108 protein-coding genes and 2 tRNA genes (1 of these 110 running past the window's edge) are annotated in these 115,343 nt (G+C 37.7%); 65 read left to right on the top strand and 45 right to left on the bottom strand.

What is annotated here, in order from left to right:
• Together GAB14E_RS00975 and GAB14E_RS00980 are read left to right on the top strand one after the other, a co-directional pair.
• Positions 1 to 1,128 (top strand): IS3 family transposase gene (locus tag GAB14E_RS00975; protein WP_156115705.1). Its coding sequence is split into 2 segments (ribosomal slippage): positions 1 to 233 and positions 233 to 1,128, totalling 1,182 coding nucleotides; it begins 53 nt to the left of the window's first position; the frame shifts between segments, so codons are not numbered across the junction.
• A gap of 135 nt (positions 1,129 to 1,263) precedes the next feature.
• A complete protein-coding gene (locus GAB14E_RS00980; RefSeq protein WP_033084498.1) occupies positions 1,264 to 1,614 on the top strand; it encodes a hypothetical protein in 351 nt (116 codons plus the stop codon).
• 178 nt (positions 1,615 to 1,792) lie between these two features.
• Here the strand turns inward: GAB14E_RS00980 and GAB14E_RS00985 are convergent, their stop codons facing one another.
• Positions 1,793 to 2,086, bottom strand: coding sequence for a type II toxin-antitoxin system RelE/ParE family toxin (locus tag GAB14E_RS00985; protein ID WP_033084497.1), 294 nt, complete (start codon positions 2,084 to 2,086; stop codon positions 1,793 to 1,795).
• Complete coding sequence (locus GAB14E_RS00990) at positions 2,086 to 2,325, bottom strand: type II toxin-antitoxin system ParD family antitoxin (RefSeq protein ID WP_033084496.1); 240 nt, start codon at positions 2,323 to 2,325, stop codon at positions 2,086 to 2,088. Before GAB14E_RS00990 ends, GAB14E_RS00985 begins: the two co-directional genes overlap by 1 nt.
• 179 nt (positions 2,326 to 2,504) lie before the next feature.
• Here GAB14E_RS00990 and GAB14E_RS00995 point away from each other — a divergent pair, with 179 nt between their 5' ends.
• The 21 genes from GAB14E_RS00995 to GAB14E_RS01085 all read left to right on the top strand — a co-directional run bounded on the left by GAB14E_RS00995 (position 2,505) and on the right by GAB14E_RS01085 (position 15,573).
• A complete protein-coding gene (locus GAB14E_RS00995; RefSeq protein WP_197061255.1) occupies positions 2,505 to 3,629 on the top strand; it encodes a serine hydrolase domain-containing protein in 1,125 nt (374 codons plus the stop codon).
• Positions 3,630 to 3,729: 100 nt separating this feature from the next.
• Positions 3,730 to 4,389: a LysE family transporter gene (locus GAB14E_RS01000; RefSeq protein WP_033084495.1), complete on the top strand. Its 660-nt coding sequence runs from the start codon at positions 3,730 to 3,732 to the stop codon at positions 4,387 to 4,389.
• 148 nt (positions 4,390 to 4,537) lie between these two features.
• Positions 4,538 to 4,804 (top strand): hypothetical protein, encoded by a 267-nt coding sequence (locus GAB14E_RS01005; protein WP_033084494.1) that lies wholly within the window; start codon positions 4,538 to 4,540, stop codon positions 4,802 to 4,804.
• 353 nt (positions 4,805 to 5,157) lie between these two features.
• The gene (locus GAB14E_RS01010; RefSeq protein WP_033084493.1) at positions 5,158 to 5,751 is read left to right on the top strand and encodes a LysE family translocator; all 594 of its coding nucleotides are present in this window, start codon (positions 5,158 to 5,160) and stop codon (positions 5,749 to 5,751) included.
• 78 nt (positions 5,752 to 5,829) lie between these two features.
• Entirely contained in the window at positions 5,830 to 6,444 is a 615-nt protein-coding gene (locus GAB14E_RS01015) for a LysE family translocator (protein WP_033084492.1), read from the top strand.
• A 90-nt stretch (positions 6,445 to 6,534) separates the two neighbouring features.
• A complete protein-coding gene (locus GAB14E_RS01020; RefSeq protein WP_052094126.1) occupies positions 6,535 to 6,858 on the top strand; it encodes a YciI family protein in 324 nt (107 codons plus the stop codon).
• A gap of 185 nt (positions 6,859 to 7,043) precedes the next feature.
• On the top strand, positions 7,044 to 7,259 hold the full coding sequence (locus GAB14E_RS01025; protein ID WP_033084491.1) for a hypothetical protein: 216 nt from the start codon (positions 7,044 to 7,046) through the stop codon (positions 7,257 to 7,259).
• Between the two features lie 37 nt (positions 7,260 to 7,296).
• Positions 7,297 to 7,839 carry a dienelactone hydrolase family protein gene (locus GAB14E_RS01030; RefSeq protein WP_033084490.1) on the top strand — a complete coding sequence of 181 codons (543 nt, stop codon included), beginning with the start codon at positions 7,297 to 7,299 and terminating at the stop codon, positions 7,837 to 7,839.
• A gap of 236 nt (positions 7,840 to 8,075) precedes the next feature.
• The gene (locus tag GAB14E_RS01035; protein ID WP_052094123.1) at positions 8,076 to 8,918 is read left to right on the top strand and encodes a hypothetical protein; all 843 of its coding nucleotides are present in this window, start codon (positions 8,076 to 8,078) and stop codon (positions 8,916 to 8,918) included.
• A 174-nt stretch (positions 8,919 to 9,092) separates the two neighbouring features.
• Entirely contained in the window at positions 9,093 to 9,962 is an 870-nt protein-coding gene (locus GAB14E_RS01040; protein ID WP_033084489.1) for an MYG1 family protein, read from the top strand.
• A 115-nt stretch (positions 9,963 to 10,077) separates the two neighbouring features.
• Positions 10,078 to 10,353 carry a hypothetical protein gene (locus GAB14E_RS01045; RefSeq protein WP_033084488.1) on the top strand — a complete coding sequence of 92 codons (276 nt, stop codon included), beginning with the start codon at positions 10,078 to 10,080 and terminating at the stop codon, positions 10,351 to 10,353.
• A 132-nt stretch (positions 10,354 to 10,485) separates the two neighbouring features.
• Positions 10,486 to 10,683 (top strand): CPXCG motif-containing cysteine-rich protein, encoded by a 198-nt coding sequence (locus tag GAB14E_RS0123555; protein WP_033084487.1) that lies wholly within the window; start codon positions 10,486 to 10,488, stop codon positions 10,681 to 10,683.
• A gap of 195 nt (positions 10,684 to 10,878) precedes the next feature.
• A complete protein-coding gene (locus GAB14E_RS0123550; protein WP_052094120.1) occupies positions 10,879 to 11,265 on the top strand; it encodes an MAPEG family protein in 387 nt (128 codons plus the stop codon).
• 25 nt (positions 11,266 to 11,290) lie between these two features.
• Positions 11,291 to 11,728, top strand: a complete 438-nt coding sequence (locus GAB14E_RS01050) for a GNAT family N-acetyltransferase (protein ID WP_033084486.1) — start codon at positions 11,291 to 11,293, stop codon at positions 11,726 to 11,728.
• 73 nt (positions 11,729 to 11,801) lie between these two features.
• Positions 11,802 to 12,383 carry an NAD(P)H-dependent oxidoreductase gene (locus GAB14E_RS01055; RefSeq protein ID WP_033084485.1) on the top strand — a complete coding sequence of 194 codons (582 nt, stop codon included), beginning with the start codon at positions 11,802 to 11,804 and terminating at the stop codon, positions 12,381 to 12,383.
• 30 nt (positions 12,384 to 12,413) lie between these two features.
• Positions 12,414 to 12,620, top strand: a complete 207-nt coding sequence (locus tag GAB14E_RS01060; RefSeq protein ID WP_033084484.1) for a hypothetical protein — start codon at positions 12,414 to 12,416, stop codon at positions 12,618 to 12,620.
• Between the two features lie 60 nt (positions 12,621 to 12,680).
• On the top strand, positions 12,681 to 13,148 hold the full coding sequence (locus tag GAB14E_RS01065; RefSeq protein WP_033084483.1) for an OsmC family protein: 468 nt from the start codon (positions 12,681 to 12,683) through the stop codon (positions 13,146 to 13,148).
• 178 nt (positions 13,149 to 13,326) lie between these two features.
• The gene (locus GAB14E_RS01070) at positions 13,327 to 13,872 is read left to right on the top strand and encodes a manganese efflux pump MntP (protein WP_033084482.1); all 546 of its coding nucleotides are present in this window, start codon (positions 13,327 to 13,329) and stop codon (positions 13,870 to 13,872) included.
• A gap of 119 nt (positions 13,873 to 13,991) precedes the next feature.
• Positions 13,992 to 14,708 (top strand): hypothetical protein, encoded by a 717-nt coding sequence (locus GAB14E_RS01075; protein WP_033084481.1) that lies wholly within the window; start codon positions 13,992 to 13,994, stop codon positions 14,706 to 14,708.
• 27 nt (positions 14,709 to 14,735) lie between these two features.
• The gene (locus GAB14E_RS01080; RefSeq protein WP_033084480.1) at positions 14,736 to 15,113 is read left to right on the top strand and encodes a hypothetical protein; all 378 of its coding nucleotides are present in this window, start codon (positions 14,736 to 14,738) and stop codon (positions 15,111 to 15,113) included.
• 91 nt (positions 15,114 to 15,204) lie between these two features.
• Positions 15,205 to 15,573: a VOC family protein gene (locus GAB14E_RS01085; RefSeq protein WP_033084479.1), complete on the top strand. Its 369-nt coding sequence runs from the start codon at positions 15,205 to 15,207 to the stop codon at positions 15,571 to 15,573.
• Positions 15,574 to 15,773: 200 nt separating this feature from the next.
• Here GAB14E_RS01085 and GAB14E_RS01090 read toward each other — a convergent pair whose 3' ends face one another.
• From GAB14E_RS01090 to prmB, 3 genes are all read right to left on the bottom strand, one after another.
• Positions 15,774 to 16,949 (bottom strand): MFS transporter, encoded by a 1,176-nt coding sequence (locus GAB14E_RS01090; RefSeq protein WP_052094119.1) that lies wholly within the window; start codon positions 16,947 to 16,949, stop codon positions 15,774 to 15,776.
• A gap of 131 nt (positions 16,950 to 17,080) precedes the next feature.
• Positions 17,081 to 18,205 carry a chorismate synthase gene (gene aroC / locus GAB14E_RS01095; RefSeq protein ID WP_033084478.1) on the bottom strand — a complete coding sequence of 375 codons (1,125 nt, stop codon included), beginning with the start codon at positions 18,203 to 18,205 and terminating at the stop codon, positions 17,081 to 17,083.
• Between the two features lie 100 nt (positions 18,206 to 18,305).
• Positions 18,306 to 19,247 (bottom strand): 50S ribosomal protein L3 N(5)-glutamine methyltransferase, encoded by a 942-nt coding sequence (prmB, locus tag GAB14E_RS01100; protein ID WP_197061254.1) that lies wholly within the window; start codon positions 19,245 to 19,247, stop codon positions 18,306 to 18,308.
• Positions 19,248 to 19,444: 197 nt separating this feature from the next.
• Here prmB and smrB point away from each other — a divergent pair, with 197 nt between their 5' ends.
• Positions 19,445 to 20,116 (top strand): endonuclease SmrB, encoded by a 672-nt coding sequence (gene smrB, locus GAB14E_RS01105; protein ID WP_033084477.1) that lies wholly within the window; start codon positions 19,445 to 19,447, stop codon positions 20,114 to 20,116.
• 116 nt (positions 20,117 to 20,232) lie between these two features.
• Here the strand turns inward: smrB and sixA are convergent, their stop codons facing one another.
• Positions 20,233 to 20,745 (bottom strand): phosphohistidine phosphatase SixA, encoded by a 513-nt coding sequence (gene sixA / locus GAB14E_RS01110; protein ID WP_033084476.1) that lies wholly within the window; start codon positions 20,743 to 20,745, stop codon positions 20,233 to 20,235.
• A 261-nt stretch (positions 20,746 to 21,006) separates the two neighbouring features.
• On the opposite strand from sixA, the gene GAB14E_RS01115 reads away from it, so the two are divergent.
• Entirely contained in the window at positions 21,007 to 23,817 is a 2,811-nt protein-coding gene (locus GAB14E_RS01115) for an insulinase family protein (RefSeq protein WP_052094117.1), read from the top strand.
• A 195-nt stretch (positions 23,818 to 24,012) separates the two neighbouring features.
• Here the strand turns inward: GAB14E_RS01115 and fadJ are convergent, their stop codons facing one another.
• Together fadJ and fadI are read right to left on the bottom strand one after the other, a co-directional pair.
• Positions 24,013 to 26,295, bottom strand: coding sequence for a fatty acid oxidation complex subunit alpha FadJ (gene fadJ, locus GAB14E_RS01120; RefSeq protein WP_081967922.1), 2,283 nt, complete (start codon positions 26,293 to 26,295; stop codon positions 24,013 to 24,015).
• A complete protein-coding gene (fadI, locus tag GAB14E_RS01125) occupies positions 26,295 to 27,602 on the bottom strand; it encodes an acetyl-CoA C-acyltransferase FadI (protein WP_033084475.1) in 1,308 nt (435 codons plus the stop codon). The genes fadJ and fadI overlap by 1 nt, the downstream gene beginning before the upstream one ends.
• A 351-nt stretch (positions 27,603 to 27,953) precedes the next feature.
• Here fadI and GAB14E_RS01130 point away from each other — a divergent pair, with 351 nt between their 5' ends.
• From GAB14E_RS01130 to GAB14E_RS01165, 8 genes are all read left to right on the top strand, one after another.
• Entirely contained in the window at positions 27,954 to 28,958 is a 1,005-nt protein-coding gene (locus tag GAB14E_RS01130; protein WP_033084474.1) for an AAA family ATPase, read from the top strand.
• Positions 28,959 to 29,045: 87 nt separating this feature from the next.
• A complete protein-coding gene (locus tag GAB14E_RS01135; protein ID WP_052094115.1) occupies positions 29,046 to 30,107 on the top strand; it encodes a DUF58 domain-containing protein in 1,062 nt (353 codons plus the stop codon).
• Positions 30,107 to 30,721, top strand: a complete 615-nt coding sequence (locus GAB14E_RS01140; RefSeq protein WP_033084473.1) for a DUF4381 domain-containing protein — start codon at positions 30,107 to 30,109, stop codon at positions 30,719 to 30,721. The genes GAB14E_RS01135 and GAB14E_RS01140 overlap by 1 nt, the downstream gene beginning before the upstream one ends.
• A complete protein-coding gene (locus GAB14E_RS01145; protein ID WP_033084472.1) occupies positions 30,718 to 31,761 on the top strand; it encodes a vWA domain-containing protein in 1,044 nt (347 codons plus the stop codon). The genes GAB14E_RS01140 and GAB14E_RS01145 overlap by 4 nt, the downstream gene beginning before the upstream one ends.
• A complete protein-coding gene (locus GAB14E_RS01150; RefSeq protein WP_231562130.1) occupies positions 31,724 to 33,880 on the top strand; it encodes a vWA domain-containing protein in 2,157 nt (718 codons plus the stop codon). Before GAB14E_RS01145 ends, GAB14E_RS01150 begins: the two co-directional genes overlap by 38 nt.
• Complete coding sequence (locus GAB14E_RS01155; RefSeq protein WP_231562129.1) at positions 33,874 to 35,673, top strand: BatD family protein; 1,800 nt, start codon at positions 33,874 to 33,876, stop codon at positions 35,671 to 35,673. Before GAB14E_RS01150 ends, GAB14E_RS01155 begins: the two co-directional genes overlap by 7 nt.
• Before the next feature lie 245 nt (positions 35,674 to 35,918).
• Positions 35,919 to 36,434 (top strand): sigma-70 family RNA polymerase sigma factor, encoded by a 516-nt coding sequence (locus GAB14E_RS01160; protein ID WP_033084470.1) that lies wholly within the window; start codon positions 35,919 to 35,921, stop codon positions 36,432 to 36,434.
• Positions 36,427 to 37,140 carry a DUF3379 family protein gene (locus tag GAB14E_RS01165; protein ID WP_033084469.1) on the top strand — a complete coding sequence of 238 codons (714 nt, stop codon included), beginning with the start codon at positions 36,427 to 36,429 and terminating at the stop codon, positions 37,138 to 37,140. The genes GAB14E_RS01160 and GAB14E_RS01165 overlap by 8 nt, the downstream gene beginning before the upstream one ends.
• A 172-nt stretch (positions 37,141 to 37,312) precedes the next feature.
• Here the strand turns inward: GAB14E_RS01165 and GAB14E_RS01170 are convergent, their stop codons facing one another.
• A complete protein-coding gene (locus GAB14E_RS01170) occupies positions 37,313 to 39,784 on the bottom strand; it encodes a S9 family peptidase (RefSeq protein ID WP_033084468.1) in 2,472 nt (823 codons plus the stop codon).
• A 250-nt stretch (positions 39,785 to 40,034) separates the two neighbouring features.
• Between GAB14E_RS01170 and GAB14E_RS01175 the strand changes: the two genes are divergently transcribed.
• Positions 40,035 to 40,514 (top strand): YchJ family protein, encoded by a 480-nt coding sequence (locus GAB14E_RS01175; protein WP_033084467.1) that lies wholly within the window; start codon positions 40,035 to 40,037, stop codon positions 40,512 to 40,514.
• Between the two features lie 329 nt (positions 40,515 to 40,843).
• On the opposite strand, the gene GAB14E_RS01180 is transcribed toward GAB14E_RS01175, so the two are convergent.
• The 3 genes from GAB14E_RS01180 to GAB14E_RS01190 form a co-directional block, all read right to left on the bottom strand.
• Entirely contained in the window at positions 40,844 to 41,473 is a 630-nt protein-coding gene (locus tag GAB14E_RS01180; RefSeq protein WP_033084466.1) for a VC2046/SO_2500 family protein, read from the bottom strand.
• Between the two features lie 143 nt (positions 41,474 to 41,616).
• Entirely contained in the window at positions 41,617 to 42,903 is a 1,287-nt protein-coding gene (locus GAB14E_RS01185) for an ATP-binding protein (protein ID WP_033084465.1), read from the bottom strand.
• Positions 42,904 to 43,030: 127 nt separating this feature from the next.
• On the bottom strand, positions 43,031 to 43,747 hold the full coding sequence (locus GAB14E_RS01190) for a winged helix-turn-helix domain-containing protein (RefSeq protein WP_033084464.1): 717 nt from the start codon (positions 43,745 to 43,747) through the stop codon (positions 43,031 to 43,033).
• A gap of 543 nt (positions 43,748 to 44,290) precedes the next feature.
• Between GAB14E_RS01190 and xthA the strand changes: the two genes are divergently transcribed.
• Both xthA and rlmA read left to right on the top strand, forming a co-directional pair.
• A complete protein-coding gene (xthA, locus tag GAB14E_RS01195; RefSeq protein WP_033084463.1) occupies positions 44,291 to 45,097 on the top strand; it encodes an exodeoxyribonuclease III in 807 nt (268 codons plus the stop codon).
• Positions 45,098 to 45,109: 12 nt separating this feature from the next.
• Positions 45,110 to 45,928: a 23S rRNA (guanine(745)-N(1))-methyltransferase gene (gene rlmA / locus GAB14E_RS01200; RefSeq protein ID WP_033084462.1), complete on the top strand. Its 819-nt coding sequence runs from the start codon at positions 45,110 to 45,112 to the stop codon at positions 45,926 to 45,928.
• A gap of 82 nt (positions 45,929 to 46,010) precedes the next feature.
• On the opposite strand, the gene GAB14E_RS01205 is transcribed toward rlmA, so the two are convergent.
• Entirely contained in the window at positions 46,011 to 46,523 is a 513-nt protein-coding gene (locus GAB14E_RS01205) for a DUF412 family protein (protein ID WP_033084461.1), read from the bottom strand.
• Positions 46,524 to 46,939: 416 nt separating this feature from the next.
• On the opposite strand from GAB14E_RS01205, the gene GAB14E_RS01210 reads away from it, so the two are divergent.
• The 3 genes from GAB14E_RS01210 to GAB14E_RS01220 all read left to right on the top strand — a co-directional run bounded on the left by GAB14E_RS01210 (position 46,940) and on the right by GAB14E_RS01220 (position 51,185).
• The gene (locus GAB14E_RS01210) at positions 46,940 to 48,178 is read left to right on the top strand and encodes an acetate/propionate family kinase (RefSeq protein WP_033084460.1); all 1,239 of its coding nucleotides are present in this window, start codon (positions 46,940 to 46,942) and stop codon (positions 48,176 to 48,178) included.
• 34 nt (positions 48,179 to 48,212) lie between these two features.
• Complete coding sequence (gene pta, locus GAB14E_RS01215) at positions 48,213 to 50,333, top strand: phosphate acetyltransferase (protein WP_033084459.1); 2,121 nt, start codon at positions 48,213 to 48,215, stop codon at positions 50,331 to 50,333.
• A gap of 471 nt (positions 50,334 to 50,804) precedes the next feature.
• A complete protein-coding gene (locus tag GAB14E_RS01220; protein WP_033084458.1) occupies positions 50,805 to 51,185 on the top strand; it encodes an ACT domain-containing protein in 381 nt (126 codons plus the stop codon).
• A gap of 105 nt (positions 51,186 to 51,290) precedes the next feature.
• On the opposite strand, the gene GAB14E_RS01225 is transcribed toward GAB14E_RS01220, so the two are convergent.
• A complete protein-coding gene (locus tag GAB14E_RS01225; RefSeq protein WP_033084457.1) occupies positions 51,291 to 52,544 on the bottom strand; it encodes a sensor domain-containing protein in 1,254 nt (417 codons plus the stop codon).
• 261 nt (positions 52,545 to 52,805) lie between these two features.
• On the opposite strand from GAB14E_RS01225, the gene GAB14E_RS01230 reads away from it, so the two are divergent.
• Genes GAB14E_RS01230 through GAB14E_RS01245 form a run of 4 tightly spaced genes read left to right on the top strand, consistent with a single transcriptional unit; the run spans position 52,806 to position 55,365 of the window.
• Positions 52,806 to 53,156, top strand: coding sequence for a Spx/MgsR family RNA polymerase-binding regulatory protein (locus GAB14E_RS01230; RefSeq protein WP_033084505.1), 351 nt, complete (start codon positions 52,806 to 52,808; stop codon positions 53,154 to 53,156).
• A 40-nt stretch (positions 53,157 to 53,196) separates the two neighbouring features.
• The gene (gene dapE, locus GAB14E_RS01235; protein ID WP_033084456.1) at positions 53,197 to 54,393 is read left to right on the top strand and encodes a succinyl-diaminopimelate desuccinylase; all 1,197 of its coding nucleotides are present in this window, start codon (positions 53,197 to 53,199) and stop codon (positions 54,391 to 54,393) included.
• Positions 54,394 to 54,416: 23 nt separating this feature from the next.
• Positions 54,417 to 55,127 (top strand): M15 family metallopeptidase, encoded by a 711-nt coding sequence (locus tag GAB14E_RS01240; protein WP_033084455.1) that lies wholly within the window; start codon positions 54,417 to 54,419, stop codon positions 55,125 to 55,127.
• Positions 55,128 to 55,176: 49 nt separating this feature from the next.
• Positions 55,177 to 55,365 carry a hypothetical protein gene (locus GAB14E_RS01245; protein ID WP_033084454.1) on the top strand — a complete coding sequence of 63 codons (189 nt, stop codon included), beginning with the start codon at positions 55,177 to 55,179 and terminating at the stop codon, positions 55,363 to 55,365.
• A gap of 121 nt (positions 55,366 to 55,486) precedes the next feature.
• Here GAB14E_RS01245 and bamC read toward each other — a convergent pair whose 3' ends face one another.
• Positions 55,487 to 56,656, bottom strand: a complete 1,170-nt coding sequence (bamC, locus tag GAB14E_RS01250; protein ID WP_033084453.1) for an outer membrane protein assembly factor BamC — start codon at positions 56,654 to 56,656, stop codon at positions 55,487 to 55,489.
• A 208-nt stretch (positions 56,657 to 56,864) separates the two neighbouring features.
• Between bamC and GAB14E_RS01255 the strand changes: the two genes are divergently transcribed.
• Positions 56,865 to 57,392 (top strand): glycine cleavage system transcriptional repressor, encoded by a 528-nt coding sequence (locus tag GAB14E_RS01255; RefSeq protein WP_033084452.1) that lies wholly within the window; start codon positions 56,865 to 56,867, stop codon positions 57,390 to 57,392.
• Positions 57,393 to 57,450: 58 nt separating this feature from the next.
• Entirely contained in the window at positions 57,451 to 57,927 is a 477-nt protein-coding gene (bcp, locus tag GAB14E_RS01260; protein WP_033084451.1) for a thioredoxin-dependent thiol peroxidase, read from the top strand.
• A 131-nt stretch (positions 57,928 to 58,058) separates the two neighbouring features.
• On the opposite strand, the gene GAB14E_RS01265 is transcribed toward bcp, so the two are convergent.
• The 3 genes from GAB14E_RS01265 to GAB14E_RS01275 form a co-directional block, all read right to left on the bottom strand.
• A complete protein-coding gene (locus tag GAB14E_RS01265; RefSeq protein WP_033084450.1) occupies positions 58,059 to 58,523 on the bottom strand; it encodes a methylglyoxal synthase in 465 nt (154 codons plus the stop codon).
• A 96-nt stretch (positions 58,524 to 58,619) separates the two neighbouring features.
• Positions 58,620 to 59,702 (bottom strand): AI-2E family transporter, encoded by a 1,083-nt coding sequence (locus tag GAB14E_RS01270; protein ID WP_033084449.1) that lies wholly within the window; start codon positions 59,700 to 59,702, stop codon positions 58,620 to 58,622.
• Between the two features lie 31 nt (positions 59,703 to 59,733).
• Positions 59,734 to 59,955 (bottom strand): sulfurtransferase TusA family protein, encoded by a 222-nt coding sequence (locus GAB14E_RS01275; protein WP_033084448.1) that lies wholly within the window; start codon positions 59,953 to 59,955, stop codon positions 59,734 to 59,736.
• A 136-nt stretch (positions 59,956 to 60,091) separates the two neighbouring features.
• Between GAB14E_RS01275 and GAB14E_RS01280 the strand changes: the two genes are divergently transcribed.
• The 5 genes from GAB14E_RS01280 to GAB14E_RS01300 all read left to right on the top strand — a co-directional run bounded on the left by GAB14E_RS01280 (position 60,092) and on the right by GAB14E_RS01300 (position 65,050).
• Positions 60,092 to 60,700, top strand: a complete 609-nt coding sequence (locus GAB14E_RS01280) for a hypothetical protein (RefSeq protein WP_033084447.1) — start codon at positions 60,092 to 60,094, stop codon at positions 60,698 to 60,700.
• Positions 60,701 to 60,760: 60 nt separating this feature from the next.
• Positions 60,761 to 62,227 carry a beta-barrel assembly-enhancing protease gene (gene bepA / locus GAB14E_RS01285; protein WP_231562128.1) on the top strand — a complete coding sequence of 489 codons (1,467 nt, stop codon included), beginning with the start codon at positions 60,761 to 60,763 and terminating at the stop codon, positions 62,225 to 62,227.
• 61 nt (positions 62,228 to 62,288) lie between these two features.
• Positions 62,289 to 62,639 carry an arsenate reductase (glutaredoxin) gene (arsC, locus tag GAB14E_RS01290; RefSeq protein WP_033084445.1) on the top strand — a complete coding sequence of 117 codons (351 nt, stop codon included), beginning with the start codon at positions 62,289 to 62,291 and terminating at the stop codon, positions 62,637 to 62,639.
• A gap of 39 nt (positions 62,640 to 62,678) precedes the next feature.
• Positions 62,679 to 63,074 carry a DUF2069 domain-containing protein gene (locus tag GAB14E_RS01295; RefSeq protein ID WP_033084444.1) on the top strand — a complete coding sequence of 132 codons (396 nt, stop codon included), beginning with the start codon at positions 62,679 to 62,681 and terminating at the stop codon, positions 63,072 to 63,074.
• 41 nt (positions 63,075 to 63,115) lie between these two features.
• Positions 63,116 to 65,050: a hypothetical protein gene (locus tag GAB14E_RS01300; protein WP_033084443.1), complete on the top strand. Its 1,935-nt coding sequence runs from the start codon at positions 63,116 to 63,118 to the stop codon at positions 65,048 to 65,050.
• An 88-nt stretch (positions 65,051 to 65,138) separates the two neighbouring features.
• Here GAB14E_RS01300 and hda read toward each other — a convergent pair whose 3' ends face one another.
• Both hda and GAB14E_RS01310 read right to left on the bottom strand, forming a co-directional pair.
• Positions 65,139 to 65,849: a DnaA regulatory inactivator Hda gene (gene hda, locus GAB14E_RS01305; RefSeq protein ID WP_033084442.1), complete on the bottom strand. Its 711-nt coding sequence runs from the start codon at positions 65,847 to 65,849 to the stop codon at positions 65,139 to 65,141.
• Complete coding sequence (locus tag GAB14E_RS01310; protein WP_231562127.1) at positions 65,846 to 67,321, bottom strand: DUF2066 domain-containing protein; 1,476 nt, start codon at positions 67,319 to 67,321, stop codon at positions 65,846 to 65,848. The genes hda and GAB14E_RS01310 overlap by 4 nt, the downstream gene beginning before the upstream one ends.
• A 183-nt stretch (positions 67,322 to 67,504) precedes the next feature.
• Here GAB14E_RS01310 and purM point away from each other — a divergent pair, with 183 nt between their 5' ends.
• From purM to GAB14E_RS01330, 4 genes are all read left to right on the top strand, one after another.
• The gene (gene purM, locus GAB14E_RS01315) at positions 67,505 to 68,545 is read left to right on the top strand and encodes a phosphoribosylformylglycinamidine cyclo-ligase (protein ID WP_033084441.1); all 1,041 of its coding nucleotides are present in this window, start codon (positions 67,505 to 67,507) and stop codon (positions 68,543 to 68,545) included.
• Between the two features lie 123 nt (positions 68,546 to 68,668).
• Positions 68,669 to 69,310, top strand: coding sequence for a phosphoribosylglycinamide formyltransferase (gene purN, locus GAB14E_RS01320; RefSeq protein ID WP_033084440.1), 642 nt, complete (start codon positions 68,669 to 68,671; stop codon positions 69,308 to 69,310).
• A gap of 151 nt (positions 69,311 to 69,461) precedes the next feature.
• Positions 69,462 to 70,226 carry a DUF3108 domain-containing protein gene (locus tag GAB14E_RS01325; RefSeq protein ID WP_033084439.1) on the top strand — a complete coding sequence of 255 codons (765 nt, stop codon included), beginning with the start codon at positions 69,462 to 69,464 and terminating at the stop codon, positions 70,224 to 70,226.
• A gap of 479 nt (positions 70,227 to 70,705) precedes the next feature.
• A complete protein-coding gene (locus tag GAB14E_RS01330; RefSeq protein WP_033084438.1) occupies positions 70,706 to 71,209 on the top strand; it encodes a hypothetical protein in 504 nt (167 codons plus the stop codon).
• Between the two features lie 150 nt (positions 71,210 to 71,359).
• Here GAB14E_RS01330 and GAB14E_RS01335 read toward each other — a convergent pair whose 3' ends face one another.
• A complete protein-coding gene (locus GAB14E_RS01335; RefSeq protein ID WP_033084437.1) occupies positions 71,360 to 73,273 on the bottom strand; it encodes a DUF885 domain-containing protein in 1,914 nt (637 codons plus the stop codon).
• Positions 73,274 to 73,560: 287 nt separating this feature from the next.
• Between GAB14E_RS01335 and GAB14E_RS01340 the strand changes: the two genes are divergently transcribed.
• Entirely contained in the window at positions 73,561 to 75,864 is a 2,304-nt protein-coding gene (locus GAB14E_RS01340; protein WP_033084436.1) for a YgiQ family radical SAM protein, read from the top strand.
• A gap of 26 nt (positions 75,865 to 75,890) precedes the next feature.
• On the opposite strand, the gene GAB14E_RS0123545 is transcribed toward GAB14E_RS01340, so the two are convergent.
• The 4 genes from GAB14E_RS0123545 to GAB14E_RS24975 form a co-directional block, all read right to left on the bottom strand.
• Positions 75,891 to 77,960: a response regulator gene (locus tag GAB14E_RS0123545; RefSeq protein WP_052094113.1), complete on the bottom strand. Its 2,070-nt coding sequence runs from the start codon at positions 77,958 to 77,960 to the stop codon at positions 75,891 to 75,893.
• Positions 77,961 to 77,967: 7 nt separating this feature from the next.
• Positions 77,968 to 78,591 (bottom strand): chemotaxis protein CheX, encoded by a 624-nt coding sequence (locus GAB14E_RS01345; protein WP_033084435.1) that lies wholly within the window; start codon positions 78,589 to 78,591, stop codon positions 77,968 to 77,970.
• A 30-nt stretch (positions 78,592 to 78,621) separates the two neighbouring features.
• Entirely contained in the window at positions 78,622 to 78,978 is a 357-nt protein-coding gene (locus GAB14E_RS01350) for a response regulator (protein WP_033084434.1), read from the bottom strand.
• Between the two features lie 196 nt (positions 78,979 to 79,174).
• Entirely contained in the window at positions 79,175 to 79,354 is a 180-nt protein-coding gene (locus tag GAB14E_RS24975; protein ID WP_156115807.1) for a hypothetical protein, read from the bottom strand.
• 438 nt (positions 79,355 to 79,792) lie between these two features.
• On the opposite strand from GAB14E_RS24975, the gene GAB14E_RS01360 reads away from it, so the two are divergent.
• Together GAB14E_RS01360 and GAB14E_RS01365 are read left to right on the top strand one after the other, a co-directional pair.
• Entirely contained in the window at positions 79,793 to 81,385 is a 1,593-nt protein-coding gene (locus GAB14E_RS01360; RefSeq protein WP_033084432.1) for an ABC-F family ATPase, read from the top strand.
• Positions 81,386 to 81,481: 96 nt separating this feature from the next.
• Entirely contained in the window at positions 81,482 to 82,333 is an 852-nt protein-coding gene (locus GAB14E_RS01365) for a 23S rRNA (adenine(2030)-N(6))-methyltransferase RlmJ (protein WP_033084431.1), read from the top strand.
• Between the two features lie 76 nt (positions 82,334 to 82,409).
• Here GAB14E_RS01365 and GAB14E_RS01370 read toward each other — a convergent pair whose 3' ends face one another.
• The 10 genes from GAB14E_RS01370 to GAB14E_RS01415 form a co-directional block, all read right to left on the bottom strand.
• Positions 82,410 to 84,077 (bottom strand): FMN-binding glutamate synthase family protein, encoded by a 1,668-nt coding sequence (locus GAB14E_RS01370; RefSeq protein WP_033084430.1) that lies wholly within the window; start codon positions 84,075 to 84,077, stop codon positions 82,410 to 82,412.
• A 228-nt stretch (positions 84,078 to 84,305) separates the two neighbouring features.
• Entirely contained in the window at positions 84,306 to 85,655 is a 1,350-nt protein-coding gene (locus GAB14E_RS01375) for a DEAD/DEAH box helicase (protein WP_033084429.1), read from the bottom strand.
• Positions 85,656 to 85,936: 281 nt separating this feature from the next.
• Complete coding sequence (locus GAB14E_RS01380; RefSeq protein WP_156115806.1) at positions 85,937 to 86,422, bottom strand: Cif family virulence factor; 486 nt, start codon at positions 86,420 to 86,422, stop codon at positions 85,937 to 85,939.
• 120 nt (positions 86,423 to 86,542) lie between these two features.
• Positions 86,543 to 87,955, bottom strand: a complete 1,413-nt coding sequence (gene gltX, locus GAB14E_RS01385) for a glutamate--tRNA ligase (protein WP_033084427.1) — start codon at positions 87,953 to 87,955, stop codon at positions 86,543 to 86,545.
• Between the two features lie 255 nt (positions 87,956 to 88,210).
• Positions 88,211 to 88,286, bottom strand: a tRNA-Val gene (locus tag GAB14E_RS01390).
• Between the two features lie 60 nt (positions 88,287 to 88,346).
• Positions 88,347 to 88,422: transfer RNA gene (locus GAB14E_RS01395), tRNA-Val, on the bottom strand.
• A gap of 201 nt (positions 88,423 to 88,623) precedes the next feature.
• Positions 88,624 to 89,958, bottom strand: coding sequence for a BamA/TamA family outer membrane protein (locus GAB14E_RS01400; protein ID WP_052094111.1), 1,335 nt, complete (start codon positions 89,956 to 89,958; stop codon positions 88,624 to 88,626).
• A 20-nt stretch (positions 89,959 to 89,978) separates the two neighbouring features.
• Entirely contained in the window at positions 89,979 to 90,671 is a 693-nt protein-coding gene (locus tag GAB14E_RS01405; RefSeq protein WP_033084426.1) for a DUF3313 family protein, read from the bottom strand.
• Positions 90,672 to 90,745: 74 nt separating this feature from the next.
• Complete coding sequence (locus GAB14E_RS01410; protein ID WP_033084425.1) at positions 90,746 to 92,956, bottom strand: carbohydrate-binding protein; 2,211 nt, start codon at positions 92,954 to 92,956, stop codon at positions 90,746 to 90,748.
• 84 nt (positions 92,957 to 93,040) lie between these two features.
• Positions 93,041 to 93,697 carry a hypothetical protein gene (locus GAB14E_RS01415; RefSeq protein ID WP_052094109.1) on the bottom strand — a complete coding sequence of 219 codons (657 nt, stop codon included), beginning with the start codon at positions 93,695 to 93,697 and terminating at the stop codon, positions 93,041 to 93,043.
• A gap of 272 nt (positions 93,698 to 93,969) precedes the next feature.
• On the opposite strand from GAB14E_RS01415, the gene GAB14E_RS01420 reads away from it, so the two are divergent.
• Positions 93,970 to 95,184 carry a BamA/TamA family outer membrane protein gene (locus GAB14E_RS01420; protein WP_033084424.1) on the top strand — a complete coding sequence of 405 codons (1,215 nt, stop codon included), beginning with the start codon at positions 93,970 to 93,972 and terminating at the stop codon, positions 95,182 to 95,184.
• A 160-nt stretch (positions 95,185 to 95,344) separates the two neighbouring features.
• On the opposite strand, the gene GAB14E_RS01425 is transcribed toward GAB14E_RS01420, so the two are convergent.
• Positions 95,345 to 96,106, bottom strand: coding sequence for a Crp/Fnr family transcriptional regulator (locus GAB14E_RS01425; protein ID WP_033084423.1), 762 nt, complete (start codon positions 96,104 to 96,106; stop codon positions 95,345 to 95,347).
• A 285-nt stretch (positions 96,107 to 96,391) separates the two neighbouring features.
• On the opposite strand from GAB14E_RS01425, the gene dnaK reads away from it, so the two are divergent.
• Positions 96,392 to 98,308, top strand: a complete 1,917-nt coding sequence (gene dnaK / locus GAB14E_RS01430) for a molecular chaperone DnaK (RefSeq protein WP_033084422.1) — start codon at positions 96,392 to 96,394, stop codon at positions 98,306 to 98,308.
• A gap of 188 nt (positions 98,309 to 98,496) precedes the next feature.
• Here the strand turns inward: dnaK and GAB14E_RS01435 are convergent, their stop codons facing one another.
• From GAB14E_RS01435 to GAB14E_RS01455, 5 genes are all read right to left on the bottom strand, one after another.
• Complete coding sequence (locus tag GAB14E_RS01435) at positions 98,497 to 99,330, bottom strand: peptidyl-prolyl cis-trans isomerase (protein WP_033084421.1); 834 nt, start codon at positions 99,328 to 99,330, stop codon at positions 98,497 to 98,499.
• 53 nt (positions 99,331 to 99,383) lie between these two features.
• Positions 99,384 to 101,420: a DUF3604 domain-containing protein gene (locus tag GAB14E_RS01440; protein ID WP_033084420.1), complete on the bottom strand. Its 2,037-nt coding sequence runs from the start codon at positions 101,418 to 101,420 to the stop codon at positions 99,384 to 99,386.
• Positions 101,421 to 101,507: 87 nt separating this feature from the next.
• Positions 101,508 to 102,497 carry a HupE/UreJ family protein gene (locus GAB14E_RS01445; RefSeq protein WP_231562126.1) on the bottom strand — a complete coding sequence of 330 codons (990 nt, stop codon included), beginning with the start codon at positions 102,495 to 102,497 and terminating at the stop codon, positions 101,508 to 101,510.
• A gap of 120 nt (positions 102,498 to 102,617) precedes the next feature.
• On the bottom strand, positions 102,618 to 104,555 hold the full coding sequence (locus GAB14E_RS01450; protein WP_033084419.1) for a DUF3604 domain-containing protein: 1,938 nt from the start codon (positions 104,553 to 104,555) through the stop codon (positions 102,618 to 102,620).
• 70 nt (positions 104,556 to 104,625) lie between these two features.
• Positions 104,626 to 105,558: a SphA family protein gene (locus tag GAB14E_RS01455; RefSeq protein WP_033084418.1), complete on the bottom strand. Its 933-nt coding sequence runs from the start codon at positions 105,556 to 105,558 to the stop codon at positions 104,626 to 104,628.
• A gap of 297 nt (positions 105,559 to 105,855) precedes the next feature.
• Here GAB14E_RS01455 and GAB14E_RS01460 point away from each other — a divergent pair, with 297 nt between their 5' ends.
• Together GAB14E_RS01460 and GAB14E_RS01465 are read left to right on the top strand one after the other, a co-directional pair.
• Positions 105,856 to 106,272, top strand: coding sequence for a hypothetical protein (locus GAB14E_RS01460; RefSeq protein ID WP_033084417.1), 417 nt, complete (start codon positions 105,856 to 105,858; stop codon positions 106,270 to 106,272).
• A gap of 63 nt (positions 106,273 to 106,335) precedes the next feature.
• Positions 106,336 to 106,749 (top strand): RNA-binding S4 domain-containing protein, encoded by a 414-nt coding sequence (locus tag GAB14E_RS01465; RefSeq protein ID WP_033084416.1) that lies wholly within the window; start codon positions 106,336 to 106,338, stop codon positions 106,747 to 106,749.
• A 96-nt stretch (positions 106,750 to 106,845) separates the two neighbouring features.
• Here GAB14E_RS01465 and GAB14E_RS01470 read toward each other — a convergent pair whose 3' ends face one another.
• Positions 106,846 to 107,328, bottom strand: a complete 483-nt coding sequence (locus GAB14E_RS01470; protein WP_033084499.1) for a GNAT family N-acetyltransferase — start codon at positions 107,326 to 107,328, stop codon at positions 106,846 to 106,848.
• A 54-nt stretch (positions 107,329 to 107,382) separates the two neighbouring features.
• On the opposite strand from GAB14E_RS01470, the gene GAB14E_RS01475 reads away from it, so the two are divergent.
• Positions 107,383 to 108,381 carry a pentapeptide repeat-containing protein gene (locus tag GAB14E_RS01475; protein ID WP_033084415.1) on the top strand — a complete coding sequence of 333 codons (999 nt, stop codon included), beginning with the start codon at positions 107,383 to 107,385 and terminating at the stop codon, positions 108,379 to 108,381.
• Positions 108,382 to 108,514: 133 nt separating this feature from the next.
• Positions 108,515 to 110,212 carry a proline--tRNA ligase gene (locus tag GAB14E_RS01480; RefSeq protein WP_033084414.1) on the top strand — a complete coding sequence of 566 codons (1,698 nt, stop codon included), beginning with the start codon at positions 108,515 to 108,517 and terminating at the stop codon, positions 110,210 to 110,212.
• Between the two features lie 106 nt (positions 110,213 to 110,318).
• Here GAB14E_RS01480 and GAB14E_RS01485 read toward each other — a convergent pair whose 3' ends face one another.
• A complete protein-coding gene (locus GAB14E_RS01485) occupies positions 110,319 to 110,726 on the bottom strand; it encodes a GFA family protein (RefSeq protein ID WP_033084413.1) in 408 nt (135 codons plus the stop codon).
• 258 nt (positions 110,727 to 110,984) lie between these two features.
• Here GAB14E_RS01485 and GAB14E_RS01490 point away from each other — a divergent pair, with 258 nt between their 5' ends.
• Together GAB14E_RS01490 and yfbR are read left to right on the top strand one after the other, a co-directional pair.
• Positions 110,985 to 112,208 carry a pyridoxal phosphate-dependent aminotransferase gene (locus GAB14E_RS01490; RefSeq protein WP_033084412.1) on the top strand — a complete coding sequence of 408 codons (1,224 nt, stop codon included), beginning with the start codon at positions 110,985 to 110,987 and terminating at the stop codon, positions 112,206 to 112,208.
• A 52-nt stretch (positions 112,209 to 112,260) separates the two neighbouring features.
• Entirely contained in the window at positions 112,261 to 112,854 is a 594-nt protein-coding gene (gene yfbR / locus GAB14E_RS01495; protein ID WP_033084411.1) for a 5'-deoxynucleotidase, read from the top strand.
• A gap of 69 nt (positions 112,855 to 112,923) precedes the next feature.
• On the opposite strand, the gene GAB14E_RS01500 is transcribed toward yfbR, so the two are convergent.
• Positions 112,924 to 114,480: an HD domain-containing phosphohydrolase gene (locus GAB14E_RS01500; RefSeq protein ID WP_033084410.1), complete on the bottom strand. Its 1,557-nt coding sequence runs from the start codon at positions 114,478 to 114,480 to the stop codon at positions 112,924 to 112,926.
• A 188-nt stretch (positions 114,481 to 114,668) separates the two neighbouring features.
• The gene (locus tag GAB14E_RS01505) at positions 114,669 to 115,247 is read right to left on the bottom strand and encodes a DUF4136 domain-containing protein (protein WP_033084409.1); all 579 of its coding nucleotides are present in this window, start codon (positions 115,245 to 115,247) and stop codon (positions 114,669 to 114,671) included.
• Positions 115,248 to 115,343 lie beyond the last annotated feature (96 nt).

Here is a 115,343-nt window from a genome sequence, read left to right as displayed (position 1 = left end):
AGTCAACGCTATTCAATTAAGTTATGTTGTTGGCGTCACAATAAAATCAGTCGCTGAAAAACTCGACATACACCCGTTTATGCTGTCACGATGGCGAAAAGAATATCGTGAAGGGATCATTGTGGCTGATAAACGAAAAAAAGTGGCTGGCCAATCAAAAGCCAAAAAAGTACTTACCAAAGAACAACAACTAGAACGTGAAAATAAACAGCTCAAGGAGGAGCTGTATATCCTAAAAAAGTGGCAACGGTTTCTTGCCGAGGAACATCAAGCCGATATCGATTCATCGAAAAACTCAGAGCCGACATAAAGGTAACGAGATTACTGAAGTTTTTTGATGTTTCTAAAAGTGGCTATTACGATTGGTGTGAACGTCAACCAAGTGCTAGAGCGATAGAGGATGTTGAACTTAAAAAGAAAATTCAGCAAATATTCACTGAGAATAAAGGACGCTATGGTAGTCCCCGCATATTTAAAGCCTTGCAAAAGCAAGGATACAGCATAGGTAAAAAACGTGTTGAACGCTTGTATCGTGCACTTGGCTTGGTCGCTCGAGTGATGCGCGTGACGACACGCTCTGCGTTTTATAAGCGCTTCCTTACGACAGGTAAAAACTTACGACCTGATGGTGAAGTGCCATTGGTTAAAAATAAAGTATGGGTAGCAGATGTCACGTATTTGAAAGTGAAAGGTATATGGCGTTATTTATCGGTAATAATGGATTTATATTCACGGCGTATTATTAGCTGGAGTTTAGATAAAAAGAGAACGATGGAAGTCACCAAACGAACACTAAAAAATGCAATAAAGAACCGAAGACCTCAAGGTGGTTTAATGCTGCATACAGACCGAGGTGTGGAATATCGAGGTAATGTTTTTCAAACGGCTTTAAAACGAGCAGGTATTACACATAGCTTAAGCCGAGCGGGTAAATGTACTGATAATGCGCATATGGAGTCATTTTTCCATTCAATGAAGACCGAAGTTATTCGCGGTAATGTATTTAATAGTGATAAAGAACTGCGCGGAACACTTGGAAGTTACATTAACAAATACTACAATGTTTCGAGGCTGCATTCAGGGATAAATTATTGTTCGCCAATAGAATATGAAGCCCTGGCAGCGTGAAAAAAAATGTGTCCGTTTTATCGGGGGAAGATCAACTGCTAACAGTTTGCTCAGTTTCGCTTCGCTACACATTTTAGCCAACAATTACTCGCCTCTTAGCAAGGCGTTAGCTATCAAATTCAAATTTGGAGCATCATGAAAAAACTTCTATTACCAATAATCTTACTTTTAGCCTCTTGTGCAAGTACTTCTGAAACTCCTAAGGAAATTGAGTTAACTGGCAGGTTATTAGGATCCTTTGTTAGTACTTCGGCAGGTTTACTCTCCGGTGATATTCTTCATATCGATAATTCAGAATCGAAAAATAAAGTGTCAAAAATTGCTAATGGTAACCCTAAAAAAGTATTCGTAACTTCAAAAGACTCTAAAGCCCTAGATGGGTTTGTCGGTAAAAGCGTAAGAATAGTTGGTGATATAATATCGGATCATAAAGATGCATTTCACACGGACTTTACAATTCAAGTTAAAAATATCACTAAGATTTAAGCTTTATAATGTGTGTATACACATAACAAGCACTTCAAACGGAACAAAAACAGTTGGCTAGGTTCCGCTTCGCTTCACATTTTAGCCAACCATTACTTAGCCTGTTATTTGGGCGTTACTCGTGCCTCGCACATTATAGCCAACCACAATTTGCCGCTTAACTTAGCGTTATATTTTTCTAGAGTGCGGAGTTAACATCCATACTTTTATGCAATATACGCACTATTAGAATTTGATTGGCTTTATGCTCTTTGTAATAAATAACATGACTGCCTTGAGGCCGTTTCCGGTATCCTTCCCTGATATAATTACAGCTAACTCCAAGTAATGGTTCATTAGCTAATTGGTGGAAGGCAGAGTCCATCAATTTTAAATAATCATTTCTTTGTGCTGTACCCCATGTTAACTGGGTGTATTTGGCTATTTTTATTAAATCTGTCTTAGCTTTACCTGATACTTTAAATGTCGTCATTAGTGATTGTCTTTATCCAACTCAGTAATTAACGAATCATATGAATAATCTGAAACAACACTATTTTCACCCTCAATGAGCATATTGCGTAAATTAAGTATTTTTGTTTCTTGATCTTCTAGCACTCTTAACCCCGCTCTAACAACTTCACTTGCTGAGCCATATCGACCAGTGTTAAGTTGTTGATTTATAAATTGATCAAAATGCTCGCCTAATGTTACGCTTGTATTTTTAGCCATAGTGTAAAACCTCATAAGTACCAATATATATTGGATTATGGTATAAAAAATATAACAAGGCAATTAAACAGACAAAAAACAGTTGGCTTTTTCTCGTGCCTCTCTAATTTTAGCCAACCATTTTAAGCCGCTTATTGCGGCGTTATATGCCAATCGCGTTTTCGTACTTAGGAGTTTTTGTGAATCGATTAATGATCAAGCCCATATCATTTCTACTTTTGATTTCATTAATGATAGTTTTGGTTTCTTGTAATAATCTTGATGCAATTAATTTTGAGTCAAATACAAAGGCTGACATTGACGAATTTATAGATGAAAAAACCGGTCAGGTGGTTTCTATTTCTATAGTTGATGAAGATAATATTTACCAATACCATTTTGGAAAACTAAATAATGGAAGTACTCCAAACAACCAAACAGTTTACGAACTTGCCTCCATTACAAAAACTTATACAGGGTTAGTTGTTGCTAAAGCGATTTTAGACAGAAAAATTGAGCTAAATACAGATATACGTCATTACCTTAAAAATAATGAATATGAAAATTTAGAGCTATCAAATAAGTATATTACTTTCCGACATCTTATTACTCACACCAGTGGGCTCCCAAAAGATTTCGCTTACAGTGAAGAAGATGCTGCTAAAGGAATTATTGTTGAAAAGCTATCAAAGTATTCCAGAGATAAATATTTTGAAGATCTAGAAAAAGTGAAGCTTAACTCTGTCCCAGGGGCGCAATACCAATATTCAAATGCTGGTACTAAATTAGTTGCATATATATTAGAGTCTGTTTATAAAAAACCTTTTGAATTACTTGTATCAGAAATTATCACTACTAATTCAGGAGAGAAGAGTACGGAGTTTAGAAGTATTAATTACGAACAAGATGAAATTACTATCGGTATAAATAAATATGGTGAACGTATGCCTTTGCTCAGCCCATACTCATGGGCTGAAGGGGGCTTAACTTCAACAGTCGAATCTGTAACGAGCTATATCCAGCATCAACTATCATCAAGCTCAGAAGTTACTCTTTCTCATAAACTCCTTGATGGCAATAAAAGTGGTCACGGTCGAGCATTTTTTTGGAATACATATAACTACAATTCAAGTGAACAAATGTTGTACCATAGCGGTGGCTCATTAGGTACTTCTAGTTGGCTTGCTTTATATCCGAAGAAAAAAATGGGTATCTTCATCATTACAAATATTTCTACTAAAAGCGCTCAGGAAGAACTAAATATTTTGTCAAATAAGATTGTTGACAATTTAATGGCATATAACAAGCAAATCAATCAGGACTAAAAACAGTTGGCTTTTGCTCCTGCGTCGCTTATTTTAGCCCATTATTTGGGCGTTGGTATTTTATTTTAAGTTTCACATTTTATTCAAAGGAATGATTTATATGGAAGTAAGTTTAATTGGAATTTTTGCAACTGTTGCTTTTGCACATTTTTTAGCATTAATTAGTCCTGGTCCTGACTTTGTAATTCTTGTGAAAAGTGCGGTAAAAAATGAAAGCAAAAAAGCCATTGGCGTAGCATTAGGCATATCAATCGCTAATGCATTATATATCGCATTATGCTTAATTGGTGTTGGCTCATTATTAGCAAGCTCTGTGTACATGATGATTGGATTAAAAGTTGCTGGAGGGCTGTTTTTAATTTACTTAGCAGTGCAAGCATTACGAGCGAAGAAAAGTGACTATGCAAGTTTATCTGCTCAAGTGAATGTTAAAGAAAAGCAAGAAACTACATTCTTCAAAGAGTTTGTTGTTGGTTTTATGTCTGGAATATTAAACCCTAAAAACATTCTATTTTATCTAAGTTTATTTACTGTTGTACTTACCAAAGATGTAAGCCTTACTTTTAAAATAATACTCGGCGTTTGGATGACTTCACTCGTTTTTATTTGGGATGCCGCCATTGTTTTTATTTTGTCTGGCGAGAATGTAAGGAGAAAGTTTGCAAAATTATCTTATTACATAGACAAAGTCACTGGGGCAATTTTGGGTTTAGTAGGCTTTACAATTGTAAAAACTGCACTTGTTAAATCAAGCGTATGATAAATATGTTATGTTTGTACATCTTAGCCTCCAGTTTATATTGTTTAACACATATATTATGGCTCTGGTTTTACTAACCCACGAATCTGGAGGCTTGCACCTCGTGGGAGTCATTATGTCTATGTTTATCGAGATTCAGGAGGTATAAATGAGCAGTGAAGATCCAACTAAAGCTGGGGAAGTAATGCTTGAGGTCGTAGATAATCAAATTAATGCTAATGATCCTCCTCTGGTAAAAGAAACCTTTAATCGATTACGGAAGCTTGGAATTAGCCGAAAAGAATCAAAAAAATATATTGCTTGTGCTTTATCTGTTGAAATTTTCGATGTTGTTAAAAATAGTAACGAAATTGATTACGATAGGTATTTTGGAAATCTTAAAAAACTGCCAGAAATGCCATGGGATGATGAGTAAATAAACATAACAAGCAATCAATCAATCAATCAATCAGGACTAAAAACAGCGAGCTGTTCGCTTCGCTACCATTTTAGTCCGCTATTTTTCCGCTTAGCTTGACGTTGAGGCTGTAAAATAACTAATTCAGTCAAAACGACTAAATTTTTGTGCTCCTGTATCAAACTGTAGACGATTAACTAGATATAGGTAATGCATTTGCCACCCCGGTTTTAGGGGGAATTGATAACAAACTAATGATTAATAAAAACATTGCTCTGCTGCTTTATAACCAAGTAGCTCTCTTGGTATTGTATTTAATTTAACAGCGATGATATTACATCAGTGTTTGGTGTATCTCACTAAGGAAGAATATGTCTCTATTAATCGCAATGATTTCGTTCTCATTGGCAATGTCAATTTCACCAGGGCCAGTAAATATGGTGATTGTTTCTTCTGGAGCAAGTTACGGTGTTCGTAAAACTTTTTCTTTCGTTTCTGGTGCTACCATCGGTTTTACCTTATTACTGTTATTCATAGGTTTAGGTTTTTATAAAGTTATTGATTTGTATCCGTCTATTCTCAAATATCTTGCGGTTGCAGGCTCTCTATTCATTATTTATATGGGCTATTTACTTGCTTCATCAAAACCCGAGCTAGATATCAAGAAAGAAAAACTGCCAACTTTTATTCAAGGTTTTCTATTACAGTGGTTAAACCCTAAAGCTTGGATTGCATGCGTTGCCGGTGTTTCATTGTTTTCAGTACCTAATGATAACGGTGTATTTTTAACTTTTTCATTTATCTATTTTGTAGTTTGTTACCTCGCATTGTTTTCTTGGTCTGTATTAGGAAATAAGGTAACAATATTTTTAAATAGTGAATTTAGATTAAAGGTATTCAATTTATTAATGGGCGGATTATTAATTGTTACCGCTTGCTTTTTGCTTTATTCACAATTTATTTAAACTTGTTTTAAAGACTAAAGTATGGATGTACTATCCATACAAAACGATTCATCAGAGCAACAAGGGGTATGAAAGGTTATGGAGTTATATTTAGCTATTATTATTTTTGCCGCATCAACAACGGTCACACCAGGTCCAAATAACATCATGATTATGACTTCAGGTCTCAACTATGGTGTTAAGAAGAGTATTCCACATTTATTAGGGATTTGTTTTGGCTTTCCTGCCATGGTAATTATGGTCGGCCTAGGCTTTAGTATTGTATTTGAAATGTACCCTTTATTCCACGAAGTAATAAAGGTAGCAGGTGTCGCTTACCTATTATATTTAGCTTGGCTTATCGCTTCGTCTTCACCGACTTCACTAGATGTGGAAAAATCTAAGCCCTTGAGCTTTACTCAAGCAGCATTGTTTCAATGGGTAAACCCCAAGGCATGGGTTATGGCCACAGGTGCTGTTTCTGCTTACACTTCCATTTCATCAGATATATTCTCGCAAGTGATCTTTATTGCGTTAGCTTTCTTTATTGTTGCTTTTCCTTGTGTAGGGATTTGGTTATTTTTTGGTGTTGGCCTTAAAAAGTATCTTAATTCACCAAAACACCAAAAAATATTTAATTTATCTATGGCTCTATTATTAATTGGTTCAGTTTTACCGGTATTAAAAGAGTTGGTTGTTCAATATGTTGTGTAGGCAATTAAGTCAGGGCAATGATTTTAGCCCACTATTACTTAGCCACTCATTGTAACGTTATATGCCTATAGTCGGGCAAAAAGGAGATTTATGCAGTTCATAGTTACCGCCTACGATTTTGATGATGAAGATGCTATCAAACGAAGGTTATCAAATCGTCAAGCTCACTTATCGAGTATCGAAAAAATGGTAATAGCTGGCACCTTTTTAAGTGGTGGAGCAATATTAAATGAACATGGCAAAATGATTGGTTCTTCTGTACATGTAGAGTTCCCTTCTAGAGCTGAAGTAGATGCATGGATTAAGCAAGACCCATATACAATTGGCAGGGTCTGGAATAACGTTAACATTAGTGAAGGGGTCTTATTTCCGGTCAGCAAGGTAATAAAGCAGACTGTTGACAGTTTAGGTTAATAAAATCACCTCTCAGTTCAATTTATGCATCTAAACCTTACTCAAGCGAAAACCGCATTATCATTCCATAGAAGCGGCGATACTTTTGATGTATTTAAAATTATAAAAATTTAATAATGCGAGTGTTTTTCAAACTTTTAAGCTAATATCGGCTTAAATTATTTAGCTATCATTGAAGGAATATTATGAATAACGATCTTAAAGGGATGTGTCTTTTCTTAGGTTTAATTGGCGTAGGTTATGTAATGCTGCTCATACTAGTCGCCTTATTCACAGGAGCTAAAATTATCAAAAGCATTATATTCATCTCAGTATTTTCATCAGGTCTAATAAGTTTAGGTTTAACGTCACAAGTTAAAAACCGACTATCTAGTTACGCTAAATCTTTTATAGCTAAATAGTCAGCAAAAGGGCTTGTTCGTAAGGAAATTAAGATTTATGAGTGTCATTCTTGTTTCAGATGTTTTTGGTATGACTCCGGCTTTATTAAAACTAAAAGATAGTCTGGCAGCAAAGACTATTGTTGATCCATATCACGGTGAATGTATGGGCTTTAAAAATGAAGCTGAAGCATATTCATATTTCATTACTACAGTTGGATTTGATAGTTATCTTGAAAAAATATTAAAAGTGATAGCGCAACTTGATAGTAAAACAACGCTCATTGGCTTTAGCGTAGGAGCTTCAGCAGTTTGGCGCTTATCTCTAAATAATAAGATGATTAAACAGGCCTTTTGCTTTTATGGTTCACAAATCAGAAATTTTAGCGAAATAGAGCCATGCTTTAAAGTAACTTTAATCTTCCCTAACAGTGAACCTCATTTTGATGTTACAGCGTTAAAAGATGAACTGTCAAAAAGACCTAATGTGACTACGACACAAGTGGAATACTTACATGGTTTTATGAATTATTGCTCAAGTAATTTCAACAAAGTAGGTTACAAAAAGCACATTACTTTATTGCAATCAATTATCAGCTAATCCGGTAGGTAAATAGCGTATATTTCATCGAAGATGTTATAGCGAAAGCTGGTCGACCATTATTTATGGTTACTTTATCTGTTTTAGATTTTTAGTAAACTCAAGTAAGTCACTTCATATAAATAATAAACAAGCGCTAAGATCAGGGCGTGTATATATGACAGTTGACCAAGCTTCACTTTGTTTTTACAACACTTTAATAATTTGTGCTTTACTCTTTTAAATCGGTTTTATAAATGAAAACTATAGACAAATACCTAGTTACTTCATTAATCATTTGGCTTGTAGCTTTAATAGAGTCTATCGGTGGACTTTGCGGCTTTTGGTCGATAACAGGTAAAGAGCGAATAACTATCTTGTTTATTGAAAGCGCCATACTTATTGCTCTTTTGGGCAATTGTTATGCTATTAAAAACTGGCTGTATCGTCATTCTACCGAGGTTTCACACCGATTAATTGCGTGGCTTGTTTTAGCTGCATTGATTTTGTGTATATGTGGCGATATCGTAAATTTTAATTTGCCACTTACCTATCATCGCTATGGTGGAGTGGTAAAACATGATTATCTCGCAGATTCGGTGTTTTTCTTTGCTCCAGGTTATGCTTTGTTTCTAGTGGCAGCCTGCTGGATTTCTCTGGTAAATGGGCTTAAACCGAAAGTGTTAGTTGTTATCATGATAATTGCTTGCTTGGTCGGTGCGGCGTCATTTTTTTCTATGCACCTTCCGGGTACTGGTCTTTACGTATCAATGATTACCGGTAGTTATGCAGTGCTCATCACACTTGTTGGCGCCAGTGCTTTACTTTTATTAATGGTGTTGGGGAAATCGAGCGCTAAGTTAACTGTTTGGCTGATTGCTAGTGGGCTGATATTAGCCATGGTTGCAGATGCTGTAATTGGCCAGTTTTGGATTTACGGCAATAATGGTCAAGGTTATTTCCCTGTTGCTAAATATGTAAATTGGGTACTTTATATTGGTTCGCAGTGTTTACTAATACACCTTGCAAGATTGGCTGTTTTTCTTAAAAGTGACCGAAATATAGTTGTAGATAAAGCTGTATTAAAATCCGTTGACTAACCCGCCTGCGAACTAGCTTAAACAGATGGAGCTATTTTTGTTCGCTGTCTTGGTATAGAATCGCCTTATACCAATTCGGTAGTGTAAAACTGGAATGCTTAACACTGGAAAGCCAAAACAGTATAGTTTAATTAACAAGCACTTCTTATCCCTCTCTAACATGACATAAACATAATGACTGATAAAATAATAGTAACTCACAACGGTAATTTTCATGCGGATGATGTTTTCAGTATCGCTGCGCTTAAATGCATTTTTCCTAACTTCAAACTTATACGCACCCGTGACTTAGATATTATTTCTAAGGCTGATCTTGTTATTGATGTTGGTGGTGAATATGATGCCGATTCAGGTCGCTTTGATCATCATCAACGTGGTGGTGCCGGAACGAGAGACAATGGCATCCCCTACTCTTCTTTTGGTTTGATTTGGCAGACCTATGGCTTAGAAATATGCCAAGGTAACCAAGAAGTTGCCAATTCTCTTGATACTGATTTAGTCTCAACAATTGATGCCATTGATTGTGGTCACGTTGAGGGCGTTGCTAAAGGTATTAGCCTTAGCCATACTATTTCAATGTTTAACCCAACATGGCAAGAAGATAGTCATTTTGATAGCTGTTTTGATGAAGCCGTTGATTTTGCTTCGCGTGTTTTAACACGATTTATTGCCAGTGCTAGCGGCGGTATTAATGCCAAAGCCATTGTCGCTAAAGCTATTGAAAATGCAGCAGATCCAAGAGTGATAGTCTTGGAAAAGTATACCCCTTGGAAAAGAACCGTTCATGCCTTATCAACAGAAGCTTTGTATATGGTTTACCCGTCGTCCTCAGGTCAATGGAGAATTCAAACAGTACCCGTTGAACCAGGCTCGTTTGAAGACAGAAAACCCTTACCAGCGCCATGGGCCGGTTTATCGGATGATGCCCTAAAAGAAGCAACTGGCATTGAAGATGCCATGTTTTGTCACAATGGTTTATTTATTGCCGGTGCTGAATCATTTGCAAGCACGATGAAAATGGCGACTATGGCACTGCAAGATTAATAATATTATCTTAAGATAAAACATAATAACTCAAATTACTGTGGACATTTTGTCAGATCACTTTCTGCAAATGTCTCGGTTTTCTTCGGCCATTGTATGTATCAGGAAATTAGTTATGCAATCCATTGTAGCCTTCTTAATGCTGTTCTATTTTGTTGCTTTTGTTTATGACAAAATCATTGATAATGAGATTAAAGGCAACCAAGCGTTAGCTGCTAAGTTAACCGAATTTAAATATTTTCATTCATTTCAATCCCGACCTAAAGCACTTTCTGCTGTCTTGAGCTTCCAGTTCATTGGTGTTTCAACAATGTTAACTATTGTTGGTAGTTTGTTTTCTTTAATGATGTACTTCGGTTTGATTTTTGGGTTATATTTACTCGCTCAATAACACTCGATTCATAATAAATTTCTATGGTGCTCGGAGGGTAAATAGATTATCTAACTATTAATAAAGCAACGATTAAAGCTGGTATGAAAAATACTTCGACACATATAGTCACGACGGTAGGCTTCATAGAAATTGAATCAATTAACTGAGCAGACAATAACCTGCCCTTATTGCGGCGAAACAATTAGCATACTCATTGATTCAACCGACATAACGCAGCAGTATATTGAAGATTGCCAAGTATGTTGTAAACCGATCAATTTCTTTATTGCCCAGACTGTTGACGGTGAAACTACCGTACGAGTTTATAGTGAAGATGAAACATTTTAAAAAACACATGACTTGTGAAAAATAACCAATAAAACAGCTTTTAAGTTGGTGACTAAGCGCTATTTCACTTGAATATGTTATAACCACAACCTCGCTAATTCTTGTTGTGCAGATCATTGACGCACAGGTTGCTGACGTACAGGTTACTGACGCGCTAATTATTAAGCGAGTTCCTTTATTACATGAGAGAGATATATGGATAATATTTTTTGGTTTGCTGTACTCGTTTCAATTAATTCATTATTGCTACTGGCGTTAGCAATGAACGTTTCGAGACTCAGGGTAAGGTATAAAGTTTCCTTAGGTGATGGCGGTAATAAAATTTTAATGGCTGCTATTAGAGCACACGCCAACGCCGTTGAGCAATTACCCACTTATGCGATCGTGGTACTGGCGCTCACTCTATTAGAAACATCAGCAATCACACTAGCGATATTAGTTGTCGGCTTTACTTTTTCTCGATTTATTCATGCCTATGGAATGCTCTACAGAACATTTTTAGCAAGACGGATTGGTGCAGGTTTCACTTATATTTTTCAAATAGTTGCTGCAATCGTTATTGGTGTTAGTTTACTAACATAACGTACTAAAAAAGAGGCATTACACTGTGGATATTCGTCAAATTGAATGGCAACAGACCATTCCAGTACGCCATCGGGTTTTATGGCCAGAAAAACCGCCTGAGTTTTGTTATGTTGACGGTGATGAAATCGGCATTCATTTTGGTGCATTTGTGAATGATGTCTTAGTCTGTGTCGCATCGATATACATAGAAGATAAAAATGCTCGTTTGAGGAAATACGCGACTGAATTAAATTTTCAAGGTCAAGGCATTGGCTCTGCAGTATTGAATAAGGTAATAACTTACTTAACAACCCATGAAATTAATGTTTTTTGGTGTGATGCTAGAGAATCAGCATTAAGTTTCTATCAACGTTTTGGCATGGTTAGGCAAGGTGAGCGTTTTTATAAAAGCGATGTTCCTTATTATAAAATGTCTATGTCTTTAAACTTGCCAGCAGGTTTACAGCCGCCTTTACAATAAAAATAGTTAACTATTTTTGCTAACCGAATAAGAACAAGTCTTTCATCAGGGAATATGGAGTACAGGAAGTATTATGAATTGTTTAGTTGTCTTAGCACACCCGTTAGAAAACAGTCTTTGCAAACATTTAGCTGATAAAACGATTAAACACCTAGAAAAACAGGGGTATCAAGTCACAGTGAAGTGCCTGTACAGTGAAGATTTCAACCCGGTTTTAACTAAAGCCGAAAGAGAAAGTTATTATCAAGGTAGTTTTGATAATCAGCAAATCGAATCAGATATTGAACAACTAAAACAAGCTGAATGTTTAGTACTTATTTTTCCAACATGGTGGTTCAGCTTCCCGGCTATTTTAAAAGGGTGGTTTGATCGCGTTTGGGCGCCGGGACATGCATATAAACATGCTTCTGATTATGGCCCAATTGAACAATGTTTGGGTAACTTGAGGGAAATGAAAGTGATAACAACCCTTGGTTCACCTTGGTGGGTTGATACTTTTGTGATGAGAAAACCCGTTAAAAAAGTCCTAAAATTTGCTTTGTTGGGAGCTTGTGCAAATAATTGTAAATTCAAGATGTTATCTTTATACCAAAGTGAAAAGCTCACCAAGGTACAAATTGATAATTTTGTTAAAAAAATTGAAGCTAAACTGTAATATAGTCAATATATTAAATAAGGAAATATTATGGAAGTTAAAATATTTACTAAGATTTTACGGGCAAAAGTTGGTTTTCTTCCTAAGTCTGATGTCGCCACAGATCAAGGTTTAGAGGGTGAAATTAATCTTTGGTTAGCTACACAGCCCAATATAAAAATTCAAAATATTACCCAATCCCAAAGTGGTGGTTCATTTCAACCGTCAACCATAGTGGTCAGTATTTGGTATAAATAAAAACTCAGCTTAAATAAATTGCATGCTATGACCATAGTTCATCGCTATTACGGAGTGAAAATGTCAGTATATTTTGCAAAAATCAATTGGCTTAGAGCCAGTAATGAAAACTATATTGATAACAAATATAGTAGAGCACATGAATGGATATTTGACGGCGGCGTAACTGTGCAAGCCTCGTCTTCACCTCATGTAGTGCCCCTTCCCTATTCTGTTGAAGCGAATGTTGATCCAGAAGAAGCTTTTATTGCATCAATTTCAAGTTGTCATATGTTGTTCTTTTTATCTATCGCCGCTAAAAAAAGGTATGTTGTCGACTCTTATACTGATGATGCTTTTGGTGTGATGGAACAGGATGGCCAGGGTAAAATTTCAATGACCAAAGTTACCCTAAGGCCTCAGGCTAAATTTGGCGGTAATAAAGAACCAACACTGGCGCAACTTGAAAAAATTCACCATCAGGCCCATGAGCAATGTTTTATAGCCAACTCGGTTAAAACCCAAATTGTTACAGAAATCATTAGCTAATCTGGTTATATTCCTAGCGGCTCTTGTGGGCTGCGCACTTTCTAAAATAACGCAGCCAAAATTTAAGTAACTCAAAATAAAGTAGTGCAATTAAGTAGCCTAGGGTTAAGTCGACTACGATTTATTCCTAGCTTGGTTAGGTTGATAGTTTGCTCATTTTTAGTTCAGGAAGTTTCCAATGATAGAAGTATTTATTTTAGCCATAGCATTAAGTATGGACGCTTTTGCCGTATCTATTGGTTTAGGAGCAACTAAACAGCATAGTAAAATAGCACCTTTTGCTTTGATAGTTGCTTTGTATTTCGGAATTTTTCAAGGCATTATGCCCATACTTGGCTACTTGGGTGGCAAGGGTGTGTTAAGTTGGATTGAGTCCTATACCTCGTTGATTGCATTTGTACTGCTTGCTCTTATCGGCGCAAAAATGATTTTTGATTCTTTTTCTGAAGGCATAGAAGAAGATATTAGCAAGGTAACCCATCGAGTTTTATTAACCTTAGCTATTGCTACCAGCATCGATGCCATGGCAGCAGGCTTTAGCTTAACCCTTTTGCCAGTAAACCCTTTCATAGCTTGCCTTATTATTAGTATTATTACCTTTTGCTTTAGCTGGCTCGGAGTATTGGTAGGAGAAAAAAGCGGCACCTGGTTAGAGAGTAAAGCTGAGTTTGTTGGCGGTATTACCTTAATATTCATGGCGATAAAAATATTTATAACGTCATAGCTCTGCAGGCTAGTGCCTAATAATAGCTGTTAAGTCCACTAAAAAAACGCTATCTTTGTATTTGGATAATGGCCAATGCCATAAAATATAACAGTTTAGTCAGGAAATAAGGATATATTGTGCTAGAAAATATTTCAGCAAATTCACAGGCTTTATTTTTGCGTGATTTAATGCAAAATTATGTTGGCCAACAAGGCCTAGGCTCAATGCCAAAGGCTGATCTTGATGCACTCATTATTCATTTATACCTTAAATACTCGGGCACACAAAAAGTAGATGTCTTTGCCTTATCTGAGACCTTCAAAATAAAAGAGAGTCGAGTGAAATCTTTGGTTGAAACCGGTTGGATTAAGTTCTCTGGTAAAGATGAAGTAGAAGTTTGGTTAGATATTATTGCTTCACTGTCTCGTGTATCCATTGAGCTTGAAAGTTTAGAAAAAGGTCAAGTCCGTTTTAAATTAGAGAACCCTGCACATTTTCGCTATTTTCAAAAGCAAGTACGCTTACTTGAAAGTACTGCCAGTTACTCGCCATCTTCTGAGCAAGTTGTTACACAATTTGATGTCTTTAATAAGGTTATTAATCGTGTCTATCAATCGGTTCTCATCGACTCTCAGGCGCAAGCCAGTGATGCTATTAAGGCTATTTACAGAAGGATTCGGAATGATATTATTGGCCCCGAACGATTCGAGGCTTATCTCACTGGCGATAAACAAAAATCTCCCCTAGGTCAATCAATTAGCAAAGCAGCTGAATTAGCAGGAATTGCCTCTTTAGTTATTAGTGTGTTTGGTAGTACCCCTGCTAGTGCTGCAGCGATAAAGGCAATCAAGTAGCGCTTTAAATATTAACGGGTAACTGCTATGCAAAAAAGGTTTAGAGAAAATAAATATCTTAATGAGTCGGGCTCAAAAACAGGCTCTTGGTATATTAATCGCGTAGATTATTTTCAATTTCATGCTTACCCTAAAGCAAACAAACATAAGTTAATGTCACTGGCTGTTGGAGTCTCTTCATTCTTTTTAGCATTAAAATTACTTAGCTTTAGCTTAATTTTATCGACCTTGCTGTTATATATCTCTTATCTTGCACTCTTAACGTTTATTTTATTAAAGAATAAAATCTGCCGCTATAAAGGCTATTTTCTTTACCCTAGGCGTATTATTACCTATTTTAGAGGGGTGGAAGTAAGCGTTGATTTGAATGATTTTGACACTATTGCCACTCTAAATAAAAAGTAATGGCAAAACACTAGTTTCATTTGCAGTTGTTTAACTTAATCCCTAAAACAGTACACACTAGTCTATAGTTATAGACCTTAGGAGGTATGCTATGACACAGCGTGAAGTTATAAATTATGTTGAACTCCCAGCAAAAAACATCCCAGCAACTAAAGCTTTTTTTGAACAGGCTTTTTCTTGGAAATTTGTTGATTATGGTGAAGAATACACCGGCTTTAGTAACTCGGGTATTGAAGGAGGTTTCTACTTATCTGAATTAGTCTCAAGTACTGCAACAGGTGCTTGTTTGTTGGTACTACTCAGTGATGATTTAGAAGACACCGAGCGACGAGTTAAAAAATCTGGTGGTATTATTAGCCAAGGAATATTTTCTTTCCCTGGTGGGCGTCGTTTTCATTTTACTGAGCCTAGTGGCAATGAATTAGCGGTTTGGTCACCAGTTAAGGCGTATATAGCTTAGCTATATTAATATAGCTTTTGTTTCAAAATGATAGTGCCTAGTATTAGTTTTAAACTCGAGAAACTTAATCTACTTCCTATATTAAATAGTAGATTAAGTGCCTTGGTTATTCATTAGATTTATCTTGAAATTTTTGTTACTAACAATATCAAGTTATTACATTTAAATAAATATCAACCACTTACAACCCAATGTTCAGGTTAATTAAGAGTGATAACTCGCTGTTTTTTACTGAACATCAGAATGATTGCCCCTAACAAAGCACTTGTAGCTGCCATAATGAAAGCATTTTGAGCACCTAAGCCATCTAGCCATAGTATGCCGGTAAGATAAGCTCCAATAGCGCCGCCGATGCCATAAACACCACCTAAATAAATACCCTGCCCTCGACCTTGCTGATTTTTACTAAAGTGCTTTGAGACAAACTGCATGCTGGCACTATGATAAATGGCAAAACTAGCGGCATGGCTCAGTTGAATTAATCCAAGCCATAAAACAGAGCTTGCGACTTCAGGGATTAAAAACCAGCGTAAAGCTGTAATGGCTAAACTAAAAACCAGTAAGGCATTTAATGAAAATCGTTTAAAAATAGCGCCCATATAAATAAATGCAATAACTTCTGCGACAACACCCAACGATATGACTAAACCAATTGCTAGACCTGAGTATTGTAGGTCACGTAAATACAAGGCAAAAAAACCATAATAGGGCCCAAAACTAACTTGTAATAACAAGCCGGCAATGAAAAAACGGATAAAGTTACCCTCCATAAGTTTACTGCTAATACTGACCTGTACTTTGGCTTTATTCTTTGTCGATTTAACCGTTTTAATTGGTGTTAACATCAAGGTACTGACAAATAAACCAGCCAATATGATAATGCCAATACTGTTAAAGCTTTGAAAACCAAAAGAACTCATAACTTCTCCAGAGATCACCGCAAAAGCTATAAAACCAAGACTGCCCCATAAACGCACTCGGGCATAAATTTTATTACTATGGCGCAAAGACGTTAAGGTATGCACTTCCAGTTGCGGTAATATTGCAGTCCAAAAGAGTGTAAAAAGCGCTAAACAAAAAGTGATTGGCCAATAGTTGTTGAGCCAAAATAGTAGACTAAAGCTGAACAGCGCTAAAAAAGCACCTAGTTGAATAATAGCCATGGGTTTAGCCGTTTTATCCGCAAGTGTTGCCCACAAACTTGGCGCGACAATTTTTGTCACCGTGATAATCGCTAGTATTTCACCTACTTGCCGTGAATTAAAACCTTTGCCGTCGAGGTATATACCTAAATAAGGTGAGATTAAACCAAGTAAGGCAAAATAAAAAAAGTAACTTGATGATAATCGAACAAACATCATTTTAAAAAGTGCCAAGCTAGAGAGCCTTATGATGAGAGATTATTGAGGGTGTGATTCAATAGCAGTAAATTAGTAACTAAACACAATATGGCTGAATGCTGGTAGTGGAATAACCTAGCAATCAGCCTAATTTGGAAAACTGTTAGTTATTTTGCTTCAATGTCAGGTGTATTACATTGCACATCAGCATTTTGTCCACGATGACGTAAGAAATGATCCATTAAGGTTAACGCTAACATGGCTTCAGCAATAGGCACTGCACGGATACCAACACAAGGATCGTGACGACCTTTTGTGATGATATCAGTCGCTTCACCGGTCAAATCAACCGTTTTACCACTAACACCAATACTCGAAGTGGGTTTAAGTGCTAAGTGAGCAATAATTTGCTGGCCTGATGAAATACCACCTAAAACACCACCAGCATGATTAGTTAAAAAACCTTCAGGGGTGAGTTCATCTCTGTGCTCAGAGCCTTTTTGATTAACAACTGCAAAGCCATCGCCTACTTCAACACCTTTTACCGCATTAATGCTCATTAAACCATGAGCAATATCAGCGTCTAAGCGATCAAAAATTGGTTCACCTAAACCGACAGGTACATTTGTTGCTACTACCGTGACTTTAGCGCCAATAGAGTCTTTTGCTTTAATGATTGCTCTTAAGTGTTCATCTAATTGCTCAAGTTTAGTGTTATCAGGAAAGAAAAATGGATTTTCTTCAACACTTTGCCAATCAACCGAATTCACATCAAACGGGGTGCCATTTGGGCCACCGGCAACAATATCACCAATTTGAGTTACACAACCTTTGATAGTCATGCCAAATTTTTCAGCCAAATATTTTTTTGCTACAGCGCCAGCTGCAACACGCATTGCCGTTTCACGTGCAGATGAACGACCACCACCACGGTAATCACGTAATCCGTATTTTTGCCAATAAGTATAGTCGGCGTGACCTGGGCGGAAACTTTGCGCGATATTGCCGTAATCTTTTGAGCGCTGATCGGTATTTTCTATCATTAAGCCAATGGGCGTACCGGTAGTTTTACCTTCAAAAACTCCTGATAGAATTTTCACTTCATCGGCTTCTCTACGGGCTGTAGTGTAACGCGAGGTGCCAGGACGGCGTCTGTCTAAATCAATTTGCAGGTCAGCTTCAGATAACTCAAGCCCTGGTGGGCAACCATCGATAATTGCGCCTAGACCTAAACCATGACTCTCGCCAAATGATGTGACTGTGAATAATTTTCCGAAGGTATTACCTGACATTTAACATTACCGCCTATTAATTTATTTTAGCGCCTTCTCTATAGCGCTATCGTTTATTATTACTATTATTTTTGCTTGCTCATTTGTTGCTATTTTAGACTTAAACAATGACTGCAGCAGAGAATAGCTCTGCATGTTTTTCTAACTGCGCTTTATTCAACATAAAGACGCCGTGACCACCACGTTCAAAGCTTAACCAAGTAAAGTCTACTTCAGGGTAAAGTGCTTCAACGTGGTATTGTGAATTACCCACTTCACATATCAATATGCCATTTTCATTGAGGTGCTTAGCACCTTGTGCCAATATTACTCGCACAATATCTAAGCCATCGTCACCACAACCTAAACCCATTTCTGGTTCATGAGTAAACTCTGTTGGTAGACTCGCCATATCTTCTTGATCAACATAAGGCGGGTTAGTGACAATTAAATCATATCTTTGTCCTTCAACCCCAGAGAAAACATCAGATTGAATTAGAATAACTTGTTCACTTAAACCATGATTCTCGATATTCATTTGGGCAACATTTAAGGCATCAATAGATAAATCTACGGCCTCAACTTGTGCTTCAGGAAAGTAACTCGCACAAGCAATGGCAATACAGCCACTACCGGTACACAAATCTAATATCTTTTGCGGTGGTTTTTGCTCATTAAAATAAGGAGCAAAGTGATTTTCAATCAACTCACCAATAGGTGAGCGAGGCACTAAAACACGTTCATCTACATAAAATGGCAGATGCGCGAAATATGCAAGATTGGTGATATAGGCAATAGGCTTCTTTGTTTCAATACGTTGCTGAAAAAAGGCCAAAATGTCTTCTTTTTCTTTTTTAAGTAAGCGGCAGCTCATTACCTCGTCACCCATATTTTCAGGTAAAGAGATGGCAAACATCACTAAGGTAAATGCTTCACTTAAAGCATTGTCATTACCATGGCCATAAAAGAGTTCGGCTTGATTAAACAAACTTGCACCATAACGACAATAATCTGCAATAGTGTGTAACTGCTCGGTGATGCCTTCGAAATCGGTACTACTCACATTCTCTTCCTTATCTGATATTCCTCCCGAAGTTTATTCATGGAGAATTTATATATATTATACAAGGCATTCTGCCTTTGTTAAAAGCCGCTGTATGTACTAAATAGTAGCTATCAAGGTCTAAGTTCTTGCCTTACCCTTGTATAACTGTCTTGAAAGCAACATATCAAGATTAATTGATATGTATTATTACTAAAATGTTTTACACTTCGGCTATGAAAAACAAAGCCTTAAAAACCAAACTCACAGCAATAAAAGCTAAGCTACGTGCCACTAACGAAGCCAGTGTCCAAAGTGATAACCAGCAAAAGCCAGAAAAAATAATTACCGAGCAGCAAGGTGATAATGAAAAACTTTTTGCTGATGTTGTCAGTCAAGTTAAGCCATTAGTTAACGACACTGTCCGCTTAATAAAAAATGGCGTTAAGTCTAACACCTCCCTAAAAAATGACCAAGGAGATAACCAGTCAAATAAAGCCATAGCACAATTTCATTTTTCCGATGAATTTGAGCCTGACCTCAACAAGCAAGGTCCAATGAAGTATGTGCGCGAAGGTGTTGATAGTTTTGAAGTAAAAAATTTGCGCCGTGGTTATTATAGCCCTGATTTAATACTTGATTTACACGGTTTAGACCAACACCAAGCCAAAAAAGAGCTCGCCGCGCTACTATTTGCCTGTCAAAAGGAACATGCACAATGTATTTGCGTTGTTCATGGTATAGGCTCACATATTTTAAAAAATAAAGTGCCTCATTGGTTAGTACAACACCCCGATGTAATGGCTTTTCATCAAGCGCCTTTAGAATGGGGTGGCAATGGTGCCATATTAGCGTTAATAGACTTAAAAGATAAGTTTAACCGAGACTAACCCCACCTCGATAAATATGCTTTAAACGTTACTTTTATCTGGCTGCATTCAAAACAGCCTAGTTAATCACAAAGTGCAAGCGATGTTTTACTAACCGCTATTGCTAGCACATATGATTAACATAGGTCTGATGGTGATACTAAACCGATTAACCGCCCATGCATTTTTTCACTATCATAATCTATATGGGCAATACCTGCAGTAGCAAAAATAGGCGCCTGTACAGATTGAGTTAATTGAGCCACTAAATAACTTACTAATGGCATATGAGAAATAATTAGCAAGCTTTTCTCTGCCTCAATTTTTTCTTGCTCAACTGCCGTTTGTTGTTCACTACACCAGCCATCAATAAAGTCATGCACTTGCTTTGCATCCCCCTCTGGCGTGATGAAATCTACAGTAGTAATAACAGTATTCATCAATGAAGTAGTAATCGCACAAGTTTGCTGCGCTCTAACATAAGGGCTAACAAAAACGTGTGATGGAGTTACTTGCATTTTTTGCAACCAACTTGACATCATCTTTGCTTCTAACTCACCTTGTGTAGTTAACGCTCTTTGACTGTCATCATGACAGCCCTGTTCAACAAAGTTTTTAGCTTCACCATGTCGCATTATAAAAAGTTGCATTTTTTCTCCCGCCGATCACTTCGCGGATAGTTTCAATTTTTAGCTTTTTTTACAGATTTTTTAGCTAAAGTATTGAGTCTGAGTTATTTTTCCGGCTATAGTAATAGAAATGTAGTCGTATTAGTAACATCAGTTAAGAATAAATAGGTTTTTTTTATTCCTTAAAGGAATTAAGGAATGAGTTAACCCTCCTGTTAATTTCTTAAATTATCCATATTCCCGCCATACGCTTTGCTGTTTAAAGTGTTCTTAGGAGCCTTAGTGTTGAAGCAAAGCCCCAATGATTTAAAACAATATCAAGCAATTACTCTAAACAACGGTTTACGTGTACTGCTGATCCACAATAACGAAACCACTAAATCGGCCGCAGCTTTAGCGGTAAATGTTGGTCACTTTAATGATCCCAAAGATAGGCAAGGATTAGCACACTTTTTAGAACACATGTTATTTTTAGGTACAAAAAATTTCCCCGATGGCAGTGAATATCAAAAGTTTATTAGTAATCATGGTGGCAACCATAATGCGTGGACCGGTACTGAACACACCTGCTTTTTCTTCGATATCACTGCCCCAAACTTTTCATCAGCATTAGAACGCTTCAGTGAATTTTTTATAGCACCTTTACTTGCTGATGATTTTGTTGTTAAAGAACGGGAAAATATAGATGCTGAATTTACCCTTAAATTAAAAGATGACATCAGACGTTTGTACGATGTTCACAAGGATACGGTTAATCCTAAACACCCTTTTTCGCAGTTTTCTGTTGGTAACCTTGATACCTTAGCCGATCGAGATGGTGAGAATATTAGCAACGAGGTGCAGGCTTTTTTTCAACACTATTACCGTGCTCATTACATGACATTGGCACTTGAAGGACCGCAAGAATTAAGTGAACTGAAAAATCTAGCAGAGCAGCTTTTTATTGATATAAAACCAGCTGATGCTCCACTGCCTAGCATTGAACAACCATTGTATTTACCTATGCATCAAAAAGTTAAGATTGATGTTTGTCCGGTTAAAAATGATCATCAGCTCATTATCAGCTTTGCCATGGAGAGCATCGATAAATATTATTTAGACAAACCTGAATCAATACTTGCCTATTTGCTCGGTCATGAGGGTGAAGGCAGTATTTTATCCTTACTTAAAAAGCATCAGTGGGCCTTGGCATTAACTGCAGGCTCAGGTATCAATGGCTCGAATTTTAAAGACTTTAATATCAGTATTGCCTTAACTGAATTAGGCGAAGACCATCTTAATAAAGTCGTCGATACAGTATTCGCTTATATAGCCCTACTTAAAAAAACAGATATAGCTGAACACTATTATCAAGAAAAAGAAAAAATCAGTCATCTAGCCTTTATCTATCATGAAAAAATGCGACCATTGGATAGTGTAAGCCAGCTCGTTATCAACATGCAGCACTACCCCGAAGATGATTATATTTTTGGTGATTATGTGATGTCTGGTATGTCACAGCTCAATATTGAAAATTTACTGAGCTATTTACACGTGGATAATATGAGACTTATGCATGTAAGTCAGGAAAACCACTTCTCAAAAAATAGCTTTTGGTACCAAGTACCCTACCATGTCACCCCTATTTCAATAAAGCAATTGACTCGTTGGCGAGATATTGAAGCAACAAATAGCACACATATTAAAGGTTTGTATTTACCTGCGGCTAACCCCTATGTTGTTGAGAAACCAACTATATACCTCACTGATAAACATATTAATAACACAGGAATAGCCGTTAATATTCCTGAGAAAATCATCACTAAAAATGGCTTAGTTGCCTGGTATAAACAAGATCGAACTTTTAATGTACCTAAAGGCTATTTGTATATAGGTATTGACTCACCTTTCGTGGTTGACAGCATTGCCAATATTGCAATGACACGTTTATTTGTCGATTTATATACCGATACTGTCATTGAAGAAAATTATGACGCTGAGTTAGCGGGTATTCATTATCATTTATACGCCCATCAAGGTGGCGTAACGGTGCAATTATCGGGTTATAGTGAAAACCAACATTTGCTATTAAGTAAGTTATTAAAGCGATTGAAAAGTCATCACGTGAGTGAGGCGCATTTCAATTTATTTAAACAACAGTTGGTAAAATATTGGCACAATAGTGATAAGAGTAAATCAATATCACAATTATTCGCTACCTTAAGCTCGGTTATGCAACCCAATAACCCGACAAGTAAGGCCTTAGCGCAAGCACTTAGTCTGGTAAGCTTTAACCAATATAAAGACTTTAGTAAGCAGTTATTTGCACAAGTGACTATTGAGGTTCTCATTCACGGCAATTGGCTGATGAAGCATGCTTTGAATTTATGTGAAACCATCGAAGCAGCTTTTGCAGGGAATATAGATGAAAAATATGCGATGCAATGCCCGGTAACCGATATTAAGGCGAAACAAACATTGCTGTTACCGATGAACTTACCTGAACATGATCATGCAAGTGTCATATATACCGCCTTTGAGCACAAGGATGATACTACTGTCGCACTCGCTATGATCACTAGTCATATACTGTCACCATTATTCTTTCAGCAAATGCGTACAGAGAAGCAATATGGCTACTTGGTGGGTGTCGGGTATGTACCTATTAATCGCTACCCCGGCATAGCTTTTTATATTCAGTCGCCTCATTGTGACGCCTTTACCTTGGCACACGCGATGGATGAGTTCATCAATGAAAGTATTTCCGTTCTCGATGATATTACCGATGAACAATGGCAACATTTACTACAGGGTTTAGCGAGCCAATTACAAGAAAAAGACCATAACCTACGTATTAAAAGTCAACGCTTTTGGGCGGCTATTTGTAATAAAGATACAGGGTTTAGCCAAAAAGAAGAGCTGCTACAGGCAGTGTTAAACTTAACGTTAGAACAAGTGAAAAACTTTGTTAAAACTCGCTTAGTCACTAGCTGTCAACCCGATAGGTTTATTCTCTATTCGCAAAGTGACTTGCTAGAGCAAACAAATAAACCCAGTGGTGAAATAATCACAGATGTTGAAGCCTTTATTCTTGCGAGTCCGATTAAATACTAACAAACTAACATAAGTTAATATCGGTATTGATTAATAAAAGTTGATAAAAAAGGCTGTTGAGTTTAAGCGAACGATTAAGTTCAACTTTACTCAACAGCCTTTTTGTTATTGTAAGGCGTTTTACCTTACTTGATTAAAGCAAGCGCTTTTATTTATCTTAACTTACATAAGCTAACTTTGTTTAGGTCAGCTTTGTTAAGAATAATAGCTTTGACTATTTTCAGCCATAGTAACCAAGGCTTCACAGGGCGTATAACGCTCACCATACTGCTCTGCCCATTGACTTAATTGTGCAACAACAGACTTAGCACCAATTTTGTCAATATAACGTAGCGGTCCACCTAAAAATGGTGGAAAACCTATGCCAAATATAGCGCCAATATCACCATCTCGGGCATTACGTACTATCCCTTCATCAACACAACGTGCAGCTTCATTTAGCATCATATAGGTACAACGTTTGCTAATTTCAGCGGCTGATAAACTGCCCATAGGCTTAAGATTTAATAAGCTGTAGATAGATTCATCGACCTGTTTTTGTCCGGGTTTTATTCCTTTAAGCCGATTTTGTAAGGTTTTGACCAAATTATTTTTTTGATACAAGTAAAACCCTTTTTTGGCTTTTTTACCAAGTCGACCGTCAGCAAGCAATTTATCAAAAGCCGCTGGCGCTGCAAAACGCTCTCCAAGATCAGCCTGTAAGATTGGACCTATTTTAGCGCCAACATCAATACCTACTTCATCAAGTAATTGCATTGGGCCAACAGGGAAACCAAACTTAACCAGTGCCTTATCTATTTTATCAACGGGCTCACCATCAAGTAGTAAAATAGCGGCTTCATTCATATAAGGCGCTAAAATACGATTGACATAAAAGCCGGCTTTATCTTTAACAACAATGGGTGTTTTACCTTGTTTTTTAGCAAAAGCTACCGTGCTAGAAATAGTTTGGTCTGAGGTTTTTTCATGAGGAATTATTTCTACTAACGGCATTTTATCTACCGGTGAAAAGTAATGTAGACCAATAACATTTTCAGGACGCTTTGCCTTAGCTGCAATTTTACCTATGGGTAAACTAGAAGTATTACTGGCAAAAATAGTATTTTCATGACCATTCTCTTCAATTTCAGCCACCATATTTTGCTTCAAGCTTAAATCTTCAAAAACGGCTTCAACCACGATATCAATCGCTTTAAAACCAGTGTAATCAACACTGCCTGTGATCATCGCCAACTGTTTTTGCATTTCACTATTAAGCAAAAAGCGACGTTTAACTTTTTTATTCAGTATTTGATAACTGTACTTTAAAGCTTGGCTAATACCTTTGTGGTTAATATCTTTAACTCGCACAGGCAGATTAGCTTTAGTCGCAGTAACAAAAGCAATGCCGCCCCCCATTAAACCACCACCAAGCACTCCCACTTTAGTTATTTTTTCAGGCGTTACATTAGCAACGCCTTGCTCTTTTTTCATGGCTGTAGTGGCAAAAAATAACTGACGTAGTTGCGCCGATTCATCACTCATCACTAGATCAGCGAAATGCTCAGCTTCTAATTTATAACCTTGCTCAGCGGAAATTTCGATACCCGTGCGAATACAGTCAATAATTTTCAGTGGCGCGGGATAATTGCCTTGAGTTTTTGCTTGTACAGTTTTCTGTGCTTGTTGATAAACAATGTTACGGCCAACAGAATTGTTCTCCAGCAACTTATCCATCAAACCTAACTTGCGCTTGGTTAAACTTTTACCACGTTGATGTAAGCTTATCGCTTTTTGCTCGGCAACGTTAAGTAAAACGCTGTTTGGTACAACATCGTCAACTAAGCCTGCTTTTAGTGCTTGTTTGGCGCGTAATTGCTTACCAGTAAGCATCATATCTAAAGATTTTTGTAAACCCACTAATTTAGGTAGTCGTTGAGTGCCACCACTTCCTGGCAGTAAACCTAATTGCACCTCTGGTAAACCTAATGATGTTTTAACATTATCACTACAAATACGTGCGTGACATGCCATAGCAAGCTCTAAACCGCCACCTAAACAAGTGCCATCAATAGCGGCAACAATAGGAATAGGTAATTGCTCTAACAAAGTAAAAATACGTTGTCCCTGCCTTGATAAAGCAACAACTTCTTCACGACTTTGACATGCATCAAGCATATTAATATCAGCGCCAGCGACAAAAGAATCTTTTTTGCCACTACAAAGTACGATACCAGTAATTGTTTTATCCGCTTTAATTTCTGCTAATACTGCATCAATTTGCTCGGCAAACTCTGTTTTAAGGGTATTTACATTTTCACCAATAACATCAACAACCAAATGGGCAATACCATTATCGTGACGAACTAAGGTAAAAGCCGTTAATGCTGCCGATTTTGCAGAATTTTCTTCGGCATGAATCACTTGGTTATTTTGTTCACTGTTACTTAAATCTGAGCTTGAGTCTGAACTTGAATTCGAATTTGTTTTTTCAGTCATTAATCTGTCTCCACAATCATTGCTGCACCTAAACCACCAGCAGCACAAGCCGTTGTTAAACCAACACCACCACCACGACGATTTAATTCATTAAGTGTTTGGGTAATAAGTCTAGCGCCAGTTGCCGCAAACGGATGTCCATAGGCAAGCGAGCCGCCCATGACATTAAATTTATCCATATCAATATCACCAATAGCTTTATCACGGCCAAGATGCTCTTTTGCAAATTTAGTACTACCGAACATTTGCATGTTGGCCAGTGCTTGCGCAGCAAAAGCTTCATGCATTTCAATTAAATCTAAGTCTGCTAGATTCATACCTGCACGTGCCAAAGCAATTGGCGTCGAATAACTTGGCCCCATCAACATATCTTGCCATACATCAATGGCAGAAAAACCAAAACTACGAATATAACCTAATGGCTTATAACCTAGCTCTTTTGCTCGGCCTTCACGCATTAATAATATTGCTGCGCCACCATCAGTTAACGGCGTACTTGTTGCCGCGGTCACTGTACCGTGTTTACGGTCAAATACGGGTTTTAACTTAGCATAACTTTCTAACACTGAATTCTCTCGAATACAGTTGTCTTTATCAATAAAATTTTTGTAAGGTTCTGCATGGGCTGTCATAACCTCACCCGCTAATTTACCTTCTTGCCAGCTTTTTGTCGCTAAAGTGTGCGATCTATGGGCTAAGGCATCTTGGTCTGCTCGAGATATATTGTAAGTTTTCGCCATTTGCTCTGCGGTTTGTCCCATTGAAATACCCGTTGAATATTCTGCTACCGCAGGAGATACCGGTAATAAATCTTTTAAACCAAGGCGACTGAGTAATGAGAGTTTTTGTCCTAGGGTTCTTGCTTTAGTTAAGTCAACTAAAGTACGAGCAAGTCTTTTAGAAACGCCTACTGGTGCTACTGATGACGAATCAGCGCCGCCAGCAATACCTACATCAACATGACCAGCCATAATAGACTCAGCAACATTGACAGTTGATTGAAAACTAGTAGCACAAGCGCGAGAAACACTATAAGCATCGGTGCTAACATTCATGCCGGTACCCAAAACAATTTCGCGAGCAATGTTTGGCGCTTCCGGCATTTGCACTACTTGACCAAAAACAAGTTGGTCAATTATTGCAGGATCAATGTCGTGTTTTTGCAATAATTCGTTAACAACAATTTTTCCTAAGTCTACGGCTGGCACACCATGAAAAGCTGTTGCTTGTTTGGCAAACGGTGTACGCAAGCCAGCCACTATGGCTATACGTTCACCCGTTGAGGTCGTTAGTCTTTTTATTGTCATTTATTACTCCACACGCTCAGTTGTAATGTTATTTATTATTAAATCATTATGAAAAACTCAAGAGGTCCGACCTCATGAAACTTACTTGATTTTAACTAACTAGAGAAAAAATTCAATCATTACCTGAAATCAAAAAACACAAATAACAATTCTTCACACATGACCAATAACAATAATCATTAAAATTTTGTTACTTATCACTTGTTTTCTTTCGCAAAAACCTTATATAAACTAGCATAACAATTTTTTCTTAGTATAACGGCAAGAAATAAAAAGTGCTTTAATATGAAGCAATACCAAGTTATTACTAAGTGACACCTACAATCAGCATTATTAAAAGAACCTATTCGCATGGCAATTGAACATTTTTCTACGTTAAAACAACATTTATCTTCACAAATCATTGGTCAAGAAGCGTTAGTTGAAAATTTGCTTATTGCCCTACTCGCTAATGGCCACTTAATTGTTGAAGGACCACCAGGTTTAGCAAAAACCCGTGCGGTTAATGCTCTAGCCCAAGGCCTAGAAGCTGACTTTCATCGAATTCAGTTTACCCCTGATTTATTACCAGCAGATTTAACGGGTACTGACATATATCGCCCCGAAGATGGCACCTTTGTTTTTCAGCCGGGTCCTTTGTTTCAAAACTTAGTTCTTGCCGATGAAATTAACCGAGCACCCGCTAAAGTTCAATCGGCATTATTAGAAGCCATGGCCGAGGGACAAATAACTGTTGGCCGTAAAACTTATGACTTACCTGAATTGTTTTTAGTGATGGCCACACAAAATCCAATTGAACAAGAAGGTACCTATCCTTTACCTGAAGCGCAATTAGACAGGTTTTTAATGCACATTGAAATAGGCTATCCTGATGCGGAAAGTGAGTTAGCCATACTAAAACTCAACCGTGGTGAGGCATTAAAATCAAATGCTAATCACGGCGCTGGCTCCTCAAATGTTGATGAAAAGGCGGATAAAGAAAATAAATTACGAACCTTAAGTCAAAGTGAAATATTTTCAGCGCGCGAACAAGTATTGAATATACATATGGCTCCGGCTTTAGAGAACTATATAGTCGATTTAATTATCGCCACCCGCCAACCAAAAAAATACGATGATAAGTTAAGTACTTGGCTTGCCTTTGGTGCTAGCCCTCGTGCCACTATCGCCCTTGACCGTTGTGCTCGCGCCCGTGCTTGGTTACATAACCGTGACTTTGTTAGCCCTGAAGATATTCAAGCAGTGTTTCATAATGCCCTAAGACATAGAATTTTACTCAGTTATCAAGCTGAAGCAGAAGGTATTACCTCGAACCAAGTCCTTGACCACATTTTAGCTTTAGTCGCTGTTGCCTAACCAGTTTAAAATAATAAAAATTAGCGTAGTTCATGTTAGTTGTTAACTAATTAGCTGCTAAATAAAAGTATCAAGTAGAGTGACCTTATGTGGTTCAATCGTCAAAAACAGTCATCTGCAAGTAGTGCTGATGAGGGTTATTATCAATCCTTGCTGGCAAGTTTGAATAGCAATGGTATAGATTTATCTATGCAGGAGCTATTGCAGTATCAAAGTAAAAGTCGTTTGATTGACTTAGTGGGCAAAAGAAATATTCAAGGTAAACAATCGGGGAATTATTTATCCCGCAGTAAAGGTCGCGGCATGGAGTTTGACGAAGTTCGTCATTACCAAACCGGTGACGATGTCCGCGCTATTGATTGGCGTGTCACTGCTCGTACCGGTAAAACGCACACTAAACTTTTTCGTGAAGAAATTGAAAGGCCGGTGCTGGTAGCCACAGATCTTAGTCAAAATATGCATTTTGGTAGCAAGTTGCTATTTAAATCAGTACAAGCTGCTCATTTAGCGGCACTGGTTTCTTGGCACGCAAAAAGTCGTGGTGACCGTTTAGGCGGTTTAGTCTTTTGCGATGAGCAACACATTGAATTAAAACCGCGCAGCCGTAAAGCCGGTGTATTACATTACTTGCATGCATTAACCACCTTAAATAATCAAAAAAAACAAACATCTGTTGAACAGAATCGACCTGCATCAGCAGCAGATGATGCTCTAAGAGTAGCAGAAACAACGCCACAACAATATTTTGAACAGCATTGCGCTCGCTTAAGACACTTAGCTAAACCCGGCTCTCTGGTTTACTTGATCACCGATGGCCATGTATTTAGAAACGAGCAACATTGCCAATCCACTTTAAGACACCTAAGCCAAGTGAGCCAGCATTGTGAATTAGTGGTGTGTTTGATTAGTGATCCCCTTGAGCAAGCGCTGCCTGAAAGTAATCTAAAACTCACGGTCACTTTAACGGATGGTATTAATCGTCAACAATTAACTTTAGGTGATACCAGCACTGCAGCGCAATACCAACAACAAGCCTTGCAATATGGTGAAAAAATACAGTCATTGTTGCAGTTAACAGGTGCCCGAGTAATACAATTTAGCGCGGGACAATCCCTTGAGCAGCAATTAAAATATGGAGCTTCGTTATAATGGCTATAGCTAACTCTCCCGCTGCACTGGGTCAACCTTTACCTAATCAAACAGCACCATTACAATTGCACGACATCCATGTTCCAGAGCAAGTGAGCAACTTCCCAATCGCGCCGGGTTGGTGGTTATTACTCGCAATTATTCTTCTTAGCGTAGTTTGGTTTTATAAAAAATTTAAACAACAGAGAAGTTTAAACGCCAATAAAAATAGAGCTCTGGCAATGCTTGCCAATAATCAAAATCTCAGCGAAAAAGAGTGTATCTCTTTATTGAAATGCACGGCGATGCAATACTTTAGTAGACAACAATTAGCAAAATTATATGGTACGGATTTTAAAGATTTTTTAATGAAGCAATTACCGGTAAACCACCAAGAATATTTTAGCAAGTTAATCACGCCAGCTTTTGTGAGGCAATATCAAGCTGAGCAAGGTTTAAATTCTTCTAGTGATAGTGATTGCCAGCAAGCCACTAAGTTATGGTTAACTAATGCACTGCCGATAAGGCAGCCTTTAGCCATTAAAATTGCTTTACCTGTAGATAAACCCTTACCCGTTAACAAAGCTATACCTGTACCTCGACCTGTAGAGAAAGAACAGGAGTTAAGCGCATGATAAGTTTTGCTTGGCCTTGGTTATTCGCCCTGCTGCCGTTACCGTTCGTTATCTATTTTTTACCGGCAAAAAAAAGTGCCAACCAGCAAAGTGCGCTAATTATGCCCACACTAATCAATGTTGCTCATAATTCGCAAAGCGATCAACAAAAACGCAAAGCGCCGCTCATTATTTTATCAGTCTGTTGGTTATTACTGATTATAGCGATCAGCAGGCCGCAATGGCTTGGTGAAGCAATAGATATACCCAGTGAGGGTCGTGAAATGATGATTGCCGTTGATTTATCAGGCAGTATGGAAATAGAAGACATGAACCTTAATGGCCGTAATGTTAACCGCTTACAGATGCTTAAAGTCGTGCTTGGTGATTTTATCGAACGCCGCGTTAGTGATCACCTTGGTTTAATATTATTTGCTGACGATGCTTACATGCAAACGCCAATGACCTTTGATAAAAAAACAGTTAAACAAATGTTAGATGAAAGTGAGCTTAATCTTGTTGGTAGAAAAACAGCCATCGGCGATGCCATCGCGCTGGCAGTTAAGCGTTTTGATGCTAAAAAAGAGTCTAACAAAGTTTTATTATTGTTAACTGACGGTCAAAATACCGCAGGTAAAATTGCCCCAGAGCAAGCATTAGAGCTAGCAATTGCTAAGGATATCACTATTTACACCGTCGGTATTGGCGCTGATGTCATGTTGCAACAATCGCTTTGGGGTACACAACGCATTAACCCTTCAAGTGATTTAGATGAAAAAAGCTTAGCTAATATCGCAGAAAAAACAGGCGGCCAATATTTCCGTGCTCGTGACAGTAAAAGTATGAATGAAATCTATAGTTTGTTAGATAAACTTGAGCCGATAGAACAAGAGCAACAACAAATGCGCCCACTAAGTGCTTTATATTATTGGCCTCTGGCATTTTCTGCACTACTTGGTTTTGTTTATTTACTCAGCTTGCATTTATCCTTTTTATTACCAACTAGCACTGTAAGTAAAACTGATGAACACGCTAACTCTTACATTATGGGCGGTAAATAATATGTCAGCTCAAGCAAGCAGTTTAACCACTGAGCTAACGCAATCGACTAGTACCGCCACTTTTGAAAGTCTTAGCTTCGAAGGTATAGTCAATAACTTTCATTTCATTCGCCCAGAGTGGTTAATCGCATTTGTCGCGTTATTTATTGTGTTATATATCTTGAAAAAGATCCGCTATTATCAGTCACCTTGGCAACATTTTTTACCTACTCATTTGGCTAACGCTTTATTGGAAAATTCGCACAACCAAGCAGCATCAACCACCTCATATCAACCACGATATTGGTTGAAACCTGTGATTATTGGCAGTTGTATTATCTTCGCCCTCGCGGGTCCTGCTTGGCAAAAACTGCCTCAACCAGTTTATCAATTAGAGCGCGGCGCTGTGCTTATCATGGATATGTCTTACTCCATGTACGCTACCGATTTGAAACCCAATCGATTAACTCGCGCCCGTTATAAAGCCATCGATTTACTGAAAATAATCAATGAAGGGGATGTTGGTTTAATTGCCTACGCTGGTGATGCTTTTATTATTAGCCCATTAACACAAGATGTTAAAAATATAGAATTATTATTACCCTCATTATCTCCCGATATTATGCCTGTACATGGCGCAAATGCATTGGCAGCATTAACAATAGCCGACCAAACGCTCAAAAATGCCGGCCATATTAGTGGTGATATATATTGGTTTGCTGATGATATTGATAATGAAGAGATGTCAGATGTTTATGCATGGGCAAATAATAATGAGCATAAGGTAAATATCTTAGGTGTCGGCAGTAAAAATGGCGCGCCGATAAAGTTAACTAGCGGAAAATTACTTAAAGATAACAGAGGTGCTATCGTTATTCCTAAATTACCTGAAGCTAGGCTTGGAGCCATAGCTAAGCGTAGTCGCGGGGTTTATCATACGATGACTAATGATGATACTGACATTAAAGCGTTGACAGCTCACCTAAACACTAGCCTTGATGAGAAAATCAACAACGACATATCAGCTTCAAAAGATGAACAGCAAAGTAAACAAGTGATGCAAGGTGACCAATACCAAGAACAAGGTCCCTGGTTGCTCATCATAATATTGCCACTGTTATTAAGTTATTTTCGTCGAGGCAGCAGCATATTAGCAATAACATGGCTTATGCCGCTGACCTTAATGTTTAGCTTAACAAGCCTAAGCCCTAACAGTTATGCTGCTGAGTCTAGGGTGGAACAAGCTCCAACAGCTTCAAGTTCAGTAACTACGACTAATGCCAATACCGACAAGAGTGTTACAACCAGTGGCGCGAATCAACTTTGGCGAAATTTATGGAAAACGTCTGATCAACAGGCCCAGCAACATTATCAACAAGAAGACTATCAACAAGCTGCTGAGCAATTTAACGATAGTCAATGGCAAGGAAGTGCTCATTATAAGGCTGGTGATTATGAACAAGCATTACAAGCCTTTAAACAGAGTGATAGTGCTCAAGCACTTTATAACCAGGGCAATTCATTAGCACAGCTGAAAAAAATTGATGAAGCCATTGAAGCTTATAAAGAGGCGCTTAAAAAGGATCCAAAGTTAAGTGATGCCAAAGATAATTTAGCAAAACTTGAAGAGCTTAAAAAACAACAAGAGCAGCAATCTCAAGAAAACCAGGACTCAGAAGAGCAATCTGATAGTGAGCAACAAGAGAACAATGAGCAACAAGAAAATCAGCAAAAGCAAGACGGTAAGCAACAATCTAAAGATCAGTCTCAAGGTGAGCAGCAACCATCAGATAAACAAGAAAGCGAACAAGAGCCGAATCAAGAAAACAAGCAAAACGAACAGCAAGACGACCAACAAGATAAACAATCTCAAGATGCCAAAAAACAGCAGCAAAAAGAACAAAAAGAAAAAGCTAAACAAGCCAAAGCTGAAAAAAATGAACAACAAAAGCCCGGCGATGAAAAATCATTAGCGCAACAAGTCAGTGATAGCAAAAAACAAGAGACTGAGCAGAAACACCAACAACTATTAAATAAGGTAACAGACGATCCTTATTTATTATTAAGAAATAAAATGCGCCTCGAATACCAAAAACGCCGACATGAAAGTGCGCCCCAAGGAGTAACTAAAAAGTGGTAACAAATTTTTCAAAGCATTTAACGACCAAGCAGCCGTTTAATGGCCTACAGAGCATTATGCTCACTTTACTAGTAATGGCGACATTATTGTTAAGCAATAATGTCTACGCTTTATCAAAAGTTACTGCCACCATTGATAAAAATCCAGCAATGATTAACGAGTCGATTTTATTAACTGTTATAGCGGATGACGACGTTAATCGTAATGCTTTAGATACCGCCCCGTTACTTGAACATTTTATTGTTGGTCAAACATCTGTTAGCTCACAAACCAGTATGGTTAACTTTAAAACCAGTCGAATGACTAAATGGCAAATCATCTTAGTTGCCCGTAGTGCGGGTGAATTTGTTATTCCTGCCCTTAGCATTGAAAACCACCAAAGTGAGCCGGTTGAGCTGACAATAGTCGCGGCTAATGGCGCTGATAGTAACATCCAGGCGGATATTTTTATCACCAGTGAGTTATCCAATGATGAAGTATACGTGCAACAACTACTGACCCTCTCGATAAAGCTACATTTCGCCGTTGAACTTAAAAGTGGTAACTTAACCGAGCCAAGTTTAACTGGCGCAACATTTGAAAAAATAGGTCAAGACAAACAATCTGATGCAATTATCAATGGCAAGCGTTACCGAGTAATTGAGCAAACGTATGCAATAACTCCGGAAGAAAGTGGTGAATTTACCTTAAAAGCACCACTTTTCTCAGGTGATATATTACAAGCTTCAAAAAGGCGCTCAAGTTTTCTAAGTTTTGCTCAAACGAAACCGGTTAGCATTTTAGGCGATGAAATTAAAATTAAGGTCTTACCAATACCGGCCAACTACCCTAGCGATGCTCAATGGTTACCAACTGACATACTGACTTTGCATCAAGAATGGCAGGCAGGTAACGATAACTTCACCGTTGGTGAACCAATTACCCGAACAATAACCTTAACCGCAGCGGGTCTTTCTAAGGCTCAATTACCCAAGCTTAAAATGCAAAGTAGTCGAGGTCTGAAGATTTATCCCGATCAGGCCGAATTACATGCCAACCTCAGTAATGAGCGCCTAGTGAGTCAAAAAGTTCAAAATTTTGCCTTAGTGCCAAGTTCTGCGGGAGATTTTGTTTTACCGGCAATGAGTATCACTTGGTTTAATACCATCACCAATAAAATAGAACTGGCTACCCTACCCGCGCAGACCATTTCGGTACAAGCTGGCGAAGATAATGTAGCAGCTAATGTGCCAAGTGATATTAACCATAAGTACAGCGAAATTACTAACAATTCAAACAAGTCTAAACATTTAACCATGCAAGTCCCTCTTAGCGGCGTTCAAACATTAGTTCAAGATAAAAGACTGCAATGGCTTTTTCTTAGTTTATGGTTATTAACAAGTTTGGCGTGGCTTATTCACATCAGCTACCTAAAGAGAAATAAGCAGACAGGTAGTAAAAACTATTCTAATCAAACGGCTAATTCTGGTAATAATTATATTGCCCTACTCGCTGCCTGTAAGAAAAATAATGCCGAACAAGCGTTAAACCTCATCTTGCCTTGGCTTAGAGATCTATTTGCTAGTCGTAAACCTGGTGTTGAAATTAATACTATTGCCCAAGCTCAAACTTATGTTCAAGAACAGAGTTTTGCTACTGCCTTAAATGATTTACAGCAACACCTTTATGGCAAGAGCGCTATAAATGGCGCCCCCTCATGGCAAGGTTTAGTTTTGCTCAGCGCTATTCAAACGGTGCAAAAACAGCAAAGCACTAACAAGAACGCTAATGAGTTATTAGCACTCAACCCCTAGGCTTCTGCCCTTGCATAATAGGCTTTGACTATAACCTGTCTATACTTTGTCTAGATTATACTTTGCTTGAAATATAATAAGTTACTTGATTCGCTAATGAACAGTGATTACCGGTTATTATCGGTAATGCTGAATCGAGTAACTTATTAACTTCTTTCTATGTCATTTATAAGTAATAGTTAAAAAATTTATAAATAATCACAGCTCATTGAAATTAACTTCACCATGTTAGGGTCTATAACCATATGATGACAAAACAAGTTAGATATGAGGCGCTAGTAAAGGCGCTACACGGTGATTTATACCGCTACGCCTATTGGCTTTGCCATGAAAAGCAAGTAGCTGAAGACTTAGTGCAAGAAACCTTTTTACGCGCTTGGCGAGCCCTTGACTCGTTAAAAGATGAAAAAGCAGCTAAGTCATGGTTAATCACTATATTAAGACGAGAAAATGCCAGACGTTTTGAGAGAAAACGTTTTGATATGAGTGAATATGAAGAGGCCACTATAACGGATACACAATCTGTAACCACAGAGCAACAGCTTGAAAATCATTGGCTAAGAGAAAAGATATCCCAATTACCGCCAGAATATTCTGAGCCATTAATTTTGCAAGTATTAGGTGGCTTTAGCGGTGAAGATATTGCCACTATGTTAGATCTAAATAAAAATACAGTGATGACACGTTTATTTAGAGCAAGAAACCAACTTAAAGAAGCTTTAGAAGCAGAGCCCGTAAAGCGAGGTATGTACAATGGATGATTTGCAATTTAGACGTGCTATATATGCCGACCCTAATAACCAAGATGCTGAAACTATTGCAGCGCAGCAAAACGATGCTAGTAAAAAACAATTTGCGCAAGAAATTTGTCAATTAGATGAGAAAATCATGAGGGCATTGCAAGTACCTGTACCTGAAGGGTTATCAGCAAAGCTCATTTTACGTCAAACCTTAGCGAGTCACCAAGTACAAAAACGTAAAACGCGTGTGCATTTAGCCCTTGCAGCATCCGTTGCTATTGTTGGTGGCTTAATGCTTAATTTTATGCAGTTTTCCAGTGCTTATACTAATTTAGGCGATTATGCCCTCGCCCATGTCTATCATGAGCAAGGCAGCTTTGCTAACAACGCGGGTAATCAAGTCACATTAAGCTCGTTAAACAAGAAAATGGCCGCCTTTGATGGTAACTTCAGTAAAACCTTAGGCAACTTAATTTTTGCTGATTACTGCCGTTTTGATGGTATGAAGAGTTTGCACTTAGTATTTCAAGGTATAACCAGCCCGGTTACTGTGTTTATTGTACCTAAAAATAAACAATTAAGCTTTAGCCCTACTTTTAATGATAATAAACTCTTTGGTAGCTCTCTTGAGTTTAATCGCAGTAATATCATTGTTGTCGCTGACAAAAATGAGTCATTAGGACAATGGCAGAAAAATATAAGTGAAACAGTCTCTTGGTCTATTTAAAGTTATAATTTAAGCCAATATATACTTAACACTGCCCAATAAAAAAAGCCCTGGCAGAGAATGTCAGGGCTTTTTCATATATGTCATCAACTATTTAAATAATCATATTCATAAGCGATGTCCATGAGTAGCTTTACTTATGAAAGTTACTCACTAACAACCTAATATAAATTTACAAAGTGTTTTCAAACAACTTATAAATACGACGATATTCATCTAACCAAGAGCTAGGTTGAACAAAACCATGGGGCTCTACTGGGTAAATGGCCGTTTCAAAGTCTTGTTTCTCAAGTTCAATCAAACGTTGTACTAAACGTACTGTATCTTCAAAAAAGACATTATCATCAACCATAGGTGCATTGATTAGTAATGGCTTGCTTAGTCCCTCTGCAAAATAAATAGGAGAACTGCGTTCATAGGCGATAGCATCATCTGCTGGTGTATTTAAAATATTTGAAGTATATCCGTGATTATAATAAGCCCAGTCTGACACTAAGCGAATCGCAGCCCCAGAGGCAAACAAATCAGGATCAGTAAAGAGCGACATCAGCGTTAAGAAACCGCCGTAAGAGCCACCATAAGTACCAACACGTTTAGCATCAACATTCGCATTTTCAACCAGCCAATTAACACCATCACGCATATCTTCTACTTCCACTTTGCCCATATGACGATAAATAGCTGTACGCCAATCTCTGCCGTAACCTGCTGAAGCGCGGTAATCCATATCAATGACCACATACCCTTGCTGTACTAACATCGAGTGGAACATATATTCACGGAAATAACCCGACCAACCTAAATGAGAGTTTTGTAAGTATCCTGCGCCATGAGTGAACATAACCGCACGATTTTTAGTTGATGTTTTATCATAGTTTTTAGGTAAATATACCTTTGAATAAATTGGCGTTTTTTGATTACTTGACGGGATAGCAATAACTGTTGGCGAAGCCCAAGGCATCGCTAAAAATTGCTCCGATACGGTATGAGTAATTCTTTTTGCTTCATCCGTAGCGACTAAAGCTTGCACATAAAGCTCTGGCGGCATGGTAACGGTAGAGTGCTCAATTAATAGTTTTGATTCATCAGGGCTAATTGAATATGCGTTTTTACCACCTAAATCGGTCAGTGCCGTTATTTTTTTAGCCATATCCACTTGGTATATTTCATAAATACCTGGGTGTTTTTTATTAGCTTTGAAAATAAAGCGTTGGTTATCTTGCATTGCTGTAACGTTACTTACCTCAAACTTACCAGACGTTAACTTAACAGCCTTAGCGTTTAAGTTTTTGTGATATAAATGAGAATAACCAGACTCTTCAGATAAGTAATATAGGCTTGCGGCGGTGCTAGTAGTGCCATTAGGCGCTAACCAACCAAACTCATTGAAGCTCCAGTTAATCCACGCATCATCATGTAATTTGTGCTGAGTTACCAATTCACTTTTAGCAAAATCTACCGTAGTTAACCAACGCGTTTTGTTGTCCCATGCTTCTAACATTAAGGCAAGGTGTTGACCATCAACACTCCACTTAATTGGATTGTACATTTGCAGCACATGAATATTACGGGCTTTTTTCTCTGACTTATATGTTTTACCCTCCCGCGCATAGTTTTCAGTTTTAACGCTAGCTAAAACATCAGTATCAAAACTTGGTAAGTTATCGTAGATTAAAACTTCTTTGCTACCCGTTGCTAAATCAATAATAAAAAGTTGTTCTTGATACTCTCTATTGTTAGCAACGCGAGCACGCACTTTTTCAGCTGCAATAATGCCGTCTTTAGTGATGTAATTAGGCATGATATCTGTTTTATCACGACTAGACTTTGCCGATGTTATGCTCACTAATAATTTATCACCTGCAGGTGAAAGGCTCGCGTGAGCAACTTTATTTCCCTTACCGAAGTAAAAGTTACTGTCATTTATTACTGTATTTTCAGCAGCTAAGCGCTGTTTTTTAGTTTGTTTTAACTTACTGTTGCGGTGCCCTAAAGCAATATAGTCAATTAACTTATGCTGTTCTTTGGCTAGGTAGCTTTTCGGCTCGGTAACGCCTGCAGGTTTATCTACCATTTTAAGACTAGCCAACTCTTTAATTTGACCTGTTTGCATATTATGCGCATAAAAAACATTACTGACTTGGTACGCAATATCGCCATTGGTCAAAAAGAGTGCATTTCGCTCATGGTTTGAAGTGAAAGTAAGTTGCTTCACTACATTAGTGGCAAGTGTTTTCACAAATACATCACCATTAAAAGTATAAACTTTATGGCTGCGCGCTTGATTTAGTCGACCATTTTGATCAGCAACTTTATGTTTATTGGCTAGAGCAACGGGTATTGTGTTATTACCCTTTGACAAATCAACTGCATATAAATCGCGCAGTGGATTACCTAATTGTTTTTGCTGATAATAAACAGTGTTACTGTCATCCCCCCAATACCACGACTCTGGCGCGCGACCAAACCAATCTGGGTCTGCCATCACTTGCTCTAAGGTGATGGTTCCTGTTGCCTGTGCGTTGGCTGCAATAGCACCTTTAACTTTCTCTGGCGTACCGGTGTTAACTTGTTCATTAAGCTGAGTATTACTACAAGCGGCTAATGAAAAACTAAGCGCTGCGGCAATGAGTTGTATTTTCATATAATAAATTCTTTTGTTGAGTTCTTTTGTTAAAGAATGAATGAGGAGTCGCCAAGTTAACGATGTCAGTACGACACTAATGCTGGAGGCTCTTGAGAATGTAATTAACCCGTTATCCTAATCGAAAAAATGAACAATGGGTAAAAGAAAACGACCAATACCGCTTTATCTGCGTTGAAAACACGGTAAAATAAAGTGGTTTACATATAATGCCATCTTTACACATAATACCAACATTGGACACTTTGTTATGCTTTGCCCTTGCGGTTCAACCCTATCATTTAATGCTTGTTGCCAAGTTTTTATTACACAAAAGCAACCTCCTTGTACAGCTGAGCAATTAATGCGCTCACGCTTTAGTGCTTATGCAATAAAAGACGGCCAATATATTTTTAATACTTATGGTGCAGCTCAGCAGTTAAATCAGTCTGTAGGCGAAATTCAATCTTGGGCAGATGAATGTTTGTGGTTAGCATTAGTGATACATGAAAGTGAAAAAAATACCGTTGAATTTTCCGCCTATTATATCGTTGATAATACTTTATGTGAATTAAGAGAGAAGTCTAACTTTAACCTTGAGCAAGGTCTGTGGCGCTACATCGATGGCGATATTACCGAGCATAACGAAATTGCGAAAATCAAACGAAATGAAACTTGTCCGTGCAATAATTATGCTACCGCTTGGTCAGCTAAAAAAGACAAAAAGTTTAAACATTGCTGTGGGAAGTAATAACAATGGTGCTAACAATGGTGCTAACAATTGCAATATATCAGTTAACTACCAACTGAGTGCGAACTAAATACTATTGTTTAACTAGCAAAGTACTAGTTAACCTGAACTCTGGATAAGGAGCATTTGCTCAATATTCCCCTTTATCCAATTATCAGCGTTAAAACGTCGATAAATAACCCGTTTTTCATAAACGTTTTGCCTTGATAATAGAATAAATTGAAACATTGATAGAGTATATCGCTATTTAATCCGGTAAATTCTATTTTAAACAACCGTAAGTTGTTGTTTTTACTTAAATATAAATCACTCATCATCCAGAGTTCAGGTTAGTTAAGCAATGGTGATTTAACCAGAGATTGTTGAATGCCATCTAACCATGCTTTAGCATTAAAGCTCAATGGCGGGTTAAGTGGTTTATCTGTTTGACAATCAGAGCCGGACTGATCTGTTGCTTGTGTAAATTGCCTGTGTTTAAGTTGTGTAAACAAACTCGTATTGTCTAGCACTTTTTTTTCGATATGTTGTTTATCATCACGAAAGGCTAAAGGTTTAGCTTTCATCGCATTGGTGAGATGTATATTTGCTAAATCGTTACCGACAATGAACTGCACTTGATTGAATTGCTTAATACCATCCGGTGTTGATAATGCTAAGGAAGCCTGTTCAGGCAGGTTAAATTGCTTTCTTAGGGCAATATTACTCAGCATTTTATCTGCTGGCTCTACTGTGTTTGGTAATGAAAACTGGCTTTGTTCACGAACATCCTCAGCTAACATAGCCAACATTAGCGTAAAATCCGCACGACGAGTTTCCTGTACACTTTGATTTAATTGCTCTCCGAGCTGTAGCTCGTGCAGCAAAGCATTTGAAGAAAATTTTTCAGGGTTTAATTTACCTGACTTTCCTTTTAATGCTTCAATAGTTTGTGTAGGAGGTTGAGTTAACTCGACAGCCAATGCGCTATTCTCTTATTTATCTATATTTTAATAAATAGGGTATCGGCCAGAAATAAAAAATATTTAGCCGATTTAACAATAAATTAGAAATATACTGTTAAACCGGCTATTAAGTTAGCTTATTAACTGAAATTAGCAGGAAATTAGCTTTGCTTTATCGGCCAAGTAAGCGTGAATGACGCACCGCCAAGTTCACTATCACCAATAGAAGCTTTGCCTTGATGCCACTCCATAATACGAGCAACTATTGCCAAACCTAAACCAAAACCACCGGTCTCGCGATTCCTCGATTGATCGCCACGTGAAAAAGCATCAAAAATAACTTGTTTAAATTCATCAGAAACACCATCACCATTATCTTCAACACATATTTGGCATTGTTCATTTTCTAATGAAAGTGTCACTCTTACTTTATTATCACCATACTTAATGGCATTACTGATAAAGTTATTAACCGCTCTATCGATAAAGTGACCATCACAACAGACAAAGTTATCTGGTAGTTTGTTATTAAACTCTATCGAGTTAACAAATTGATCATGACTAGCAATTTGTAGAGATACCAATTCATTTAGGTCTGTACAGGTAAAATTAAGATCAGGTTTATCATTATCAAAAGCGGCATAAATGAGCATCTCATTAATTAACTCTTCTAACTCACAAACATCATTACTGATCTGAAGCTGGTATTTTGCTCTTTTATCATCATCTTTAATGGTATCTAGCATCTGCAAAGCAAATTTAGTCCGTGCTAATGGCGTTCTCAGCTCATGTGAAACTGCATTAGTTAATTCTTTATGAGCCTCAATCAAACGTCTTATTCGAGCCGCCATCATATTAAAGGAGGCAATCATGGGCGCTATCATGGTTGATTTTGCTGCTGGTGCTTTACTATCAAATTGTCCTTGACCAAAAGCACGCGTCGCTTTTTTAAGCTGCTCTAAGTCTCGTGACATTGGCCACAACCAAATAAAGATAATTATACCAAAAGTGGCAAGTATCATTACTCGATAAGTTGCCTTTAATCTTGGCCTAGTGGGCATTTTCGCTGGACCTAAAGTAATAACAGAGTCGGATCCTTTAAGTAAATAGTGCAATGTGACACTGCCACCAGAATAATAAATATGAGTATCGGAGTGTTTCAAGGCATTGTGGTCAGTATGATCAATGGCTTCTACTTCTGCTAAAGTCATTAATTTTAATGGTAATTCCCAACGTTTTCCTGCGCCTGAAACTATCTCTTGCCACTCATCTTCTGGATGTTTTTTGGTATAATCTCCTAAGGCCATCAACATAGTTTTATAACCAGTATAAGACTCAATATCTTGCTCTATATAAGAAGTCCACACTTCATCAAGGGCCCAAGAAAAAACGATAAAGGTTGAAATAATAAAGAAATACAGATTAAAAAACGAACGACCAAGTTTCATCAAAATACCTTTTAATAAAAATTAAATATAAATGAGCTTAAAAAAAAGGCTTTGTACTACGAAAGAAGTAACAAAGCCTTAATATATTTAGCCACTATAACCACACAGTGACACAATTAACTGAGGGCTAGCTCCATGCATCTGGAACGAATAAGTAACCTTGACCCCAAATAGTCTTGATTCTAAAAGGTGTTTCAGTGCTGTCATGTAATTTTTTACGTAAACGAGAGATACGTACATCAACACTTCTGTCTAAGCCATCATATTCACGACCAATGACTGCTTTATATATATAATCACGGTTTTGAACTTCACCTGATTTGCTTGCCAATAACCATAATAAATCGAATTCTTGGCTAGTTAGGTCAACATTTTCCTCTTGCAAAGTCACTTTACGTGATGCTTTGTTAATATATAAACCACCACAAATAATCTCACCTTTCTCTTCACTTTGATTAGGTAAATCGCCGCGACGTAATAAAGCGTTCACTCGCGCTAATAATACTCGAGGCTCCACAGGTTTAATCACATAATCATCAGCACCAATTTCCAAACCAAGTACTTGATCAAAGTCAGTACCTTTCGCTGTTAGCATTAATACTGGTCCATTAAATTCTGGGCGTAAATCACGACAAACACCAAAACCATCTTTACCTGGTAACATCACATCTAAAATAATAAGGTCAGGAGAGAAAAGCTTAACTCGTTTAGCTACGGTATCGCCACGAAACTCTTGTTTAACATGGAAACCTTCACTTGTTAAAAAATCGGTAACTAAATCTGACAATTGGCGATCATCTTCAACCAATAATATTTTCTTTACGTTTGGGTTACTATCTAGCATGTTCATTTCCTTATTTATTACGTGTTACTCATTTAGGGTTAGCTTAAACAAGTTATTACGGTTAAACAATAGGCTCTACCAGTTGTTACGATTAAATTACAATTTATAACATTGGCCGTTGTTGCACTGACACTTTAATACTCGATCGCACTTTAACAAGTTGGCTATAGGAGCGTTTATTATATTGTTTCAATTTAAGGTTTGGCCGTTGCAAATGCATATCTAATAACAAAGTTTGCCATTTTCCCAAACATCCCAAAATACATTGCCTAATTTTACCACTAACAGAGGTAAACATATTGTAGTAAGACTTCGTGGGATAGTTGGTTACGCAATACAATAGCATCTTGTCTTCAATGATTAGTAACCCCCTTCCCACCTTATAAATTGCAATATTAATCAATATCAGCAACTAAAATTAAAGTTCAGTAGCCACTTTGCAAAATAAAACTTGCGAGAAGAGTGATAAACCCGCAAGATCATGCCCTTAATTTACCAAGTAATACATAACGATATTATTCGCTAAACGTCAGCAGGAATTCTATGAAAATCATCTCTTTTAATATTAATGGCCTTCGCGCTCGTCTTCATCAACTACAAGCGATTATCGATAAACACCAACCCGATATCATTGGCCTACAAGAAATAAAAGTGCATGATGAGATGTTCCCAACAGAAGCGGTTGAAGCTATGGGCTATCACGTATATTTTCATGGCCAAAAAGCGCATTATGGCGTTGCTATGTTATGTAAAAAAGAAGCTGATGCTGTACAACGTGGCTTCCCAACAGATGACGATGAAGCGCAGCGTAGAATGATTATGGTGTCTACCACCAATAACAAAGGTGAGAAAGTTACGGTATTAAATGGTTACTTTCCACAAGGTGAGAATATCAGCCATGAGACAAAGTACCCATATAAACGTAAGTTCTATAAAGATTTAATGACATACCTTAACGAAAACCATACAAATGACGAAAATGTTGTTGTTATGGGTGACATTAATATTTCACCGCTTGATTTAGATATAGGTATTGGTGAGGTAAATCGTAAACGTTGGTTAAAATCGGGTAAGTGTTCTTTCCAATTAGAAGAGCGCCAATGGCTAAGCACATTAATGGATTGGGGGTTTATTGATACTTTCCGTCAATTACACCCGGATACTACCGAACGTTATTCGTGGTTTGATTACCGCTCTCGCGGTTTTGATGATAATCGCGGCCTTCGTATTGATGTGGTATTGGCAACAAAAAATATGGCTGAGCAATGTATTGAAGCCGATATTGATTATGAATTACGTGGTATTGAGAAACCTTCAGATCATGCTCCTATTTGGTCTACATTTTCTTAAGGTTCATACTAGATGCATACTGAAAAATCAGCTGATTACCGTTGCCCTCTATGCCTACAAAATTTGCTACTTGAGCATAAAAGTTACCGCTGTGTAAATAAGCATAGCTTTGATCAAGCAAAGCAGGGGTATGTCAATTTATTACCGGTTCAATTTAAGCATTCAAAAGAACCCGGCGATAATAAAGCAATGGTACAAGCAAGACGTGCTTTTTTAGATAAAGGATATTATCAACCTTTGTTAGACAGTATGCTTGCTTTGTACACTAAGTACGGTGATAAAAACGCAACTATTTTCGATGCTGGCTGTGGTGAGGGTTTTTATACTCATCAACATAAAACTGAGCATAACAATGTTTACGGCGTAGACATTGCCAAAGAAACAATAAAGATTGCCGCAAAACGTTATCAAGATTGCTTTTTTAGCGTAGCAACCTTATCGGACTTACCTTTTGATGATGGTAAATTTAGTTGGCTTTACAGTGTTTACGCCCCCATTTTAGAAAATGAGTTTAGCCGAATATTGCAAGACAAAGGCTATTTGTTAACGGTTACTCCAGCCGATAATCATTTGTTCGAGCTAAAATCACTGATATATCGTCAAGCAAAGCAACACGATACCTCTAAGCAGCCGATTGAACAGTTAACTTTGGTTGAAGAGCAACGCTTAAGCTATATGATGAATTTTGACAATAGTGAGGATGTGTTGAATTTGTTAGCAATGACACCTTTTGCTTTTAAAGCCAGTGGTGAGTTAATTAACGAATTAAAACAGCAAAATAAATTTAATTGCCAAGCTGATTTTGTTTTGCGCTTATACCAAAAAACTTAACTGCCGAAGACATGATTCTTCAAAGACTTAACTTATATTAATGAAGAACACTTTCCCCTGAAAAGGAACAATAAAGCGAAAGCTATTTTGTAGGCGTGAACGTTAAATGTAAGAGTTGCGCAAGATCTATATAGCGTGGTTTATAAGTCGCTAATTTCGCAATAGCCTTTTCATTTTTGTGACTACGGCTATGCGCTGCTTGCTCAGAGAATTGCTCTTTACCTCGTTGTTTTACCTTTTCTAAGCCACTGTGATACCAAGAAGCTAGTGAAGGCGGTAATAACTTATCAGCTTTGACCCCAGATAAAACTAATGCCTGAACCGGCATACTGACTAAAAAAAGACCATAAACTAATGCTTGTGGTAGTGCATTTAATGCATTATTTATCGAGCCTTGTCCCATAGGATATCCCGATGCAACATAAAGCTGCATAACCACAGTAAACATGGCTAAGGCAGGAAAGTACCGACAAACAAAGCGCGCACTTTGCACCCCTCTATAATCCTCAAAATAATGAGTTAATTCTGGCTTGTCTGGCCACAGAGATAAATATTTTTTACCCAATTTAATGAGTTGTACAACGGAGATATTCATAACACTACTATAGCAGCTAGTCCCTATATACCCAAGCCTCTTCAAACTGCATAATTCAGTTGGAATTTGAAGTAGCTTGGGTATAAACAACAATTGCAATGGTTATTCATAAACGTTTTGCCTTGATAATCGAATAAATTGAAGCATTGATAGAGTATATCGCTATTTAGTCCAGTAATTTTTATTTTAAATAACCGTAAACTATTGTTTTTACTTAAATATAAAGCACCCTCCACCCACCACCCATGATTCAGGTTAATTCAGCTTTAGTTACTCATTGAAATAATTAAAACTCAACTAAAGTGTTTTATATTGCACTGCATCAATATATATCAGCAAAACAAACGCTATAATGGTGTCATTATTATTGAATATAATTATTTAACACCTTTCAACTTTATTAAAAGAAATACCTTATGACCCACCAACAACCTCATAACAAAGTCCCAGTTAATTCTGCTGCAATTTTAGTGATTAATTGTGGTAGCTCATCAGTAAAGTTTTCCTTAATAAACCCTGTAAATGGCGAAACACTATTATCTGGTTTAGCCGAATGTCTACTCAGCTCCGATGCCAGCATTACCATCAAGAAAAACAATACAAAAGACACACTTAAATTAGCGGCCCCTTTTGATCACCAGACCGCACTGTCCATATTAGTCACACAATTACAACAACTAGATTTAGTGAAAGATATAGCGACTGTTGGCCATAGAGTCGTGCACGGCGGTGAAAAATATGCTCAGCCGACCTTAATTACTGATGAGGTAGAGCAAGCGATTGACCAGTTGGCAAAACTCGCACCCTTGCATAATCCAGCCAACCTTATTGGCATTAAAGCGTGCCAGCAAGCTTTTCCCGACTTACCGCAAGTTGCAGTATTTGACACTGCATTTCATCAAACTATGCCAGAAAAATCTTATGTCTATGGCCTACCCTATTCACTCTACCAAGAACACGGAATAAGACGTTATGGATTCCACGGAACCAGCCATTATTTTGTCGCAAAGCAAGCGGCTAAACAACTCAATAAGCCACTGGAACAATGTAACTTAATCAGTGCTCATTTGGGTAATGGTTGCAGTGTGACCGTAATCAAAAATGGCGAGAGTGTTGATACTAGTATGGGTATGACACCTGGTGAAGGTGTGATGATGGGTACTCGCTGTGGTGATCTCGATAGCGGCATTATTTTCTATCTTGTCGATAATTTAGGTTACTCAATTAATGATATTGATAAGCTAGTGAATAAAGAAAGTGGTTTATTGGGTATTTCTGGTTTAAGTAATGATTGCCGAACTTTAGAAGACGCTATGTTAGCCGATAATAACGCCCAAGCTAAATTAGCAATGACTGTTTTTTGTTACCGTATTGCTAAAAGCATTGCCTCTTATAGTGCAAGTTTAACGCAACTAGACGGTCTTATTTTTACCGGCGGCATTGGTGAAAACTCAACTTGGGTACGTACTGAAATAGTTAAGCTGCTAGGCTTATTAAATTTTTCTTTAGATGAAGAAAAGAACCAAGCTACACGTTTTGGCGCCTCAGGTAATATTGCAGATAAAAAATCAAGGGCATGTTGGGTTATTGCCACCAATGAAGAATGGGTTATTGCCGAACAATCTGCGGTGTTACTCAGAAATTCTATGCAATAAATGCTCCACATAAAGAATAAATAGGATTTTATTTATGCCACATAGAATTATGTTAATCCCTGTTGGCTCAGGCGTAGGTCTAACTAGTGTATCACTGGGCTTATTGCACGCTTGTCAGCAAAAAGGGATTAAAGTAGGACATTTCAAGCCCATTAGCCAACCTTCGCGAAATAGCTTAGCGAAAAAAAATAAAACTATTGATGCCATTAGCTTATCTCAAAATAGCACCAGTATATCGCTTAGTTATGTTGAAGGTAAAATGGGCGATGGCTTACATGATGTTGTGTTAGAAGAAATTGTTGCCAATTTTGATGACTTTAAGCAAGATCATGATGTTGTTATCATTGAAGGCCTAGTGCCAACGCCTAGACAGCCCTATGCTGGGCGTATCAATCGTGATGTTGCTCAAGCGCTTAGCGCTAATATTGTCTTAGTTGCCAGCCCAGGTAATGACAGTGCAGAAGAGTTTGAAGATCGGCTGGAAGTCAGTGCAGCAACTTATGGCGGTATAAAAAACAAACACCTTATTGGTTGTGTTATCAATAAACTGAACTGCCCAGATCAAGAAGAATACGGTTTATTACCCAAAGAAGAAGAAATTGAAAGTGACTTTCATTTAAAGCATTGGTTAGATTTAGCCATTTTTAAAAACAGACACTTTGATTTACTCGGCACTATAATGTGGGACATTGATCTCATCGCTCCGCGCATCTGTGACATTAGTAACTATCTTGGTGCTAAAGTTCTTAATGAAGGTGCTATGGCACATCGACGTTTCCGTAGTGTTGCATTTTGCGCCCGCACAGTTTCTAATCTAGTGAGTTATTTAGTCCCTGGTCGTCTTATTGTTACCCCGGGTGACCGCACTGATATAATCATAGCCACTTGTTTATCCGCCTTAAACGGTACTAAATTAGGAGGCTTGATTTTAACCAATGGCTTTGAACCATCAGAGCAAGTTTGGGAGTTGTGTAAACAAGCGCTTGATGCAGGTTTACCTGTCCTCTCTGTACCATGGGATACATGGCAAACATCACGCCATATTATGGGCTTTAATCCTGAAATACCTCAAGACGATATTCAACGCCACGAAAAAGTAAAGCAACATATTGCCGATAATTTAAGCCTAGGTTGGCTAGAAAGCCTAACCTCTAAAAATAATAGTTATAACTTATTCTCCCCACCTGCATTTAGGCATAAATTAACTGAACTTGCTCGCCAAGCAAACAAACTTGTTGTTTTACCTGAAGGCACAGATATACGCACTATCAAAGCAGCCGCTATTTGTTGTGAGCGCAATATTGCGCGTTGCCAACTTATTGGCAATAAAGAAGAAATACTACAAATTGCCGAACATCAGGGTATTCACCTTCCTGATAACTTATTAATCACAGATCCCGAGACTATTAGAGATAATTATGTTCGACCTATGGTTGAGCTTCGTAAACATAAAGGTTTAACAAATGTTGTCGCCCTAGAGAATTTAAAAGACAATGTGGTTTTAGCCACCATGATGTTGCAACTTGGCCAAGTTGATGGCTTGGTTTCGGGTGCAGTAAATACCACAGCAAATACGATAAGGCCTGCTTTACAGTTAATAAAAACCGCACCTGATAGCTCTTTAGTTTCATCAGTATTTTTTATGTTATTACCTGATCAAGTACTGGTTTATGGTGATTGTGCAATAAACCCTGAGCCTAGCGCAGAGCAATTAGCAGATATAGCCATTCAATCTGCAGACTCTGCCAAAGCATTTGATATTCAACCCAGAGTTGCCATGATCAGTTACAGTACCGGTAGTTCTGGTCATGGTGCGGATGTTGAAAAAGTAGCTAAGGCAACAGAAATAGCGAAAGCTAAGCGACCAGATCTGATTATTGATGGCCCATTACAATATGATGCCGCTATTATGGAAAGTGTTGCCAAGAAAAAAGCGCCAAATAGTCCTGTGGCAGGTAAAGCCACTGTGTTTATCTTCCCTGACTTAAATACAGGTAATACAACGTATAAGGCTGTTCAGCGTTCAGCTGACTTGGTAAGCATAGGTCCTATGTTACAAGGTATGAATAAACCAGTTAATGATCTATCTCGTGGTGCATTAGTTGATGATATTGTTTACACCATCGCCCTAACGGCAATCCAAGCAACACAATAGAATAAAAGGCCTCAACAAGCTTGTTAATAATTAACCATTGAGATGTTATGAGTGCGGTTAGAGTTATTTTTACGACATTTAACCGCTTTAAAAGGTTCACTTTGCTAGAATAAGGATCCAACAGACTATTTTGATCACTTATCCTCTTTGTTATCACTTAGCGCTTAGCTAGACAAAAAACGTACTACTTGTTTTATCTTTGTTTATCAATGACAAATAAGGTTATCCCTGAATTATTCACAATTATATCCACAGCTTCTGTGGATATAATTTTTAAAATAATCATTCAGGTTTTACTTACAAACCTCTAGTAAAACCTTCGTAAATAACAACTATATAGAAATTTCACCTGTAACTTAGTCTTTTTACATACTACTATCAGGGAAATAATTGTAAATATCACAAAATCAAACCTTGCCATTAGCAACAAGTGCTATAGTTAAGCATGTAGAAAAACCATTAAGGACTATAATGCCACAATTAACACTTCGACTTATTAGCGAGCAATTTGCTATCCATAGCTTATCTAAAAGTGCAATCATTCCTGGTGAAGTATTTAGCGCCAGTATATTTTTTATCGCCAAAACTTTCGATGAAATATCCATTGTTTTACCACAGCGTATTACTATTGTTAGTGATGAAGTAGAATTGAACTGGCAGGCTTTAGAGGTTGTTGGCCCTTTAGATTTTACCATGACTGGAATTTTATCGAATATATCTACAGTATTAGCCAATGAGAAAATTAGTATTTTCGCCATATCTACTTTCGACACCGACTATATCCTTGTTAAAGAGGAATTTATAAATCAAGCAGTTAAAGCACTACGTTCAAATCAATATCTAGTAATATAATCCTAAACTAGGGATATCCTATAGGTAAGTGCAGGTAGACATTAACATTCAGCCATTAGAGACAAATTATTGGCTAGTTCAACTGCACCACTGCAATTGAAAATTTTATATATAATAAATAGACGTTCCAAGTTCTTTTTTAGCTTCATACATTGCTTCATCTGCCAATTGTATTAACGTGTGCGCTTCTCCATTATTATTCGAATATACAGAAACACCAATACTGGCTTTTACAGCGATCAAATGGGCTTGAACTTTAAAAGGTGATGTGAATTCTTCTTGTAATTTATCCGCCATTACTTTTATTGAGGAATGTTCTTTAACACCACTAATGACTACTAGAAATTCATCCCCTCCCATACGAGTGACAATATCAGAGCCCCTAATACAATGTTTTAACCTATTAGCAGTACCGACTAAAATTTCATCACCAACACTATGACCATGTGAATCATTAATAAGCTTAAAATGATCAAGGTCAATAAAGAAAAAAGCAATTAAGGTGTTTTTTTCTTTTGCCTTTTTAAATAGAATGTCTAATTTATTTTCAAGTATTCTTCTGTTAGGCAGCTTTGTCAAAGGATCTAAATTAGCTAACTCCAATGCTTCTAACTCTTTTTGTTTCCGCCTTGAAATGTCTCTTACTATTGCCAGTAAATAACCTGTCTGATTAAACTCAATGAAACTAATGCTTGCTTCAATGGGCAATTTAGTGCCATCTTTTCTTGTATGCGTGGATTCAATAACAATGTTTCCTGCAAGCTTTATTTGTTTACTATGTTCATTCCACTTAGCTTTGATATCAAATTTCGAATTCAGATCTGAAACTGATAACTTTAGTAATTCATCTTTGTTGTAACCTAACCTTTGATGCGCCAATTGATTACAATTTAAGATTTGGCCATACTCAGGCTCAACAACATAAATTGCATCATTAGACTTATTAACTAAATGATTGAGTAGTATTTCTGCCGCATCTGATTTTTTAATAGTTGTTAAATCTATTAACTGTGAAATATACCTTTTAATCAAATTGTCGTTATCCGCTTGTGCAACAATATTCAATTGAACGAATACAGTGTGCCCCAGTTTGTGCTGATATCTTTTTTCAATTTGCATAGGCACAAAAGGGTTTTGGGTCAATTTTTTTCTTATGCCGGCATTAACATGAATATCATCAAGATGAGTAATAGTAACTTCATTCGAATATATTTCGTCACCTTCATATCCAAGCATTCTTTTTAGTGCAGGATTAACATATTCAAGTTTACCGTCAGGAAATGACAAAGCGATTGGAACAGGGGTTATTTCAAATAAACGATAGAGAGATTTTTCTAATGGGAGCTCTTTTTCTTTCATTACTACTCATACCTTTCCATAAAGATCTTCCGTGAGCAATAGAAATAAATCCCTTCAAATTATTATAGACTATCTTTTTTAACTTATAGGAGTGAATTTTTTGAAAGCCTAGGCATCAAATCGAAGGTTATCTAAATCAGTTATAAAAGACATCAACTCAATGTCGGTATAGCACTTTCCTACCCGAAGAAAAGCGGATATAAGCCATTGGTTCTGGTATTATCTAAGCATTGATTATTAAATATGGGATATTTATTAGCTATGATTACACTTTATGGTATTAAAAATTGCGACACAGTGAAAAAAGCCACTAAATGGCTTGCAGCAAACGACGTAGCACATCAACTTTATGACTTTAAAAAACAAGCTTTAACGGCAGAGTTATTAACACAATTTGTTAGTCAAAGTGATTGGTCATTATTATTAAACAAACGCAGCACCACTTTTCGTAACTTGCCTGACGACATTAAAAACAATTTAACTGATGAGGTGATGTTCGCTGCGGTACTTGCGCAACCTACCTTGCTTAAAAGGCCTTTATTACCATTAAATGGCGAGCTCAACCTTGGTTTTAAAGCTGAGCAGTACCAGAGCCTATTCTCAGACAAATAATTAACAACTCCTCATTAGAAATTAAGTAAAGGTATCCGTTGTGAGTCAAACAGAAAAACAAAGTGAAAGTGCAGTTATTGCATTAGCTAAAGATCTTATCGGTAGAGCTTCAGTCACTCCTGAAGATGCTGGTTGCCAAAAACTCATGGCAGAGCGATTGAAAAAACTCGGTTTTAATAATGAAAGCATGATTTTTGCTGACACTACTAACCTTTGGTCTCGTCGTGATAGTACCGAGAGCAATAACAATGATTTAGTTTTTTGTTTTGCTGGTCACACCGATGTAGTGCCCACTGGTAACCTTGAGTTATGGAATACGCCGCCATTTGAACCAACCATTATTGATGGCATGTTATATGGTCGTGGCGCAGCAGATATGAAAGGCAGCTTGGCGGCAATGATAGTGGCAACAGAGCGTTTTGTTAAAGACCACCCTGATCATCAAGGAGCAATTACCTTCTTAATTACCAGCGATGAAGAAGGACCATTTATTAATGGCACCACTCGGGTTATCGACACACTGGAAGCGCGCAATGAGAAAATAACCTACTGTATTGTCGGTGAGCCTTCAAGTACCCACGCGGTTGGCGATATTGTTAAAAATGGTCGTCGTGGTTCTATTTCTGCTGAAGTAGATATTAAAGGTAAACAAGGGCATGTTGCCTACCCTGAACATGTAAAAAATCCTATCCATTTAGCCATGCCAGCATTAACTGAGCTCAGCCAAGTAGAATGGGATAAGGGTAATGAATATTTCCCTGCCACTAGTTTTCAATTATCAAATATAAATGCCGGTACCGGTGCCACCAACGTTGTTCCTGGCCATATCACCGCATTATTTAATTTACGTTATAGCACTGAATTAACCGACCAAATAATTGTTGAGAAAGTTGAGAGTATCCTTAACAAACATCAACTTGATTATGATATTAAGTGGACATTTAATGGCAAGCCATTTATTACCAAACATGTAGACTCTAAACACGGATTTTTAAACGCCGTTAGCCAAGCAATACTTTCGGTTACCGGTAAAGAAACCCAACTTTCAACTGCTGGAGGCACTTCCGATGGACGTTTTATCGCACCAACGGGTGCACAAGTGATAGAGCTTGGGCCGTGTAATGCGACTATTCATCAAGTTAATGAGTCTGTTGCTTGTGAGGATTTAGAAAAGCTGGTTGATATTTATTATCACTGCTTGGTTAATGTTTTATGTACTCATAAGTCCATTACTTAGCTAGCTACAGGCAACTATCCATCATGCAAAAGTTTAAAGCCATCAATCGTGCACAAGTACTCGGAAAAACCGAGGAACACCTGTACTATTTAAATGAGCGAGTCGCCATTCATCAAGAAATGAAACCAGCTTTTGATGCGATAGTTACAGCGGCAAAAACAGATGGTATTGACTTAAAAATTGCCAGTGGCTTTCGTTCTTTTGACAGGCAGTTGATGCTTTGGAACAATAAATTTTCTGGTAAAACGGCCATTAAAGATATTAACGGCGACATTGTTGTTGTTGATAATTTGTCTTCATTACAAATAATAGAGAGCATTTTACTTTATTCTGCCCTGCCCGGTGCCAGTCGTCACCATTGGGGCTGTGATATTGATGTTTACGCGCCAAACTTATTAGCACAAAATTATCAATTGCAACTTGAGCCTTGGGAATATAGCGAATCCGGGCCGCTAGCAGAGTTGTCTTCTTGGTTATTACAACACGCCCATAGGTTTGGCTTCTATTTTCCTTATGCTACATTCCAAGGGGGTATTGCCCAAGAGCCTTGGCATTTGTCTTACTTACCGTTAGCTCAACAATTTCAGCAAACATTCAGTGCTGAACAATTAGCACAAACATTACAAAGTAGTAATATTTTGGGTAAAAAAGTCATTATTGACAACCTAGACCTGATAGCAAAACGTTATATTAATAATGTCTGCGCGGCACCGACAAATGTTATACTGACTTAAAATAAACCTAATAAATTAACATTTAACAAACTAATTAAGAGGCATTCCAATGGACGATTGGTTAGCTATTTTTATGATTGTGATAACGGTAGTTATCATCATTGGAAATTTGAGTACATTTCAAAAAAGCTCAAAACAAAAAATGCGCAAAAACAGTTTAAATGATTTAAAAGAAACCCTACCAAGAACCAAAAAAAGTACGCATAAGATGGCACCGATAGAGAAGAAGCAACCTTAAGTTGTTTCTACAAATGAATACAATGAAAATGCAGAAATAAAAAAACGCCACTAGTGGCGTTTTTTTATTTCTGCAAAGTACGATTAAAACGCACTATTAACTCTGCTAAATCTACTTAGCGTTAAAAAACATCTCTAAACGATAAGCCTTTTTCAATGACGGGGAAGATTCGTTCTAACGATTCAAGCGGCAATGGCTCACCCGCAGCATTATATATGGTTACTGCTGTTTTATGGTTTAGCTCGCCCAGTGGCGTTAACCTAAATTGGTAATGTGCATCGCTAACATCAATAGTTGGTACGTCGTCGCCCCAAATACTATCCCAAACACTACTATCAGGCTTAACAAAGTCAACAAAATAAATCTTTTTATCTTCGTTCAGATCTGTAATAGTAAAGCCATGCTTTTCAAAGAATAAAGGCATATTACCCCATAGATCTTCTAGACCCATTTCAATAACATAAGAGTTTTCTTCTTCAACATTCTTACCCAAAGTTACTAATTTCTGGTTCGCACGAGTTAAACGGTCCGCTCTTTGTTGAACGCGATAGTTATAATCAACAGAGGCAATTAATTCATTAAGCATGGCTTTTTCAGCTCTTTGCTTATCAATTGGATCCATTGTTTTGCTGCCACCCGTTTCATCCGTTTGTAAGAAGTCAACTAAGGAAACACGCAATGAAACACTACGACCGTGAGGTTTAGCTAACAGTTGGTAACGAAAACGTAAACTCTTGGAGAATTGAATATCAGTAAAGATCCAACCGACATCAACTTCATTATGGTACCAGTCAGATTCAATAATGGCGGTTTTAATACCTTCACGTTTAATGCTGGTTTCCTTTAAGCTGGTCGCCCCTTCAATAACTTTGCCTAAGGTAACTTCTTTATCTTCTTCTATATAATGATAAGTGATGTTATCTTCAGTTAATTTTTCTTTGACAACTCTTTCAATAAATTCGAATAAGTCTTTATCTTCTAATACTTTATCAAACCAAATAATAGCGATGCCAGATTCATCAACAACACGTGAAGAGGCTGCAATTGGCATGACTAATGAGGGTGCACGGATATCCATGTCTTTACCAACAGGACCCTGATGATTTATTTTATCCGTAACAAAAAAAGTCTTCGCTTGTTTTGGCTTATTTAAATTAGCAGGAATCACAAGATCGTTAGCTTCAGCTTTATGTTGGTAGTCAAAACCACCTTCGGCTTGTTTATTATTAACTGAACCACAAGCTGTTAGTGATAACGCTAACAGTGATAAATAAAATACTCTACAACTCATTAAAACTCCTGCGGCTTAGGTTATTGATATATAAACTCAACTAAGCTCACTAAATAATATTTGATATAATACAAGGCTAGATATTGCGCCCCATGGTACTTGGCTGATTTTGCAAACACAAGTTATATGACCACAAAAATGTAAGATGATTCCAACTTTAATCACGATCAGTTACAATGCGCCTTTATTGACAACTCAGGCGTAATTAATGTCACAATATTTAGTACTAACAGCAATGGGAGCGGACCGAACGGGTTGTGTTAGTGAATTAACTAAATTAGCAAGTGAATGCGAATGTAATATATTAGACAGCCGAATGGCGCTTTTTGGCTCAGAATTTACTTTTATCATGTTACTTAATGGTGATACTAGAGCAATTAATAAGATTGAGGCACGGATCCCTAAAATTGCCCATAGTTTAGATTTAATTACTATGATGAAACGTACGTCTGGTCACCGAACCTTCGACTTGGTTAAACATTATCAAGCGAGTTATTCAGGCATAGATCAACCCGGTATATTGAAAGCGATGACCGCCTTTTTTGCCACGCGTAAAATAGATATCTCTTCGTTAAAGTCAGAAATAGACCCTAAAACCAATAATATGAGTGCTCATATACTGTTTGCTTTAACTGAAAAAATTAGTATTGATGAACTGGAACGTGACTTCTTGGAGCTTTGTCAACAAACTGATGTACAAGGTTTCATTAAAAAAGCTAACGCTAATCTGTTGTAATAGCCGTTTAGTTAAATATTGCGAAATAACTTCAAAGAATAATAAAGGTGAGCTTATAATGAATACGTTAAACGTTGGTGATACCGCACCACTATTTACCCTAGCAAATGAAGATGATGAATCAGTATCCTTGTCAGACTATATTGGTAAAAAACAAGTATTAGTCTACTTCTACCCGAAGGCGATGACACCAGGTTGTACCGTTCAAGCTCAAGGGTTGCGTGATATAAAAGCTGAGCTGAATGAATTAAATACAGTTGTTTTTGGTATTAGCCCTGATGAAGTAAAACGTCTAACAAAATTCTGCCAACGTGATGAACTTAACTTCTCATTATTATCTGATGTTGATCACCAAGTAGCTGATCAATTTGGTGTTTGGGGATTAAAGAAGTTTATGGGCAGAGAGTATGATGGTATTCACCGTTTAAGCTTTTTAATTGGTCTGGATGGCAAAATCAGCCATGTTTTTAATAAATTTAAAACCAAAGAGCACCATGATGTGGTATTAGCTGTTTTAAATGAATTAAATCAGTAATTAAATGACTTACTTAGGTAAGTGCATAAGAAATAATAGGTAACATAAAAAAGCCCTAAGCTAATGAATATAGCTTAGGGCTTTTTTATGTATAAATGAGAAAAGTGATTTAATTTTTACTCTAATTGGGCTTATTTAGTGCGTTCAGCTAGGTAACCCGCATAGTCTGGTATTTCAATAAGACTCTCTTGTGTCATTAAATCTGAATCCATCAGAAAATTGGCAGTCGATTTATTTGTCGCTACCGGAATGTTCCATACAGCAGCTAACCTTAATAATGCTTTAACATCGGGATCATGGGGTACAGCATCGAGTGGGTCCCAGAAAAAAATCATCACATCAATCTCGCCCTCAGCGATTAACGCACCAAGTTGCTGATCACCACCCATAGGCCCTGAAAACAAACACTTTATTGGTAAGCCTAGCGCTGAACTTAATAAAGTACCAGTAGTGCCCGTAGCGAATAAGTGGTGAAATTTTAAATCGTCACTGCGCTTTTTCGCCCAAGCAATTAAATCAGCCTTTTTATTATCATGAGCCACCAACGCCATACGTTTATGTGCCGGCATCACTCTTTGGGTATAAGTTAATTTCATTAATGGTCCTTTCGGTATTCTTTGATTTAGCTTTAGTTTTACTCCAGCTAAACTTCAGTTTTCTTTACTTTATTTCTAAATAGCTTTCACTGATTTTTATAAAGCCTTAGTTTCACTGTTACTATCAGGCTCAGGAATTGTTGGCCAGGCATTAATAACCGCTTTTACCAGTGTTGCTAAAGGAATTGCAAAAAACACCCCCCAAAAACCCCATAAGCCACCAAAAAATATCACGGCTATGATAATTACAACGGGGTGAAGGTTAACGGCTTCAGAAAAAAGTAGCGGTACAATGACATTGCCATCTATTGCTTGAATTATGCCATAGGCAAGCATAACGTAACCAAATTCACTACTGAGACCAAATTGAAAAAGTGCTACCAGCATTACCGGGAACGTAACAACTGTTGCCCCCACATAAGGTACTAAAACTGACAAACCGACCAAAACCCCCAACAACAACGCATATTGCAAATCAAGAAACATAAAAGCAATGGTGGTTGAGGCACCAACAATAAAAATTTCAATCACTTTACCGCGGATGTAATTTAAAATTTGCTGGTTCATTTCATTACCAACTTTAATTGCCATACGGCGCTCTTTCGGTAAGAAATAGGTAATACTAGTGAGCAATTCAGTTTTATCTTTTAAGAAGAAAAACACCATCAGTGGGACAAGAATCAAATAAACCATTAAGGCAACAATATCAGAAATTGAGTTTAATGATGCTTTAAGCGCCACCTGTCCCCATTCAAGCAAGTTATCATTAACCATGACAATAAAGCTGTCAATTTGCGATACGTGCACTAATTCAGGATATTTATCAGGTAAAGTTAATAAATACTCCTGCCCTTGGGAAATCATATTTGGAACTTCTTGCAATAAATTGCTGCTTTGTTTCCAGATTATTGGCATTAACCCGAGTACTGCCAATAAGGAAATACTAAGAAAACTAACGACAACAATTACGGTGGCACTTGAGCGTGACATAGAGCTGTGCATTAACTTATTAACCGGGAGGTCTAATAAAAAGGCTAAGGATATTGCGACAAATACTGGCATCAATAAATTACTAAACAAGGCAATAAATAATGCAATACAGGTTAATATGACGACTAAAGTAACTGCATGAGGGTCTGAGAATTTACGTGTATACCAGTCACTAAATAACTTAAACATAACTTCCTATTTCTTATTTTGTTCGACATGTCTAAGTTACTTTTATACTAATTTCGACAATGCCATTTACTGTGTTTTGTTCTCGGTAATGATAGCCCTGTTTAGTGAGTAATTTAGGAATATCAGTAATGGATCCGAGATCGTCAATGGTGATAATACACTCGTCATTAGGGTGCATCTTCTTTAGTAATAAACGTAAATTAACCAAAGGTACGGGACATTTCTCCCCTCTACCATCATATTTATAAATCATAGAAAAAGTAAAACATCGCTTTAGTTTAATTCACTAATTTGCGACAATTAATCCACTGTGCTAACTGGCGTTATCATAGCGTACCTATATAGGTAAGTCTTATGAAAATAAGTTTATTATCAGGAATATTAACTAAATGAGTTCATTAAGCCCAGAAGCCTCTTTGAAAGAGATCAATGCTTACAAAAAAAGAATTAGCTGGGGCGATGTCTCAGCACTCTATCATATACTCGCTTCTTCGTTAGGTGATCTAGACGGTATACTTACTCACGGTTTTGATAGTGCTTATAAACAAATTTTGAACCCTAATTCTTGGAATTTATCGCTGTTAGATGCCAGTAAAGATCCGGACGGCTATCTACAAGTTAAAAACAAGCCACAAATTAGTTTACGCCATGAGTACAATGACATGGGTTACGAGTTACACTGCTACCCTGCTGTCGATGGCATAACAATCACACAAAGTATGATTACTAAAGGTAAATGCCCATTTAATACATGGTATCCAGAAAAGATGCAGATGCTCTTTCGTATTAATAGCTTAGTAGCCTTCTCAGTACATTGTTTTCAAAGTGGTGATGAAGCTGATATAGCCTTATTAAAATTTGCGCATTACAAAGTTGAAGAGTTAATCACAATATTAAGCGAATCTTTTCAAATTATTGCGGTCAAAGGCTATAGTATTGCCGAGTTTTATCAAGAAATTGATAAAAGAAATGGTAATATTCTTAACCAAGAAAGTTAATTGTTTTAACTCACCTTTAATAACCCATATATATTTCGATAATGAATATAGGATGTAATATTGTTTAACCTAAAACCCATGTTTAACGCCTTATTGCTAACATTAGGTATTGCCCTAGCGACAAGCTTTAATGCCAGTGCCATTAACCAGAACAATAAAAACAAATTACCTGACATTGGTATTTCCGCCTACAGTGTTTTATCAATAGATAAAGAACTGCAAATTGGTCAAGCAATGATGCGCCAATTACGCGCCTCACAACCACTTATTCAAGACCCTGTGCTTATTGAATACATTAATCATTTAGGAAACAGTCTGGTTAAAAATGCCCAAGGGGTGAATTATGCTTTTGAGTTTTTCCTAGTAAACAATAAGGAATTAAACGCTTTTGCATTTTTTGGCGGACATGTCGGTATTCATAGTGGCTTAATTACCACAGCAGATACTGAAAGTGAGCTAGCATCGGTTATTGCTCATGAAATATCTCATGTTACTCAACGTCATTTAGCGCGTCGGTTAGAATCTCAAAGCCAGACTCAAACATTGTCCATGGCGGCAATGCTTTCCAGTGTTTTAATCACTTTAGTTAACCCTACTGTCGGTATGGCTGCTCTAAGTGCCAGTATGGCTGCAAGTCAGCAGGCAAGTATTAACTATACTCGTGGAAATGAAAAAGAAGCAGATAGAGTTGGTATTGCTTTATTAGCTACCAGCGGTTTTGATCCTCAAGGCGCTGCCAGCTTTTTTAGCAAGATGTCTGCAAAATATCGTTATGCCAGCAAGCCACCGGCAATGTTACTTACCCATCCCATGCCAGAATCTCGGATCACTGATGCCCGACAACGTGCATTAAACTACCCAGCTAGGCCCATTCCGCCTAGCTTAGGTTTTGAATTAACTAAGGCACGGTTAAAATCAAGATATCAAGGGGATGCTAAATCAAACATCAGCTATTTCAAATTGCAATTGTCGAAAAAACGCTATGCGTTAAAAGCGGCCGCACAATATGGTTTGGCTTTATCTTATTTTGAAGACAAACAAATAGACCAAGCGCAACAATTACTCGAAGAATTAAAACAAGCGGATAAAAATAATTTATTTTACGTTGATGCTTTAACTGATGTTTACATAGCGAATAATCAAACACCTAAAGCAATTAAAATGCTTGAGCAATTGAATTTATTTATGCCAAATAATCAGGTGGTGAGCTTAAACTACGCCAACGCATTACTTAAGGTAAAAAATTACGATCTTGCCGCACAAATTTTACACGACTTTTTATTAGTCAACCCGGGCAACTTTATTGCTTATGATATATTAACCACTTTGTACCGCTCACAAGGGAAAATGGGCTTAATGCACATGAACAAAGCAGAAGTTTACGCCTTGTTAGGTGGTTATTCAAAAGCGGTAGATGAATTACAGACTAGTTATACTTTTCTTGACAAGCAGCCGCTCATGCAAAAAAGAATAAAAGCCCGTATTTTGCAGTTTCAAGAACAAGAAAACCGTTTAAAACGACTTTAACCTTTTACCCCAGTTCTAACAGTTGATATTTTTACAATAATTTTATTAGTTAAGGAAACCCATGTTTACTATTTATCACAACCCGAGATGTTCTAAAAGCCGTCAGACCCTGGCATTACTTGAAGAGCAAGCACAGAAATCACAACAAGAAATCACCATAGTTGAGTACTTGAAAACGCCACTAAATGTTGAGAAAATTAAACAACTACAAAGCCAGCTAAACTGCTCAGCCCTTGAAATGATGCGTGTCAAAGAAGCAGAGTTTACTGAGCAAAACTTAAAAGGGGCCACTGAAGAAGCACTGATAATAGCTATGGCAAATACAGCTAAGCTGATTGAACGCCCTATTGTCACTAATGGGAATAGCGCAATTATTGGCCGTCCGCCAGAAAATGTTTTAAGCTTTTTTTAAGCGCTATTACTACTAACTTATTAAATATTTAAGAGCCCTATGAACAAACAGAGACTTTCAACGGATAACTATAAAAAAATAGCCCTAGCCGGCTATTTTTCTCTACTTATTTTTATGCCACTTTGGCTAATAGTATTAAGCCCAAGTGAAAGCTTAAGTACTACAACCTCCTTACTGCTATTTACCCTGCCATTATTGTTTCCATTAAAAGGCATGCTCCAAGGCAACCCTTTCACCTATGCTTGGTCTAATTTTATAGTCTTGATTTATTTTTTGCATAGCTTAACTACACTGTGGGTCTTGCCATCAGACATGATATGGGCAATATTAGAATTAGTTTTTGCTAGCGCTATGTTTTTTGGTGCTACCTATTACGCTAAATTCCGTGGTCAAGAGCTTGGGTTAAGCATACGGAAAAAGAAAGATAATAAATAACCCTAACTCTTTTGTCCCTTTGATTAAAAAAGAAGAAATAAATGCCTTTGAGTTTTGTCAGTAAAAACCTGCTAGTAGTCACTGCACTAATCACATTGTTAAGTGCTTGTGATAATAATTCCAATCATCATGAGACGAATTACCCAATCGATAGCATAGTTCAACTTGATAAAACTCAAAACATCAATCAAAGCATAGACCTTCTTCTTCATTATCCTTTTGATACAGTCACTGATATTAACTGGCGACAAAGCGCTGGAGAGCCAGTTACCATATTAGCTAAAACCAGTAAAGTGATCTCTTTTACGCCAACCCTTGCGGGCGAATATGCTTTCACCGTCAGCTTTACTCTTAATAATGGCAGCCAACAAACGTTAGCAAAAAACATTACCGTTAATGATGATTTCAACAATATTACTGCGCGTTTATCTCATTCAGCATTATCGGACAATAAAGTGTCATTTCGCAGTGAATTACACTCATCCGTTGATATCACTACATTGCAATGGCAGCAAATAGAAGGTCCATTTGTTACTTTAACTTCAGGTAACAGTAATGGTGAATTGGCAGTATTTTTTGACGCGCCGCAAGTAGACTTTGATACGATTATTACTTTTAATATTACCGCTACCAATAGCAGTAATAATGCCATTTATAACGACCAAGTGGCAGTTTTGGTTGAGCCCGCCAATGAGATTAATAGCAATGCCTATTTCTCAGATCGTAATGCAAGTGCTTTTCCTTATAATACCAACAGCCCCTATGCACAAAACATTGTCGACTGTGTATATTCAAATGCGCTAACTAGCTCATGCGCCCTCGCTAAAATACCTTTGCTTGCTGAAGAGGTAAAAGGCTCTTCTGCAATACTTTCTGTTGATACTATTATGGACAGAGTTGTTGTATCCCACCAATGGATGGGCGATAGATTTAAAGATTTCTTAATTAATGATGATGTTAACAACGACATTAAAAACTTATTGAGAGCAACTACGGCAATTGTTATTGCTTACGATGTGCGCCCTTCCTTTTATTGGGCAGCCACCGGAGCAATATATTTAGATGCTGAAAACCTGTGGTTAACACCACAAGAGCGAGATACCATTAATGAGGCCCCTGACTTTAGAGCTGATTTCGGTAAAGATTTACAGTTTGTTATGCCTTGGCGTTATGTCAAAGATAATGACTACGCCAGCCAGAGTTATGATAAAGCTGATCGAGTTACCCGCTCCTCGGCTGATGGTTTATACCGTTTAACTTCGTTAATGTATCATGAACTTGCTCACGCTAATGACTTTTTCCCCAGTAATGAATGGTATATACACAGTAATAATCAGCGCATATTAGATGCAGCATTAAGTAGTGATTTTGAATCAGACCAGCTCGCTATTACCCTACCCTTAGCAAGCCAAGAAATGCGTAATTTAGCGCAAGTTAGTTTTGCCGGTGAAGCAGCTAACCAAATACAAAAAAATTATCAGCCAAGCGATATAGAGCTTTATTTCAGACCAGATCGCGCAACTGACTTTTATGCTTATTCAAGTTTACGCGAAGACTATGCGATGTTATTTGAAGAATTGATGATGCAATATCGCTTTGGGGTTATTCGCGATGTTGCTATAACTAATCAACCTACTGGTAATAATATTTCAGCAAGTGACTATATTGTAACTTGGGGCCAACGTGGCCGCATTGGTGATGATAAATTAACAGATAGGGTATTATTTAGTGCTATTCGAGTATTACCTGAATTTGACAGCCAAACAGCAATTGCAACAGTTCCTATGCCAATAGAGATGGTTAGCGGTAATAGCTGGTTAGGTAATTTAGCCATCAGCTCTACTGAGACAGACCCTACTCTCTTAATGCAACAATTTAAAGGGTACACACTACCGAGAGCCTCTTCAACGAGCTCTGTTGAAAGGCCGCTAAATAACGTTACTCGTTATTATGAAAAACCTTTACCCAAGGGTTAGAGACTATAAGTCTGATACAAAATTTTAATATAAAAAAGCACGATTAATTAATCGTGCTTTTTTATTGTTTCATTTTATTAGCCATGAGTTAGCTGTTAAGACTAAGCACTTCTTTAATAAAAGGTATGGTAATCTTTCTTTGCTCTTGAATTGAGGCTTTATCTAGCACATCCAGTGACTTGATCAAGCTGTCCATATCCCTACTTAAGCGATTAAGCAAAAATTTAACCACCTCATCAGATAAAAATAAACCGCGCTGCGTAGCTCTATGTTGAATAGCAGCAATCTTTGCTTCATCATCAAGTGGCTTTACTTGCTCAGTCAACCCCCAAGAAAGCCTAGAAACAAGATCCGGTAAGCTAATACCTAACTGTTGAGCACTTTCATTTCCTGAGATTAATAAATAATTATTTTGCTCAAGCACGCGGTTAAACAAATCAAATATCGCTTGCTGCCACTTTTTATCACCGGCAATTAAATGAATGTCATCTAAACAAATTAAATCAATTTGCTCTAAACCATCGAGTACTTCTACGGGTAAGTGTTTTAATTCCGCACAAGATAGACACACAGAAGACTTACCAACTTGTGCCGCGTAAGTACTACTGGCATGTAACAAGTGTGACTTGCCAGCACTGGATAAGCCAAATAAATAAAAACCGTGCGGTGTATCTTGTACTTGTTCAATGTACGACTTTAATTGACTGACTACACCGACATTAAGATCACTTTTAAAACTTTCAAAAGTCTCATCATCAGGTAACTGCACCATCAGGGTTAATTGAGCTACTTGCTTCATCCTTGCTCCCAATAAAAAACGGGTATGTTGGGAATAATAGTTAACGGTGGTGTTAAAGCCTTTATTGCCGAGTCTTGCTCGCTTGTTGAAAGTTCAGTGCCTGGCTTAGCATCTATAGCGTTGTCTTCCTCTGAAGGTAAATTACTTGCCGACAAACTTTTATCAATAGTCTCTTGGTTATTATATTGAGCACTACTTTGAGCATTGTCTTGAACATTATCCTCCAAATTGTGTTTTACCGCATTGTCCTCACCTAAAACAACAATCTTCATCGGGGTTCGTAAATCACTTAATATGTCACGCTCAAAATTGCTGTCTACATCGTGTTGCTCATCGATTTCATCTATCACAGGTAAATCATCAAATTGTGAGTCAAATTTTTGCGTCAATTTTGTATTCAACTTTAACGAGGCTAAAAAGGAAGTTTGTGAGCCAACTAAATCTAACTGAAACCGGCGAACACTACTTTGTGCGCTGATTAAAGTCACAGTTTTAACTGATGATAAGTCTGTAAGGAAGTTGAATACTTGGCTATCGCTCGTTAGTGAAGTAACATTTTGCACTTCAATAACAACTTCATTTTCTGCAGAAGCTAATAAGGCATAAGATTGATAAATAAACTCAGTAATATCAGATAAACCCTGATTAATTAAGCTGACTTTATCAACACCCTGATATTTCTGCACATATAGCGTGCCTTGGGTGTAGATACGCCATTCTAAAACTTTAGGGCTTTCAACTTTTTGCTCTACACATAACAAACCACAAGAAATATTATCTAAATCACCCGTGGTTTCACTCTGCTCAGTATCCATAACTAGACTCGAATCTGATACTTTCATTACCACAACCGTGTCGGCAAAATAGCGCAGCGAAGCTTGTTGAATTTGTTCAGGGAAATACCCCCAAAAGTCACTCAACACTACATTTTCATTATCCGTTAAATCCATCAACGGCATAATAATAGGTAAACCTCGCTCTATAGAGAAATCATTTACACTCGCGGGAATTATAGACTCAGCATCCGCAGCTATCATATTGCGGCTTGTACCTTGCTCATCGATTAACCACAGCAGTACTTGCGGTCGTAAGCTGCCCCACAATGCTAAGTTTGCTTTTTTAAATAATTGGTTTACTTTATTTTCGTTGAAGCTGACAACCAAACTTAGTTGCTCATCTTTACGTTGATAGCGATATTGACTTACATAACGACTAGCTCTTTTTTGCGCTTGTCGTAAAACTTTATGCGTTAAGACACTTTTTTTACCGCCAACTTTCAAAAACACACCTTGGAGTGCTTTTTTTATCGCCTGTTCACGTAATTCACTATCCTGTGAATCTACAACAATATTAACTTGGTACAAATCGTTTACTTCAAGGGCTACTGAATTACCGCTAAGCAGTGAGAATATCAGCATAAATATAACAAAAGGAAATTTAAACATATCAACTAAAATTTTAAAAAACGCCATGATTTTATGAATAATATCTTACCACATCACCAGCAATCAATGCTCGCAAATATTCATAAATCCTTTAGAAATGTATTGTTAAAATAAAACAAGGTGAAGATACTGTTTATCATCTTGAGTATGAGACTTAGCACTGGTAGAATACGCCCCATAAAATACTGTCGGTAATTTCTGAGGTTTCCCGTGAACGAACAAAAACAGTCGTTAAGCTATAAAGATGCTGGTGTTGATATTGATGCTGGTAATGCCCTAGTTGAGAAAATTAAAGGTGCGGTAAAACGCACAACACGTCCAGAGGTTATGGGTGGTTTAGGTGGTTTTGGTTCGGTATTTCAATTACCTACCGGTTATAAAGAGCCTGTACTAGTTGCTGGTACCGACGGTGTCGGCACTAAATTACGTTTAGCTATCGATTTAGCTCGACACGATACCGTTGGTATCGATTTAGTTGCTATGTGTGTAAATGACCTTATCGTGCAAGGTGCTGAGCCGTTATTCTTCCTTGATTATTATGCTACCGCTAAACTTGATGTTGACGTGGCTGTATCTGTAGTTGAAGGTATCGCTGAAGGCTGTCTACAAGCTGGCTGTTCTCTTGTTGGTGGTGAAACCGCTGAAATGCCAGGCATGTATCACAAAGGCGATTATGATATTGCTGGTTTTTGTGTTGGTATAGCTGAAAAATCTCGATTAATTGACGGCACACGCGTAGCCGCTGGCGATCAATTAATAGCGCTTGGCGCTTCAGGTCCTCATTCAAATGGTTTTTCTTTAATTCGTAAAGTATTAGAAGTGAACACCACTGATACTAATGAATTGCTCGAAGGCAAGAAAATTGCTGACCATTTACTTGAGCCAACCAAGATTTACGTAAAATCTGTGCTTGAGTTATTAAAAAATGTTGATGTACACGCACTATCTCATATTACTGGTGGTGGCTTCTGGGAAAATATCCCTCGTGTATTACCTGAAACAGCACAAGCTGTAATTAAAGGTGATAGCTGGCAATGGCCGAGCATCTTCAACTGGTTACAAGAAAAAGGTAACATCACTGAACATGAAATGTACCGCACCTTCAACTGTGGTGTTGGTATGGTTATTGTTGTACCCGCTGATAAAGTAGCACAAAGCATTGAAGTGTTAACAGCTCATGGTGAGAATGCTTGGCACATTGGTGAAATCGCTGATAAAGCTGACGGCGAAGAGCAAGTTATTTTTGCCTAAACTGCAAGTTTTCTAAGTAAGCGTATTGTAAAAGGGCTATTTATTAGCCCTTTTTATTTATCTGCGCTTTATCAATCCTTGTTAGTTCTTTATTAATTCTTTATTAAGAAAATAGGAAAAAATATGTCGAGCAAAATAGTTGTTTTAATTTCTGGCGGTGGCACAAATCTACAAGCCATTATTGATGCCTGTGTTGATAATAATTACCCCGCAGAAGTAGTTGGCGTTGTCTCAAATAAAGTAGATGCTTATGGCCTAACACGTGCTGAAAATTCTGGCATTGCCACCGTAGCACTTTCCCATAAAGACTTTGACAGTCGTGAAAATTACGATCAAGCTTTGATAAAGAAAATTGATGCTTTTGATGCTGATTTAATTGTATTAGCTGGTTTTATGCGAATTCTAACGCCCTGCTTTGTGCAACACTTTCAAGGCAAGTTACTCAACATACACCCTTCTCTTTTACCTAAGTATCAGGGATTAAATACTCATCAGCGCGCTATTGATGCTGGTGATGATGTACACGGTGTTAGTGTTCACTTCGTCACTGAAGAGCTTGATGGCGGCCCTGTAATTCTTCAAGCGAAGGTACCGGTATTTGAGGGTGATAACAGTGATGATTTAGCTGCTCGAGTACATGAGCAAGAACATCGTATTTACCCATTAGTCGTTAAGTGGTTTGCCGAAAAAAGGCTTAGCATGCAAGGCGATAATGCAATACTCGATGGTAATACACTGCCTAATTCAGGCTATGCTGCCGATTAACCGATTTAATCAAAAAAGTTGCTAACGACAAATAGCATAATTTAGTGTTCATTAAAAAGCACAACAAATTAGTTACCAAATTGTTGCTACTTCCCCTTACAGAAGCTGTTAGTATAAATAACTACTAATTGCTTCTGGACATTTTTTTATTATGCGGAAAATACCTCTGCTAGTTTTTCTAGCTGTGCCTTTCATAGCTTTAGCCAATACTGCTGATATTAAAATCTCTCCAAAAGAGGCAAGCCAAGTACAACAAGAATCCTTCTCGGCGATCATACCTGCATATCGAGCAACTTATACCTTATTACATAAATCAGATCCTGTAGGTAAAGCGATAAGGGAATTAAGTTATCTTGAAGACAATAAAATTGAATACCATTATGAAACGGATATCAGTTGGTTAATTTTCTCTGATACACGCAGTGAGACTGCCATAGTAAACATTGAAAATAACCAAGTAATTCCTTTTAGTTATGACTATAAACGTGAAGGTACGGGCCGTGATAAATACTATCAATGGCAGTATGACCTAGTAGCAAAGACAGCTACAGATTCAAAAAATGATAAAAAAATAAATTTGAATTTCACCGATGGTCTACTAGATAAACTGAGTTACCACCTGCAAAACCGTATTGACCTCATCAACAACCCTACACAAAAACGCTTTATATACCCGGTAATTAGCACTAAAGGCTCAATTAAAAATTATGAGTACCAGTATGACGGTGAAGAAGAACTCATACTTCCTTATGGATTGGTGAAGACTATCCGCTTAAAACGTGAAATTGTCGAGAAAAAACGCATAACTTACGCTTGGTTTGCGCCAGAGCTAAACTACTTGTTAGTAAAACTCTACCAAGTAAAAGCTGGCGCTGAGCAGTTTGAAGCGCAATTATCATCACTAGAGCTTAAATAAGATATAACATGAGTTATTAAGGTAGTGTAATACTGCCTTAATATTAAACTATATTGAATGAAAATATTGACTAACTCATACCCTTGCAGTACCTGTTTGGTATAAACCGTTTAACACTTCCTTAGTATTCTCTTAATAGTATCCGTAGTAATTATTCCACGAAGAAAGCTCTATAATTTGATTTGATTGTTAGTAAACCATGTGTATTTTAAAATAGCACCATCAGCTAACGCTATTTATTAGCGGTTAGATCTTAGGTTACCCCCATTAGCCACATTTGTTAAACAATTAAATTTCAATGCTCTTACCTCTACCTGACTGTTGTCATTATTCTCACTGCTCTTTGGCCTTTTATTTACTGAATTTTTTAAAGTCTATAAACTTATTTGTATAAAAAATAACAAATAGTGCTTGAATAGCCAACAAAAACCATATACTGTACATCCATACAGTATGACTATTTAACACGAGGTAACACTATGTATACAAGCAATACACTTAACAGCAATGTAATAAACAACGTTATAGAAAGTGCTAACAGTACTCCCCTTGCAAAACAAGCTTGGTTACAGTTAACTAGTGTTGAAAACCAACAAGAATTGTCATCGCATTATGCGACTATTTGCCAGCAACATAATCAAGAAAAAAAATGGGTGCTATTTATTAACCCTGAAGAATCATCATTAGAGCAACTAGCAGGTACACATGGTGTTGATATTTCAAAAGTGCTTTGTGTGAGTTTCAAAGGAAAGAATAAAGTAAATAACATGCTTGATAAGAAGTCTGCTCATTTAGATATAGAGCAAATAAAAAAGGTTTTATGTCGCGGTAATTGTTCTGCTGTTATTCTTTCAAATGCATATTTTGCCACTGATGAAATTGCCGATCTCGATACTTGTGCACGTTTAGGAGAGACTCAGTGTGTTTTGCTTAAAAATCAGCGCTGTAATCAAATGCCAGAAAAAGACCAAGTTGTTCACTAAGCTAAAGTTCGCTAACAATGAAAGATAAAATGTACATAACAGCTAAGTTTTTTAAAATAAAAAATCCGTATTATTCTTCATAATACGAATTTTTATTTTTTAATTAAATTATTAGTCTATTAAATATAGTCGATTAAATATTCTTACTTTTTATGACTTGCTATCTAACCAATGGTTAATATTACGAGATAATACGGCCATAGGTACTGCGCCATTTAAAAGTACAACATCATGAAACTCTGCTAGATCGAATTTATCACCTAAACGTCGCTTCGCTTGCTCTCTTAAGCTTAATATTTTTAGCATACCCAGTTTGTAACCTAATGCCTGACCGGGCCATGCCATATAGCGCTCTATTTCAGCAATAACATCAGATTCAGCTGTTCCTGTTTTCTCTGCCATATAACTAATGGCCTGTTCCCGTGTCCAGCGTTTATCATGTAGACCAGTATCTACGACTAAACGAACAGCTCTAAACAATTCAGCTTGTAACCGACCTAAGTCACCAAACGGGTCATTCTCATACATCCCAAGTTCAAAGGCGACCTGCTCTGAATAAAGAGCCCAACCTTCCGCATAGGCGTTATAAGGCGCTATTCTACGTAAAAAAGGTAATTCAGCTTGATCCAAATTCAAGGCAATTTGCCAATGATGTCCTGGATTTGCTTCATGATAGGTTAGGGTTTTCAAACCAAATTTAGGATTAGCTTTCATATCACGTAAATTAATCCAATATATACCTGGCTTGCTACCATCAACCGCTGGAGAAGTATATTGACCACCCGGAGCACCATCTTGTACTTCTACAGGAAATGCTTTTACTTCTACTTGATAACTTGGCGTAGTTTTAAATACTGGCGCCATTTTTGTTGTAATTTCAGAGATATAACCATTAATATCACTAAGTAGTTCTGCACGACCTGCTTTTGAGTCTTCATACAAAAAGCGTGGTTCTTCATTAAGCGCTACCATGCGCTCACCAACAGAGCCTATTTTATAACCTTGCGCTTGCAATGTTTTATCCATAGCGCTACTGATGCGAATTACTTCATCTAAGCCAATTTGGTGAATTTGGCTCGGCGTTAATTCACTGTCACCTAGTTGCTTGATAGCATCTTGATAATAAATACTACCCTTTGGCTGTGCCCATATACCTGACTCATCCCGAGACTGAGTCAGTAATTGTTCACTTGCCTTAGTCACTGATTTAAAAGCGGGGTAAACGACTTCACTTACCTTGGTAATAACTTGTTTAATTAAACCTTGTTTTTGCTCTGCACTAAGTGAGTCAACTTTTTCAATTTTATCGCTAAACACTTTAACAAAAGAATGCTGCTCTGCTGGCACGCTAATAAAACCATTAAGATATTTAATTGCCCCTAGCAAAGTAACTTTTGGCGGTAGCCAATTTTGTGCTGCATCAAAAGTTTGTTTTTCAATGATACTCGCTGTTAGTTTATCAAACTGCCCTAAGCGCGCAATGTAAGCTAAAGCTTCTTGCTCAGAAGTAATAGATTGATCGTTTTGCATAATGCGCGGAATATCGATTAGTGGTCCATTAATTTGATTGACGATAAAAGGAGAAAGCCCCATCCAGGTATCAATAAAACCAACGGTAAAATTAGGATCACCAGCAAAATAACGCGTTAACCCAGCCATCACTTGTTGATTGTTTTTAGCTGTGATATCAGCATCTACAAGTTGAATATTGGCTATTTCATTAGATATTGATAATAGCTCAGCGCGTAACCTTGCTTCATCAGCCGAGGCAAAAACCTCCATCTTGTCAGCAACAATTAGACCAACATCTTGCTCAGATAAACCAAACATGGTTGCTGACAATGCGCGTTGCTTAAAGAGGCTTTGTTTGGCTTGTAAATATAACTTGGTTAAATGCTGTTCTGCGCTATTTTCAGCAGAATTCCCTGCACTTTCACTCGCTTTTTTTGACTCTATTGCTGACTCATTTATTGCCACTGCATCGTTGTTATTATCACAACCACTCATGCCAAGGGCTGCCATAATTGTGCTCGCCAACAAGCTGTTTTTTAATTTATTATTCATAGCTTCCTCTAAATTTTAATAACTCTATGTATTGTTTTTATATCGAATATCTTAATTAGAGCAAATACGCCCCAAATTGTAAACATTATACAATTTGGCCATATAAATCACACCCAACCAAACTGTACAAAAAACAGGCGGATATATTTGGGTATAGTCCGATAATTCTGATATAATCTCGCGCCCGCTATTTTCCCGGTCTCGGTTATCGGTCTTTTAAAGGATGCGGCGCAGTAATTTAGTGACATAGTGACTTACAATCGGTTAACCCCAATGGGAATGGTGATATGACTTCAGTAAAAAAACAAATAATTTCGCAACCACAGCAAGGATTATTTGATTATCCGAAATACTGGGCTGAGTGTTACGGCACAGCACCATTTTTGCCTATGTCACGAAAAGAGATGGATATATTAGGTTGGGACAGTTGTGACATTATCATAGTCACTGGTGACGCCTATGTAGATCACCCTAGTTTTGGTATGGCTATTATCGGTCGTATGCTTGAGTCACAAGGTTTTAGGGTTGGCATCATATCGCAACCAGCATGGCATTCAAAAGATGCCTTTATGGAGCTAGGTAAGCCTAATTTATTTTTTGGTGTTACCGCCGGTAACATGGACTCGATGATTAACCGATACACCGCCGAGCGTAGAATGCGCCATGATGATGCTTATACACCTAATGATGAAGGCGGTAAACGTCCTGATCGCGCGGTGACAGCATACACTCAGCGCTGTAAAGAAGCCTTTAAAGGTGTGCCCGTCATTATTGGCGGTATAGAAGCAAGCTTACGTAGAATTGCGCATTATGATTATTGGTCAGATAAAGTACGTCGCTCAGTATTGTTTGATTCAAAAGCAGACTTATTAATTTTTGGTAATGCCGAACGGCCATTAGTTGAAATTGCCCATCGCATCGCCCGTGGGGAAGATGTAAAAAACATTACCGATGTGCGCGGCAGTGCTTTTTTAACCAATCAAGTACTACCTGGTTGGAAAGGTATAGATTCACGTGATATTGACAGGCCCGGCAAGATAGATCCTATTTATAGCCCATATGAAGAAATTACGCCTGAGTCTTGTAGTGATAATGAAGCGCAAACAGAAGCATCAATTACCGAAAATGATATCACTAAAACAGCTCAGCCAATCGAAATGGCTGATTACCGAAATAAAACATGGGATAAAAAGGCCAAACCTTGGGAAACAACATATATTAACTTGCCAACATTTGAGCAAGTTAAAGAGAATAAAGTTCTCTATGCTCACGCATCGCGTATTTTTCACCAAGAAGTTAACCCTACCTCGGCAAAACCGTTAGTACAAAGCCATGGTACTCGACTTATTTGGTTAAACCCTCCAGCTAAACCGCTTTCAACAGAAGAAATGGATGGTGTATTTGGTCTAGAATATAAGCGTGTACCGCACCCAAGTTATGGTAAAGCAAAAATTCCCGCTTACGATATGATCAAAACCTCAATTAATATTATGCGTGGTTGTTTTGGTGGTTGTACATTCTGTTCTATTACCGAGCATGAAGGACGTATTATTCAAAGTCGTTCTCATGAATCTATCATCAATGAAATTGAAGATATTAAAAAGAAAGTCCCTGGATTTACTGGTGTGATATCAGATCTTGGCGGCCCAACTGCCAATATGTATCAGCTAAACTGTAAAAGTGAAAAAGCTGAGGCGACTTGTAGAAAACCTTCTTGTGTTTGGCCAACCATTTGTGGTCACTTAGATACCGATCATACACCAACGATTGAGCTTTACCGTAAAGCTAGAAAGGTAAAAGGCATTAAGAAAGTATTAATTGCTTCTGGTGTTCGTTACGATTTAGCCATTGAACACCCTGAATATGTACAAGAATTAGCAACCCATCATGTAGGCGGTTATTTAAAAATAGCCCCTGAACATACAGAGCAAGGCCCGCTTGCTAATATGATGAAGCCAGGCATGGGGAGTTATGACAAATTTAAGGAAATGTTTGATCATTACTCAAAACTTGCCGGTAAAAAGCAGTATTTAATTCCTTATTTTATCTCTGCCCACCCCGGCACCACGGATAGAGACATGGTCAATTTAGCTGTTTGGCTTAAAAGTAATAACTTTAAGTTAGATCAGGTACAAAACTTTTATCCGTCACCATTAGCCAATGCCACCACCTTGTACCATACGGAGTTAAACTCTTTGCGCAATGTGACCAGCAAGAACTTAGCTAAAGAAAGTGGTAAAATAACAGTACCAAAAGGAACGATTCAACGACGTTTACACAAAGCGATATTGCGTTATCATGATCCGGTTAACTGGGCGCAAATCCGTCAAGCATTAACCAAAATGGGCTTAACTAAGCTTATTGGCTCTGCGCCAAATTGTCTAGTACCAAGAGAAACTCGCGGCGAGCAACAAAGAACTGATAGAAGCAGACAAGGTAAAAACAACTCGCAAGGCTTTAAAACCAGTCCGGGTCAAAATAGAACTAAGTCTGGGCAAGGTAATGGTAAGAACAAGAAAACACCAACACATAAAAAGGGTTTAACACGCTTTTCAGACAATCAGTTCTCTGATCGGAAGAAACGAAAGTAAATCGACTGTTCTAAAGTTGTAGTTGATCACGAATACTGATTATCTACAACTTTAGATAACCAATAACTTATTTTTTCAGCTAATAACCTTGGATTAATTGGCTTAGCCAAATAATCATTCATGCCTGCATCAAGGCACTTTTGTTCATCACCCGTCATAGTATTAGCAGTCATAGCGATAATATTAACCTGACTAGATTGTTGGTAGTTATTATCACTGCGGATTAATTTAGTTGCTTGATATCCATCCATTTCAGGCATTTGACAATCCATCAATATTAAATGATATGGCTCGCTACCCTGACATTGCATCAATAACTCTAGTGCCTGCACACCATTACAAGCGACATCAGCATGATAGCCAATTTTCCTAAGTAACCCTAAGGCAACTTCTTGATTTATCCTATTATCCTCAACTAATAAAATTTTAACTTGCTCGTTATTTGCCTTAGTAATTTTTGCTCTTGGCGGGGTTAATTCAAACTGCCCTCGAACAGCTTTATTCACTTCATTAGTAAGGATACTCGTTAAAGTATTATGGAGGTTGCTAGCTCCTATTGGTTTAGTTAACCGCAAGACCTTTTCGCTTTCAGCCATTAACTTGTTGATGGCACTATTTTCATTCGAGCGATAAGCCATTGGCGTCATTAATACAATAGGTACTTGCTTAGTATTACGGTTTAAAAGTAAGACATTAGCAATTCTATCTAACAAAACAGTATCAATATTACTATCAAGCATGATCACAGAAAATACATTTTCTTCACATAATCGTAGCGCTTCACTGACCACCAGAGTCATAACAACATTAAGCCCCCACTGCTGTAATTGTTTACTTATACCGGTACCACTACTTTCATTACTCTCAATGACTAATATCGCTTTATCTGTCAAACTTTCCAGTTGATTAGTTTTTTGATTAGTTTGCTGTTCCCTTTTAGCTATATTTACCTGAAATGTAAACTCACTTCCTTGCCCTTGTACACTGCTAACAGTTATGTCACCGCCCATTAGTTGACATAACTGTTTAACAATAGTGAGTCCAAGTCCTGTGCCGCCATATTCTCGAGTCGTTGAAGCATCAACTTGGGTAAAAGCATTAAAAAGCTCAGCACATTTTTGCTCCGGAATACCTATTCCAGTATCCATTACCGCTACCTTGAGCTTAAATACCGTTGAATTTTTCGACTCTAAATCAACAATTACTTTTATCTCACCATGCTCAGTAAATTTAATAGCATTGCTCAATAAGTTAGTTATTATTTGTTTTAATCGGCTTGGATCCCCAATAACGTACTGCTCAGTTAACGCTAAAGTATCCAAAATAATTTCAATATCTTTCTGTTGTGCTTTAATTGCCATAGCTTGCACAGCTTCAGTAACGCATTCCGGTAAATTGAAGCTTATTTTTTCCATATTTAGTTTGCCAGCTTCTATTTTGGAAAAATCTAAAATATCGTTAATAAGGTGTAGTAAGGTTTCAGCGCTGACTTTAGCAAGCTTGGAGAAATGACTTTGAGTTTGACTTAACTGAGTATCGGCCAATAAAGTTAACATACCTAAAACACCATTAATTGGTGTTCTTATTTCATGGCTCATATTCGCAAGAAATTCTGACTTAGCCCTATTTGCTAGCTCTGCTTTTTGCCGTTGCATCTTATTTTCATCGGCTAATTTTTTTAGAACCTGCTCTTTTTTAACTATATGACTGACATTATCAATGACTATTTGACACAGTGGCTTTGATGATTCGACCGCGATTCTTTTAACACTAATTTGCTGTTGAATTAGGTAATTATCATCGCCTAGAAAGTTACTGTGATAGAGCGGTAGTGGCGTTGGATTGAAAGTATTTGATAATCGTGCTGGCAAGCCTAGGGTTAAAGCTGATTCACAAGCATGATGTAACCGGGAACCTTGATATTGCGGAAAGACACCGGATAATTTTTTTCCTTCTTGGTGACTGAAATCCAGCCCGGAAAAATCACTTAACCATTGATTAAAGAACACTAAACGCTCTTGCTCATCTATGATGATAATACCAACAGAAAGCTGATTTAATGCAGCATAAAGAATGCCATCAGATAAATTTGCCATACGAATTTTACCCTAATGCTTTGCTAGTGACTCCAAACACAAACTTCCTCACAGATTCTTGAAATATTTCTAGTGAGGTAATATCCATAATAAAAGATATATACCCAGATATATTTTCACTTGGTAAGCAGAATTTCACTTTAAGGTATAGCGACCAATCATGCTCACTACTGTAGGTAAAAATTTTATTAAGGTTTCCTTGAATAAACTCAGGCATTTCGATTGAAATAGAAGAATCTAAAAAATTAATTACAGTGCCAAAACAAGCGTTTAAAATTACATTGCCTATCTCAACCAATGAGTCTTGCTCTAGTTCAGATAAGTCTTCAATGGGTAGTTTATTACCCAGTAATAAACTCACTAACTGCAAACCATTCTCTTTGCTAAACATTAACAAAGCTTGCCCTTGAAAATCACCAGAAAACCTTTGGGTAACGGCGCTAATTTCCATTGTTGTATCTAAATCAAGTTTTTCTTTGGCTTCTTTATTAGGCAGTATTTCTATTGTAGGAATAGTTAAGTCAACCGTTTGAGAAACCATTTGATTCAATGAATTGGCAGCTCGACCTATACCAATATTGAAAATTTCGGTTAAGGCGTCTATTTCAAGGGGAGTTAAATTATTTGACATATAATGATTACTCGTTTGTAGTTCATACGACTAGCGATGTAAAAAAGTTGCGATAACCTCTTCATTAATAGGTTTATTCATAAATGTCACGCCAGCAGCTATAGCCTGTGCTTTAATTTCATCTTGAATATTAGCGGTTAGCAAAGCTACCTTAGGAATGGTTAACTTTTCAGCTAAAGCACCAATTAATTCAAGTCCGGTCATTCCCGGCATATTGAAATCAACAAAAGCTATATCAATATCCTTACCATTATTCACTTTATCGAGCCCTTGCACTCCATTACCAGCCTCAATTATATCGACCCCTTCTACATGGGATTGTATAATTGTTTTTATCATCATGCGTGAAACTAAGCTGTCATCAACCACTAATATTGTTTTACTCATTGCGCCCCCTAAAGGTTAACTTATAAAAGATTATAAAGTTGCTAGAAAGCTTATGCAGGGACTTGGATTTTATCAAGCTAATCAATAAAAAATAGCGAGCTTAACCATAAAGATAAAAACCAAGTGAGCTGGATTATTGAAAATGATAGCTACCATTTTACATCAGCAAGGGATTAAAGCAGTATAGGGTGTGGTTTTAAGTAAACCTGACAAAACATCGATAAATAAGGCTATTTTTGTTTTCATCGATAAGTGCTTGTACAAGTTTATTGATTTCGTCCGTTAACGATACAGCTACCTTATGGGTTGAATCAAAGCTTTCTTGGCTTTTAACAAAACCTTTCAGCTCATTAATTTTGCTGTTAATTTTATTCATGATCCATACTGCTTTATCTGACGACACCTTCAGCCCAACTTCTTTGGCTATAGTTAAAAATCGCTTTTGACTATAGATCCCAACGAGCCGAAATGGTTTAGATGTAATAGCAAAAAATACAAAGGTGCTTAAATAGAAAAACTTTATGAGTGTTTTCATAATACTACCTCTTATTCAATTTAGAAGTGAAAACATCCTCCCTGAAAGCATTTTTATCCATCTATTAAGTATATGTGAATATGTTATATTTGCTTATGTCGGCTTGTTTTGGCTACTCTAAATTGCCTACCAAGGCATTTCATAGAAAAGGTAATATCGAAATTATCGTATGCGACTTTTCTACACTAGTGTATAATCGCGCGCATATTTTATAGCTTTATATACCAAAAAATTTACCGAGCTATACCCAGTAAATAATAACATTCGACGGAACTCATCATGCTAGCAGCAAATAACATCACCCAGCAATTTGGCGCTAAGCCATTGTTTGAAAACATCTCACAAAAATTTGGTGGCGGTAATCGTTACGGTTTAATTGGCGCCAATGGTTGTGGTAAATCTACCTTTATGAAAATTTTAGGTGGTGATTTAGAGCAAACATCAGGCAATGTTACCCTTGATACTGGTGAGCGCTTAGGTAAATTACGACAAGACCAATTCGCTTTTGAAAGCAATAGTGTTATTGATACCGTTATTATGGGTCATACCGAGCTTTGGGCAGTTAAAGAAGAACGTGACCGTATATATGCTTTGCCTGAAATGAGCGAAGCTGATGGTATGAAAGTAGGCGATTTAGAGTCTGAATATGCTGAGATGGATGGTTACAGTGCGGAAAGTCGCGCTGGCGAGCTATTAATTGGTGTTGGTATTCCTGTAGAACAACATTACGGTTTTATGAGTGAAATAGCGCCAGGTTTTAAATTACGTATATTACTAGCCCAAGCACTATTTTCAGACCCCGATATATTATTACTTGATGAGCCAACCAACAACTTGGATATTCACACTATCCAGTGGTTAGAAGAAACCTTAAATGAACGTAATTCAACCATGATCATCATTTCACATGATAGACATTTTTTGAACAGTGTTTGTACCCACATGGCTGATTTAGATTATGGTGAACTACGCGTTTACCCAGGCAACTATGATGAATACATGTTGGCTGCTACGCAAGCTAGAGCGCGTTTATTGTCAGATAACGCTAAGAAAAAAGCACAAATTGGTGAGTTACAAGCCTTCGTTGCGCGTTTCTCTGCTAATGCATCAAAAGCAAAACAAGCCACTTCACGCGCAAAACGTATAGATAAAATTCAACTTGATGAAGTAAAAGCGTCAAGTCGTAGTAATCCGTTCATTCGTTTTGAGCAAGAAAAGAAATTATTCCGTAATGCCATAGTAATAGAGAAACTCAATAAAAGTTTCGATGACTCTCACGTATTAAAAGACATTTCCGCGTTAATTGAAGTGGGTGAACGTATCGCTATTATTGGTGAAAATGGTATTGGTAAAACCACTTTATTACGCTCATTAATGAGTGAAGTTGGCTATGAGCAAGACTCTGGTGAATTTACTTGGTCAGAGAACGTTAACATTGGTTATTACGCGCAAGACCATGAATATGAATTTGAAAATGACATGAATTTATTTGAGTGGATGAGCCAATGGCGCCAACCAACGGACGACGAGCAATCAGTTCGTGGTTATTTGGGTCGTTTACTGTTCTCTGCCGATGATATCAAGAAATCAATTAAGGTATTATCTGGTGGTGAAAAAGGTCGTATGTTGTTTGGTAAACTAATGATGCAAAATCCAAATATATTATTACTTGATGAGCCAACCAACCACATGGATATGGAATCAATTGAGTCATTAAATATGGCATTGGAGCAGTACGAAGGTACACTTTTATTCGTTAGTCACGACCGAGAGTTTGTTTCAACTATCGCTACACGCATTATTGAATTAACCAAAGACGGTTATATTGACTTTGCCGGAACTTACGATGAATATTTAGCCAGCCAAGTTTAAGCTGCTATTTAAGAAACATAATACTAATGGCTATCATTTATAGTATCTGATAGCCGACTTTCTTCCCGTTTAATACCACCCTTTTAAGGAGTTACCTTGCTTAGTTATCGTCACGCTTTTCATGCTGGCAATTTTGCCGATGTATTAAAACATAGCGTCTTATCACTTGTACTTGATTATATGACTCGTAAAGAAAAAGGCTTTTGTTATATAGATAGTCATTCTGGTGCTGGTATGTATCAATTAGCCGATGAATATGCCCAAAAAACCGGTGAGTATAAAGACGGTATTGCTAAAATCATTAACGATGAAAACGCACCAGAAGCACTTGCGCCTTATTTATCTTTAATTAACAGCCTTAACCTCAGCAATGACCTAAGTAACGATCTAGAAGTTTACCCTGGCTCTCCGGGTATAGCGAAAGCTTTTGTTCGTCGTCAAGACAGTAGTCACCTTTTTGAATTGCATCCAACAGATATTAAGCACTTAGAAGATTTTTGCCAACGCTGGCGTAAAGTATTTGTTAAACAATCTGATGGTTATAAAGGTGTACTTGGATTATTACCACCTCCGAGTCGTCGTGGAGTGGTTTTAATCGATCCGCCTTATGAGTTGAAAGAGGATTATCAAAAAGCGGTAAAGACCATTATTAAGGCCTATACAAAATTTCCAACAGGCACTTATATTCTTTGGTATCCGGTTGTTAAGCGTGACTTCAGTGATAAGATGGAAAAAGACTTTATTGATAGCCATGTTAAAAATCTGCTACAAGTAGAGTTTTGCCTAGAAAATGACAGCGAAGAATATGGCATGACGGGCACAGGCTTATTTATTGTCAACGCGCCATGGCAACTGGCTGCCCAACTTGAAGAAATATTACCTTATATGAAAACTAAATTAGGTAGTGCTAATACCAGTTACACCCTAAAGCAACTTATTGCTGAATAAAGTCATTCATAACTTGCCCTGACATATTTCAGCATAACAAAACCTTAATAGCATAATTATTAAGGTTTCTAACTGACTAAGCACTTTTCATTTTTGTCTGATGAAACTCAGGCGCTTTCAAGATAAAGAAATCATCCACATAAAACTGTTCTGCACTACTGGCATCCCACCAATGTTGCCAAGACTCATCCAGTTCACTGTTACTTGCTGATTGGTCAATTAGAGCATTTTCTGATAATGGCTCTACCAGACTACCCATCGACATTTGCATACCATAAGGCGAACGTCTTTTTATCATTTGCGGGACCAATTTCGCAGGGTCGTCCAAACCCATACTGCCCACAAGTTCAAAGAAACTGGCTAAGGTATTATCATGGAAGTTTTTAACGCGATCGCTTTTACTCTCAACATCAATGGCTTTAGCTCTAGCGGGATCTTGGGTTGCGACACCAGTCGGACAAAGGTTGGTATTACAATGCCTTGATTGGATACAACCAATGGCCATCATCATAGTTCTTGCCGCATTCACCACATCAGCACCAGCAGCTATTTTTGCCAATAAATCAAAACTTGATGCGGTTTTACCTGAAGCAATTATTTTTATTTTGTGCCTTAGTCCAACACCAACCAAGGCGCTATTGACTATGCTAATGCCCTCTAAACAGATTAAACCTAAGCGGTTAGTAAATTCTACCGGCGCTGCACCTGTCCCCCCTTCGGCGCCATCGACAGTAATAAAATCAGGCGTAATACCTGTCTCTAACATAGCCTTACAAATACTTAAGAATTCCGCAGGATTACCAATACAGAGCTTAAAACCAACAGGCTTGCCACCACTTAAATCGCGTAATTGTTCGATAAAAGCAAGTAGGTCTTTAGGGGAAGTACACTCAGGGTTAACCGCTGGTGAAATACAATCATGATCTTTTGAGATATGTCTAATACGGGCTATTTCATCGGTAATTTTAGCTTTAGGCAATACACCACCATGACCTGGTTTTGCACCCTGACTTAATTTTATTTCTATCATTTTTATTTGTGGTAGTTTAGCTGTTTTCTCAAAGCTATCAGGATTGAAACGCCCTTGTGCATCACGGCAACCAAAAAGCCCGGTACCAAGTTGCCAAACAATATCACCGCCATGTTTTAAATGATAAGGACTCGCAGCCCCTTCGCCAGTATTATGATAACAACCTGCTTTTTTAGCGCCTAAATTAAGCGCCTCAATGGCATTAGTACTTAACGAGCCAAAGCTCATAGCCGAGATATTTAAGTAAGATGCTGAGTATGGCTGCTTGCAGCTATCACCGCCGATTGTAATTCTCTTTGCACTTTCTTTTATATGGGTTGGCGATAGTGAATGCCATAAACTTAAATAATTATCTTCGACGAGGTTACGCTGGGTACCAAAAGCGATAGTATCGCGGACATTTTTAGCACGTTGATACACTAAGGTACGTTGCTCGCGGTTAAAAGGTCGCTCTTCAGTGTCATTAGCAATAAAGTACTGCTGAATTTCAACACGATAAGATTCAAGAAAATAACGCAGATAGGCCACTACCGGATAAAGACGATTCAAACTGTGTCGACTATAAAAGACATCGTATATACCGATAAGGCTATAGAGTAATGTTGTCACTAATAAAGCAAAACCAAATACACCTTGGTTATGCATATAAAAGTAACCTGTGGAAAAATTACCTAAGCTGATAATTAACCAGAGTACTTTTTGCATTATGGTCATGAAATATCCTTATGAAATTATAATTATTATATATATCAATCACATTAATCATACCTAACTATCAAATATCTTGTTAGTAATAACTTATTATTATGCTCTATTTATTGAATACGATATTTTATCAACGATGTCAGTAACTTTGTATTTTAGTTTTGCCATAAAAAAAGGCAACCGTAGTTGCCTTTCTATCTATTTACCCAGAGGTTTATCCCTGATGAAGTACAGGTGTTAATCCTGCTCCTTCTTAGTGGCATCTTCAATTTGCTCTGGTGTTAATGCTTTCTTACGCTTAATAATTTTCATTGCGCCGGCATCTTGAATATCAAGGAACGTTTTCTTAATAACTTTCCTTGGTTTATTTGACACGGATTTTTCATCTTTAACAACATTGGCTTTAGCTTTAACTGGTTTTGCTTTTTTAGGTTTTAAGCCTTTAAACTTAACTTTAATACCTTCAACTTTTGTAAAGCTTATTTTTTGCTGTAAAAAGGCTTCAACGTTTTTAAAACTTAGCCAGTCATTTGGCCCGACTAATGAAATTGCGTCACCTTTAGTTCCTGCGCGTCCTGTACGGCCGATACGATGAACAAATTCTTCAGTATGCTTTGGCATATCAAAATTGATAACATGCGACACATTGATTAAATCAAGGCCACGTGAGGCTAAATCAGTAGTTACCAATATTTTGTGCTGACCCTTAGCAAAACTGTCCATAATCTGATTACGTTGACCTTGGTTTAAGTCACCACTTAACGCTACTGCATTGAGGTCTTGTTCGGTAAGTACCTTAGCTAAACGGTCAGTATCACTACGGGTGGCAGTAAAAATAATGATTTGACGTGACTTTTCAGTAACTAAAAAGTGCTGCAATAGCTCTTCTTTCTGCATGAGATTATCAGCAAGGTAGAAACGTTTAGTAATGTCTTCATGTTCGGTATGAGCCGACTCGATAGCGACACGTTTAGGCTTTTTTAATAACTCTTTTGCAAAGTCATTAACTTGCGCATGATCTAAGGTTGCTGAAAACAGTAACGTTTGACGTTTACGATGATCGGCTGCATTATTTATCTGCGTAAGCTCTTTACTAAATCCTAAATCAAGCATACGATCCGCTTCATCTAAAATAAGCAGTTCTAAACCATTTAAATGAAAGTGACCTTGAGTTAAGTGATCAGCCAATCGACCTGGTGTAGCAACAATAAAATGCGGGTCTTTCTCCAAGACTTTCACTTGATCATTAAAGTTTTCTCCACCTAAAATAAGCACGGCTTTAAATTGAGTATTAGCGGTAAACAAACGTAATTGACTAAACACTTGTTTAGCTAATTCACGTGTTGGCGTTAAAATTACCACACGTGGATCACGCTTAGATAAAGCACGGTTTTTACTTAACCTTTGAATCGCCGGAAGAATAAAAGCTAAGGTTTTACCTGAGCCAGTTTTCGACGAGGCAATTAAGTCATGCCCGGCCATCGCCGCAGGAATAGCCTGTTGCTGAATTTGTGTTGGCTCGCTAAAACCAAGATGATTAACTGTATCGATTAAACATCTGTCCAAACCAAAATCACTAAATTGCAAACTAATACTCCAAAACCACTAAGATGAAAACGCTTATTATACCGAAGTTATATACCCATTACACCTGAAGATGCAGGTTTCAGCGAGAATTTAAAGGCTTAGAGGCAAGGCATTGATTGAAGAGAATGGTTGTTCCCTTGTCAAAATCAATCACGATGCATGGATGCAGCTTAATAGAGAATGTAGGAGCATCTTCAAATGTGATGGGGATACGCCACAATAGCTAAACTAATTAGCTATTGTGGCGGCTTTAAAGCAATGACAGAATTAATTAAGCTACTTTACTGTAATAAATCCCATTGCATCTTCGTTGAAGAAGACTTTTGAAATTCCATCATCATTAACCACTTGCCTGATTTTTTGACAAATAATGCTTCTAATTGAACGTAATAGTCATTACGTTTTCCCGCTTCATCAATACTGAAGTAGTGATACATTCCTGTTTCATGCGCGGAATTTTGATTATGCATACGCGATGACAACCTAAAATCAACCTGGGCAAGTATTTTTCCTGCTTTTGTGTCAGCAAAGTCTTGCTGCCAGCGCAGAAAAGCTTTATCCATTGAATAACTCGTTTTAGCCGAGCCACTGACAAAAATGGCATCGGGATGATAAGCTGCTTTTAAACCACTGAAATCTCCTTCAGCCACTATCCTAGACATTTCTGCCCACGTTGCATCGAGTTCAACAATAGTTTTATCATCAGCCAAAGCACTATTAATGCACAGTAAAAATAGTACAATAAATTTATAGATATTTTCTTTCATTAAAGTCATCATCACATAGAAGTAGTAATTGCATACAATATTGCAAAACTTTATTTTATGCAAAAAAAACCACTGATAAATGAATACCAATGGCTTTGTATTTATTCAATCTAATAAAAGCTAACTGTTGGCAATTCTTGCTTCAACTACCACTAAAGCTTGCTCAATTCTCTCAATCACTTTGCTTTGATCTAACAAGGCTAAAGTAATATCAAGTGATGGCGAATTACCACCACCTGTTGCTGCAACACGCAGTGGCATACCAACTTTGCCCATGCCTAACTCTAACTCTACCGCAGTATCGTTAATTGCTGCATGAATAGGCTCAGGTGACCAATCAGTTAATGCGGCTAGCTTTTCTTTAACTAATATCATTGGCTCTTTAACTACAGGACGTAAATGCTTTTTAACAGCTTTAGCATCAAGTTCAGTAAAGTCTTCATAGAAATAACGAGAGATCTCAGCCATTTCTTTCAACGTTTTAACTCGGTCAGCTTGAATTTTAACAACATCAGCAAGTGCAGGACCGTTTTCTGTATTGATACCTTGATCAGCCATATGCCAAGCAAGGTGTTCTGCAACATAAGCTGGATCCATGGTTTTCATGTAGTGTTGGTTTACCCAAATTAGTTTATCAGTATTAAAACCAGACGCTGCACGGTTACAGTCTTTTAAATCAAATAATTCAATCATCTCTTCACGAGAGAAGATTTCTTGATCACCATGAGACCAACCTAAGCGCACTAAATAATTTAGTAAGGCTTCAGGTAAATAACCATCATCACGATATTGCATAACACCTACAGCGCCATGACGTTTAGATAAACGTTTACCATCATCACCCAAAATCATTGGGATATGAGCATACTCAGGGATATCAGCACCTAAGGCGCTAAGAATATTAATTTGTTTAGGCGTGTTACTAATATGATCATCACCACGAACAACGTGTGATACTTTCATATCCCAATCATCAACAACAACCGTTAAGTTATACGTTGGCGTGCCGTCAGAGCGAGCAAGAATTAAATCATCTAATTGGTCATTACTGATGGTAATATCACCTTTAACCATATCTTTAATAACAACGTCGCCACCAATAGGATTTTTAAATCGAATAACAAAAGGTTTATCTGTTGGGTGATCAGTACGATCACGCCATAAACCATTGTATTTTTCTATGCCGCCTGCTGCTTTCGCTTCTTCACGCATTACATCAACTTCTTCGCTGGTGCTGTAACAACGATAAGCATTACCTGAGGCAAGTAACTGTTCAATCACTTCTTTATAACGATCGAAACGTTCAGTTTGAAAATATGGACCATGTGTCCATTTAAGATCTAACCAGTTCATACCATCCATAATGGCATCAACAGACGCTTGGGTAGAACGCTCTAAATCGGTATCTTCGATACGAAGAATGAAGTCACCGCCATTTTTCTGGGCATATAACCAGCTGTATAAGGCAGTACGAGCACCACCAACATGTAAATAACCTGTTGGGCTTGGGGCAAAGCGTGTTGTTAAAGTCATAAGAATCTCTACAAGGTGTCACTCATAACGCCTTTTGGCGGCATTAAGAGTATAAATCAATAAATTGACGGCATTTTAGCATTGCGATTAAGACAATTCATCACTTTGATGTAATTAAATAACTTATCTTTTCAACAATCATATGTGAATAAATTAATAGACTGTAACCATTGAAGTCAGAGTTTTGGAGTTTTGGAGTTTTGGAGTTTTGGAGTTTTGGAGTTTTGGAGTTTTGGAGTTTTGGAGTTTTAAATATGGTGGACGATACTGGGCTTGAACCAGTGACCCCCGCCTTGTAAGGGCGGTGCTCTCCCAACTGAGCTAATCGTCCATTTTAGTTTTAATTCTTTATGGAAAAGAATGTACTTAATATTTTTAATAAAATAAAAAGTGGTGGACGATACTGGGCTTGAACCAGTGACCCCCGCCTTGTAAGGGCGGTGCTCTCCCAACTGAGCTAATCGTCCGTTTTACTTCTAAACACTGTCACGTTTTTGGCTAGACCGTCTGCGTTTCAGTGGGGCGTATTATAGGGAGATAGAAAAAGCTGTCAACAGAAAATCAGTAAAATCTCTGACTTTTTTCAAAAAGTTAACTGTTTGATTTAATTTTACTCATAAAGCTGCATTAGTATGCATAAAAATCAATTTGACTCTACTTCAGGAAATCTAAAAAGGATGCCCCACCATCAACCAAGTGCTGGTACCTTCTTTTGACTTGGTGAAGTCTAAGCGAACAACAATACCTGCAGTTAACGCGCGTAAAGATATGCCAGCATCATATTTCCAATCCGAAAACAGAGTTTCCCTATTAAAAGTCGGTGACACTCTGCCGCCTTCCACATAAAATACTGTTTGCAACCAATCGAGATGTAAAAAATTTAGCCAACGTATATTAGCTACTGGGTTATAGTCTAAGGTCATACGGTATTCAGCCGTTGCATATATCGCAGCTTTATCATGAAAACGATTTTGCCTAAAACCTCTCATCCTATACATGCCACCTAATGTTGCTCCTTCAAGAAAGGGCGCATTATTTGTGACTAAACTATTGCCAGCATCATCAACAGTAACTTGCCAGCTTGGTGAATATCCTGCCCAAGCATTTAGGGCGATAATATTCTGTTTGGCAAAGGAGTTTGCCCCTAACGAAAAATATTTACTCGCTTCCAGTTCAATAAAGGTCCACTGCTCTTTAGACTCTAACCACTTAGGGTTATAGGTAAAGGCAATGTATTGCGAGCTACCTTGACTAGGATTTGCTGGAAAGTCAGTATTATCATAAAGCAGGCCTAATTCGAGCGCGTGCACTGCACCAGAAAGCTCCCCCTCTTCATCTCTATATTGCTGGTAACGATTAAACTGCCGAGCAATTAAAATGCTAGTACCAGTTTTAAATGGATTCCAATCCGCTTGTTGCTCATCGTTTTTTAATAATCCGCCTTCTAATTGATAACGAGCCATACTGTGTTTTTGTGCACTGCCCCAAGGTAAGACATACTCTAACTTAACATCCCACCAGTTACTTGAACCCTCAGCTTGAATAAAGTCGTCAAAGCTTGAATCATTAGAGCCTGGTCGCGGTGTTTGGTCAAAACCTCCGGGTAAAGGTGCATAGGCGCGTAATAATGGAAATTCTCCCATCATACCAACAGAGCTTAAAAAAAATCGCTCACTATCAAAAACACGATAATCCCACAGACCATAGCCAAAGCCCTTAGTATCACCGCCACCATAAACAGTACCGCCAACAGTCATTTGTTTTTGATATAAACCAGTTGCCATGGCGCCAACACCGAAAACAGTGCCTAAATCATCAGTACTAAAAACAAACGGCAATACTAAACTCTCGCGCATTTTAGTATTTTCTTGTCTTTCTACCGAATACTTAACTTGTCCAGGCGGTTTTGCTTGCACATTACCGATAAAAACCGCTAGTAATGTACAAGTAACAAAAACCGATATACAAGTGCTTGCTAGGCCATAGTTAAACACTTTATTCATTTAAATATTTTCAACTCAATTTATTTAGCTGTTGGAACATGAGCTTCATCATACTTTGTACGTAATGCTTTAGCCCACTTTCTGATCATACGTTTCGCATCAGCGCGGTTAGAAACACGTGTTGCCCATTGATAATAGCTGTCATCGCCAGCGGCTGAGGTATTGATAATTCGTGCTAAAATCTCACCACTGACACCATCATAAAGCTCTAAAAATAAAGTTGCCTGCCCTGCTTCACTGGTATATGTTTTCACATTACCTGCATATTTAAGGTCGGGCGCAGCCACATCTAAATTTAAAATGGCTGGTCTTATCACTAAAGTATTTGAGCTAACTTTTTCAACAATAGGAAACTTAGCGTCCTTACTGAACTCCTCTTTAAATACTTCATCAAACAGTTTCGCAACATCTGCTTTAATACGCATGACATCTTTGTCTCTTACCCGCATCGATAATGTACTTTGATTTCGGTTATAATCACGTTGCCAGTTTTTCTTAAAAGCAACGGCACTTGGCAGTATCTGTACTTTGTCATATTGCGAAAAGTCTACTCCCTCTTTTTTATAAGCAACAGTAGAACGCGTAGATTTTTTTAACTCCATGCCCTCTGGAGAAACCTGTGGTGCATTCGATGGGTTAGTAGTTGTGCAGCCAAGAACCATTGAGGTAGCTAAAGCAATAATACTGAGTTTAATACCTTGTTGTTTTTTCATCTTCATTCCTTTTAGTTTCAGTTTTAACATTAGTATTTATTTATATTTACTGTTGTACAGTCAAAGTGGGCAAGCTACCTACCTCGTTTTACGCTTCCCATAGGCCTATGGCCACCTTGAGGCATGTTGCCCATTTGGCGGCCATGACGCTCTCTATTCATGGTTTGATGATCAAACGAGCGATTATTTGGTCTTTGTATATTATGTGGTTTAGTAATACTCGGTTGAGAGATAGGACGAGTGGATGAATTCATCGAACCCTGTCTAGGAATAGACTGCCAATTTTTATTGCTACGGTTTTGCCATTGGCCATTTTCATGACGTACTACACCGCCATTTCTATCAGCATAAACATTATTAGTCCGTTTTGGCGCAACTTTGGCTTTATTTAACTGGCGATTAGTTGGCTTAGTAATAGCATTACGCTTTTTATTTATGCCTTGATTATATAAATTACGGCTTCGGTTATTTGTTAGAGAGCCTTGCGCCATTTTACCTCCCACTCTATTGGCAGGATTAGCGGCAATTCTTTGCTGTGCATGGGCACGATTGGCAATACTAACCGAGTTGCCAATATTGACATTACCGTTAATATTAATGTTGGTATTGCCGCGGTAACCACCACCGTAATAACGACCACAACAAGGTCTTGGATGATGATGATAACCACCGCCCCATACTACGCCAACCCTAAAGAATGGGCTGCCCCAACTGACACCAACATTCCAACCTGTCCACGGGTTATAACCTACATGTAATCCCCATGTAGGTGGTCTTGGGTAATACCAGCCGCCGACATAATAAGGCGGGTAATACCAACCGGTACCGTATATAGGTACGCCATAATAAGGATAAGACCATAAATAGCCGGGGGTATAACCTACATAAACAACCTCAGGGGTTGAATCATAAATTGTCACATAAGAAGTGTTATACATAGGTGAGCTAGGCGGAATTTGCGCTATGGCTTCTTTTGGTATGTTATCTGCCACTCGCCATGGGCCTTTAGCAAGCGATGAAACAAACCAAACACCATTATCAACTGCATAATACTTATTCGCTATTTTAAGTACTTGCGCCGAGGTATTAACCGCATACTCAACTTGGGTATCAACTATCTGGACAAATTTTGGCTCACCATCATAGTTCACCGTTAGTTTCGCTTCACTGCGTTTTATCGCTGCGGTTTGTGGAATTTGTGCATCTAATACCGCTTGCTCAGCTTCATCTGTACCAGCAACCGATGTTCTTAAGCCGCCAATAGCTGACTCTGGCGGAATTTCTTGGAAACTCTTCGGTAATTTATCACCGCGAACAAAAATCCAAGGACCTTGTTCATGCTTACTGCTATACCAACGACCTGATAACAATACATACATATCACCACTGCTAAGCTCACGTAGCCAAGGGGTTTCGGTATTTTCAACATAAAGTAATTTACCACCCACTAAACTAGTCCACTTCTCATCACCATCAGAAACTACCAGCTCAGTCGGCTTGGTCACGGTAATAATATTAGGTGCGCTAAGTACTTGCGGTGTATCACTTTGGTCTTCTTGCTTAGGCATTAATTTTTTAAGATCTACCGGCGGACTGGCTAAAATTGACCAAGGCCCTAAAGCATTTGACGCTTGATACCATAAGTGGCCACTGGTTAAATAAAACTTGTCTTGCTGTTGTTTCTTTATTACAGCTAATGGCGTATTTAATGCTCGCTGATAATCACTGTTTTCAATATCTCTGAAAATAGGCTCGCCATCATAACTAAGTAATACCGTTAAAATATCCGTAAATATAATGTTTGGCGGGTCATTTTTGATTTGTGCAAGGCTGGCTTTAACTTGCTCTTCATGGGTTAAACTGGCAGTCAATTTTGACAACGAAGAGGTGAAAGACGAGTGCGCTAATTGCGCTTCGACAAATTGACTGAATTGTTTTTCTGCCGCTTCTTTGGAATCAGGCCAACCCACTTTAGTGACTTTTAATTGACTAATAGTAACGGTGTTTTCACTACGGTCCGTGGCAATTTTTGCTGAGAACCAAAATACACCAAATATAGGTGCAGGTTCATCTTTTAATTCCAAAGACATTGCCGCTCGCCCTGTCAGTATATTACCAACCAGCTTTTCTGGTTGTGGTTGATACACCACAATAGTGCCTTTATTACCCGTTAACTCTTGCGGCCAATCGGCTGCTAAAGTGGGAGAAGCAGCGCAAGCAAAAAAACAAAAAACAAGCATGGTTTTTAGTTTTTCTCGCCAATGGATATAAAAGTTAATTCTCATTATACGTTCCTGTATGTTGATGGTTAAAAGTAGATGTATTTTTTTGCTGTACCTTGAATTGTAAGTTTGAATTTAAAGCTTATCTTAAATCTTAAATTTGAAGTTAAGAATGACCACGTCTTCAGTTGATGTTTCAAGGTAAACTAACTTGGTTGCATCAATGTGATAACCAAAATTGAACTCCATCATAAATTTACGTGTTTTTTCACCGTCAAAACCGTAGGTATATTGAGGATTTAACATCATATAAAATTTATCGTTAATATCATATTTGAAATATGACTGAGCAATGGCAATTTTAGTTTCTGCAAAAAGATCATGCGCTTCCCATGACTTACCATAAGTTAAACCTGCGTATAGCCTTAAATGTTTAGCTAACGGTATTACCTGTAAAACACCGACAGTGGCATAATTAGACGTAATGCCTACGGTAGAGGAATCCGTACCCGCGTCGATAAAAATACCGGTGCCCGTTTTACTATTGGGAGTAAACAAACGTCCTCGATAGGCATCAAGGTTCTTTTTTGCTTCAACTTTGCCTAATATGCCCCAGTCGCCTTTATGAAGCCCAAATTGAAAAGCGCCACCTAAACCTTCATTTCCCCCGGTTATAGCTCCGCCAGTATAGACGGCCATGGGATCAGAAATATCAACTTGTTTTTTGGTACTTTCAGCAGCTTTTAAAGCGCCAGGAACTATTACTAGGCTGCTACACAATAGTAGCATTGATAATTGATTCATTTTCACTGCAAATATTCCTTCATAAGATATTATTTCCATTTAAAATTAATTCGTTAGAGCGATCTAACAAATAGTATTTTGTATTAAAATATTACTAACTTCAAGTGACAATTTTCTATTGTTTTTATAGTATTTAAATCCTTTAGCCATTATTCTAGCGGGACTAAATTTGTATGTTAAAACTGTCAGTCACTAAAATTAATAGCACTTATAGTTGCAGAAAAATACACGGCTAATTTATAAAAACACAAGTAATTGATGAAAGGATTCTAATGTTTAAAAATAGAAATAAATTTATACTCAGCTCTTTATTGCTGAGCTTAACGACAACGGTCAATGCCACATCTTTTATTGACAAATATATGTTCGATCCAGATGACGGCATGTTAGATGCAAGTCGCTACCTTTCTGAAGTACCCTTAGGATTTTTACCCGTTCCAACTATTATTACCGAGCCAGCAACAGGTAATGGTTTAGCGCTATTAGGGGTGTTTTTTCATGAGTCCGACGAACAAAAAACACAACGAATTAGCCATAGTAAAGACAGTGAACACTTCGTTTTGCCGAGTAATATATCTTTAATCGGCGCTGGCGCTACTGCTAATGGCAGTAAAGGTTTTGGTTTTGGTCATATGGGCTTTTGGCTTAAAGATACAGTACGTTACAAAGGTTATATGTTGTATAGCGATTTCAATTTAGATTTTTATTCATTAGGTGGTACTGAGTTAAAGCGGCCAATTGAGCTAAATATCAATGGTCCGATAGTCTTGCAAGAATTGAAAATGCGCCTTGGAGAAAGCAAGTGGTTTGTTGGCGGTCGTCAGGTCTATAGAAGTGTAGAAACAAGTTTAGCCAACGTTAAAGATGTTAGCTTTCTTCCTGCTGATACGTTAAATGATACGGTCAATAATTTTTTTGATCATCATTTATCTCAATCAATGACCACTTCAGGTTTAGGTCTACTTGCTGAATATGACTCTAGAAATAATCCTATGAACCCAGAACACGGCTTTGACTACCAAATGCATATAACCCGTTTTGATGACGCCATAGGTAGTGATGTTGACTATATGAGTTATCACTTTGCCGGGTTAAATTACTGGCAGTTATCGAAAGAGTTCCTATTTGCCTTAAGGCTGCAATACGACGGAGTCAATGCCAATGATGAGGTGAAGTTGCCTTCTTATGTGCCACCTAGTGTTGATTTACGCGGTGTACCCGCGATTAGATATCAAGGCAATAAAGTTGTGGTATCTGAAATTGAATTTACTTATAAGTACAACTACCGCTGGAAATTTAATGCTTTCACCGGTGTAGGTAAAGCCGCACAAAGCTTTAGTGAATTAAGCAGTGCGGAGTCGGTACATAACTACGGTGTTGGCTTTCGTTATTTAATTGCCAAGCGTTATGGCTTTACTATGGGTACAGATCTAGCCACAGGGCCTGAGGATACAGTGGTTTATATTCAAGCGGGCGCAACCTGGTAAAATGATAAAGACTAAATTAGAGATAATATTAAAGAGAATGTTCTGGCAGTAAAGGTACTAGTTCAATAGGTAATAAGGGAGCACCAGCTTGCCTGTACTCCAGAACTATGCCTATTTCTAAATAAAGATACCTTTGATTATGTTTACTTCACTAGAACCTTTACTTGATCAATTGAGCTTGACCATACTGAGTATCAAAATGCGCTTCTTGCTCCAACGCCTGTAAATCCTTAATAATTAACTGATTACGTTTCTTCTCTAAAATACCCTGCGCTTGCCAATGCCTGAGTTGCTTGTTAACTACTTGTCTGACTGAACCCACCATGCGTGCTAATGTTTCATCATTTAAGCCGTTAACCAAATGCTGGTTATGCTCACAGTCTGGTGCGCCTTTATAACTGTTTATTTTATCGATGTGTTTTAAGATCAAACGACTTAAACGTGTGCTGGTATCGTGTAGCACCAAACTGGTCGCCCGCTGCTCGTGTTCGCGCATTTTCTGCGCTAAATAAGGTAAAAATTGATTATTAACTTCAGGGTAAGTCCAAATCCACTGGCGCATCGTCTCTATAGGTATGTTTAACAAGCGTACAGTATTTAGCGGCGCAATAATCACCTCGTGTGGCTTGCCATCAAGTAGCACCATCACATCAAAACTATCACCAGGGTAAAATATATCAACTGTGGCCTCACGAGCCGTTTCTGGATGAACTTTTTTCAGTTCAACTTGACCTTCAAGCAAGACAAAAAACTGCTGCATTAATACGTCAGCACTAATGTACTGACCCTTATGCCAAGTAGTAACATGAAAGTCTCGTTGCATTTTTTCCAATAAAACTTGCGGTAATTCGGCAAACAACTTTGCCTGCTTTACTAAAGCGGCATTGGCTTGATGACTTACTGGTATTAAGGCCTTGCTCATGATCTGCTCACGGTATTAAAACCCAATGAAATGTAGACAATATTCTACCTAGAAAGCTTAAGAGTACAATTAATTTAATTTGTTGTCGCAAACTGTCACTTATCTGACAGTAGCCTTTTTGTTATCTCCGTATGATAGCTCCACTGATAGCAAACGGGTTAAGTAATAGTTTTACCTAGCGAGTAATTAATTAGCCCGATTGGTAAAGCCAGCAACCCGTAATCAAGACAACTGAGCAGAACTACTCAACGTGTTGCTTTTTAAAATGATAAAAGGAAAATTATAATGACTAAAATTATTGGTATTGACTTAGGTACAACAAATTCATGTGTCGCGGTAATGGAAAGTGGCAAAGCAACCATCATTGAAAATAGCGAGGGTAATCGCACCACGCCTTCGATAATCGCCTATAGCAACAATGAAATATTAGCCGGTCATCCGGCAAAAAGACAAGCAGTGAGCAATTCAAAAAACACCCTGTTCGCCATTAAACGTTTAATTGGCCGCAAGTTTGATGATGAATTACTGCAAAATAACATTGAATTATCACCCTACAAAATTGTAAAAGCTGACAATGGTGATGCGTGGGTAGAAATTGATGGTAAAGCACTATCGCCACAGCAAGTGTCTGCACAAATATTATTGAAACTGAAAAAAGATGCTGAAGCCTATTTAGGTGAAACTGTTACCGAAGCGGTAATAACCGTACCTGCCTACTTTAATGATTCACAGCGTCAAGCCACTAAAGATGCAGGTAAAATTGCCGGCTTAAACGTTAAACGAATTATCAATGAACCCACAGCGGCAGCATTAGCTTACGGCATAGATAAAAGTAAAAATGGTGAGCAAAGCTCTGAACAAAACTCTGAGCAAAATATAGTGGTTTACGATTTAGGTGGCGGTACCTTTGATGTTTCTATTATTGAAATATCTAACCTAGACGGTGAAAAACAGTTTGAAGTATTAGCTACCGATGGCGATACCTATTTAGGCGGGGAAGACTTTGATAGTGCCCTGATTAATTATCTAGTGGCAGAGTTCAAAAAAGATCAAGGCCTAGATCTGACCAGTGATGCTTTAGCAATGCAAAGGGTAAAAGAAGCCGCTGAAAATGCTAAAATTGAGTTATCGTCAACCAAGCAAACTGATATTAATTTGCCTTACGTTACTGCCGATGCCAGTGGCCCTAAGCACATGAATATTAAAGTAACTCGGGCTAAATTAGAGTCTTTAGTAGATGACTTAATTAAACGCACCATTGCGCCATGTAAACAAGCATTAAAAGATGCTGGTTTAAACATGAGTGATATCAGCGATGTTATTTTAGTGGGTGGCCAAAGCCGTATGCCGAAAGTTCAAGAGGCTGTACAAAGCTTATTTAATAAAGAGCCACGTAAAGACATTAATCCAGATGAAGCGGTTGCCTTAGGTGCATCAATTCAATCAGGGGTATTATCGGGCACTGTAAATGACGTGTTATTACTTGATGTAACGCCTCTGTCTTTAGGTATTGAAACCCTAGGCGGTATTGTTACTAAGGTAATTGCTAAAAATACCACTATCCCAACACGGGCAAGTGAAGTGTTTTCGACCGCAGAAGATAACCAAAGCGCGGTAACTGTACATGTATTACAAGGTGAACGTGATATGGCCAGCGATAATAAGTCACTCGGACAATTTAACTTAACCGATATTAAAGCAGGCCCTCGTGGTAATGCACAAATTGAGGTTACTTTTGATATAGATGCTAATGGTATTTTGAATGTGACGGCAACGGACAAGGCCACTGGTAAAGAGCAAGCCATAACTATCACAGCGTCGAGTGGTTTATCGGAAGATGACGTCAATCGCATGGTTAATGAAGCAGAGCAAAATTCGGCACAGGACAAGGCAAAGCGTGAACTTATTGAGCAGCGTAATCAAGCGGATCATTTAATCCATACAGTAACGGGAGCAATGAGCGACTTTAGTGATGGGCAACAAGCAAGTTTTAATTCCTTAATTGAGCAATTAAAAATGGCAGTGAATGGTAATGATAAACAAGCGATTGAAGTGTGTCACGATGCATTAAATGATGCTTATAACTTAGCAAAACAAGCTCAAGCGCAGGCTAACACTGAAAGAGCACCGTCTGAGCAAGTAAACGCAGCTAACGATAGTGATGTTATAGAAGCCGATTTTGAGGAAGTCAGCGGACTTTAATTTGACCTTCACTTTATTAACTGCTAGATAAACAACGTTACTCAAGCAAATAAAAACGGCTAAATCATGATGATTTAGCCGTTTTTTTATCGCTTAAAACTTAAAATATTATTCTCTATCAGGGCTATTATCTATAATCACTGTACCTTAAATATGGTTAAATAAATGATTGCCTTTAGCCTTTTAAACTAGCTGACATTGATATTGTATTCGGCAAACAATTGCTGATAAAACTTCGCCAAACTTAATTTACGTTGCTCGTTTAACCAGTCCTGCTTAACTTGCTCGCGAACTTTATCCAGTGACTGTATTTCACCACCTGTTCTTTGGGTTAACTGCACTAGGTGTACACCATAACCTGATTGTATTTTTTGCTGCCAAGTATTCATCGATAGTTTCACTAAAGAGTCGGCAAATTTACTGCCAAAATAACGCGCGACAAAGGCATAAGAAACATCGGTATATTGATAGTCTAAAAAAATATTATCTGACAATGGCATCAATTTTACGGCAGTGTGTTCGGTTTCATCTAAGGCTGTTATCTGCGCCAATGTTTTAGTTAATACCGCGGTAACATTACGGTGTTTTGACGGGTCAAAGTATAGCTGCACAAAACTAAAAAATTGTTCGCTACGATAGTCATCTGGATGTGCTTTTAAAAAACCTGATAACTCTGCATCATCAGGTTCTAAGCGACTAACACTGTCTTCAACAATAAATTCTACCTTTTGCTGAATACGTTTTTGAATAATGCCATCACCAGCAAGTAAACCCATTTCAACACCCTTCTGATAAGCTACTTGCTCTTTAAGGTAGTTATTAACCAAAGCAGCCAGTTCCTCCTCGCTTGGTTGTCGTTGACGTGTTTTTTCAAAACTGTACTTAAGTTGCACTATTTTAGCCGCTGAAATAGATATTTCATTGTCATTAGCTTGGTTGTCATTGACCAAAGCATAAAAATAAAAAAGCGCCGCCCCTAACAGTAAAAAATGCAGTAACGGCTCTTTTAAAAAGGTTTTCATAGTTATCCTATTATTTTCTATTCTTTATTCTATTAAGCTAAGTACTAATGAATTTAGCCCTTCGAGTTATACCAAATTGGTGAAGTATAAGCGCGCTCTTGAGTTTTAAGTTTAATGCCTTTTGGCATACTCTTAACTTGATAACGTACTGCATCATAAGCCGTCCAACGCGGTGTCGGAATTTCTATCGCACGCACATAATAAAAGGCTTTTTCTGAAACATCAAAGCTTGGATCTTGCCATAAAGTTTCAAGCTGTGCCGAGCCTATGGTATTAGTCCAGGTGGGAATAGATAAATCTACCGTATCGCCTACTGAAGGTAATTTACCTTTAGCATTGATGTTACGCTCGCCAGTGCTATTGCCTGACCAAGCAACATCGTATACTTTTTCATGAGCTTTGCCCTGACTATCGACCCACCCCTTGATTACTTGTACTCGGTCTAGGTTAGCACCATCAGGGTCACGTAATGCTCGAATTAGCAAGCTTGGTGTTTGACCCTGTTTTGCCGTGACTAAATCACCGCCCATTGGCACACCTTTGTTGTAACCAACATTAGCAAGGTCGCGTTGTTTTAAATCTGCGTTAGTAAAGTCATAGCCAGCAAAAACTCGAATACGAATACGTGGACCTGTAGTGGCATAAACTTCTTTACGTTTCATCGCATCAAAAATTGCAGCACGGGTATTCGATTTAGCCCACACAGCCGTAGGTCCAGGTGTTGCATAGCGCCAAGCGTCATAACCGATATCGAGTTTTTTATTGTACTTACCCGGTAGGTTAATGCGTTTTTCTGACGGCTCCATCCAAGTAAAGGCGCCAAAAAAATTATCATCATCTTGCGTCACTAAGGAGGTATGCATATCACCACCACCGACAAAACCTAACTTAAACGGGTTTACCCCCAGTTCAGTTTCAAGCAACAAACCATTTTTTAACGCTGCACGAGTATATTCTGTGGCTAACATGGCATCGGTTTTTTTGGTGGTTAAATCAAGGTTCCCAAAATCCCAAGTTTCATAATCGGCGAATTCATCATCAGGAGATAGTTTAGGATGGGTTTCACTGTCACCTTTCGTTTGCCCTACTTCAACTAATTTTTCCCATTTTTCGCGTTCTGTAACATAAGCTAAGTCATATTTTGCGCCATTATTAAAATCATCCTGCAAGGCAAATAACCAGCCATTAGATAAATTACCATTGTGCGGAATTGCAATAGCGCGGCCGCCGGTATTTTTTTCATAATCGGCTAACCATTTCCACAAATCTTGCGGATTAGCACTACCAATAGGAGCGGTCATGGTAAAAGGTAATACTTGCAAGGCTCTATCGGGGCCATCACGTAAAATGATATTACGATGTAAATTATTGCCCTTCACCATAGAGGTCCATTCATAGGAGATCATAGTAGTAAACCGGTGTGGTTCATTAAACTCTTCCGCTGCTTGCACTAAATCTTGCCAAGTACGGCTATAACCTGGATTGCCTGGTTGATACACTAAAGCACTTGATAGCTCACCATTGGCAAAGGCTGAAATTAAATCAAATGAAGCTTGTTTAGCTTCAGCGCCACCTTGACTAAAGCGTTGATGAAATTTAGCACCCTGTTCATCGGCCAAAATATTTTCTGTGCCTTTAAGGATATCAGTAATAACACCCATACCATCGGTATGTTCGGTTAAACAAATAAAATCTAATGGTCTGTCTAATTTAACCGGTTGACTAGTATTGCTTAATACCTGCTCACCACGAGCAAAACGGTATAGATCACGAGGTAATAACGTGGTGCCACCACCGCCAGCATCAGCAGAAAGTGCTGAATGAATATGAGTCTCACCAAAGAGTAACTGTGTAGGGTAATCTCGGTCGGCATAGGGCGAATAATTAGCTTTAACCGATGTATTTACACTGCCTTTTTTGCGGGCTTTTTTACTGGTTTTTGCCTGACTTACTTTATTAGGTTTTTCTTCAATAAGTTTAACTTTTTTTGCGGCACTTGCCGTCGACTCAGCCTTGATCTGCGCTTGCTCTCCGCAAGCGGTTAGACTTAAAGTCGCTATGCAAACAGCCAGTAGTGATTTTTTAAACATAATTATTCCCTTTATTATTTTTATGATAAAATAGGTTATCTCAATAATTTAACGACTTAACTTAAATTAAATGAGCTAGAGCCATAACTAGAACTGCAACACTCTTTCTATTAGCCACATACTGGCAATTGTACCTATCAAATAGGCATTAATTTTTTCATATTGTTTTTTTCGCTCACGGCTTATATCACTGAGTTTTTTCACTATGTAGATAAGCAATAACACACCAGCAATAAAGAATACTTGCCCTAGTTCAACCCCTATATTAAAAAAGGCTAAAGCTAAAAACTGATCGTTTTTTGGCAAACCTAGCTCAAGCAATACCGAAGCAAAACCAAAGCCATGCAACAGACCAAAACTGCTTGATACAACGACTGGATAACGATAAGTTAACGAGAGTTGCTGCGATTTATTGAATGATGTTTTTGCTATTTCTGTGGCTAGAAAGACAATACTTAAGGCGATTACGGCTTCTACCACCACAATGGGCAGTTGCACTATATTAAGTGTGCTTAAAACAAGGGTAATTGAGTGAGCTAAAGTAAAACCTGTGATAGCCCACATAAGTTTTTTAACCGTTGAGGCAATCAGTAACAAACATAAAACAAACAATAAATGATCATAACCTTCAAGAATATGCTCGATACCAAAAAGAGTATAACTTTGCACGGTTTGCCATGACGATGGACTGGCAACAAAGGTATAACTTGGCGCAGCTGGTGTTATTCTTACTGAGTAATCATTAGTAATGCTTTTATAGTTAAGCATTACTTCAACCGCTGTTTTTTCTAAGTTGATAACCGTGACACTCTTACCGGCTAAGCTTTGTGCTGTTGTTAGGCTAAAAAACTGGATGTTGGCGCCATTTAGCAAAGAAGTTGGTTTTGTATTACTTATCGTTATACCTTGATTAAATTGCAGACTAAGTGGTGCAACACCTTGAACTGCAGGCTGTTTCCACATGACCTGATAACAACTATGCTCGCTATTATTGTTGTCGCTGTTACTATTGCCGCTACGAGCACTGTTAACAGCTTTATCACTACAGGTAATAGCTTCAATTTGTAAATAAGCCAATTGAATTTTATTTGCCTGTACGGCTTTACTATTGACGACAGCTAACAAACAAAGAAAAAGGAATAGCCCGTAGTGGGATATTCCTTTTACTGTTTTTTTATAACAAGAAAGCATCATCAACTAGTGCGTTTTTTCTTGAGTTGGCATAAACCAAATAGGTGAACTCCAAGCACGCTCTTGAATAGTTGCTGGTACATCTTTTAACAGTGGTAAATTATTACGCACTGCATCATAGGTTGACCAACGTGGTGTCGGTATCTCAATAACACGGGCATAATAAAGTGTTGGCAATTCACTGTTAAATTCTTCATCCGTAAAGCTGCCCATTAACATCGTTGCGCCAATTTCATTAGTATATTTAGCCGTTGTTAAATCAACAGTATTACCTACTTGAGCTAAATTTCCCTTTTTGTCCTTAGCGCGATTATCAGACCATACTACATTGATGATTTTTTCATGTTGCTCACCTTGTTGGTCAACCCACCCCTTAATGATTTGGATCCGGTCTAAGTTAGCACCCACAGTATCTTTAGCAGCCCAAACCGTTAATGTCGGAGCCGAGTCAGCGCCAGTAACTGTGCCACCCATAGGTACACCTTTATCGTAACCTTCAGTCACCATCGCTTTAATATCACTTGGCTGCGGCGTTAAGTGCTCGCCGGCAAAGAAGCGAATTTGCATACGTGGGCCAGAAGTAGCAAAAGTTTCACGGTTATACATGGCATCCCAAATTTCGCTTCGGGTATTTTTTTGTGCCCACACACCGGTAATTGAACCAATGCTTTCATCAATAGCATCAAGCCATTCAGGTACTTGTCCTGTTCTACGTAATTCAGGTGTATGATCCGCTGCGCCGTGGCCACCAACATAGTTATCTTCAGCTACATCGGCCATCAAACCATTGTGGCTGTCAGTGCCGCCATTAAATCCTAATTTATAAGGATTTACGCCTAAGTTTTGATAATGCTTAAGTCCTTCAATAACGCCCCAACGGACAAAGTTACGTTTATCTAAACCGCGATTACTAAAATCAGCCACTGAATCTGCATTTTCAAAATCAGCAAACTCATCGGCAGGCCAAAAATTACGATGTACTTCTGAGTTACCTTTTATTTGCATCATTTCTATGGTGCGCTCAAAATGGCTACGCAGCTCCGCATATTCTTTGGTAATAGGTTTACCCTTAGCATCATTTGGGTTAAACATATTTAATTTTGACGCATTAGAATTATGTGGGATAGCTAATACAGTACTGCCTTGTTTTTCTTGTTCAGCTAACCATAACCACAGATCATCTTCACGATTAATTTCAAGATAGCTCATCGGTTGTGCTGGCACTACCATATCTCTAAACAAAATATTGCGGTGTAAATTGCCACCTTTAGGTGCTCCACTCCACTCAAATGCTGCTAGGGTAGTAAATACGCCCGGCTTATATTCTTCTTTGGCTGCTTGTAAAATTATTTGCCAAGCACTCTTTGTACTCTCAGCTCCAGTATAAAATGGCGGGTGACTTGGTTTAGCATCACCTCTATTAACTGAAATAACATATTTAACGAACCAAGCTATTTGATCTTTATATTCGCTTAAGCTTCGCAACTCTTTTAAAGTTTCATTATTATGACCAACCGCTTCCATTTCGAGTGTGGTGTACATCTCCCCAATATATTCAGAATGATCTGTTGTCGCAGCAAAGTCTAATGGTCGATGCAATTTATGTAACTCGCCATTGATCATTTTTTCCTGCCCTTGAGCAAATTGTAATGAGTCTTTAGGGCTCATGCGATTGCCACCAATATAGGCATCTAAAGAGTATTTAGTATGCATATGGGTCTCACCAAAATAGGCGTTTTTTAGCGGGTTTGATGGCGCGTTATCTTCCTGCTCTTTGATGCTTTTTGCTCTGGCAGATATTGATTCATCTTTATTTTTTTTCGTGTTACTGCCACTTACGGCTTTAACGTGGGCTTGATCTTTTTGTGCATCCGTTGCTTTTTCAGAACATGCGCTTAAAGCGACTGTTAACGTTAGAGCAATAATTGAAAGTTTTGTTTGCATCGTTAATCCTTTAGTAGACATTTTTATGTTGATAGTTGCTTGTAGTTAGTGCTTAGGAAACTTTTTAGCGTTAAAATTTAGCCATCACTTTTAAAAAAATTGTGTCGCCTTTAACACGCTTAGTAGTGCTGAACTCATGTAACCATTTCAACTCGGTGAGTATGTCGGTTTTGCCCGCCTTTTTAACAAAAGATAATGTTGGACCCGCGCCAACACTTCGCGCTTTAAAGTCGCCAAAGTTAGCACCTTCACCACTGTCACCAGTAACTTGCTTGTAATAAAATCCCGTTACACCGGCCCCAGCTAAACCACCCCATAGTGGGAAATGTTGCGCAAATGTGCCTTCAAGATGTGCCTGAATGCCCGATTTGTATTGAGTATCATCGTTTTCTTGATTAAAATCTACACCGGCAAAAACACTGGCTTCAATACCATTTTTTTGACCTAAATAAACTGCTGCGATAGTCGGCTCTACGGTCCAAAAATTCTTACCGGTATTGGCTAATTCGCCTATTTCATAACTTCCGGTTGGTGCATAAAGTGCAATTCGGTAATTAATATTTAAATCAGCATTAACATGTTGATTAATCATTAGTGGCATTAAGATAATGTCACCTAACGCGCTATCACTATCTGTTTTTCTATAATCACCAGAATCGGTAAACACGTCAGCACTGACTTTCATATCAACATAAGGGATAGTGGCACTAAAGGCATAACTCCAATTTTCACCCAAGTCTATATCAGGGCGATAGAGCATAGTTAAGCCGATAGCTTTCGAACTTACATCCACATCAGCCGCTTCTATACCTGCAAATGGTAGTGAATGTTCATAACTACCTTGGTAGTCAAGAATATTTAATCGAGTGATGAAAGTTTGACCTGCGGGAACACCATCCATGAATGATGACATTGAACCAGGCATATAGTGACCACTGCCGCCCTCTTCAGCTAAAGCAGTAAATGAAAAAGAGCAGACAAGTAATAGGATTTTTTTATTCATATCATTCCTTTGAAATTGGTACTTAAAACCATAAAACAGAATGTAATTATACTGTTAATTTAATGACTTACAGTGTACTTAATTTACAAATTAAAACAATACATCCCATAGGTATATATTATTTACTTTAACGAATGTTCATCTATGGTTGATTTCACCCTTTAAGCTTTCAACTTAATAAGAGTTTACTGCTACATTATTTATTTTCTCTGTATCTAAAAGCCACAATTTATGCGATATTAGCGGCAAATAATTACCCTACTTTTATCCTGGGTTAACTGCATTTAGGTATCTATAATGAAAGCTCCTCTATATAACGACATTCTTGCTATTTGCCAAGAAATCGCTGACGCATCAACAGCTGATAATGAAGCATTAAGGCTTGCCAGCTGTAAAAAATTGCAAGTACTTTGCGCAACTAATCAAGGCTCACCAAAAGATCACCCACTGCAATGGGAAGCACTTGCTGATTTTACCGAAGATGGCGACCAAGCCATGGATATTTATGAAGTTGCTTTAGCAACAGCAGAAAAGTTAACTTTACCTACTTTTACTGCTTCTGCTTATTTAGCAATGGCATTACGCCAAGTTGAATTTGAAGAAAAAGAGCAAGCACTGGTCTTTGCTAATAAAGCTAACGATGCCGCACAAACCATAGATAGCGAAGAATTGAAAACTGAAATCACTGAACTTTTAACGCAATTAGCACAGTAATTAAACCTTTCATTAGCACGCTTGTTTCTCAAAAAACAAGCTTAGTTAACTACGGAGAATTCCATGTCAGAAAGTTACTTAGTTATTGAATTAAACCAGCAACCGGTTGAGTTATGTAAGCTACTTAAAATAGCTAATTTAGTTGCTGGTGGCGGTGAAGCAAAAGTTGTTATCAGCGAAGGTTATGTTTTACTTAATGGTGAAGTAGAATACCAAAAACGTAAAAAAGTTTACCATGAAGATGTGATTGAATTTAATGGTGAGGTTGTACAGTTACTCATTAATGAAGACTTGGCTGAGCCATTAGTCGATGAAATAGCTGATCAAACAAGCTTAATAATTGAAAGTAAGCCAGCGCAAAAAAAAGCTAAAAAGAAAGCTGCAAAAAAACCGAAAAATGACTTTGTAGCTGAGCCTACCGACAAAAATAATACGGATGAAATAATGCCGAAAAAAAGAAGACCTATTTCTTTTTAACTGTTCAGCCCCACTCATTATAAGAACGTTAATAATAGCTATTTAAATAACTAATCGTTATTAACGTTCATTCAACATCTATTTATAAAAAGTTACTTATAGTACTTTTTCCCAAAACATCGCTTTACCGGTTTTTTCATCAAGTTCATAACCAGTGAAACCTAGCTTTTTATAAGCATTTTGTGCAACGATATTTCCCTCGAGTACTTCAAGGGTTAATTTGCAATAGCCCCGTTCACGGGATATTTTCTCAGCTTCATTAAATAACTTTTGACTTAGGCCCAAGCCGCGGAATTCTTTCAATACCCCGCAATCATGAATATTAAGCAAAGCTTTACATTTAAAAGTAGAAAAACCTTCAACACAATTAAGTATGCCTGCGGGTTTGCCATCGACATAACAAAGCAAAGTTAGAAAGTCATTTCTTTTGGCTAAAGTGGCTACTAGGTTTTGCTGAACGTCATCAGTCAGAGCTTCTCCACCACCCATAGGGTCTAAGGCATAGGCGTTTAACAACATGACTAGGTCTTTACCGTGTTGCTCATTTTGGTAATCTGCTTGAATTAACGTTATTTGCACAATCATTCCTCTTTATATTTTTTACTTTTTGATGCAGCGCACTATACTCTTTAAATGAACAAAATAAAGTTATTGTGCCAATATCAAGACCCCGATTGCACCAAGCAACAGGCTTTTTGTTGTCAGGAAGAAGCGAATGATTCAGGATTTTGTTATTGGCATGATCAAGCAATTGATAAATCCGGCATTGATATCAAACAACGTCTGGAAGACTATGCTCAAGCAGGCGGAATGTTGCGCGGTATAATACTCACTAGAGCCAACCTGCAAGGCGTAGACTTAGTGAATCATAATAAAAAGTTCGGTTATGACTTCTCCTATGCTGATTTATATCATACCAATCTTAAAAGTGCTCACATGTTTAATATTAACCTGCAAAATGCCAGTCTAATGAAAGCTGACCTACGCGATTCGAACCTAAATTGTGCCAATTTAGAAGGCACCAATATGCTGGGTGTAAAATGGACCGGCAGCAAATTTGAAAATGTTAATATAGGCAATAAGATCAAGCAGGAATATGATGCTAAAGCGGCTTTATTAGCCAAAGATGAACAAGCAAACGTTGATTATTTAGAGCAAGCAGAAGAAATATATCGTGATTTACGTAAACATGCTGAGCACGAAGGCATATTTACCCTATCCGGCTACTTTATTCAAAAAGAGCTGACCATGCGCCGCTTACAATTACCGCGCTATTGTATGAAACGTACCATTTCCAAAGTGGTAGATATATTTTGTGGTTACGGCGAAGCACCACTGCGCATAATAGGTTTATCAATTGCAATTATTTTTATATGCGCCATCATTTATACTTTTACTGGTCTAAGTTACAACGGTAATATTCAGTCGGCGAGTAGTAACCTATCAACACAAGAGAATTTTTCGTTTTTCCTTTCTTCACTTTATTATTCAGTGGTGACCTTTACTACTTTAGGGTATGGAGATTTTACCCCGGTAGGAGTATCTCGCGCCATTGCTGCTATAGAAGCCTTTACAGGTAGCTTTACTATTGCTCTTTTTGTGGTGGTTTTTGTTAAAAAAATGACCCGATAGCGACATATGCCTACGCTAGGTTGTGTTTGATGTAACTAAGTCAGAAATATTACATATATTACTTTTTCATAAGCGAACCCCCTGATAGAATACCGCCAATTGTACTTACCCCTTTTTACGGAAACTTCAAGCCATGCGTACCAGTCAATACTTACTGTCTACTCTTAAAGAAACCCCTGCCAATGCAGAAGTAATCAGTCATCAGTTAATGTTACGAGCCGGGCTGGTTCGTAACCTTGCCTCTGGTTTATATACTTGGTTACCAACCGGTTTACGTGTGTTGAAAAAAGTAGAGAATATTGTTCGTGAAGAAATTCAACGTGCAGGCGGTAATGAAGTATTAATGCCTATGGTTCAGCCTGCAGATTTATGGGAAGAATCAGGTAGACTAGCGGATTATGGTCCCGAGTTATTACGTATTAATGACCGTCATAAGCGCCCTTTCGTTTTAGGGCCAACACACGAAGAGGTTGTCACTAAATTAGTTGCTAACGAATTGAGCAGTTATAAGCAACTTCCACTCACTGTTTTTCAAATTCAAACAAAATTTCGTGATGAAATACGTCCTCGCTTTGGTGTGATGCGTGGCCGTGAATTCTTAATGAAAGATGCTTATTCTTTTCATTTAGAAGACGAATGTTTAGAAAAAACTTATCAAATTATGTTTGATGCTTACTGTCGTATCTTCGAACGTCTTGAACTAGACTTCCGTCCGGTTATAGCGGATAGCGGTTCAATCGGTGGTGAAAAGTCACATGAATTTCATGTACTTGCTGACTCAGGTGAAGATGATATTGCTTTTAGTGATGCTAGCGAATTTGCCGCAAACATTGAAAAAGCCGAAGCATTAGCACCAACAGATGAGCGCAGTGAGCCAACCCAAGATATAAAAACTGTAGAACTAAAACTTGAACGTTTAATTAAAACCACTGATATAGATATAAAAACTACAGTTAAAACACTATTAGTGCTTGGCTCTGTTAATGAAGGTCAACCGACAAAAATAGTTGCCTTAGTACTGCGTGGTGATCATCAACTCAATGAAGTTAAAGCTGAGAACTTAGCGAGTATTGCTGCACCGTTAACATTCGCCACTGACGAACAAGTGTCTGCTATTGCTAACTGTCATAGCACTTCTTTAGGCCCTAAAGGTCTAGATATTGAAATAATTGTTGATCGTAGTGCTGCTCATTTAAGCGATTTTGCTTGTGGTGCTAACAAGAACAATCACTCTTTTACCGGTGTTAACTGGCAACGTGATTGTGGCGAAATTAACATTCAAGATATTCGTAATGTTGTTGCTGGTGACCCAAGTCCATGTGGTCAAGGCACCATTGAAATAAAACGTGGTATTGAAGTTGGTCATATTTTCCAATTAGGCCGTAAATATGCAGAAACAATGAACTGTTCGGTACTAAATGAAGGAGGTAAAAACCAAACCTTAACCATGGGTTGTTACGGTATTGGTGTTTCTCGTATTGTTGCTGCTGCTATCGAGCAAAACCACGATAAATATGGCATCAAATGGCCAAAAGCGATTGCACCATTTCAAGTAGCGATTGTACCAATGAACATGGCAAAATCTGCACGAGTAAAAGAAACTGCTGAAGCTTTATATGAGTCACTTAATAAGGCAGGCATTGAAGTATTGTTTGACGACAGAAAGGAACGTCCAGGTGTTATGTTTGCTGATCATGAATTAATGGGCACACCATTATTAGTAATCATTGGTGAGCGTAACTTAGATGCCCAACAAGTTGAGCTTAAAAACCGTATTACCGGTGAAAAGTTGTTAATCGCTATTGATGAAGTTATGTCTTTGTTCAACTAATTTATAGCAAGTCCATTAAGTTAGTTGCAAAAGTAACGCTTATATTACAAAGGGGCAATAGCCCCTTTTTTTGTTTCTGATAGAAAGTAAATCACCACCTATAACCTTACTGACGACTTGGTTCCAGACCATCATATCGAGGCAAGTTGGCATCAAGATCTTCCCAGTTTGCTTTTGAGCTCACAAAATTATGGGAAATAGGCCTTTCACTTACTTCGCCATCAAGTATACCTAAACGTATTCTTAATCGCGTTGGGTCATCATCATTTGAGCTATAGACTGGTGAACCGCATTTACTGCAAAAATATCGATTTCGCCCAGATTTAAACGAAAATGAAGTCAAATCCGCTTTTCCAGCGGTTATTTCAAAGTCAGTGGTATTAATAAAGCCGTTAGTCGCAAACGCAGTACCACTATTCTTTCGACATAATGAACAGTGACAATGAATAATATCACTAATATTGCCATTCACTTTAATATGAACGTCACCACATAAACATTTACCAAAATACATATCTGTGCCTTTAATTTTTTTGAATAACCAATAGTCATTATTGGCGCTTATTATTAAGCAAATAATTTAACATCACTTTTACCTTTTGTACCTTATTTTTACTATCGGCCGTAATAATTCAACCTACATATGCCTTTTTGACAAAAAACAGATAATTTATCATTAAAAAAAGCCTAAATAAGGCTTTCAAAACAGCGCATTATTGGCAACAATGACAGAGTCATTTTCTCCTCATTTTACTTAAGAAGTACCTTATTCATGAAAGCTATTACCAAGTCATCTAAATTAAATAATGTTTGTTACGATATTAGAGGACCAATAGCAGCCGAAGCCAAGCGCCTTGAAGATGAAGGTCATAAAATACTTAAGCTTAATGTCGGTAACCCTGCCCCATTTGGTTTCGAAGCCCCTGATGATATTTTAAAAGATGTAATTCATAACTTACCTAATTCACAAGGTTACTCTGAATCACAAGGCATTTATTCAGCCAGAGTTGCGGTAATGCAATATTTTCAACAGCAAGGTATTAAAGATGTCATGGTTGATGACATCTTTATTGGCAATGGTGTCAGTGAGTTAATTGTTATGGCAATGCAAGCGTTACTTGATAATGGTGATGAAGTATTGATCCCTTCTCCTGACTATCCATTATGGACTGCTGCGGTATCACTATCTGGCGGTAAACCCGTACACTACCGTTGTGATGATGAAAACCAATGGTTTCCAGATTTAGAGGATATGGAAAGTAAAATTACCAAAAAAACCAAAGCCATTGTATTAATTAACCCTAATAACCCAACGGGAGCGGTTTATTCAGAAGAAATACTGCAGGGTATTATTACCCTTGCCAGAAAGTATGGACTAATAATTTATAGCGATGAGATCTACGATAAAATTCTTTATGATCAAGCTAAACATATCCCAACAGCAAGATTAGCAAACGATATATTAATCATTACATTGGGTGGATTATCAAAGAATTATCGCATTGCCGGATTTAGAGCCGGTTGGATGGTTATTTCTGGTCCTAAGCTACATGCCGAAGATTACATTGAAGGTATTAAATTACTCTCGTCTATGAGAATGTGTGCAAATGTGCCAAGCCAACATGCCATACAAACGGCTTTAGGTGGTTATCAAAGTATTAATGAACTAATCAGTGATGATGGTCGTTTAATTAAACAGCGTAATGTAGCTTATGAAATGATTAATGATATCGATGGTTTATCATGTAACCCTGCAATGGGTGCTTTGTATATTTTTGTCAAAGTGGACATTAAAAAGTTTAATATAAGCGACGATGAACGCATGATTTTAGATTTACTCAAACAAGAGAAAATTCTATTAGTGCACGGTCGCGCTTTCAATATCAAAGCACATAATTATTTCCGCTTAGTATTTTTACCTCATGTGGATGAGTTAATTCCAGCTTTGGAAAAATTAAAGCACTTCTTTGCTACTTATAAGCAAACAAAAGCTTAGCGTAGCAATTATAAAAGTAAAAAACACTAGGTAAGACTAATGAGGAAGAATTATGCAAAGTTCATTTTTAGCGTGGATGTTCCGCATGCCATTGATCAAACGTTGGTCATTAATGTTTTGTGTAAAACCTGAGAATATTGCTGAGCACTCACATCAGGTTGCCATTGTTGCCCATTTGTTAGCCGTTATTAAAAATAAGAAATTTAATGGTCAGATCAATGCCGATAAAATATCAACCATTGCCATGTATCATGAAGCCAGTGAAACACGTTATGGTGATATTGTTAATCCCACTAAGTATGCTAATAAAGAAATCGCCAGAGAGTTTAAAAAAATAGAATTATTGGCAGAAAAAGAGTGTTTAGCATCGCTTCCTGATGAGCTGCAAGAATTATTCAGTGATATAATCGTACAAGATAATGTTTCAGCGGAATACAAAGCGATTGTCAAAGCCGCTGATATAATTGTTGCTTATATTAAAGCCCTTGATGAGATAAACCATAAGAACCCAGAATTTGATCATGTAGAAGAAAGGTTAGCGATAAAAATAGCTGATTTAAAAACAAACATGCCTGAGGTTGAGTATTTTATTGATACTTTTATGGCCGCTTGTTTAGCGACCGTCGATAAGTTGTCAGATACTTAGTTAAATGATATTTAGTTAGCTGGTGTTTAGATAACTGATATTAACTAGCACAAGCTAAGTACCACACAATTAATGATCTGGGTCGGCATAGTCAGGGTAATCTATTCTGATCTGTAAAAATTCGTCAAAGTTCTCGACAATTATATTAACCATCTTAGCCTCAAACTTTATATCTCTTTGTGCTAATAAAAATTCCTTTATTCTTTGATCTGACCACGGTTTTTTATAGCAACGTTTTGAACCCAATGCATCAAAGACATCAGCCACTGCCATAATACGTGCCTCAATAGGTATTTCTTCACCTTTTAATCCATTTGGGTAACCACTGCCATCCCAGTTTTCGTGATGAAAGTTTGCAAGGCGAGCAGCTAATTTTGAAACACTAACTGTAGACTTTTCTAAAATATCAGCACCAATTTGCGCATGAGATTGCATTATTTCCCAGTCTTCACCTTCTAGTTTGCCAGGTTTATGTAAAATATGCTCAGGGATGGCTATCTTACCTAAGTCATGTAGTGGCGCGGCTAAACGAATTGCTTCAACAAAACTTTCTTCTAAACCGAGTTTTTTTGCTAACATATCGCAAATAATAGCCACTCGGCGCACGTGAGCACCTGTTTCTTTACTACGAGCTTCAACAGCTTCGCCAACAATAAAGAGTAACTCTTTTTGAGTTTTCTCTATTTCCTGTTGCTTGGTTAAACTTTCAAGAATGAGCGCAACATTAGTAGCGAATAACTCAGCTAAATTGGCTTTAAAGTGTTCATTATCATCTTCAAATTCAATATACAAAACAGATGCGGCGTTTTTCGAGGCTTGATAAAATCCAACAAAACAGGTTTCATCACGATAATGTGTTTTATCGATAAAAACTTTCATAATACGCGCTTTGACTTGCTCATCTATATCCGATGCCTCTAAGGAGTCAGACTCACAAACGTATTTACCTGTACAAGCAATAATTGAGCTAGTCGATTTTTTCGCGAAGTCTATTTGGGTTCTAGCTATATAAAGTGCTGAACTTTCGACATTCATTAGTGCCAGCAAGTGATTAAGTGCTGCTGAGCCAAAATTCTTTAATTGATTAATTTTTAATAAATCATGAGTCGCTTCAATAAGCATTTTAAACGCATCAAGACTACGTTGAATAGTCATAATGTCACGATAGGCACGTATACTCGCGTATACTGTAGTGATCATTTTATTGGCGGTAAAATCAGTTTTTTCTTTATAGTCATTAATATCAAATTCTTTAATGACTTTTGCCTCAGGAGCGGATCCCGCTTGTCCAGTTCGTAATACTAAGCGAATCGATTGATTTTTATGTTCCTTTCTTATCCACTCCACCAACTCTAAACCAGCGTGATCAGTTTCCATAACTACATCAACAAAAGCCATACAAAAAGAATTATCATTGAGCATGATTTCTTTCGCTTGTTTACTGGAAAAAGCAGAGACTATCTCAAGTCTCCTATGTTCAATTTCAGCATCTGCAAGTACAAGTTTAGTGACTTGATGAACTGACTCATCATCATCAATAACCAAAATACGCCAAAACTTATCAGTTTTACTCTGCTGTTCATTAGCTTCTTCGTCAACTTCGTCTTGAAAAATAAAGTTACTCATTAAAGTCTATTATGTAAATGAAACCATTATATTAGTGTAATTCACAACGGCTAAATTACTAGTAATAGACTAAAAAGCTAATAAAAAAAATTTTATATACTTATCGGTAGCTGTTTCCATTAACTCGCTATATTTTAAGCAAAAAAAAACGGCTAAGCCGTTTTTTTATCATTAAGTAAGTTTGTTACTTAATGAAACTGATTCACTACTTGAACCACAATATTATTTAACATTGCTGATGGAGCTTCTTTATCTTCTGAGGTTAAGCGTTTAGTCGCCCAGCCATGCCATACTGGCTGATGAGTTTTAACATCGTAAATATCGATAGCTAACTTACCTTCAACATATTGTCTAACACTTGTCTCTGTACCCATAGACATAGTGCCATAGTAGCCACGACCACCGTAATATCCACGTCCCCAGCCAAAACCAGTATTATAAGTTGCTGGGTAGCTATTCACTTTAATTTTATCGCGACTACCTACCGTATAAGAAATAGTAAAATCAGCATCTTCAGCATTCTCAACTAGCTGATAGCCTTTAGCAATAAAAGCTTGTTCAATACTGTTATCAACTCTTTCTTTCATTACCGGATTGATATCAGCAGGTGGCGCCATAATTTTTGCCTGGCTTAGCCAAGCAAAAGTTTTATAATTGATAGTTTCAATATCCGTATTTTTATCAAAATCAACTTTAGCCGAATGTGTTGCACAACTTGAGGTAAAGGCAATTAATGTCGAAATAATTATTAGTTTAATAGGTGTCATATCTGTTCCGTTTTTTTGTATTAAGACTAGTATCTTCAGTCTAAAGGGATATGGTTAGCATTTAAGATAATATAAATCATAATTGATTAGTAATAC

This window comes from Colwellia psychrerythraea, from assembly GCF_000764185.1.
Classification (GTDB): domain Bacteria; phylum Pseudomonadota; class Gammaproteobacteria; order Enterobacterales; family Alteromonadaceae; genus Colwellia; species Colwellia psychrerythraea_B.
Note: the sequence above shows the minus strand (reverse complement) of the source record. Positions and strands in the feature narration are given on the sequence as shown.

Bases quoted from the DNA above. Each gene is read 5' to 3' on its own strand.
- arsC (WP_033084445.1), top strand. From the start codon at position 62,289: ATGTTTACTATTTATCACAACCCGAGATGTTCTAAAAGCCGTCAGACC.
- GAB14E_RS01175 (WP_033084467.1), top strand. From the start codon at position 40,035: ATGCTTTGCCCTTGCGGTTCAACCCTATCATTTAATGCTTGTTGCCAA.
- GAB14E_RS01065 (WP_033084483.1), top strand. From the start codon at position 12,681: ATGTCAGTATATTTTGCAAAAATCAATTGGCTTAGAGCCAGTAATGAA.
- GAB14E_RS01150 (WP_231562130.1), top strand. From the start codon at position 31,724: ATGAACACGCTAACTCTTACATTATGGGCGGTAAATAATATGTCAGCT.
- GAB14E_RS01500 (WP_033084410.1), bottom strand. From the start codon at position 114,480: ATGAGTAACTTTATTTTTCAAGACGAAGTTGACGAAGAAGCTAATGAA.
- GAB14E_RS01295 (WP_033084444.1), top strand. From the start codon at position 62,679: ATGAACAAACAGAGACTTTCAACGGATAACTATAAAAAAATAGCCCTA.
- purN (WP_033084440.1), top strand. From the start codon at position 68,669: ATGTCGAGCAAAATAGTTGTTTTAATTTCTGGCGGTGGCACAAATCTA.
- GAB14E_RS01080 (WP_033084480.1), top strand. From the start codon at position 14,736: ATGCAAAAAAGGTTTAGAGAAAATAAATATCTTAATGAGTCGGGCTCA.
- GAB14E_RS01325 (WP_033084439.1), top strand. From the start codon at position 69,462: ATGCGGAAAATACCTCTGCTAGTTTTTCTAGCTGTGCCTTTCATAGCT.
- GAB14E_RS01380 (WP_156115806.1), bottom strand. From the start codon at position 86,422: ATGAAAGAAAATATCTATAAATTTATTGTACTATTTTTACTGTGCATT.
- GAB14E_RS01275 (WP_033084448.1), bottom strand. From the start codon at position 59,955: ATGATTTATAAATATGATGGTAGAGGGGAGAAATGTCCCGTACCTTTG.
- GAB14E_RS01330 (WP_033084438.1), top strand. From the start codon at position 70,706: ATGTATACAAGCAATACACTTAACAGCAATGTAATAAACAACGTTATA.
- GAB14E_RS01190 (WP_033084464.1), bottom strand. From the start codon at position 43,747: ATGCTAGATAGTAACCCAAACGTAAAGAAAATATTATTGGTTGAAGAT.
- GAB14E_RS01465 (WP_033084416.1), top strand. From the start codon at position 106,336: ATGTCAGAAAGTTACTTAGTTATTGAATTAAACCAGCAACCGGTTGAG.
- GAB14E_RS01020 (WP_052094126.1), top strand. From the start codon at position 6,535: ATGCAGTTCATAGTTACCGCCTACGATTTTGATGATGAAGATGCTATC.
- GAB14E_RS01425 (WP_033084423.1), bottom strand. From the start codon at position 96,106: ATGAGCAAGGCCTTAATACCAGTAAGTCATCAAGCCAATGCCGCTTTA.
- GAB14E_RS01220 (WP_033084458.1), top strand. From the start codon at position 50,805: ATGCCACAATTAACACTTCGACTTATTAGCGAGCAATTTGCTATCCAT.
- GAB14E_RS01345 (WP_033084435.1), bottom strand. From the start codon at position 78,591: ATGTCAAATAATTTAACTCCCCTTGAAATAGACGCCTTAACCGAAATT.
- GAB14E_RS01025 (WP_033084491.1), top strand. From the start codon at position 7,044: ATGAATAACGATCTTAAAGGGATGTGTCTTTTCTTAGGTTTAATTGGC.
- GAB14E_RS01475 (WP_033084415.1), top strand. From the start codon at position 107,383: ATGAACAAAATAAAGTTATTGTGCCAATATCAAGACCCCGATTGCACC.
- GAB14E_RS01225 (WP_033084457.1), bottom strand. From the start codon at position 52,544: ATGAAAGAAAAAGAGCTCCCATTAGAAAAATCTCTCTATCGTTTATTT.
- GAB14E_RS01205 (WP_033084461.1), bottom strand. From the start codon at position 46,523: ATGAATATCTCCGTTGTACAACTCATTAAATTGGGTAAAAAATATTTA.
- GAB14E_RS01010 (WP_033084493.1), top strand. From the start codon at position 5,158: ATGTCTCTATTAATCGCAATGATTTCGTTCTCATTGGCAATGTCAATT.
- GAB14E_RS01160 (WP_033084470.1), top strand. From the start codon at position 35,919: ATGATGACAAAACAAGTTAGATATGAGGCGCTAGTAAAGGCGCTACAC.
- GAB14E_RS0123545 (WP_052094113.1), bottom strand. From the start codon at position 77,960: ATGGCAAATTTATCTGATGGCATTCTTTATGCTGCATTAAATCAGCTT.
- GAB14E_RS01000 (WP_033084495.1), top strand. From the start codon at position 3,730: ATGGAAGTAAGTTTAATTGGAATTTTTGCAACTGTTGCTTTTGCACAT.
- GAB14E_RS24975 (WP_156115807.1), bottom strand. From the start codon at position 79,354: ATGAATAAAATTAACAGCAAAATTAATGAGCTGAAAGGTTTTGTTAAA.
- sixA (WP_033084476.1), bottom strand. From the start codon at position 20,745: ATGCAACTTTTTATAATGCGACATGGTGAAGCTAAAAACTTTGTTGAA.
- GAB14E_RS01300 (WP_033084443.1), top strand. From the start codon at position 63,116: ATGCCTTTGAGTTTTGTCAGTAAAAACCTGCTAGTAGTCACTGCACTA.
- gltX (WP_033084427.1), bottom strand. From the start codon at position 87,955: ATGACTTTAACAACACGCTTTGCCCCAAGCCCAACAGGTTATTTACAT.
- pta (WP_033084459.1), top strand. From the start codon at position 48,213: ATGCCACATAGAATTATGTTAATCCCTGTTGGCTCAGGCGTAGGTCTA.
- dnaK (WP_033084422.1), top strand. From the start codon at position 96,392: ATGACTAAAATTATTGGTATTGACTTAGGTACAACAAATTCATGTGTC.
- GAB14E_RS01030 (WP_033084490.1), top strand. From the start codon at position 7,297: ATGAGTGTCATTCTTGTTTCAGATGTTTTTGGTATGACTCCGGCTTTA.
- yfbR (WP_033084411.1), top strand. From the start codon at position 112,261: ATGCAAAGTTCATTTTTAGCGTGGATGTTCCGCATGCCATTGATCAAA.
- GAB14E_RS01335 (WP_033084437.1), bottom strand. From the start codon at position 73,273: ATGAATAATAAATTAAAAAACAGCTTGTTGGCGAGCACAATTATGGCA.
- GAB14E_RS01270 (WP_033084449.1), bottom strand. From the start codon at position 59,702: ATGTTTAAGTTATTTAGTGACTGGTATACACGTAAATTCTCAGACCCT.
- GAB14E_RS01210 (WP_033084460.1), top strand. From the start codon at position 46,940: ATGACCCACCAACAACCTCATAACAAAGTCCCAGTTAATTCTGCTGCA.
- aroC (WP_033084478.1), bottom strand. From the start codon at position 18,205: ATGTCAGGTAATACCTTCGGAAAATTATTCACAGTCACATCATTTGGC.
- GAB14E_RS01370 (WP_033084430.1), bottom strand. From the start codon at position 84,077: ATGACCATAATGCAAAAAGTACTCTGGTTAATTATCAGCTTAGGTAAT.
- GAB14E_RS01265 (WP_033084450.1), bottom strand. From the start codon at position 58,523: ATGAAATTAACTTATACCCAAAGAGTGATGCCGGCACATAAACGTATG.
- GAB14E_RS01045 (WP_033084488.1), top strand. From the start codon at position 10,078: ATGCAATCCATTGTAGCCTTCTTAATGCTGTTCTATTTTGTTGCTTTT.
- GAB14E_RS01400 (WP_052094111.1), bottom strand. From the start codon at position 89,958: ATGAATAAAGTGTTTAACTATGGCCTAGCAAGCACTTGTATATCGGTT.
- GAB14E_RS01015 (WP_033084492.1), top strand. From the start codon at position 5,830: ATGGAGTTATATTTAGCTATTATTATTTTTGCCGCATCAACAACGGTC.
- GAB14E_RS01435 (WP_033084421.1), bottom strand. From the start codon at position 99,330: ATGAAAACCTTTTTAAAAGAGCCGTTACTGCATTTTTTACTGTTAGGG.
- GAB14E_RS00990 (WP_033084496.1), bottom strand. From the start codon at position 2,325: ATGGCTAAAAATACAAGCGTAACATTAGGCGAGCATTTTGATCAATTT.
- GAB14E_RS00980 (WP_033084498.1), top strand. From the start codon at position 1,264: ATGAAAAAACTTCTATTACCAATAATCTTACTTTTAGCCTCTTGTGCA.
- rlmA (WP_033084462.1), top strand. From the start codon at position 45,110: ATGCATACTGAAAAATCAGCTGATTACCGTTGCCCTCTATGCCTACAA.
- GAB14E_RS01005 (WP_033084494.1), top strand. From the start codon at position 4,538: ATGAGCAGTGAAGATCCAACTAAAGCTGGGGAAGTAATGCTTGAGGTC.
- GAB14E_RS01440 (WP_033084420.1), bottom strand. From the start codon at position 101,420: ATGTTTAAAAAATCACTACTGGCTGTTTGCATAGCGACTTTAAGTCTA.
- bcp (WP_033084451.1), top strand. From the start codon at position 57,451: ATGAATACGTTAAACGTTGGTGATACCGCACCACTATTTACCCTAGCA.
- GAB14E_RS01230 (WP_033084505.1), top strand. From the start codon at position 52,806: ATGATTACACTTTATGGTATTAAAAATTGCGACACAGTGAAAAAAGCC.
- GAB14E_RS01485 (WP_033084413.1), bottom strand. From the start codon at position 110,726: ATGTATTTTGGTAAATGTTTATGTGGTGACGTTCATATTAAAGTGAAT.
- GAB14E_RS01145 (WP_033084472.1), top strand. From the start codon at position 30,718: ATGATAAGTTTTGCTTGGCCTTGGTTATTCGCCCTGCTGCCGTTACCG.
- GAB14E_RS01420 (WP_033084424.1), top strand. From the start codon at position 93,970: ATGTTTAAAAATAGAAATAAATTTATACTCAGCTCTTTATTGCTGAGC.
- GAB14E_RS01340 (WP_033084436.1), top strand. From the start codon at position 73,561: ATGACTTCAGTAAAAAAACAAATAATTTCGCAACCACAGCAAGGATTA.
- GAB14E_RS01040 (WP_033084489.1), top strand. From the start codon at position 9,093: ATGACTGATAAAATAATAGTAACTCACAACGGTAATTTTCATGCGGAT.
- GAB14E_RS01460 (WP_033084417.1), top strand. From the start codon at position 105,856: ATGAAAGCTCCTCTATATAACGACATTCTTGCTATTTGCCAAGAAATC.
- bamC (WP_033084453.1), bottom strand. From the start codon at position 56,656: ATGAGTTGTAGAGTATTTTATTTATCACTGTTAGCGTTATCACTAACA.
- GAB14E_RS01240 (WP_033084455.1), top strand. From the start codon at position 54,417: ATGCAAAAGTTTAAAGCCATCAATCGTGCACAAGTACTCGGAAAAACC.
- GAB14E_RS01350 (WP_033084434.1), bottom strand. From the start codon at position 78,978: ATGAGTAAAACAATATTAGTGGTTGATGACAGCTTAGTTTCACGCATG.
- GAB14E_RS01135 (WP_052094115.1), top strand. From the start codon at position 29,046: ATGTGGTTCAATCGTCAAAAACAGTCATCTGCAAGTAGTGCTGATGAG.
- GAB14E_RS01165 (WP_033084469.1), top strand. From the start codon at position 36,427: ATGGATGATTTGCAATTTAGACGTGCTATATATGCCGACCCTAATAAC.
- GAB14E_RS00985 (WP_033084497.1), bottom strand. From the start codon at position 2,086: ATGACGACATTTAAAGTATCAGGTAAAGCTAAGACAGATTTAATAAAA.
- smrB (WP_033084477.1), top strand. From the start codon at position 19,445: ATGTTTTACACTTCGGCTATGAAAAACAAAGCCTTAAAAACCAAACTC.
- GAB14E_RS01480 (WP_033084414.1), top strand. From the start codon at position 108,515: ATGCGTACCAGTCAATACTTACTGTCTACTCTTAAAGAAACCCCTGCC.
- xthA (WP_033084463.1), top strand. From the start codon at position 44,291: ATGAAAATCATCTCTTTTAATATTAATGGCCTTCGCGCTCGTCTTCAT.
- GAB14E_RS01035 (WP_052094123.1), top strand. From the start codon at position 8,076: ATGAAAACTATAGACAAATACCTAGTTACTTCATTAATCATTTGGCTT.
- GAB14E_RS01410 (WP_033084425.1), bottom strand. From the start codon at position 92,956: ATGAGAATTAACTTTTATATCCATTGGCGAGAAAAACTAAAAACCATG.
- fadI (WP_033084475.1), bottom strand. From the start codon at position 27,602: ATGACAATAAAAAGACTAACGACCTCAACGGGTGAACGTATAGCCATA.
- GAB14E_RS01280 (WP_033084447.1), top strand. From the start codon at position 60,092: ATGAGTTCATTAAGCCCAGAAGCCTCTTTGAAAGAGATCAATGCTTAC.
- GAB14E_RS01070 (WP_033084482.1), top strand. From the start codon at position 13,327: ATGATAGAAGTATTTATTTTAGCCATAGCATTAAGTATGGACGCTTTT.
- GAB14E_RS01360 (WP_033084432.1), top strand. From the start codon at position 79,793: ATGCTAGCAGCAAATAACATCACCCAGCAATTTGGCGCTAAGCCATTG.
- GAB14E_RS01490 (WP_033084412.1), top strand. From the start codon at position 110,985: ATGAAAGCTATTACCAAGTCATCTAAATTAAATAATGTTTGTTACGAT.
- hda (WP_033084442.1), bottom strand. From the start codon at position 65,849: ATGAAGCAAGTAGCTCAATTAACCCTGATGGTGCAGTTACCTGATGAT.
- GAB14E_RS01255 (WP_033084452.1), top strand. From the start codon at position 56,865: ATGTCACAATATTTAGTACTAACAGCAATGGGAGCGGACCGAACGGGT.
- GAB14E_RS01245 (WP_033084454.1), top strand. From the start codon at position 55,177: ATGGACGATTGGTTAGCTATTTTTATGATTGTGATAACGGTAGTTATC.
- GAB14E_RS01405 (WP_033084426.1), bottom strand. From the start codon at position 90,671: ATGAAAAAACAACAAGGTATTAAACTCAGTATTATTGCTTTAGCTACC.
- GAB14E_RS01455 (WP_033084418.1), bottom strand. From the start codon at position 105,558: ATGAATAAAAAAATCCTATTACTTGTCTGCTCTTTTTCATTTACTGCT.
- GAB14E_RS01185 (WP_033084465.1), bottom strand. From the start codon at position 42,903: ATGAAACTTGGTCGTTCGTTTTTTAATCTGTATTTCTTTATTATTTCA.
- GAB14E_RS01450 (WP_033084419.1), bottom strand. From the start codon at position 104,555: ATGCAAACAAAACTTTCAATTATTGCTCTAACGTTAACAGTCGCTTTA.
- GAB14E_RS01170 (WP_033084468.1), bottom strand. From the start codon at position 39,784: ATGAAAATACAACTCATTGCCGCAGCGCTTAGTTTTTCATTAGCCGCT.
- GAB14E_RS01415 (WP_052094109.1), bottom strand. From the start codon at position 93,697: ATGAATCAATTATCAATGCTACTATTGTGTAGCAGCCTAGTAATAGTT.
- GAB14E_RS01055 (WP_033084485.1), top strand. From the start codon at position 11,802: ATGAATTGTTTAGTTGTCTTAGCACACCCGTTAGAAAACAGTCTTTGC.
- GAB14E_RS01130 (WP_033084474.1), top strand. From the start codon at position 27,954: ATGGCAATTGAACATTTTTCTACGTTAAAACAACATTTATCTTCACAA.
- fadJ (WP_081967922.1), bottom strand. From the start codon at position 26,295: ATGACTGAAAAAACAAATTCGAATTCAAGTTCAGACTCAAGCTCAGAT.
- GAB14E_RS0123550 (WP_052094120.1), top strand. From the start codon at position 10,879: ATGGATAATATTTTTTGGTTTGCTGTACTCGTTTCAATTAATTCATTA.
- GAB14E_RS01310 (WP_231562127.1), bottom strand. From the start codon at position 67,321: ATGGCGTTTTTTAAAATTTTAGTTGATATGTTTAAATTTCCTTTTGTT.
- GAB14E_RS01140 (WP_033084473.1), top strand. From the start codon at position 30,107: ATGGCTATAGCTAACTCTCCCGCTGCACTGGGTCAACCTTTACCTAAT.
- GAB14E_RS01505 (WP_033084409.1), bottom strand. From the start codon at position 115,247: ATGACACCTATTAAACTAATAATTATTTCGACATTAATTGCCTTTACC.
- GAB14E_RS01060 (WP_033084484.1), top strand. From the start codon at position 12,414: ATGGAAGTTAAAATATTTACTAAGATTTTACGGGCAAAAGTTGGTTTT.
- GAB14E_RS01085 (WP_033084479.1), top strand. From the start codon at position 15,205: ATGACACAGCGTGAAGTTATAAATTATGTTGAACTCCCAGCAAAAAAC.